General features: G+C 73.4%; 85 protein-coding genes and 2 pseudogenes. 51 read left to right on the plus strand and 36 right to left on the minus strand.

Going from position 1 to position 108,549, the window contains the following annotated elements:
* Nucleotides 1–106 precede the first annotated feature (106 nt).
* From ABZ923_RS12250 to ABZ923_RS12290, 9 genes are all read left to right on the plus strand, one after another.
* Nucleotides 107–532 carry a DUF3592 domain-containing protein gene (locus ABZ923_RS12250; RefSeq protein WP_361470109.1) on the plus strand — a complete coding sequence of 142 codons (426 nt, stop codon included), beginning with the start codon at nt 107–109 and terminating at the stop codon, nt 530–532.
* 123 nt (nt 533–655) lie between these two features.
* Nucleotides 656–1,897, plus strand: coding sequence for an acetylhydrolase (locus ABZ923_RS12255; RefSeq protein ID WP_361470111.1), 1,242 nt, complete (start codon nt 656–658; stop codon nt 1,895–1,897).
* Nucleotides 1,898–2,025: 128 nt separating this feature from the next.
* The gene (locus tag ABZ923_RS12260) at nt 2,026–3,729 is read left to right on the plus strand and encodes a GMC family oxidoreductase (RefSeq protein WP_361470113.1); all 1,704 of its coding nucleotides are present in this window, start codon (nt 2,026–2,028) and stop codon (nt 3,727–3,729) included.
* A 7-nt stretch (nt 3,730–3,736) separates the two neighbouring features.
* On the plus strand, nt 3,737–5,275 hold the full coding sequence (locus ABZ923_RS12265; protein WP_361470115.1) for a patatin-like phospholipase family protein: 1,539 nt from the start codon (nt 3,737–3,739) through the stop codon (nt 5,273–5,275).
* A gap of 176 nt (nt 5,276–5,451) precedes the next feature.
* Nucleotides 5,452–5,874: a peptidase gene (locus ABZ923_RS12270; RefSeq protein WP_361470117.1), complete on the plus strand. Its 423-nt coding sequence runs from the start codon at nt 5,452–5,454 to the stop codon at nt 5,872–5,874.
* A 118-nt stretch (nt 5,875–5,992) separates the two neighbouring features.
* Complete coding sequence (locus ABZ923_RS12275; RefSeq protein ID WP_361470119.1) at nt 5,993–6,718, plus strand: response regulator transcription factor; 726 nt, start codon at nt 5,993–5,995, stop codon at nt 6,716–6,718.
* Nucleotides 6,715–8,118 (plus strand): HAMP domain-containing sensor histidine kinase, encoded by a 1,404-nt coding sequence (locus ABZ923_RS12280; protein WP_361470121.1) that lies wholly within the window; start codon nt 6,715–6,717, stop codon nt 8,116–8,118. The genes ABZ923_RS12275 and ABZ923_RS12280 overlap by 4 nt, the downstream gene beginning before the upstream one ends.
* A 56-nt stretch (nt 8,119–8,174) precedes the next feature.
* On the plus strand, nt 8,175–8,591 hold the full coding sequence (locus ABZ923_RS12285) for a hypothetical protein (protein WP_361470123.1): 417 nt from the start codon (nt 8,175–8,177) through the stop codon (nt 8,589–8,591).
* Between the two features lie 54 nt (nt 8,592–8,645).
* Entirely contained in the window at nt 8,646–10,799 is a 2,154-nt protein-coding gene (locus ABZ923_RS12290) for a SpoIIE family protein phosphatase (RefSeq protein ID WP_361470125.1), read from the plus strand.
* A gap of 25 nt (nt 10,800–10,824) precedes the next feature.
* Here ABZ923_RS12290 and ABZ923_RS12295 read toward each other — a convergent pair whose 3' ends face one another.
* Nucleotides 10,825–12,012 carry a type III polyketide synthase gene (locus ABZ923_RS12295; protein ID WP_361470127.1) on the minus strand — a complete coding sequence of 396 codons (1,188 nt, stop codon included), beginning with the start codon at nt 12,010–12,012 and terminating at the stop codon, nt 10,825–10,827.
* A 334-nt stretch (nt 12,013–12,346) separates the two neighbouring features.
* Here ABZ923_RS12295 and ABZ923_RS12300 point away from each other — a divergent pair, with 334 nt between their 5' ends.
* Nucleotides 12,347–13,357: a hypothetical protein gene (locus tag ABZ923_RS12300; protein ID WP_361470129.1), complete on the plus strand. Its 1,011-nt coding sequence runs from the start codon at nt 12,347–12,349 to the stop codon at nt 13,355–13,357.
* Nucleotides 13,358–13,442: 85 nt separating this feature from the next.
* Here the strand turns inward: ABZ923_RS12300 and ABZ923_RS12305 are convergent, their stop codons facing one another.
* The 3 genes from ABZ923_RS12305 to ABZ923_RS12315 all read right to left on the minus strand — a co-directional run bounded on the left by ABZ923_RS12305 (nt 13,443) and on the right by ABZ923_RS12315 (nt 19,815).
* On the minus strand, nt 13,443–15,908 hold the full coding sequence (locus ABZ923_RS12305; protein ID WP_361470131.1) for a LuxR C-terminal-related transcriptional regulator: 2,466 nt from the start codon (nt 15,906–15,908) through the stop codon (nt 13,443–13,445).
* A gap of 144 nt (nt 15,909–16,052) precedes the next feature.
* Nucleotides 16,053–16,868 (minus strand): intradiol ring-cleavage dioxygenase, encoded by an 816-nt coding sequence (locus ABZ923_RS12310; protein WP_361470133.1) that lies wholly within the window; start codon nt 16,866–16,868, stop codon nt 16,053–16,055.
* A gap of 130 nt (nt 16,869–16,998) precedes the next feature.
* Entirely contained in the window at nt 16,999–19,815 is a 2,817-nt protein-coding gene (locus ABZ923_RS12315) for a SpoIIE family protein phosphatase (protein ID WP_361470135.1), read from the minus strand.
* A 109-nt stretch (nt 19,816–19,924) separates the two neighbouring features.
* Here ABZ923_RS12315 and ABZ923_RS12320 point away from each other — a divergent pair, with 109 nt between their 5' ends.
* Nucleotides 19,925–21,037: a PP2C family protein-serine/threonine phosphatase gene (locus ABZ923_RS12320; protein WP_361470137.1), complete on the plus strand. Its 1,113-nt coding sequence runs from the start codon at nt 19,925–19,927 to the stop codon at nt 21,035–21,037.
* Nucleotide 21,038: 1 nt separating this feature from the next.
* Here ABZ923_RS12320 and ABZ923_RS12325 read toward each other — a convergent pair whose 3' ends face one another.
* Nucleotides 21,039–23,420: a SpoIIE family protein phosphatase gene (locus ABZ923_RS12325; RefSeq protein ID WP_361470139.1), complete on the minus strand. Its 2,382-nt coding sequence runs from the start codon at nt 23,418–23,420 to the stop codon at nt 21,039–21,041.
* Between the two features lie 139 nt (nt 23,421–23,559).
* Between ABZ923_RS12325 and ABZ923_RS12330 the strand changes: the two genes are divergently transcribed.
* Together ABZ923_RS12330 and ABZ923_RS12335 are read left to right on the plus strand one after the other, a co-directional pair.
* Nucleotides 23,560–24,135, plus strand: coding sequence for a PadR family transcriptional regulator (locus ABZ923_RS12330; protein WP_361470141.1), 576 nt, complete (start codon nt 23,560–23,562; stop codon nt 24,133–24,135).
* A gap of 92 nt (nt 24,136–24,227) precedes the next feature.
* Entirely contained in the window at nt 24,228–25,952 is a 1,725-nt protein-coding gene (locus ABZ923_RS12335; RefSeq protein WP_361470143.1) for an acyl-CoA dehydrogenase family protein, read from the plus strand.
* A gap of 89 nt (nt 25,953–26,041) precedes the next feature.
* Here the strand turns inward: ABZ923_RS12335 and ABZ923_RS12340 are convergent, their stop codons facing one another.
* From ABZ923_RS12340 to ABZ923_RS12350, 3 genes are all read right to left on the minus strand, one after another.
* Nucleotides 26,042–26,695, minus strand: coding sequence for a peptidoglycan-binding domain-containing protein (locus ABZ923_RS12340; RefSeq protein WP_361470145.1), 654 nt, complete (start codon nt 26,693–26,695; stop codon nt 26,042–26,044).
* A gap of 1,720 nt (nt 26,696–28,415) precedes the next feature.
* On the minus strand, nt 28,416–29,081 hold the full coding sequence (locus tag ABZ923_RS12345) for a TetR/AcrR family transcriptional regulator (RefSeq protein WP_361470147.1): 666 nt from the start codon (nt 29,079–29,081) through the stop codon (nt 28,416–28,418).
* Entirely contained in the window at nt 29,078–30,337 is a 1,260-nt protein-coding gene (locus ABZ923_RS12350) for a helix-turn-helix domain-containing protein (RefSeq protein ID WP_361470149.1), read from the minus strand. The genes ABZ923_RS12345 and ABZ923_RS12350 overlap by 4 nt, the downstream gene beginning before the upstream one ends.
* Nucleotides 30,338–30,558: 221 nt before the next feature.
* Here ABZ923_RS12350 and ABZ923_RS12355 point away from each other — a divergent pair, with 221 nt between their 5' ends.
* Genes ABZ923_RS12355 through ABZ923_RS12375 form a run of 5 tightly spaced genes read left to right on the plus strand, consistent with a single transcriptional unit; the run spans nt 30,559 to nt 35,447 of the window.
* Nucleotides 30,559–31,317, plus strand: a complete 759-nt coding sequence (locus ABZ923_RS12355; RefSeq protein WP_361470150.1) for an ABC transporter ATP-binding protein — start codon at nt 30,559–30,561, stop codon at nt 31,315–31,317.
* Nucleotides 31,314–32,126, plus strand: coding sequence for an ABC transporter ATP-binding protein (locus tag ABZ923_RS12360; RefSeq protein WP_361470152.1), 813 nt, complete (start codon nt 31,314–31,316; stop codon nt 32,124–32,126). The genes ABZ923_RS12355 and ABZ923_RS12360 overlap by 4 nt, the downstream gene beginning before the upstream one ends.
* A 5-nt stretch (nt 32,127–32,131) precedes the next feature.
* Nucleotides 32,132–33,013, plus strand: coding sequence for a branched-chain amino acid ABC transporter permease (locus ABZ923_RS12365; protein WP_361470154.1), 882 nt, complete (start codon nt 32,132–32,134; stop codon nt 33,011–33,013).
* A complete protein-coding gene (locus tag ABZ923_RS12370; protein WP_361470156.1) occupies nt 33,010–34,164 on the plus strand; it encodes a branched-chain amino acid ABC transporter permease in 1,155 nt (384 codons plus the stop codon). The genes ABZ923_RS12365 and ABZ923_RS12370 overlap by 4 nt, the downstream gene beginning before the upstream one ends.
* A gap of 5 nt (nt 34,165–34,169) precedes the next feature.
* Nucleotides 34,170–35,447, plus strand: a complete 1,278-nt coding sequence (locus ABZ923_RS12375) for an ABC transporter substrate-binding protein (RefSeq protein WP_361470158.1) — start codon at nt 34,170–34,172, stop codon at nt 35,445–35,447.
* 90 nt (nt 35,448–35,537) lie between these two features.
* Here ABZ923_RS12375 and ABZ923_RS12380 read toward each other — a convergent pair whose 3' ends face one another.
* Together ABZ923_RS12380 and ABZ923_RS12385 are read right to left on the minus strand one after the other, a co-directional pair.
* The gene (locus ABZ923_RS12380) at nt 35,538–36,347 is read right to left on the minus strand and encodes an SDR family oxidoreductase (RefSeq protein WP_361470160.1); all 810 of its coding nucleotides are present in this window, start codon (nt 36,345–36,347) and stop codon (nt 35,538–35,540) included.
* Nucleotides 36,340–36,942 carry a carboxymuconolactone decarboxylase family protein gene (locus ABZ923_RS12385; protein WP_361470162.1) on the minus strand — a complete coding sequence of 201 codons (603 nt, stop codon included), beginning with the start codon at nt 36,940–36,942 and terminating at the stop codon, nt 36,340–36,342. Before ABZ923_RS12385 ends, ABZ923_RS12380 begins: the two co-directional genes overlap by 8 nt.
* Before the next feature lie 165 nt (nt 36,943–37,107).
* On the opposite strand from ABZ923_RS12385, the gene ABZ923_RS12390 reads away from it, so the two are divergent.
* On the plus strand, nt 37,108–38,295 hold the full coding sequence (locus ABZ923_RS12390; protein ID WP_361470163.1) for a helix-turn-helix domain-containing protein: 1,188 nt from the start codon (nt 37,108–37,110) through the stop codon (nt 38,293–38,295).
* Nucleotides 38,296–38,342: 47 nt separating this feature from the next.
* The gene (locus tag ABZ923_RS12395) at nt 38,343–40,760 is read left to right on the plus strand and encodes a SpoIIE family protein phosphatase (protein WP_361470244.1); all 2,418 of its coding nucleotides are present in this window, start codon (nt 38,343–38,345) and stop codon (nt 40,758–40,760) included.
* 87 nt (nt 40,761–40,847) lie between these two features.
* On the opposite strand, the gene ABZ923_RS12400 is transcribed toward ABZ923_RS12395, so the two are convergent.
* Together ABZ923_RS12400 and ABZ923_RS12405 are read right to left on the minus strand one after the other, a co-directional pair.
* Nucleotides 40,848–42,464 (minus strand): cation acetate symporter, encoded by a 1,617-nt coding sequence (locus tag ABZ923_RS12400; RefSeq protein WP_361470165.1) that lies wholly within the window; start codon nt 42,462–42,464, stop codon nt 40,848–40,850.
* Nucleotides 42,461–42,925, minus strand: a complete 465-nt coding sequence (locus ABZ923_RS12405; protein WP_361470166.1) for a DUF485 domain-containing protein — start codon at nt 42,923–42,925, stop codon at nt 42,461–42,463. Before ABZ923_RS12405 ends, ABZ923_RS12400 begins: the two co-directional genes overlap by 4 nt.
* A 200-nt stretch (nt 42,926–43,125) precedes the next feature.
* Here ABZ923_RS12405 and ABZ923_RS12410 point away from each other — a divergent pair, with 200 nt between their 5' ends.
* From ABZ923_RS12410 to ABZ923_RS12425, 4 genes are all read left to right on the plus strand, one after another.
* Nucleotides 43,126–44,133: an NADP-dependent oxidoreductase gene (locus ABZ923_RS12410; protein ID WP_361470167.1), complete on the plus strand. Its 1,008-nt coding sequence runs from the start codon at nt 43,126–43,128 to the stop codon at nt 44,131–44,133.
* Entirely contained in the window at nt 44,130–44,957 is an 828-nt protein-coding gene (locus ABZ923_RS12415) for an SDR family NAD(P)-dependent oxidoreductase (protein WP_361470169.1), read from the plus strand. The genes ABZ923_RS12410 and ABZ923_RS12415 overlap by 4 nt, the downstream gene beginning before the upstream one ends.
* Nucleotides 44,958–45,065: 108 nt before the next feature.
* Complete coding sequence (locus ABZ923_RS12420; RefSeq protein WP_361470170.1) at nt 45,066–45,590, plus strand: ATP-binding protein; 525 nt, start codon at nt 45,066–45,068, stop codon at nt 45,588–45,590.
* Nucleotides 45,587–46,030, plus strand: a complete 444-nt coding sequence (locus ABZ923_RS12425) for a Fur family transcriptional regulator (RefSeq protein ID WP_361470172.1) — start codon at nt 45,587–45,589, stop codon at nt 46,028–46,030. Before ABZ923_RS12420 ends, ABZ923_RS12425 begins: the two co-directional genes overlap by 4 nt.
* Before the next feature lie 26 nt (nt 46,031–46,056).
* On the opposite strand, the gene ABZ923_RS12430 is transcribed toward ABZ923_RS12425, so the two are convergent.
* Together ABZ923_RS12430 and ABZ923_RS12435 are read right to left on the minus strand one after the other, a co-directional pair.
* Complete coding sequence (locus tag ABZ923_RS12430; protein WP_361470174.1) at nt 46,057–47,082, minus strand: Clp protease N-terminal domain-containing protein; 1,026 nt, start codon at nt 47,080–47,082, stop codon at nt 46,057–46,059.
* A 125-nt stretch (nt 47,083–47,207) separates the two neighbouring features.
* Nucleotides 47,208–50,213, minus strand: coding sequence for a tetratricopeptide repeat protein (locus ABZ923_RS12435; protein ID WP_361470176.1), 3,006 nt, complete (start codon nt 50,211–50,213; stop codon nt 47,208–47,210).
* 340 nt (nt 50,214–50,553) lie between these two features.
* Here ABZ923_RS12435 and ABZ923_RS12440 point away from each other — a divergent pair, with 340 nt between their 5' ends.
* The 3 genes from ABZ923_RS12440 to ABZ923_RS12450 all read left to right on the plus strand — a co-directional run bounded on the left by ABZ923_RS12440 (nt 50,554) and on the right by ABZ923_RS12450 (nt 53,812).
* Nucleotides 50,554–51,915, plus strand: a complete 1,362-nt coding sequence (locus ABZ923_RS12440; protein WP_361470246.1) for a sugar transferase — start codon at nt 50,554–50,556, stop codon at nt 51,913–51,915.
* A 116-nt stretch (nt 51,916–52,031) separates the two neighbouring features.
* The gene (locus ABZ923_RS12445) at nt 52,032–52,622 is read left to right on the plus strand and encodes a putative colanic acid biosynthesis acetyltransferase (RefSeq protein ID WP_361470177.1); all 591 of its coding nucleotides are present in this window, start codon (nt 52,032–52,034) and stop codon (nt 52,620–52,622) included.
* Nucleotides 52,619–53,812, plus strand: coding sequence for a glycosyltransferase family 4 protein (locus tag ABZ923_RS12450; RefSeq protein ID WP_361470179.1), 1,194 nt, complete (start codon nt 52,619–52,621; stop codon nt 53,810–53,812). The genes ABZ923_RS12445 and ABZ923_RS12450 overlap by 4 nt, the downstream gene beginning before the upstream one ends.
* A 712-nt stretch (nt 53,813–54,524) precedes the next feature.
* Here ABZ923_RS12450 and ABZ923_RS12455 read toward each other — a convergent pair.
* Together ABZ923_RS12455 and ABZ923_RS12460 are read right to left on the minus strand one after the other, a co-directional pair.
* Nucleotides 54,525–55,727 (minus strand): glycosyltransferase family 4 protein, encoded by a 1,203-nt coding sequence (locus ABZ923_RS12455; RefSeq protein ID WP_361470181.1) that lies wholly within the window; start codon nt 55,725–55,727, stop codon nt 54,525–54,527.
* A gap of 31 nt (nt 55,728–55,758) precedes the next feature.
* Nucleotides 55,759–56,739: an NAD-dependent epimerase/dehydratase family protein gene (locus ABZ923_RS12460; RefSeq protein ID WP_361470183.1), complete on the minus strand. Its 981-nt coding sequence runs from the start codon at nt 56,737–56,739 to the stop codon at nt 55,759–55,761.
* 285 nt (nt 56,740–57,024) lie between these two features.
* Between ABZ923_RS12460 and ABZ923_RS12465 the strand changes: the two genes are divergently transcribed.
* The 5 genes and pseudogenes from ABZ923_RS12465 to ABZ923_RS12485 form a co-directional block, all read left to right on the plus strand.
* Nucleotides 57,025–58,470 (plus strand): hypothetical protein, encoded by a 1,446-nt coding sequence (locus ABZ923_RS12465; protein WP_361470184.1) that lies wholly within the window; start codon nt 57,025–57,027, stop codon nt 58,468–58,470.
* Nucleotides 58,467–60,026, plus strand: coding sequence for a hypothetical protein (locus tag ABZ923_RS12470; RefSeq protein ID WP_361470186.1), 1,560 nt, complete (start codon nt 58,467–58,469; stop codon nt 60,024–60,026). The genes ABZ923_RS12465 and ABZ923_RS12470 overlap by 4 nt, the downstream gene beginning before the upstream one ends.
* Nucleotides 60,023–61,561: an oligosaccharide flippase family protein gene (locus ABZ923_RS12475; protein WP_361470188.1), complete on the plus strand. Its 1,539-nt coding sequence runs from the start codon at nt 60,023–60,025 to the stop codon at nt 61,559–61,561. Before ABZ923_RS12470 ends, ABZ923_RS12475 begins: the two co-directional genes overlap by 4 nt.
* A gap of 86 nt (nt 61,562–61,647) precedes the next feature.
* Complete coding sequence (locus ABZ923_RS12480; protein WP_361470190.1) at nt 61,648–63,201, plus strand: fibronectin type III domain-containing protein; 1,554 nt, start codon at nt 61,648–61,650, stop codon at nt 63,199–63,201.
* Nucleotides 63,198–63,608, plus strand: a pseudogene (locus tag ABZ923_RS12485) (adenylyltransferase/cytidyltransferase family protein); the annotation flags it as partial. The gene ABZ923_RS12480 and the pseudogene ABZ923_RS12485, both read left to right, overlap by 4 nt.
* A gap of 30 nt (nt 63,609–63,638) precedes the next feature.
* On the opposite strand, the gene ABZ923_RS12490 reads toward ABZ923_RS12485, so the two are convergent.
* Nucleotides 63,639–64,334 (minus strand): CDP-alcohol phosphatidyltransferase family protein, encoded by a 696-nt coding sequence (locus tag ABZ923_RS12490; RefSeq protein WP_361470192.1) that lies wholly within the window; start codon nt 64,332–64,334, stop codon nt 63,639–63,641.
* Between the two features lie 89 nt (nt 64,335–64,423).
* Here ABZ923_RS12490 and ABZ923_RS12495 point away from each other — a divergent pair, with 89 nt between their 5' ends.
* The 7 genes from ABZ923_RS12495 to pqqE all read left to right on the plus strand — a co-directional run bounded on the left by ABZ923_RS12495 (nt 64,424) and on the right by pqqE (nt 70,716).
* Nucleotides 64,424–65,989, plus strand: coding sequence for a glycosyl hydrolase family 28-related protein (locus ABZ923_RS12495; RefSeq protein WP_361470193.1), 1,566 nt, complete (start codon nt 64,424–64,426; stop codon nt 65,987–65,989).
* Between the two features lie 425 nt (nt 65,990–66,414).
* Complete coding sequence (locus ABZ923_RS12500) at nt 66,415–67,461, plus strand: PQQ-dependent sugar dehydrogenase (RefSeq protein WP_361470248.1); 1,047 nt, start codon at nt 66,415–66,417, stop codon at nt 67,459–67,461.
* A 56-nt stretch (nt 67,462–67,517) separates the two neighbouring features.
* A complete protein-coding gene (gene pqqA, locus ABZ923_RS12505; RefSeq protein WP_361470194.1) occupies nt 67,518–67,658 on the plus strand; it encodes a pyrroloquinoline quinone precursor peptide PqqA in 141 nt (46 codons plus the stop codon).
* A gap of 7 nt (nt 67,659–67,665) precedes the next feature.
* On the plus strand, nt 67,666–68,580 hold the full coding sequence (pqqB, locus tag ABZ923_RS12510) for a pyrroloquinoline quinone biosynthesis protein PqqB (protein WP_361470195.1): 915 nt from the start codon (nt 67,666–67,668) through the stop codon (nt 68,578–68,580).
* Nucleotides 68,577–69,299, plus strand: a complete 723-nt coding sequence (gene pqqC / locus ABZ923_RS12515; protein WP_361470196.1) for a pyrroloquinoline-quinone synthase PqqC — start codon at nt 68,577–68,579, stop codon at nt 69,297–69,299. The genes pqqB and pqqC overlap by 4 nt, the downstream gene beginning before the upstream one ends.
* Nucleotides 69,296–69,568 (plus strand): pyrroloquinoline quinone biosynthesis peptide chaperone PqqD, encoded by a 273-nt coding sequence (gene pqqD, locus ABZ923_RS12520; RefSeq protein ID WP_361470197.1) that lies wholly within the window; start codon nt 69,296–69,298, stop codon nt 69,566–69,568. Before pqqC ends, pqqD begins: the two co-directional genes overlap by 4 nt.
* Nucleotides 69,565–70,716, plus strand: a complete 1,152-nt coding sequence (pqqE, locus tag ABZ923_RS12525) for a pyrroloquinoline quinone biosynthesis protein PqqE (RefSeq protein ID WP_361470199.1) — start codon at nt 69,565–69,567, stop codon at nt 70,714–70,716. Before pqqD ends, pqqE begins: the two co-directional genes overlap by 4 nt.
* A 37-nt stretch (nt 70,717–70,753) precedes the next feature.
* On the opposite strand, the gene ABZ923_RS12530 is transcribed toward pqqE, so the two are convergent.
* From ABZ923_RS12530 to ABZ923_RS12550, 5 genes are read right to left on the minus strand one after another with little or no spacing between them, the layout of a single operon-like run.
* Entirely contained in the window at nt 70,754–71,224 is a 471-nt protein-coding gene (locus ABZ923_RS12530) for a DUF3291 domain-containing protein (protein ID WP_361470201.1), read from the minus strand.
* Between the two features lie 32 nt (nt 71,225–71,256).
* Nucleotides 71,257–71,895 carry a helix-turn-helix domain-containing protein gene (locus tag ABZ923_RS12535; protein WP_361470203.1) on the minus strand — a complete coding sequence of 213 codons (639 nt, stop codon included), beginning with the start codon at nt 71,893–71,895 and terminating at the stop codon, nt 71,257–71,259.
* Between the two features lie 57 nt (nt 71,896–71,952).
* Entirely contained in the window at nt 71,953–73,224 is a 1,272-nt protein-coding gene (locus tag ABZ923_RS12540) for a sugar ABC transporter permease (RefSeq protein WP_361470205.1), read from the minus strand.
* A gap of 5 nt (nt 73,225–73,229) precedes the next feature.
* Nucleotides 73,230–74,012, minus strand: coding sequence for an ATP-binding cassette domain-containing protein (locus tag ABZ923_RS12545; RefSeq protein ID WP_361470207.1), 783 nt, complete (start codon nt 74,010–74,012; stop codon nt 73,230–73,232).
* Nucleotides 74,013–74,050: 38 nt separating this feature from the next.
* Complete coding sequence (locus ABZ923_RS12550; protein WP_361470249.1) at nt 74,051–75,106, minus strand: substrate-binding domain-containing protein; 1,056 nt, start codon at nt 75,104–75,106, stop codon at nt 74,051–74,053.
* Nucleotides 75,107–75,571: 465 nt separating this feature from the next.
* Here ABZ923_RS12550 and ABZ923_RS12555 point away from each other — a divergent pair, with 465 nt between their 5' ends.
* Together ABZ923_RS12555 and ABZ923_RS12560 are read left to right on the plus strand one after the other, a co-directional pair.
* Nucleotides 75,572–78,103, plus strand: a complete 2,532-nt coding sequence (locus tag ABZ923_RS12555) for a SpoIIE family protein phosphatase (protein ID WP_361470251.1) — start codon at nt 75,572–75,574, stop codon at nt 78,101–78,103.
* Nucleotides 78,100–79,191: a substrate-binding domain-containing protein gene (locus tag ABZ923_RS12560; protein WP_361470208.1), complete on the plus strand. Its 1,092-nt coding sequence runs from the start codon at nt 78,100–78,102 to the stop codon at nt 79,189–79,191. The genes ABZ923_RS12555 and ABZ923_RS12560 overlap by 4 nt, the downstream gene beginning before the upstream one ends.
* 32 nt (nt 79,192–79,223) lie before the next feature.
* Here the strand turns inward: ABZ923_RS12560 and ABZ923_RS12565 are convergent, their stop codons facing one another.
* The 6 genes from ABZ923_RS12565 to ABZ923_RS12590 form a co-directional block, all read right to left on the minus strand.
* The gene (locus ABZ923_RS12565; RefSeq protein ID WP_361470209.1) at nt 79,224–80,180 is read right to left on the minus strand and encodes an alpha/beta hydrolase; all 957 of its coding nucleotides are present in this window, start codon (nt 80,178–80,180) and stop codon (nt 79,224–79,226) included.
* A gap of 62 nt (nt 80,181–80,242) precedes the next feature.
* Nucleotides 80,243–84,442, minus strand: coding sequence for a bifunctional nitrate reductase/sulfite reductase flavoprotein subunit alpha (locus ABZ923_RS12570; protein WP_361470210.1), 4,200 nt, complete (start codon nt 84,440–84,442; stop codon nt 80,243–80,245).
* A gap of 251 nt (nt 84,443–84,693) precedes the next feature.
* The gene (locus tag ABZ923_RS12575) at nt 84,694–86,082 is read right to left on the minus strand and encodes a hypothetical protein (RefSeq protein ID WP_361470212.1); all 1,389 of its coding nucleotides are present in this window, start codon (nt 86,080–86,082) and stop codon (nt 84,694–84,696) included.
* A gap of 47 nt (nt 86,083–86,129) precedes the next feature.
* Nucleotides 86,130–87,767 (minus strand): bifunctional 3-(3-hydroxy-phenyl)propionate/3-hydroxycinnamic acid hydroxylase, encoded by a 1,638-nt coding sequence (locus tag ABZ923_RS12580; RefSeq protein ID WP_361470213.1) that lies wholly within the window; start codon nt 87,765–87,767, stop codon nt 86,130–86,132.
* Nucleotides 87,764–88,717 carry a fumarylacetoacetate hydrolase family protein gene (locus ABZ923_RS12585; protein WP_361470215.1) on the minus strand — a complete coding sequence of 318 codons (954 nt, stop codon included), beginning with the start codon at nt 88,715–88,717 and terminating at the stop codon, nt 87,764–87,766. Before ABZ923_RS12585 ends, ABZ923_RS12580 begins: the two co-directional genes overlap by 4 nt.
* 23 nt (nt 88,718–88,740) lie before the next feature.
* Nucleotides 88,741–89,859 carry a VOC family protein gene (locus ABZ923_RS12590; protein ID WP_361470217.1) on the minus strand — a complete coding sequence of 373 codons (1,119 nt, stop codon included), beginning with the start codon at nt 89,857–89,859 and terminating at the stop codon, nt 88,741–88,743.
* A gap of 159 nt (nt 89,860–90,018) precedes the next feature.
* On the opposite strand from ABZ923_RS12590, the gene ABZ923_RS12595 reads away from it, so the two are divergent.
* Together ABZ923_RS12595 and ABZ923_RS12600 are read left to right on the plus strand one after the other, a co-directional pair.
* Complete coding sequence (locus ABZ923_RS12595; protein ID WP_361470219.1) at nt 90,019–90,654, plus strand: TetR family transcriptional regulator; 636 nt, start codon at nt 90,019–90,021, stop codon at nt 90,652–90,654.
* Nucleotides 90,655–90,889: 235 nt separating this feature from the next.
* Nucleotides 90,890–91,633, plus strand: coding sequence for a cobalt-precorrin-6A reductase (locus tag ABZ923_RS12600; RefSeq protein ID WP_361470220.1), 744 nt, complete (start codon nt 90,890–90,892; stop codon nt 91,631–91,633).
* A 21-nt stretch (nt 91,634–91,654) separates the two neighbouring features.
* On the opposite strand, the gene ABZ923_RS12605 is transcribed toward ABZ923_RS12600, so the two are convergent.
* Together ABZ923_RS12605 and ABZ923_RS12610 are read right to left on the minus strand one after the other, a co-directional pair.
* Nucleotides 91,655–92,326: a precorrin-8X methylmutase gene (locus tag ABZ923_RS12605; protein WP_361470221.1), complete on the minus strand. Its 672-nt coding sequence runs from the start codon at nt 92,324–92,326 to the stop codon at nt 91,655–91,657.
* A gap of 91 nt (nt 92,327–92,417) precedes the next feature.
* On the minus strand, nt 92,418–93,785 hold the full coding sequence (locus tag ABZ923_RS12610; protein ID WP_361470223.1) for an alkaline phosphatase PhoX: 1,368 nt from the start codon (nt 93,783–93,785) through the stop codon (nt 92,418–92,420).
* 187 nt (nt 93,786–93,972) lie between these two features.
* Between ABZ923_RS12610 and ABZ923_RS12615 the strand changes: the two genes are divergently transcribed.
* From ABZ923_RS12615 to ABZ923_RS12630, 4 genes are all read left to right on the plus strand, one after another.
* Nucleotides 93,973–94,665: a response regulator transcription factor gene (locus ABZ923_RS12615; protein ID WP_361470225.1), complete on the plus strand. Its 693-nt coding sequence runs from the start codon at nt 93,973–93,975 to the stop codon at nt 94,663–94,665.
* A gap of 574 nt (nt 94,666–95,239) precedes the next feature.
* On the plus strand, nt 95,240–96,982 hold the full coding sequence (locus ABZ923_RS12620; RefSeq protein WP_361470227.1) for a GAF domain-containing protein: 1,743 nt from the start codon (nt 95,240–95,242) through the stop codon (nt 96,980–96,982).
* Nucleotides 96,983–97,217: 235 nt separating this feature from the next.
* On the plus strand, nt 97,218–98,093 hold the full coding sequence (locus ABZ923_RS12625) for a universal stress protein (protein WP_361470229.1): 876 nt from the start codon (nt 97,218–97,220) through the stop codon (nt 98,091–98,093).
* Nucleotides 98,094–98,200: 107 nt separating this feature from the next.
* Entirely contained in the window at nt 98,201–100,474 is a 2,274-nt protein-coding gene (locus ABZ923_RS12630; protein WP_361470231.1) for a tetratricopeptide repeat protein, read from the plus strand.
* Nucleotides 100,475–100,493: 19 nt separating this feature from the next.
* Here the strand turns inward: ABZ923_RS12630 and ABZ923_RS12635 are convergent, their stop codons facing one another.
* Nucleotides 100,494–101,459 (minus strand): helix-turn-helix domain-containing protein, encoded by a 966-nt coding sequence (locus ABZ923_RS12635; protein ID WP_361470253.1) that lies wholly within the window; start codon nt 101,457–101,459, stop codon nt 100,494–100,496.
* A gap of 559 nt (nt 101,460–102,018) precedes the next feature.
* Between ABZ923_RS12635 and ABZ923_RS12640 the strand changes: the two genes are divergently transcribed.
* The 3 genes and pseudogenes from ABZ923_RS12640 to ABZ923_RS12650 form a co-directional block, all read left to right on the plus strand.
* A complete protein-coding gene (locus tag ABZ923_RS12640; protein ID WP_361470232.1) occupies nt 102,019–102,285 on the plus strand; it encodes an alpha/beta hydrolase fold domain-containing protein in 267 nt (88 codons plus the stop codon).
* 265 nt (nt 102,286–102,550) lie between these two features.
* The gene (locus ABZ923_RS12645) at nt 102,551–103,210 is read left to right on the plus strand and encodes a TMEM175 family protein (RefSeq protein ID WP_361470234.1); all 660 of its coding nucleotides are present in this window, start codon (nt 102,551–102,553) and stop codon (nt 103,208–103,210) included.
* A 358-nt stretch (nt 103,211–103,568) separates the two neighbouring features.
* Nucleotides 103,569–103,694 (plus strand): annotated as a pseudogene (locus ABZ923_RS12650) (EamA family transporter); the annotation flags it as partial.
* Between the two features lie 186 nt (nt 103,695–103,880).
* Here the strand turns inward: ABZ923_RS12650 and ABZ923_RS12655 are convergent.
* Genes ABZ923_RS12655 through ABZ923_RS12665 form a run of 3 tightly spaced genes read right to left on the minus strand, consistent with a single transcriptional unit; the run spans nt 103,881 to nt 106,139 of the window.
* Complete coding sequence (locus tag ABZ923_RS12655) at nt 103,881–104,588, minus strand: phenylalanine--tRNA ligase beta subunit-related protein (RefSeq protein WP_361470236.1); 708 nt, start codon at nt 104,586–104,588, stop codon at nt 103,881–103,883.
* Nucleotides 104,589–104,623: 35 nt separating this feature from the next.
* Complete coding sequence (locus tag ABZ923_RS12660; RefSeq protein WP_361470237.1) at nt 104,624–105,271, minus strand: FMN-binding negative transcriptional regulator; 648 nt, start codon at nt 105,269–105,271, stop codon at nt 104,624–104,626.
* A 31-nt stretch (nt 105,272–105,302) separates the two neighbouring features.
* The gene (locus ABZ923_RS12665) at nt 105,303–106,139 is read right to left on the minus strand and encodes an EamA family transporter (protein WP_361470239.1); all 837 of its coding nucleotides are present in this window, start codon (nt 106,137–106,139) and stop codon (nt 105,303–105,305) included.
* Between the two features lie 114 nt (nt 106,140–106,253).
* Between ABZ923_RS12665 and ABZ923_RS12670 the strand changes: the two genes are divergently transcribed.
* A complete protein-coding gene (locus ABZ923_RS12670) occupies nt 106,254–106,832 on the plus strand; it encodes an XRE family transcriptional regulator (protein ID WP_361470240.1) in 579 nt (192 codons plus the stop codon).
* A gap of 145 nt (nt 106,833–106,977) precedes the next feature.
* Here ABZ923_RS12670 and ABZ923_RS12675 read toward each other — a convergent pair whose 3' ends face one another.
* Together ABZ923_RS12675 and ABZ923_RS12680 are read right to left on the minus strand one after the other, a co-directional pair.
* Nucleotides 106,978–108,219, minus strand: a complete 1,242-nt coding sequence (locus ABZ923_RS12675) for a cytochrome P450 (RefSeq protein ID WP_361470241.1) — start codon at nt 108,217–108,219, stop codon at nt 106,978–106,980.
* On the minus strand, nt 108,216–108,549 hold a 334-nt coding region (locus ABZ923_RS12680), incomplete at its 5' end, for an amidohydrolase family protein (protein WP_361470242.1). The genes ABZ923_RS12680 and ABZ923_RS12675, both read right to left, overlap by 4 nt.

The following is a 108,549-nucleotide window of genomic DNA, read 5'->3' on the forward strand; positions in this document are numbered from 1 at the left end:
GCGGCCGGGCCGCCGTCGCCCCGGCCACCCACGTGATCCGCGTCCCGGAGACCACCGCTGTCGCCTGATGCGCAACTGACACGCCGGTCCACGCGTCGCAGGACACATGGAACGTGCATGGCTCTTCTCCCTCATCCCCCTGGCGATCGGCGTGGTCTTCCTCGCCTTCGGCGTGTACGGTCTGCGCCGCGCCGGCGTGCTGCGCCGCACGGGCGTCGACGCGGAGGCGCGCATCGTCCGGTACGAGGTCCGGCGGAACGACGAGGGCGCCACGTTCCACCACCCGGTCGCGGCCTGGACGGCCCAGGACGGAACCGCGTGTGAGTACGCGTCCAGGTACGGCCGCGGAACCCTGCGCGACACCTTCGGAGTCGGGGCGCGCGTCACGGTCCGGTACGACCCACGGGCCCCCCACCGGTTCGCGATCGAGGGCTGGGACATGCAGGGGCTCGACCTGCTGTTCACGGTGCTGGGGTCGGTGCTGACCACCGGCACGCTGACGGTCCTGCTCGTCCGGCTGCTCACCCTCTGACGCGGCACCGCGGTGAGCGGCGTGCCGTCAGCATCCGGATGTAGGCCGCTGGTCCGATGCGACCCTGGAATGCATCCGGTGGATGGATGCGGCCCGGCGGCGGTGAGTGACAGCGTTGCCCGCATGCCTGCCAACTCCACTTCGACACAGCGACGTTCGACGCCCGAGACGACTCCCGGCCGAAAGGCCCTGACACGCCGCCGCCTGCTGGGAGGCGCGCTGGCGGCCGGCGCCGCCGTACCGCTCGGCCTCGCCGGGGCGGCCCGGGCCGCGGCCTCGGCCGCGCCCGCCCCCGCGCGGCTCGTCCTGCCCGCGCCGACCGGGCCGTACCCGGTGGGCACGGTGGCGCTGCACCTTGTCGACACCGCCCGCCCGGACCCCGTCGCCGGTCCCGGGCGCCACCGGGAGCTGATGGCGAGCGTCTGGTACCCCGCCCGGGACGTCCACGGGTATCCGCGCGCGCCATGGATGTCCGCCGGCGCGCTGCGGGAGCTGCTCGCGTCCGCGGGGTTTCCCGTCGACGCCGCACAGGTGCCCCTCGCCTACGGCCACCAGAGCGCCCCGGTGCGACGGGGCGACCGGGACCTGCCCGTCGTCGTCTTCTCGCACGGCGCGCACAGCCACCGGGCCGACCACACCGTCGTGGTGCAGGAACTCGCCGGCCACGGCTACGTGGTGGTGACGGTGGACCACACCCACGACGCCTTCACCGAGTTCCCCGACGGGCGGATCCTCGCCCCGCTCAGGGACCCGCAGCACGCGATGGGTCCGGCGGACTTCGCCGCGGACATCCGGTTCGTCCTCGACCGTGTCGGGGACCTGGCCGCCGGGCGCAGTCCCGACGCCGGCGGCCGGCCCCTGCCGACGGGCCTGGCCGGCCGGATCGATCCGCGGCGCATCGGCATGTTCGGCTGGTCGAAGGGCGGGACGGCGACCGCTCGCCTCATGCTCGACGATCCACGGGTCCGCGCCGGGCTGAGCCTCGACGGACCGATGCTGCCGGCCGTGACCGGCGAGCTGGACCGGCCGTTCATGATGATGACGGCCCAGTTCACGCGGGCCGCGGAGCCCGGTGTCGCCGAGTTCTGGACGCACCTGCGCGGATGGCGGCTCGACATCCGGGCCGAGGGCGCCGTCCACGCGTCCTACGGCGACAACCAGGTGCTGGTCCCGCAACTGGCGGAGGCGGTGGGCATGAGCGACGAGGAACTGCGCGGCTGGATCGGCACCCTCGACCCCGCGCGGGCGGTCCGCATCCAGCAGGCGTACCCGCTCGCGTTCTTCGACCGGCACCTGCGGCACCGGGGCGGGCATCTGCTCGACGGCCCGTCCCGGGCGTTCCCGGAGGTGACGTTCCTGCCCTGAGGCGAGCCCGGGGAGGCTCGGCATGCACCTCGCGACCGGCTGCGCGACAATGGGAGCACACGAACGTTTGCCTGTCCTGCGCAGGGGCTTGACGCTCCTCGGGGCAGCCGGCATGGAAGGCAGCCGGCATGGAAAGCTTCGACGCCGTGGTGATCGGGTCGGGATTCGGCGGCTCGGTCATGACGGCACGGTTGGCGGAAGCACACAAGCGTGTCTGCCTGCTGGAACGTGGCAGGGCGTACGCGCCGGGCACCTTCCCCCGCGGGCCGCACGCGACCGCGTCGAACTTCTGGGCCCCGGACCACGGGCTGTACGGCATGTTCGACGTGTGGAGCTTCTCGGAACTCGACGCCGTCGTCTGCAGCGGACTCGGGGGCGGTTCGCTCATCTACGCCAACGTCCTGCTGCGCAAACCCGAGAACTGGTTCCCCCAGGACGACGCCCTGGCGGGATCCGGTGAGTACTGGCCGATCGGCTACAAGGAGCTGGTCGCGCACTACGAGAGGGTCGAGCAGGCGATGGGGGTGCAACGGTACCCCACCGACCACGAGCCCTACCGGAGCACGCCGAAGACCCTGGCGATGCAGGAGGCGGCGCAGCGCCTCGGCCTGGAATGGGAACTCCCTCACCTGGCCGTGACCTTCGGCAACCCGGGGGAGAAGCCGGTGCCCGGAGTGCCGGTCGCGGGCGGCGCGGAGAACCGGTACGGGGTTCCGCGCTACACCTGCCGGCTCGTCGGCGAGTGCGACATCGGCTGCAACTTCGGCAGCAAGAACACCCTCGACCTCACCTACCTCGGCACCGCCGAGCAGAAGCACGGGGCCGTGCTCCGCACCGGCTGTGAGGTGAAGTCCTTCACGCCCACCTCCGACGGGTTCCTGATCTCGTACCTCGACCGGCGGCTGGACCGGGCGGAGGGGGAACGGGACACGGCCGTACCCCGCGTCGTACGGGCACACCGGCTGATCCTCGCCGCCGGGGCGCTCGGCACGCCCTATCTGCTCCTGCGCAACCGCAGCCGGCTCCCGGACCTCGGCCCCGCCCTCGGCACCCGCTTCTCCGGCAACGGCGACTTCCTGGGATTCGTCCTCAAGTCCCGGCAACGAGACGGTGGCCAGGAGACACCCCGCCTGCTGCACCCCAGTTTCGGCCCGGTCATCACCAGCGCGATGCGCTCGCCGGACCGGCTCGACGGCGGTACCGGACGCGGCTTCTTCATCGAGGACGCGGGATACCCGGACTTCATCAACTGGCTGGTGGAACAGAACGCCCTCACCGCCTCCGGGCACGTGCTGCGCTTCCTGCTGCGCAGGGGCTGGTCCCGGCTGACCCACAGCCCCCGGAGCGAGGTCGGACGCCAGTTGTCCGACGCCCTGAGCAAGGGCCTGTTCACGGCGACCTCGCTCCCGCTGCTCGGCATGGGCCGGGACATGCCGACCGGCCGGATGCGGCTGCGCGACGGACACCTGGACCTGGACTGGGACACCGCCGCCTCGGACGCCTACTTCCACCGGATGAACGGGACCATGCGCGCACTCTCCTCGGCGCTGGGCGGCTGCTACGCCTCGGACCCGCTGTCGTACCTCAACCGGCTCATCACCGTGCACCCGCTCGGCGGGGCTCCGATGGGCCGCAACCGGCAGGAGGGCGTGGTCGACTCCTACGGACGGGTGTACGGATGCCCGGGCCTGTCGATCGTCGACGGGTCGATCATGCCCGGCCCGGTCGGTGCCAATCCCTCGCTCACCATCGCGGCCCTCGCCGACCGTGCGGCCGACGCCGTCATCGACGATCTCGACGCGGAGAAGCGACGATCCCCGGCAAGGCGGTGACGGACGGATGACGGACGACGGCCAGGGCGGCGCTGACACCCGCCGGGCGCTGATCCTCGCCGGTGGCGGGGTCAAGGTGGCCTTCCAGGCAGGCGTGCTCCAGGTGTGGCTCGACGAGGCGGGCCTGCGGTTCGATCACGCGGACGGTGCCAGTGGCGGCACGTTCAACCTGGCCATGTACTGCCAGGGCATGAGCGGGCGTCAGATCGCGGACAACTGGCGGGAGATACGCCCCCTGCAGGGGGTCAGTCCGCACTGGCGGCAGTACCTGAAGGGCCCGTACGGCTCCTCGCTGTTCACCCTCGACGGTTACCGGCGCAACGTCTTCCGCGGCTGGGGGCTCGACTGGGAGAAGATCCGGGCGACCGACCGGCTCGCCACCTTCAACCTCTACGACTTCTCCCGCAACGAGCTGGAGGTGCTGACCGCCGACCGGATGGACGAGGACCGGCTCGCCGCCGCCGTGTCGCTGCCGATGTGGTTCCCGCCGGTCACCCTCGACGGCAGGGTCTACATCGACCCCGTCTACGTCACCGACGCGAACATCGGTGAGGCGATCCGCCGGGGCTGCGACGAGCTGTGGATCATCTGGACGGTCAGCCAACGGCACCGCTGGCACGACGGATTCGTGGCGCACTACTTCCAGATCATCGAGACGGCGGCCAACAGCCGGCTGCAGGAGTGGCAGCGGCGGATCGACGCCAGCAACACCGCCCTCCGCGAAGGCGGCCGGGGCGAGTTCGGCCGCCCGATCACCGTCCGGATGCTCCAGAGCGAGGTCCCGCTCCACTATCTGGTCAACTTCAGCCGGGACCGCTTCCGGCAGGCCGTGGAACTCGGCGTCCACCAGGCCCGGACCTGGTGCGCGGAGCAGGGGATACCGCTGTCCGCCCCGCTGCCCTGCCCGGCCGCCGGCGGCGGCCGTCTGCGGTTCGGTGAACGCATGACCGGAGCGATCGCCTTCGGCTCCGGGGCGCCCGGCACCCGCGCGCCGCACGACGGCGGCCCGGGCCGGGAACGGCTGTCGGTGCACCTGACCGTGCACATCGACGAACTGGACCGCTTCCTCGTCCACCCCGAGCACCCGGCGACCATCACCGGGCAGATCCACTGCGAGGCGCTGGGCGGACGGTGCGAGGTGGAGTCGGGCCTCTTCAACCTCTTCGTGGAGGAGGGCGACCCGGAACACCTGCGCATGCGCTACCGCCTGTTCTTCACCGACAGGGCCGGGAACCCGCTCACCCTGAGCGGCTGCAAGACCGTCGACGAGGACTCCGGCCACGGGCTGTGGGCCGACACCACGACCCTGCACACCCGGATCCTGCGCGGCACGGTACCGCCCGGCGAGGACGCGGACGCCCAGGTGGTGGCCACCGGAGTGGTACGCCTCCGGCTGCCGGACTTCGTCCGCGAGCTGGCGAGCTTCCGGGTACGGGCGGACACGACCCGCGACCGGCTGACCGCACTGGGCAGATTCGGCCGGTTCTTCGCCGGCCACCTCTGGGACGTGTACTTCCAGGGCGCGCTCGCCTGGTCACCGGTGTGACGGAGTACCGCCGTCGCCGCGCGCGGCGACGCACCGGTGGCGAAATCTTGGGGAGTTGCTGGGCTTCTGCTCTCCGTCTGCTGGGCCGGCTCTGGACGGCGTGTTCCTAGGGTCGTTCCCGTCCCCCGGTGGTCCGGCTTCGGAACACCGAACTCCCCACGTCTGGAGACGAGTTCATGCGTGCCCTGCCCCGCCGTGCCCTCCTCGCCGCTCCCACCGCCGCGCTGGTGTTCGCGCTCGCCGCCTGCGGTGGCGGTTCCTCCGACTCCGGCTCCGGCTCCGGCGGTTCCCGGTCGGACACCCAGCAGGCCGCACAGAGCACCGGCGGTGCGGATGCGGCGGGCGAGGCCGCCGGTGACACCGACGACAAGAAGGAACCGCCGCTGACCGGCGAGGTCAAGCAGAAGGCCGAGGCCGCCGCGCTCGCCGCCCATCCGGGCACCGTGGTCAAGTCCGAGGAGGACGTCGAGCGGCCCGGCATGTACGCGGTGGAGGTGAAGAAGGAGGACGGCACGTCGGTCGAGGTGTACCTGGACAAGTCCTTCAAGGTCACCGGCACCAAGCAGGAGGGCACCGAGGAGAAGGAGAACGCCGGTTGACCGCCGCCCGGCCGGGCGGCCGCCTGCGCCCGCGCACCGTCCCGTACGCCTCCCGGGTCCCCGGCGGCTTCCCGTGAACACCCCGACTCTCCTGGCACAGCTGTGCGAGCCTGTCGCCATGCGGCTCCTGCTCATCGAAGACGACGACCGAATCGCCGGCCCGCTCACCGAAGGGCTCGGACGGTACGGCTTCACCGTGGACCACGTCCGCACCGGTGCCGCCGGCCTCGCCCGCACGGACGGGTCCCCGGACCTGGTCCTGCTCGACCTCGGGTTGCCCGACATGGACGGCCTCGACGTCTGCCGGAGCCTGCGCGCCCGTTCCGCCGTGCCGATCATCATGATCACCGCTCGGGGCGAGGAGGCCGACCGCGTCGTCGGCCTGGAACTGGGCGCCGACGACTACCTCGCCAAGCCCTTCGGCGTACGGGAACTGGTGGCCCGCATCCGCGCGGTCACCCGCCGTACCACCGGCGCGCTGCCCTTCCCGCCGCCGGCGCACCCGCGTACGCCCGAGGCGCCCGGACCGCAGACGCTCGGCGCTCTGCGGATCAACCGCCGCACCCGGCAGGTCCACGTCGGCGGCCGTGAAATACCGCTCACCCCCCGGGAGTTCGACCTGCTCGCCCATCTCGCCGAGGACCCCGGCACCGTCTGTTCGCGGCAGCAGATCATGGACACGGTGTGGGACCCGCACTTCTTCGGACCCACCAAGACCCTCGACGCGCACGTCGCCGCCCTGCGCCGCAAGCTGGGCGACCCGGCCTGGATCACCACCGCCCGCGGTGTCGGCTTCCGCCTCACCGTCCCCGGCGACGACGCCTCGCCCGGGGCGGCGGGATGACCCGGCGCCTGCTGCTCAGTTACCTCGGCCTGGCGATCCTCGTGCTCGCCGGGCTGGAGATCCCGCTCGGCTGGATCTACGCCCGCGGAGAGGTCGCCCGCGCCTCCCAGAGCGTCGAACGCGACGCCTCGATGCTGGCCGAGGTCACCGAGGAGAACATCGAGGAGGGCAACCTCGACGCCCTGCCCGAGGTCGCCGGCGACTACGCCGACCGCACCGGCGGCCGCGTCGTCGTCACCGACAGGAAGGGCGTCGTCCTGGCCGACTCCGACCCGTCCGGCCGTAGCGGAGTCAGCATCGCGGCGCAGCCGGACATCGCCCGCGCCCTGCGCAATCAGCCGACCGTGGGCACCCGGGGCGACGCGCTGTCGGCCACCATGCCGGGTTCCTCCGGCACGAAGATCCGGGGCACCCTCCGCCTGACCTACCCCATGGCGCAGGTCAATGCCCGCGTGCACCGCATCTGGGGCGCCCTCGCCCTGGCCGGGGCCTGCGTCCTGGCCGCCGTGGCGCTGGCCGCCTTCACCCTCGCCCGCTGGATCACCCGCCCGCTGCGCACCTTGGAGGCCGCCACGGCCCAGTTGGCGGACGGCCGGCTCACCCATCCGCCGGACGCCACCACCGGCCCTCCCGAACTCCGCAGCCTCGCCGCCTCCTTCACCCGTACGGCGACCCGACTGCAACACCTCCTCCACGCCCAGCAGGCCTTCGCCTCCGAAGCCTCCCACCAGCTGAAGACCCCGCTGACCGCACTGCGTCTGCGCCTGGAGAACTTCGAGCCTTACCTCGACCCGCGCGCCCACGGCAGCCTGGAGGAGGCCGTCGGCGAGGTGGAGCGTCTCGGCCGCATGGTCCAGGGCCTGCTCGCCCTGGCCCGCCTGGAGAGCACCGCCACCACGCCCGAGCCGGTCGACCTGGACGCCGTCATCGCCGACCGCGTGGCGATGTGGGAGCCGCTGGCCGCCGAGCAGCACGTCGCCCTCGCCGTCACCGGTCGGCCGGCCGGCCGGGTGTGGGCGATCCCCGGGGCGTTGGAGCAGGTCGTCGACAACCTGGTCGCCAACGCCCTGCGGGTCTCCGCGCCCGGCACGACCATCGCCGTGCACCGCACACCCGGCGCCGAACTCCACGTCGTCGACCAGGGGCCCGGCATGAGCGACGCCGAGCGCGCCCGCGCCTTCGACCGCTTCTGGCGCGCCTCCGACTCCCACCACGACGGCACCGGACTCGGCCTGCCCATCGTCCGTCACCTCGTGCACGCCTCCGGAGGCGCCATCAGCCTGCACCCGGCTCCGGGCACCGGCCTGGACGCCGCCGTGCGGCTGCGCCCGGTCACCGGCGGCCGGTCCCGCGGCGCCGGCCACCCCCGATCGACACAGGCGACCGCCACGGCGTTCTGACGCAGCCGACGGCTGCGCCCCCGGACGCCGGGTCACCGCACCGGCCTGTGCGGCCCGTGGGGACCGCCAACGCGCTGACACAGCTCCACGCCGACCCGCACCTGCGGGGCCGCGTCATGTCCGTCTACTTCCTGGTCCTGCTCGGCGGCACCCCGGTGGGCGCCCCGCTGGCCGGCCTGGTGTCCGACGCCCTCGGCGCCCGCGCCACCCTGATCCTGGGCGGCGTCGTCTCGGCCTGCGTCGCGCTCGCGCCGGCCGCCTCGTCGCCACCGCGCGGCCGGCTGCCGGGGGTCCGGCCCGTAAGGGCATGGTTCACGTCCCCGACCGGCGGCCGGGCTGAGCCGACGGCCAGGAGTGACCTGCCGGCGCCGGCCGTGGACGCCCTCGACTGCGCTCACGCGACTCCCGTGTACGCCGCGTGTTCGCCGCGACAGCCTGGTGTGGGCGAAGCGACCCCCGCTGTTATTCAATGAGGTGTGGTCCGAGTACGGCCCCGGCGCTGCGCCGGGGATTGCTGAGAGAGCCGCATGGACTCCACCCCCTCCCCCTCGTCCTCGGCGTTCGACCTGGTCAGCAGCGCCCTGGGGCGGTACATCCCGCGCGGCGGGGCGGCCGGGGACGACCGTTCGGCCGACGCCCGGGGCGACCGCGGCACGCGTGCGGCCGGTGATCCGGCGGCCGGCCGGCAGGAGCAGATCCTCGGCGCGGTCAACCTGGACAGGGATCTGATCATCACCCGCTGCAACGTGGACGCCCCCGTGTTCGCGGGTCTGGAGGCCGGGGTCGGGAAGCCGTTCGTCGATCTGCTGCCGCCCGGGGACGTACCGACGGTCACCCGGCGGTTGCGGCAGGTCCTGGAGACCGGTGAGGCGCACGTCGCCCGGATCCAGCGGCTGCGGCGCGGCGACGGGTCGGAGCTGGTGGTCTCGATGAGCATCCTGCCCGCCGCGGGACCCGAGGAGGGCCTGACCGTCTCCGTGATCGCGATGGCCAGGAGGCTGCACCTCTACGCCGCCGAGACCGCGATCGGCACCTCGCTGGACATCGGCGAGACCGCGCAGTCGCTGGCGGAGTCCCTGCTGGCCTGGGGAGACGTGGCCGCCGTCGACCTCGACTTCGCCGTGTGGACGGGCGAGGGGGTCACCGGGCAGGCGAAGGGGCGCATCCGGCTGCGGCGGGCGGCCCTGGTGCCGGACCGGGCCTGGCCCGAGGGCTACGTGACGCCGGGTGACGATCTCCCCGGCGACGCGAGTCGCCTGCTGGCGCAGGCGGTCCTGCGCGACGACGCCCCGCAGACCATCGTCATACCCGACCGGGAGGCGGTCGAGCGGGTACTGGGCAGTCCCCGGGTGGTGCGTGCCCTGGTGCCCGGCGACCGGTCGGCGGGTGTGGCGTGCATCCCGCTGGTCCTGGACGGCACGCCGCCCGTCGTGCTGGGCGTGGCGGAGGTCTGGCGGCGGGCGGACTGCCCCTTCCGCGACAGCGAGCTGTTCGACCTCCAGGAACTGGTGGCGAGGACCGCCCACCACGTCGACCTGGCGCGTCAGCACCAGCGCGAGCACACGCAGGTACTGGCCCTGCAGCGCCGGCTCCTGCCCCGCACCGGCGGCGACACCGTCGAGATCGCCAGCGTGTACCAGCCCGCAACCCCCGACAGCGCGGGCGTCGGCGGCGACTGGGTGAACAGCTTCCCGCTGCCGGACGGCCGTACCGCGCTGGTGGTCGGTGACGTCGTCGGGCACGGCCTGGGAGCCGCGGCGACCATGGGCCAGCTGAGCATGGAGGCCCGCGCGCTGCTGTCCGCGGGGCTCGCGCCCGACGAGGTACTGGAGCACCTGGACGCGACCGTGTCGCTGCTGGACGACGCGGAGTCCGGGCTGACGGCCGGCTACAGCGCGCTCGGGTCGACCTGCTGCATCGCCCTCTACGACCCGGTCGGCCACCACGTCACCCTGTCCAGCGCTGGTCACCTCCCGCCGGTCCTGATCTCCCCGGACGGGCACGCGGGCCCGCTCGCGGTCCGCCCGCACCCCGGGCTGGGCGCCGAGTTCGCGCTGCGGGAACCGTTCGACGTGCACACCTTCGACGCACCCCCGGGCTCCCTGCTCGCCCTCTACACCGACGGCCTGGTGGAGGATCCGGCCGTGTCGATCGACGAGGGCATCGGCAGGCTGGCGGACGCCGTGTCCACGGTGCACCCCTGGGACACCCTGCAGCAGGCCGCACGGCACGTCGTCTCCGCGCTGGCACCCGCGCACCAGCGCGACGACGTGACCCTGCTGCTCGCGCGGATGATCGGCTACCGCGCGGGGGACACCGCGACCTGGCGGCTGCCCGCCCGCTACGACGCCCCCGCCCGTGCCCGCGCGGAGGTCTGCGCGCTGCTGCGGCAGTGGCGCACCAGGGACGACACCCGGGACACCGTGCTGGTGCTGGTCAGCGAGCTGGTCACGAACGCGGTGCGCTTCGCCACCGGCCCCGTCACGGTACGGCTGATCAGGGCCGGCCACGGCCTGCTGTGCGAGGTGGGCGACACCGGCAACGGCAGGCCGCGGCTGCGGCGGGGCGGCCCGTTCGACGACGCCGGTCGCGGCCTGCACGTCGTGCACCGGCTCACCACCCGGTGGGGGGTGCGGTGGACGGACACCGGCAAGGTGGTCTGGGCCGAAGTCGCGAGGTGACCCCGGTCACGCGCCGGGGGCCCGGCTACAGCCACACCCCTTCCAGGGCGGTGGCGGTGAGGCCCGGTGCCGCCGCGTACAGGACGGCGCGGTCGCCCGGCTTCTGCCGGCCGGCGTCGTGCGCCCGCCGCAGGATGTCGAAGACGGCGGCGCCTCCGCGGTTGCCGCTGGTGTAGCTGTCCCGGCTGTGGTCGAGCAGTCCCGACGGCCAGGTGTCGGGCATCGTCTGCTCCATGTACTCCAGCACCCGCGTCCCGCCGGGGTGCGCGAGCAGCACATCGGGGTGCCAGGCGTCGGGGGAGTCCTGGTACCGGGTGCGCAGCCACTCCCACATCGCGGTGACCGTCTGCTGTACGGCGCGCGGCCCGCGCCGGTCCATCACGAAGTGGGTGCCGTCCGCCCGCGTCTCCAGGCGGTGCAGGTCCTGGGTGCCGGGCAGGGTGTGGTGCCAGGCGGCGTCCAGCCGCAGCACCGACTCGCGCCTCGGGCGGCCCGTGACCACCGCGGCGACCGCGGTGTCCGCGAACAGCAACCGGACGATCAGGGACTCCAGGGTGTCGTCCGCGGGCTGGTAGGTGGTGCTGAGCGCCTCCGCGATGACGACCAGGACCACCCGGTCGGGGTCCGCGGCCACGAGGTCCGCCGCCAGTGCCAGGGAGCGGGTCCCCGCGATGCAGGCCCACTGCGTGGCCGGCAGCAGCATCGCGTCGTTGCGGAGCCGCAGCCTGTTGGCCAGGGCTATGTCCAGACCCGGCAGCGCCGGGGTGGTGGAGTTGCTGGTGATCAGGCAGTCGACGTCCGCGACGTCCAGTCCGGCGATCTGCAGGGCCCCGCGGGCCGCGTGCTCCCCGTAGGACTGTACGGCCTCCCAGGCCGGCGCGGTGCGCTCCTGGACGGTCTGCGGCGCGGGTATGGACTCCAGGGCGGCGAGCGCGCGCTCCACGTCCCGCGGGGTGAACCCCTCGCCGGCCAGCGCCTTTTGGGCCGGCTCGACGCCGACGGCGCGCAGCGCGCTGCCGTCTCCGGGCGCGACGGCGCTCTCCAGCGGCAGCATCCACCCGCGGCTCTCGATGCCCGTACTGGCCGCGATGCTGTCGATCCGCGGCGCCCACGCGGCGTGCGGGTGGCGGTCGCGTACCTCCGCCACGATCTGGCTGGTCTTCACGGCGTGCTTGCCGTGTATCACGGCAGGAGGGCACAGGTAAGCGGCCATGATGGGGCACCTTTTCAGGGGGAATGGGGAGAAAATGGCGAAAACAGGGGAGATGTCACGCGCTTCGAGGATGGCCGCTAAATGGACATTTCCGCTGTGATGCAGACAACTTAGGCGCCCTGGGGATGCGTGACACGGCACACACCGCCGCACCGGCTCATGCCTGACACACCGTCAGCCCGGACGGTGCAACCTAGTGGGCCGGTTGTGAGTCTCCTGAGCGATCACATCGTGATCGGATCCACGAGGAGACATCATCAACGCCATACGCAAGACCCTCACCGCCACCGCCGTCGTCGGCGCCGTCCTCGCGGGCTCCGCCGCCTGCGGCACGGTGGAGCAGCTCTCCGCCGGCAAGAAGCTCGACCGGGCCTTCGAGAAGCTGGGGGAGAAGAAGGCGCTCTCCTTCGAGCTCGACCTGGACACCGACGTCGCGTCCCTGAAGGCGCTGGACGCCGAGTCCGACCCCGCGCCCGGCGAGGAGATGCCGGACGAGGCCGCCAAGATGATGAGCGGTGCGACGATCACGTTCACCGTGCAGTCGAAGAAGCCGATCGACGAGTCCGGGCAGAAGGACTTCGTCGGCATGGCCGTGAAGATCAGCAGCCCGGACGGCGACCTCGTCGAGTACCGGGTGATCGGCGACTGGGTCTACATCCGGGTCGACGCCGACACCCTGGGCAAGACGACGGGCACCCCCGTACCGACCGCCGACGACCTGCCCCCCGAGGCCGGAGCGCTCAAGGACGCCCTCAAGGGCAAGTGGGTCAAGTTCTCCGTCAAGGAGATGGAGAAGTCGACCGCCGAAGGCCGGGAGGCCCACGGCGGTTCCGCGCACGACAGGTCCCTCGACGCCAGGACGCAGAAGAAGCTCGTGCAGTCCCTCCGCGAGGTCGTCGCCCGGGAGGTGCGGTTCAAGACGGCCGGCGGCAAGGACGGCACCGAGCACGTCACCGCCACGGCCCCCTTCCGTACGCTGATCACCGGGCTGTTCCGTGAGATCCGTCCGCTGGCGAAGGACCTGCCGCCGGGCATGGAGCTGCCGACGGACAAGGACCTGAAGGACGCTCCCGACACCAAGGTGACGGCGGACTTCACGCTCAGGAACGGTGAGCTGTCCGAGGTGGACGTGGACCTCGCGGCCCTGGCCCGCAACGCCAAGGTCAGGAAGCTGGGCCTGACCGTGCGCATGAGCGAGGGCACCAGGCCCACCGCCCCGGCCGGTGCCACGAAGCTGGACCTGAAGGACCTCATGGGCGGCTTCTTCGGCGGCCCGGCGATGAACGACGCCGAGTTCGGCGACAGCGACCTCGCCGGGCAGGACTTCCCGCAGGACGAGTTCTGAGGCACCCGGTCCGGTACGTGTCGCCTCGGTGCATGTGCGGACGCGCCGAGGCGGCACGGGCGCCGCATCCGGGAGCGGGGACGCGTCACCCGGGCGTGTGCTGCCCGGCCCGGGTGCGTGCGGCCACCCACAGGGCGATCCGCGTGCGTGACCGGATGCCCAGCTTGTCGCGCACCTTGTCCAGGTGCGTGGCGACCGTACGGGCCGAAAGACCCAGCCGTTCCCCGATCTGACGGTTGGTCAGTCCGTCGGCCACGAGCTCGGCCACCATGAACTCCCGTGCGGTGAGCGGGCACCGGTCGCCGACGATCCGCGCATCGTCCGCCGTCCGGTGGTCGCCGCTCCGTGTCCGGAGCGCGTACGCGACGAGCCGGTCCTCGCGCAGCCGGCGACCGCCGCTGACGGCCGCCTCCCGCGCGGCCGCCGGCAGCCCCGTCCCGGCACGCGCCACGGTCCGTTCCAGCCGTAGTCGCCACGGGGTCTCGGACACGGTGTCGAGTCGGCTGCGTGCCTGCGCGCTCGCCTCGTACAGCAGCAGGGCCCGCCGGAGGTCGCCGCTCTCGGCGGCCACGAGGGCCAGGCCCTCCACGGGGTAGAGCGCGTGGAAGCTGCTCGGGGGGACGATCCGCAGCACCTCGGCGAACAGCGCCTCGGCACTGTCCAGTTGCCCCAGCGCCAGCCGCACGGCGCCCGCCGTGTGCAGCGCGGCCGCGACCCGGCTCCAGGGGGCGTGGGCCCGGAGCACGGGCAGGCAGCGGGACATGAGCGTGTCGGCCTCCCGTTCCCCGCCAGCCTGCAGCAGCGCCCAGGCCAGGTGGTGGGTGCACCACGCGGTGTCCCGGGGGTTGTCCAGCGTGGCGAGGACGTCCAGGCACGCGCGCAGATCCGCGACGGCCGCGGCGTACTCCCCGCGGCACAGCCGCGCCGCGGCGCGCGCGTCCAGGGCGTTGGCGAGCCCGGCGGGGTGACGGCGCGTGCGCTCCATGCTCACCGCCTGCTCGCCGAGGCGCAGCGCCCCCGCCAGGTCGGCCTGCTGGCAGGCCACCCGCGCGGCCAGCGCCGGCACCGCCCCGCCGAGTGCCCGGGCGCCGGTCTCCCGCAGCAGACCGGTCAGCAGGGCGCGGGCGGCTGAGGGCTGTTCCCGCTCGTAGTGCACGCGCGCCAGTTCCAGCACCAGCCGCGGCCGGGAGGCGCCGTGGCGGACGGTGGCACAGGCCAACGCGGCCGCGAGGTTGTCCTGTTCCACGGCCAGCGGGCTGCCGGCCTGGTCGGGGAACACCTCGTCGCCGGCCTCGTCCGCCAGGCCGTTCAGCCACTCGACCACCCGGTGCCTGGTGGCGCGCAGCTCGCCGGACGCGCGCAGGCGCTCCAGGGCGTAGGCGCGGATGGTGCTCAGTTGTCTGAACCGTGCCGTCGACGCGTCTCCGGCCGGCCGCACGATCAGGGACTTGGCTTCGAGGGCGCACAGGATGCCGATCACCTGCGCCGGTGCGACGCCGTCGCCGGCGCAGACCGCCCGCGCCGCGGCCGTGTCGAACCCGCCGACGAGGACCCCGAGACGCCGGAAGACCGCCTGTTCGGCCGGATCGAGCAGGCGGTGGCTCCAGTCGACCGCGGCGGCCAGCTCACGGTGGCGCCCGGGTCCGGTCCGGTGCCCGCCTGCCAGGAGGGACAGCTGGGACATCTGGTCGTCCAGTCCTGCCAGGATCTCGCTCGGCGCCAGGGTCCCGGCCCGGCGCGCCGCCAGCTCGACGGCGAGTGTGAGGCCGTCCAGCCGCCGGCAGATCTCGGCCACCGTCCGGCCGTTTCCGCGGTGGAGCGTGAACCCCGGTGAGCAACTGGAGGCACGTTCGACGAACAGCCGTACGGCGTCCGCCCGCAGCAGGACCGCCGGGTCGTCCCCGGCGCCGGCCGGCGGCAGCGACAGCTCACCGACGCGGAGCACGGTCTCGCCGGGCACCCGGAGGGCCTCGCGGCTGGTGGCCAGGATCCGCAGGCGCGGACAGCGGCTCAGCAGGGCCGCGATCAGCCGGGCGCACGGCTCGGCCAGATGCTCGCAGTTGTCCAGGACCAGCAGCCGTCGGGCGTCGCCGAGCGCGTCGACCAGGACGTCGACACCGGATCGCCCTGCCCGTTCTCCCACGGCCAGCGCGGCGGCGACGGACTGGGCGAGCGCGGCGCCGTCCTGCAGCGCGTCGAGTTCGACCAGGTCCACCCGCCCGTGGCGGCCGGCCGGCCCCCTGGCGAACTCCAGCGCCAACCGCGTCTTGCCGACGCCACCGGCACCGGTCAGCGTCACGAGCCGCGACGCCCTGGACAGGGCGCGCAGCCGGGACAGCTCCGCCCGTCGGCCCACGAAGGAGTCGAGGGCCCGCGGCAGGCCGCCGGCCGAGGAGGCGGCGCCCGGAGCGGGCGGTGACGTGACCGTCTGCGCCCGGCGTGCCGAGCGTTGCCGGAACGCCCGTTGCCGGCACGCGCCGGAGCAGTAGCGAGCCGGCCGGCCGCGGCGGGGGCCACCGGGCAGAGGCGCGCCGCACGACTCACATGTCATGCTCCGGTCATCCCCGGTCCGGTGGGCGCCCATTCCGGTTCTCGTTCCGCTTCTCCGGACGACACACTTCTGGCGGCCGGCCGGCCGCGCGGCCGCGGCAGCCGGCCCCGGTGCAGTGGACCGGCTACCGCTCGGACGGGAGCGTCAGGGTACGGCGTCGGGATCGATGCCGAGTACGACGGTGCCGGTCACTCCCTTGCCGAGGTCGCTGCCGGTCTGTGTGACGGTCAGCAGGGTGGAGGATCCGCCGTTGCGGTAGATGCCGTCCCTGGCGTTGAGCGTCCGGGTGGCCGTGTTGCTCCGGTAGGGGGCCAGGGTGGCGATCCTGCTGTTGTACGTCTCCGGGAAGTACAGCTGGCCGGTGTGGGAGACGTGCCCGCCCTGGTACCTGCCGTTCGTGACCGTGCCGCCGACATGCGTCTTGACGTGGATGTGGAGGGCGCGGCCGACGTACCAGCCGGGGTAGACGGTGGTGAACTCCGCGACGCCGGTGGAGTCGGTCAGTTGCACGCCGCGCAGGAAGGTCGTGTCCGGTGTGGAGCCGCCGGCCACGTATCCCGAGTAGACGCCGAGAGCGTCGCAGTGCCAGATGTCGACCGCCGTGCCGGGCAGCGCGGCGCAGGTGGCCGTGTCGATCACCTTGACGCGCAGGGTGAGCGGTACGCCGGCCTTGCCCTCGGTGATGTTCTTGCGGACCGTCTCCAGGTCCAGGTAGTAGGGCCCCTCGGTCTGCTCGGGGGTGAGGACGCAGTCGGCGGCCTCCCGGGCCGGGGCCGGGGCGGCGCCGTTCCGGTCCGCGGCCGCGGTCGCCTGACCGGCCGTGAGCCCCAGAGCGGCCGCTCCGAGGGTCGCACCGCCCAGGGCGGCTATGACGGTCCTGCGGCTCGCGCCGGCCGGGCCGTCGGCCTGTTCGGAGTCGCGCCGGCGTTCCGGGGAATGGGGGTGGGGGGTGTCAGTCATGTGATCAGAATGGCGCGGGTGACGGTCCGTGGCATCGATCGGATGACCGGTGAATCCGGCACGCGTTACGAAACTCCGGGGCCCCGCCGCGGCCACTCCGGGCGGACACGTGGCCGGGGGCCGCTCCGGCTCACAAGGCGGGATCGTCCAACTGGTCGAGGTCGAACTGGTCGAGGAGGAAGTCGACCGGCGCGAGGCGCGAGGTGGCCGACGTGTCGTCGTGAAGATCCAGTTCCGCCCAGATGACCTTGCCGCGGGACGTGTACCGCGTCCCCCACCGCTGGGCGAACTGCGCCACCAGGAACAGCCCCCGCCCGCCTTCGTCCGTGGTCGCCGCCCGCCGCAGGCGCGGCGAGGTGCCGCTGCCGTCCGACACCTCGCAGATCAGACAGCGCCCGCGCAGCAGCCGCACGGCCACCGGCGGCGAGCCGTACCGGATCGCGTTCGTGACCAGTTCGCTGACGATCAGTTCCGTGGCGAATCCGGCCTCCTCCAGCCCCCACTCCCGCAGCGTCTCCCTGCACCGTGCCCGCACCGAGGGAACCAGCGCGGGGTCGGCCGGCACGGACCACTCCGCCACGCACGAGGACGGGACCGTCCGGGTACGTGCCGTCAGCAGCGCGATGTCGTCGGAGGAGTGCGACGGCTTCAGCGCGTCGATCACCGCCTGGCACGTCTCCTCCGGGGTGCGGCTACCCGACCCTTCCAACGCACGGCGCAGCCTCTCCATCCCGACGTCGATGCCGTGGGTGCGGTCCTCCACCAGGCCGTCGGTGTACAGCACCAGTTGCGAACCCTCCGGCAGGGACAGCTCGGTGGTCTCGAACGGGTAGCCGCCCAGGCCGAGCGGCGCCGAGGCCGGCACCCCGGCACAGGCGACCGTCCCGTCCGGGTGCACCACCACCGGTTCCGGATGCCCCGCACGCGCCATGGTGCAGACCCCCGCCACCGGGTCGTAGACCACGTAGAGGCAGGACGCCCCGGTCACGCCCTCGCCTTCGTGGTCCTCCGCGGCAGCACCCGCGTGCTCCTCGTTGTCCATGCGGACGACCAGGTCGTCCAGGTTCCCGAGCACCTCGTCCACGGGCAGGTCCAGGACGGCGAAGTTGTGCACCGCGGTACGCAGCCGGCCCATCGTCGCCGCCGCGTGCAGGCCGCGCCCGACGACATCGCCCATCACCAGGGCCACGCGGGCCCCCGGGAGCGGGATGACGTCGAACCAGTCCCCGCCCACCCCCGCCTCCGCCGGCAGATACCGCCAGGCCACCTCCAGCGCGTCCTGCTCCGGCTGCCCCCGCGGCAGCAGACTGCGCTGCAGCGTCACCGCCATCGCGTGCTCCCGGGTGAACCTCCGGGCGTTGTCGATGGCCACCGCCGCCCGTACGGCCAGTTCCTCGGCGAAGGCGAGATCCTCCGGTTCGAACGCCGGGGAACCCACCGTCCGGTAGAAGTTCACCACGCCCAGCGCCACGTTCCGCGCCCGCAGCGGCACGGTCACCAGCGACCGCAGCCCGCTCTCCAGGGCCTTCCGGGCGCGCTCCGGATCCTGTTCCCGCCAGCCCTGGGCCTGCCGCAGGTCCGGCTCCAGCAGACCCCGCCCCTCCCGCAGCGTCCGCATCTGCGGGCTCCGGGGCGAGAAGGTGATCATTTCGCCCAGCGGGTACACCGGCATCATCCGCTGTGCGCCGCCGATCGCCGCCCGGCGCAGGTGCCGCCAGCCCTCCGCGGTCGGCTCCCACCCCCGCAGCACCGCGTCGAGCAGGTCCACCGTCACGAGGTCGGCGAACTGCGGTGCCGCCACCTCGGCCAGTTCCTGGGCCGTGTGCCCCACGTCCAGCGTCGTGCCGATTCTCACCCCGGCCTCGTACAGCAGCTCCAGCCGCTCCCGTGCGACCTCGGCCCGTCCCGAGACCGCCGCCAGCTCCGTGGTGTCCCGCAGGGTCAGCACGCTGCCTCCCCGGTCGGCCTGCGGGTACGTCGGCCGCTTGTTCACCGCCAGCAACCGGTTCCCCGCGCGGTACACCTCATCGGTGACCGCCTCCGGCCAGGACAGCAGGCGCATGAGCGGCTCCGGCAGTCCCAGCTCCCGCACCGGGCGCCCCTGCGCGTCCTCCGGCAGCCCGAGCAGCCGCTTCGCCTCGTCGTTCGCGAGCAGCAGCCGTCCGTCGGCACCGGTGATCAGCACCCCCTCCCGCACCGCGTGCAGGACCGCGTCGTGGTGCTCGTACAGCTGCGCCAGCTCCACCGGGGACAGGCCGTGCGTGTGCCGCCGCAGCCGCCGGGACACCAGCGTCGTTCCCGCCATGGCCAGCGCCACCGCGACCCCGCCGCTGGCCAGGATGATCGGCAGCTGCGGCAGCCACAGTGCCGCCACGTTCCTGACCGTGAGCCCGGCGGAGACCAGGCCGACCACCTTGCCGCGCGGGTCGGTCACCGGGACCACCGCCTGCACGCCCGTCCCCCTGCCCGCGGGCAGGGGCGGCCCGCCGGCCTGCTCGATGACGGTACGGCCCTTCAGTGCCGGTCCGATGGTGCCGACGAACTTCTTCCCGATCTCCCGCGGATAGGGGTACGTGTAACGAATCCCCGTCGTGCTCATGACGACGATGAAATCCACGCCCGCGCGTTTGCGGGCCGCCTCGGCCCGGGGCTGGAGCACCGCCGACGGGTCCCGGCTCTGCACGGCCGCGGCCGTTCCAGGGGCGTTCGCGAACGACTGGGCCGCGATGACGGACTCCCGCCGGCCCCGCTGCAGTGCGTCGTTCGCCGCCTGGAGCATCATGCCCACGACCGCGGCCACGACCAGCAGGAGCACGATGACGACCTGGAGCAGGAACACCTGACCGGCCGCACTGCGCACGTTCAGCAGAGAAGAGCGACGTTCGCGTGGGCGTCCGACCGGCGGATGACGTTCCGGGCTACGAGGGCGCCCGGAAAATACCTCCATACACCCTTGATAACACCACCGTCACACACCTGATAACAGCACTGCGGGGAAGCCGGCGCGGGGGGCTCGTCCACCAACGAAGACCGTTCTGCCCCGATAAGATACTTTTGTGATCAGTACTGGACGGCCTCGGCGTCACCGCCCGCCCTACGGTGGCCGACGCGAGACCGTGGTGCTGTCCCCCGTGCTCCTCACCGTCCTCATCTCCGGCCTGGCCTTCGCCACCCCCCGGGAGATCGCCTTCAGCCGTCTCCTGCCCGCGGCACCCGCCCTGGCCGCCGCGATGTGGCCCGTGCTCCCGACGCTCCTGCTGGGGGCGTTCTGCCTGCTGGTCATGATCGGGCTCAGCCTCGTCTACACCGATCTGGGAACGCCCTACACCGCGGCTGCGATCGTCGCGGTCACGCTGGCGGCCGCCTACACCAGCCATCTCCGGCTCCAGCGGGAGGAGACCCTCTTCCAGATCCGGCTCGTCGCCGACGCCGCCCAGCAGGTGCTGCTGCGCCCGCTGCCGCGCCGGGTCCAGGACGTCGAGATCGAGTCGCTGTACCTGGCGGCCCAGGAGCAGGCCCGGATCGGAGGCGACTTCTACGAGGTGGCCGACACGCCGTACGGGGTACGGCTGCTCATCGGTGACGTGCGCGGCAAGGGGCTGTCGGCGGTGGGGGCCGCCTCGGCGGTGATCAACTGCTTCAGGGAGAACGCGTACGACCAGCCCGACCTGAGGGGCATCATCCATCGTCTGGAGACCAGCATCGGCCGCTACAGCCTCGCGAGACTCGACCCGGACCAGCCCGAGCACTTCGCCACCGCGCTGATCGCCGAGATCAAGTACGGCGGCGGCCAGGTGAAGATCCTCAACTGCGGACACCCCCCGCCCCTGCTGATGCGCAGCGGAGAGATCAGCGTCCTTGAGCCCACCGTCCCCTCGCCGCCCCTCAACCTCGCCTCGCTCATCGGCGACGAGTACACCATCGACACCCTCGTCTTCACCTCGGGCGACCAGATGCTGCTGTACACCGACGGTGTGACGGAGACCCGGGACCGCTCCGGAGCGTTCTTCCCGCTGCCCGAGTGGGTACGGCGGCTCGGCCCGGCGGCGCCCCGCGAGCTGCTGGACCGGCTGCACCAGGACCTGCTCCACTACAGCGGCGGACGGCTCGACGACGACATCGCGGCCGTCGCCGTACGCTGCGGACGGCCCGAAGCTGCGGAGCGCTGACTCAGGGGATGGCCAGCTCGGCCCAGATGGTCTTCCCGGACGCGGTGTAGCGCGTGCCCCAGCGCTGCGACATCTGGGCGACCAGGAACAGGCCGCGGCCTCCCTCGTCGTCCCGGCGCGCTCGCCGCAGGTGGGGTGCGGTGTGCGCGTTGTCGGAGACCTCGCACAGCAGGCAGCGGTCCCTGATCAGCCTCAGCATGACGGGCCCGGTGGCGTACCGGATGCTGTTGGTGACCAGCTCGCTCACCACGAGTGCGGCCGGGAACGACAGGTCGGACAGGCCCCAGTCCGTCAGCTGGCGCTCGGTGTCCGTGCGGGCGTGCGCCACCATGGCCGGGTCGGGCGGCAGCTCCAGGTCCGCCACGTGGTCGGGGCCGAGCCGCCGGGTGCGGATGAGCAGCAGCGTGGCGTCGTCCGCCTGCGGACCCGGCGGCCGGGCCGACAGCGCGCGGTCGCACAGCTCCTCCAGCGGGCAGCGCTGCCAGGTGAGCACCTGGGACAGGCGGTCGATCCCGCTGTCGATGTCGGTGCTGCGGTCCTCCACGACCCCGTCGGTGAAGAACGCCACCACACTGCCGCCGGACAGGCTCAGTTCGACGTTCTCGTACGGCAGGCCGCCCAGCCCCAGCGGCGGCCCCGGCGCCAGCGCGGACGAGGCCACCGAGCCGCTCGCGTCGGCCACGATCGGCGGCGGATGGCCCGCGCTCGCCCAGACGCACCGGCCGCTGACCGGGTCGTAGATCGCGTACAGACAGGTCACCCCGAGCGTCTCGTCGCCGAGCCCGTCCCCGGCACGGGGTTCGGAGTCCTGCGCGACCAGGCCGTCCAGCCGGGTGAGCAGCTCGGCCGGGTCCAGGTCCAGCAGGGCCAGGGTCCGTACGGTGGCGCGCAGCCGGCCCATGGTCGCGGCCGCGTGCATGCCGTGGCCCACCACGTCGCCGACGGTCAGGCCCACGCGGGCACCGGACAGCGGGATCAGGTCGAACCAGTCGCCGCCCACGCCCACCCGGCTGTCGGCCGGCAGGTAGCGGTAGGCGACGTCGACCGCGCTCTGCTCGGGCAGGTGCTGCGGCAGCAGGCTGCGCTGCAGGACCAGGGCGGCCGCGTGCTGGCTGGTGTAACGGCGGGCGTTGTCGATGCCGACGGCGGCCCGCTCGGCCAGTTCCACGGCGAGCGTCTGCTCCTCGGGTCCGAAGCGGTCGGGGTTGCTGCTGCGCCGGAAGGTGGCGAGGCCCAGCACCGCGTTGCGGGTGAGCAGCGGGACGAACAGACGGGAGTGCGCAGCGTCCGCTCCCGGCCCGTCCGGCGACTCGGGCGGGGAGGCGTCGATGACGGGCCGGCTGGTGGCCAGGCTCTGCGCCTGCGGTGACCAGGGCGGATAGGAGACGGGGCTGGTCCGGAACTCCTCCGGTGTCCGGCCGTGCATCCGCAGCAGACTGTGCCCCGGCGCCGAGCCCGTGGGCGGCTGCCGCCCCTCGATGACCGCCGGCGGCAGGTCTACCAGCACCTCGTCGGCCAGTTGCGGCACCGCCACGTCCGCGAGCTCCGCCGCCGTACGGCGCACGTCCAGCGAGGCGCCGATGCGCTTTCCCGCCCGGACGAGCAGCGACAGCCGTTCCTGGGCGCGGTAGCGCTCGGTGATGTCCAGCGACTCCTCGAAGAGCCCCAGCAGCTCGCCCCGGGCGTCCACCAGCCGGTGGTACGAGCAGGACCAGACGTGCTCGCGCACCGGGTCGGCGGGGGCCCGCCCGCGGTAGTGCATGCCCATGATCGGTTCGCCCGTCGTCAGCACGTGCTCCATGATCTGGTCCTCGTCCGGAGGGTGGTGACGGGAGAGGAACTCGCCCTCGGGAAAGAGGTCCGACGCCGGTCGGCCGATGTACTGGGCGATGCCGTCCAGCTCCAGGTCGGTGGAGACGTTCGCCCAGACCACGCGCATGTCGGTGTCGAAGATCGTCAGGCCCACGTCGGACTCGGTCGCCAGCCCCTGCAGCATGGCCAGCTGCGCCTCCCAGCCGCGCAGCGTCTCCAGGTCGGCGGCGACCACGACGGTCGCGGCGGCGCCCCGGTGCGCGAGCGGGCTGAACGTCACGGCCGCGCGCAGGGTGCGTCCGTCCCGGCAGCAGAGGTCCAGCACCGTGCCGCGGGGCCGGGCCGTCTTGCAGATCTTGCAGAGGGTGGACAGCCGCTGCTCCGGGGCCGCCGCCAGCAGGCGGGCGGCCGGCTGCCCGAGCACATCCTCCGGTGAGTGGCCGAGCAGGCGCTGGGCCGAGGGGCCCCAGCCGGAGATGCGGCCTTCGGCGTCCAGTACCGCGGTGGCGGCCTTGGAGAGGTCCAGCGGACTGTGGAAATCGACGTGGGGGGCATTCGGAAAACGATCCATGGCACCGCTTCCCTTCGTGCCCCCTCAGGATCCCGTGCCGGGTGACGGACGACAACCGCACGCCGTCCGGCGGGGTGAGCCGTGTCGCACCGGGCGGGGCAGTCTTGCTATGCAACGAGTTGCATAGCATGATCGGCGCATGGCGCTCGAACACGCGATCCTGGTGTCGCTCCTGGAGAAGCCGGGCTCCGGCTACGAGCTGGCCCGGCGCTTCGAGCGGTCCATCGGCTACTTCTGGACCGCCACCCACCAGCAGATCTACCGCGTGCTCAAGCGCATGGAGAACGACGGCTGGGTCGACGTCCGGGACGTCCCGCAGCAGGGCCGGCCGGACAAGAAGGAGTACTCCGTCGCCGACCTCGGCCGGGCCGCGCTGACCTCCTGGCTGCACGATCCGATCGAGCCGGAGAGCGTCCGCCACGATCTGGCCGTGAAGATCAGGGGCGCCGCCTTCGACGAGGAGCCGGCCGCCCTGATCCACGAGGTGGAGCGGCACCGGCAGGCGCACCGGGACCGGCTGGCGCACTATCTCGCGGGTCAGGCCCGGGACTTCACGGCGTCCGAGCCGGGCGAGGCCGGTACCCGGACGCCGCTCGACGCGGAGCGCGAGCTCCAGCACGTCGTCCTGCGCGGCGGCATCGCCTACGAGCGGATGATGATCGACTGGCTGGACGACGTGCTGGCCACGCTGGCCCGCTTCGGTCCGGTCCGCTGATCGCCGCCGCACCCGCGCTACCGGTCCTCCCGGCCCGCCCAGCCGCCGGACCTCCCCACCCCCCGTCCACCAGCCGAAAGGCGTCATCTCCCATGGCTGACCAGCTGCTGTTCAACCCGCGCACCTACGACCCCGCGCACTTCGACCCCGAGACGCGCCGCCTGCTGCGTGCCACCGTCGACTGGTTCGAGGAGCGCGGCAAGGGGCAGCTGATCGAGGACTACCGCAACCGCGCGTGGCTCGGCGACTTCCTCGCCTTCGCGGCGAAGGAGAACCTGTTCGCCACCTTCCTGACCCCGGCGTCCGCCGCGGGGGAGGGAGAATCCGACAAGCGCTGGGACACCGCCCGGATAGCCGCGCTCAACGAGATCCTGGGCTTCTACGGCCTCGACTACTGGTACGCCTGGCAGGTCACGATCCTCGGCCTCGGCCCGGTCTGGCAGAGCGACAACGCCGCCGCCCGCGCCCGCGCCGCCGAACTCCTCGCCCAGGGCGAGGTGTTCGCGTTCGGCCTGTCCGAGAAGGCCCACGGCGCCGACATCTACTCCACCGACATGCTGCTCGAGCCCGACGGCGCCGGCGGCTTCCGCGCCACCGGCTCCAAGTACTACATCGGCAACGGCAACGCCGCCGGGCTGGTCTCCGTCTTCGGCCGCCGCACCGACGTCGAGGGCCCCGACGGCTACGTGTTCTTCGCCGCAGACAGCCGTCACCCCGCCTACCACCTGGTCAAGAACGTCGTCGACTCCTCGAAGTTCGTCAGCGAGTTCCGCCTGGAGGACTATCCGGTGGCGGCCGAGGACGTCCTGCACACCGGCCGCGCCGCCTTCGACGCCGCCCTCAACACGGTCAACGTGGGCAAGTTCAACCTGTGCACCGCCTCGATCGGCATCTGCGAGCACGCGATGTACGAGGCCGTCACCCACGCCCACCACCGGATCCTCTACGGCCGCCCCGTCACCGCTTTCCCGCACGTGCGGCGGGAGCTGACCGACGCGTACGTCAGGCTCGTCGGCATGAAGCTGTTCAGCGACCGCGCCGTGGACTACTTCCGCTCCGCGGGCCCCGACGACCGCCGCTACCTGCTCTTCAACCCGATGACGAAGATGAAGGTGACCACGGAGGGCGAGAAGGTCATCGACCTGATGTGGGACGTCATCGCGGCCAAGGGCTTCGAGAAGGACAACTACTTCGGCCAGGCGGCCGTGGAGATCCGCGGCCTGCCGAAGCTGGAGGGCACGGTCCACGTCAACCTGGCGCTGATCCTGAAGTTCATGCGCAGCCACCTCCTCGACCCGGTCGCCTACCCGGACGTGCCGACCCGTCTCGACGCGGCCGACGACGACTTCCTGTTCCGGCAGGGGCCGGCCCGGGGTCTGGGCTCGGTGCGCTTCCACGACTGGCGGCCCGCCTTCGACGCCTACGCGCACCTGCCCAACGTCGGCCGCTTCCGCGAACAGGCCGACGCCCTCTGCGAGTTCGTCGCCACGGCCGCCCCCGACGAGGAGCAGAGCCGCGACCTCGACCTCCTCCTCGCGGTCGGTCAGCTCTTCGCCCTCGTCGTGCACGCGCAGCTCGTCCTGGAGCAGGTCGCCCTGACCGGGGTCGACGAGGACGTGCTCGACGAACTCTTCGCCGTCCTCGTGCGGGACTTCTCCGCGCACGCCGTCGAACTGCACGGCAAGGACTCGGCGACCGCGCAGCAGCAGGAGTGGGCGCTGGGTTCGGTCCGGCGGCCGGTCGTCGACGCGGCCCGCACGGAGCGGGTCTGGCAGCGGGTCGAGGCGCTGTCCGGCGCGTACGAGATGGCGCCGTAACCGCACCGCACACGGGGGCCGGGCCGCACGGGCCCGGCCCCCGGTCGGTCACGGCCCGGCGGACACGGGGGGCAGGCGTCCGCCGGTGGTCACTTGGTCCGCAGCATGAGGGCGAAACGCGTCTGGGCGCCGTAGACCCCGCTCTCGTCGCCGCCGACCCCGTACCGCTGCTGAAAGCGCGTCACGGCGGCTCGGACCTCCGCGTCGTAGCGGCCGTCTATCGCGCCGCCGTCGTAGATGCCCGGCAACTGCTGGAGACGGACCTGCAGCTCGAAGACCCCATGGCCGCTGTCCCCCGGGCGCAGGACGCCCGTGCCCGGGATCTCGGGGAGCGGCGGATCCGACACGCCGGGCCGGGGCCGGTCCGTCTCCCCCGGCGGGTCCTGCGGCGCGCGCCGCGCCGGCGGGGGAGCCGTCCCGTACCCGGACGGCGAGGGGGAGGCCGCCGCTCCGGCGTCGTGGTGGATCAGCAGCCACGTGGCGAGCACCAGTCCGCTCGCCGCGCCCAGCCCGAGGATTCCGGCGACGAGCAGGTCCCGGAGGCTGGTGAACCGCCGCCGTGCGTGCCCCGGCTTCCTCCCGGGCGCGCGGTCCGGGGGCGCCGATCCCCGTGAGGGCGCGGCGGCGAGGGGGTCCGGGGGCGCCGATCCCGGTGAGGGCGCGGCGGCGAGGGGGTCCGGGGGAGCCGCGGCGGGTGCCGGGGTCTTGGGGCTCGGCCCACGGACCTCCGGCGGCTTCCCCATCGGGGGGAGCGGGACGGTCTCCGGCTCTCTGGCCGGCACGGCGGGTGCCGGGGTCTTGGGGTTCGGCCCACGGACCTCCGGCGGCTTCCTCACCGGGGGGAGCGGGACGGTCTCCGGCTCTCTGGCCGGCACGGCGGGTGCCGGGGTCTTGGGGTTCGGCCCACCGACGTCCGGCGGCTTCCTCACCGGGGGGAGCGGGACGGTCTCCGGCTCTCTGGCCGGCACGGCGGGTGCCGGGGTCTTGGGGTTCGGCCCACGGACCTCCGGCGGCTTCCCCATCGGGGGGAGCGGGACGGTCTCCGGCGCTCTGGCCGGCACGGCGGGTGCCGGGGTCTTGGGGCTCGGCCCACGGACCTCCGGCGGCTTCCCCATCGGGGGGAGCGGGACGGTCTCCGGCGCTCCGGCCGGCACAGGTGGCTCCGCCACGACGGGCTTCGGGAGGCCGGCCCGCGGCGGTTCGGCGGCCGGCCGGCGGGGCTGCCCCTCCTCGCGGAGGAGCTCGGCGCGTGCGGCGTCCAACGCGTCCAGGACGGCCTGGAAGCGGTCCCTGGTCTCCCGCACGAGGTCACGGCCCGAGTCCGGAGTCCGTTCCCGGTTGCCGTCGTCGCGACCCACGGTTCCTCCTCGGCTCGCCTTCTTCCTGACACAGGGCTTCGACACCCGCCGCCCCGGCGGCGGGTCACCCCTCTCCTCCGGGAGGCAGTACGCGGGCCGGGCCGCTCCGTCCTCATCCCGCCGCCGGTATGTAACCCACGCCTCATGCCGCGCCCGGTCGTCGGCGACCCCGCCGGCAGGGTTACCTATCCCACATGCCGGCCGACGATTGAGCACTCGCTCGACGCGCCCCGTTGACCCCGGTAGCCGCTGACCGCTGCCCGGCCCGGGCCTTCCCTCCGTCGACTCGAGAACTGAGAACGGTCGCTACATGGACTACTGCATTCCGTGCAACCGCACGCTCAACGGCGCCGTCACCTGCCCCGAGTGCGGGGCGTACGACTCCGGCATGGCACAGCCGAGCGAGCGGAGAGACGGTGCTCCGGCCGTCGAGGCGACGATGCCGGAAGTCCGCTTCGACGGGGGGCCGGACTCCTCCGCGTCCCCCTTCGACGGGAGGCCGGACCCCTCCGAGTCCCCGTTCCCCGGCCCGCCGACCCCCTCGCGGGACCTGCCGGCAGACCGGTACGGCCGTCCGTCGCGGCTGCGGAAGTATGCCGTCCAGTCTCTCGCCGCAGCCGCCTTCACCATCCTCGGAGGCTTGGCCACCGCGTCGGTGCTGCTCCAGTCCACGGCCCCGCGGGCAGCCGCACCCCCGGAGCCGTCCCTCACCGAGCCCGAGGTCAGCGGCACCGACGCACCGGCTTCAGAGGCCTCACCGGAGCGAGAGCCCACGCATCCGGCGCGCAAGGGCGTCCGGGACCGCGACAGCGACGGCACCCGACCTCCCGTGCCGGCGCCACCTCGCCGCACATCACCGGCCCCCCGGCCGTCCACCGCCACCACCAGTGCGCCGCCACCGGTGAAGGAGAGGCCCACCCCGCGGCCCTCCAGCAGTCGCCGGCCCAGCCCGCCCTCGCGCACGGCAACGCCTTCCACCCGGCCCACCGCCAGTCCTTCGGGCAGCGCCAGCGCCTCTCCCACCAGGAGCGGCTCACCGACCGCGTCGAGTTCGCCCGGCCGCTGACCACCGAGCCGCCCCGGGCAGGCCCTGGGCGTCCCGGCTTCAGCCGGGGGGTGTCGACAGGTGGACCAGGATGCCGCAGACCTCGTCCACGATCTCCCGGGCCTCCGTCTCGTCCCCGCAGTCGGCCAGCTCGCGCGCCGCCCCGCCGATGACGGTGGTCAGCACGCTCACCCGGACCCGGCCGGCGCGCCGCCGCTCGTCCACCTGCAGCAGCCGGGCGTTGCGCCGTACCCACGCGCGGTCCCACTGGCGGCGCAGCGCGTCGAAGCCCGAGGGGCCGTCGTCCTCGGCGAGGAGTCTGCCGAGCCGCCGGTTGTCCCAGGCACCCTCCAGATACGCCCTGGCTCCCGCCGCGAAGAGGGCGATGGGGTCGTCCACACCACGGCTGCGCTCGGAGGTCAGCGTGGCCTCGGTCCGGCCCTCCTGCTCCTCCCGGAACTCCTCCCAGAGGGCGAGGTAGAGCCCCCGCTTCCCGCCGTAGTGCTGGAAGAGGGTGCCCACCGCGAGGCCGGAGCGCGTGGCGATCTCGGTGAGGCCGGCGTCGGTGTAACCGCGCTCGGTGAACACCTCCAGCGCGGCGTCCAGCAGCGCACGCCGGACCGTTCGCCGCTGCCCGGGCTCCCCGGCCGGCAGGACCGTGCCCTCCTCTCCGCCCGGCGGCCGGCCTGCCGTCTCGGTCCCGGCGGACTCCACGATGCCGCTCACTGGCAATCCTCACCTTCCGCGCCGTCGCGGATGGCGAGGGCGACCAGTAGTTCCAGGAGGTCGGCGATCCGGCGCGGATTGCGGCCGGTGCGTTCCTCGATCCGGCGCAACCGGTAGTGCGCCGTGTTGTGGTGCACCCGCAGCCGGTCGGCGGCCAGCCGCAGATTGAGGTCGGCCTCCGCGAAGGCCCGTATGGTGGCCGCCAGCGTGTCGCCACGTCTGCGGTCCTCCTCCAGCAGCACCCGTACCCGGGGGTCGACCAGCTGGCGGGCGAGGTCGTCGGCGCGCAGCGCCAGGTAGTCGAACGGGGACAGCCGCGGCAGGGCCGCCACTCCGCCCCCGCTCGGCACCAGGTCCAGGGCGGCCCGCGCCTCCTCGAACGCGCGCGGCAGTTCGGACGCGCCCCGGGCGACCGTGCTGATGCCCATGGAGAGCATGGTCCCCTCCCGGGCGAGCCGCTCCTGCACGGCCTCGAAGTGGGCGCATATGTCCTCCGCGTCCATGCCGGCCCGGACCACGGGCACGGCCACCACCTCGTCGTGGCGCACGACGACCAGGGTCCGGCCGGCCCAGGGCCCTGCGATGCTGATCGACGCGCTGGTGGCGTACCCGTGCTCGGCCGTGGTGAGGTCCCCGGTGCGGGTGTCGCCGACGCACATCGCCACGACCGCCATCATCGGCGAGCGCGGCCCGATGCCGTACGCCTGCGCCGCGGCGAACAGCGGACCGCGCGTCGGGGCCACGCCGGCCAGGAGCTGGTCCAGGAGATCCCGGCGCTCCCGGTCCGCGTCCGCCACCATGTGCTGCTGGAACTCGACGTACGCCTGCGCGGCGTGGGTGCTGGCGTAGTCGACGTACCGCATCAGCGGGGTGACGAGGGACAGCGCGGCCTGCTGGGCCTCGACGGACGTGCCCGCGCAGTCCAGCAGCGCGTCCCACATCACCTGCCGGCCCACCCGGAAGGCGCTGATCCAGTCCTCCAGGGCGAACCCCGCGCGGGCCCGGCGCATGGCCGCCGCCCGGCTGAAGACGAGGTCCTCGGCAGCGATGTCGCGGTCGCCGGCCAGCGCCGCCAGCTGCATCCGGTAGTGCTCCAGCACCTGGTCCCGTACGTCGTCGAAGAACCGGCCGTCCTGCAGCGCGTACGACGGGATCTCCGCACGCATCACCGCGACCGCGGTCTCCGCCACCTCCTCGACCCGGTCGTGGACGGCGTGCAGGATCCGCTGCCGCTCCCGGCGGAGCGGTTCGGGCATCGGGGGAGTGTCCCGGGCAGGTCCGAGAGGCATGACGCCGATCGTCGTCGTCCGGATCGTGCTCCGTCAACAGGCTCGGCGTGAGACACCTCGCGGTACCTGTGCGCGGCGCACAGTCCGGGGACCGGGAAGTTGGGTGCTCACACCCAATGTGCGCCTGGAACGCCCCCACCTACTGTGACGCTCGCCCACCCCCCAGCACGTCGGAAGGGGCGTCACTCATGCTCGCGGTCGACGGTATCACCGTGCGCTTCGGCGGAATCACTGCACTGGACGGTGTCGCTTTCACCGTCGAGCCCGGCACCGCCGTGGGGCTCATAGGTCCGAACGGAGCCGGCAAGACCACCTTGTTCAACTGCCTCACCAGGCGCTGTACCCCCGATGCGGGAGAGGTGCGGTTCGACGACGAGGACCTCCTCGTCCTCCCTCCGCACGCCGTGGCGGGGCGCGGCATCGCCCGCACCTTCCAGAACCTCGGCCTGTTCCCGCAGCTCACGGTTCGGGAGAACGTCATGGTCGGCGCCCACAGCCGGGGGCGTACCGGACACCTCGCCGCGGCGCTCCGGCTGCCCCGCGTCCGGCGGGAGGAGAGGGAACTACGTGACCAGGCCGACGAGCTGCTCGGGCGGCTCGACCTGGCGGACATCGCCGACCACCCCGCCGCCGGACTGCCGTTCGGCACGCTCAAACGCGTCGAACTCGCCCGGGCGCTCGCCGTCCGCCCCCGGCTGCTGCTGCTCGACGAACCCGTCAACGGCCTCAGCCACGGCGAGGTCGGCCAATTCGCGGATCTGGTCCGCTCGGTGCGCCACGACTTCGACCTCACGCTCGTGGTCGTCGAACACCACATGGGGTTCGTGATGGGCCTGTGCGACAAGATCGTGTGCCTCGACTTCGGGCGCAAGATCGCCGAAGGCACGCCGGAGGAGATCCAGCGCGATCCGGCCGTCGTCGAGGCGTACCTGGGGGTGGCGGCGTGAGCGAGCCCACCACCGACCGCACCGAGGCCGAGGCCGAGGCGAGTGCGGAGCCGGACTTCCTGAAGGTGTCCGACCTGCACGCGGGGTACGGCCAGGCCCGTGTGCTGCAGGGCCTCGACTTCTCCGTCGCCCGCGGTGAGGTCTGCGCGGTCCTCGGACCCAACGGGGCCGGCAAGACCACGACGCTGCGGGCGCTGTGCGGCATGGTCCGCGGCCGCGGCTCGGTCACCCTGAACGGCACGGAGCTGCTGGGCCGCCCGCCCGAGCAGGCCGCCCGGGCCGGCGTGGCGCACGTGCCCGAGGGCCGCGGCACCTTCAACGACCTGACCGTCGAGGAGAACCTGCGTGTCGGAGCCCACATACGCACCGGCCGTCCGTGGCGGGGCCGTGCCGGGCGTGCGGCCGTGGCGGCCGACCTGGAACGGATCTACGGCTACTTCCCCAGGCTGCGCCAGCGCTCGCGCCAGGCCGCCGGCAGCCTCAGCGGCGGGGAGCAGCAGATGCTCGCCATCGGGCGGGCGCTGATGCTGCGGCCTTCCCTGCTGCTCCTGGACGAGCCGTCCCTGGGACTCGCCCCGCTGGTCACCCGCGAGCTGTTCGAGATCGTCCGCGCAGTCAACGAGGAGGAACGCACCACCGTGATCGTCGTCGAGCAGAACGCCCAGCTCGCGCTGGACATCGCGCACCGGGCGCACGTACTGGAGGCCGGCCGCCTGGTGCTGTCCGGTCCGGCCCGGCGGATCCGCGAGGACGGGCAGGTCGCCGAGGTGTACCTCGGTGTCTCCGTCGGCTCGCGCAAGGCCGGGTGAGCGCCGTGACCGACCTCCTGCAGCAAGTGGTGGAAGGACTGGGCTCCGGCGCGGTGTACGCGAGCCTGGCGCTGGCCCTGGTGCTGATCCACCGGTTCACCGGGATCGTCAACTTCGCGCAGGGCGAGCTGGCCATGCTCTCCACCTACGTCGCCTGGCAGCTGGTGGCGTCCGGGATGCCGTTCTGGCTGGCGCTGCCGGTCACCCTCGGGGTGTCCTTCGCCGGCGGCATGCTGGTCGAGCGGATCGTCATCCGTCCCGTGCGGGGCGCCCCCGAGCTGACGGTGGTCATCGTCACCGTCGGCCTGTTCATCTTCGTCAACGCGCTGGCCGGCCTGATCTGGTCGTTCACCGTGAAGGACTTCCCGCAGCCGTTCCCCGACGGCGGGCTCGACCTGGCCGGCGTGCGCGTGGACTGGTCGACGCTCGGGATCCTCGGTGTGGTGGCCGTCGTGATGGGCCTGCTGTACCTGCTGTTCCAGCACACCTCCGCCGGCCTGGTGATGCGGGCGGTCGCCTGCAACCCCTCCTCCGCCCGGCTGTCGGGCATCCGGGCGGGCCGGGTGCTGATGCTCGGCTGGGGGCTGGCCGCGACGGTCGGCGCGGTGTCGGGCGTGCTCGTCGCCCCGGTGCTGTTCCTGGAGCCCAACATGATGGGCGGGGTGCTGATCTACGCCTTCGCCGCGGCCACCCTCGGCGGCTTCGACAGCCCGGTGGGTGCGGTCGTCGGCGGCCTGTTCGTGGGCGTCGCCGAGACGCTCACCGGGGCGTACGTGGACGTGGTCGGTGCCGATCTGAAGGTGGGCGTACCCCTGGTGATCATTCTCGCGGTGCTGCTGGTACGGCCCCAGGGCCTGTTCGGACGGGCGGCGGTGGAACGCGCATGAGCACGATCACGACCGTACTCGGCACGGACCGGGCCCGACGCCTGCGGGCCGCGCTCACCGTGCTGCTCGCGGCGGCCGCCGCCGTCGGCGCACCCTTCTACTTCGCCCCCTTCCAGGTCTTCCAGCTGACCATGGTGCTCCTGTACGCGGTGGCGCTGGCCGGGCTGAACCTGCTGGTCGGCTTCGGCGGGCAGATCTCGCTCGGGCACGGCGCGTTCTTCGCGGCGGGGGCGTACACGGCGGCGGTCATGCTCGACCGGTACGACACCGGCCACCTGGCCACGCTGCCGGTCGCGGCCGCCGGGTGCTTCCTGCTGGGCCTCGGCTTCGGGGTGCCCGCCCTGCGGCTGCGCGGGCTGTACCTCGCCCTGGTCACCCTCTCGTTCGCGGTGTTCCTGCCGCCGCTGCTCAAGCGGCTCGAACCGGTGACGGGCGGCTCCATGGGTCTGACCGTGGACAAGCTGCGGCCGCCCGCCTGGAGCGGGCTGGCCGAGGACCAGTGGATGTACTTCGTCGTCCTCGCCGTCGCCGCGGTGGCTCTGCTGCTCGCCCGCAACCTGCTGCGGTCCCGGGTCGGCCGGGCACTGCTCGCCGTGCGGGACAACGAGAGTGCCGCCGAGGTCATGGGCGTGCGGCTGGCGCTGCACAAGACCGTCGCCTTCGCCTGGAGCGCGATGTTCGCGGGTGTCGCCGGGTGCCTGTACACCTGGGTGATCGGCTTCGTCTCGCCCGACTCCTTCGGCTTCGTCCTGTCCATCACCCTGCTGGCCGGCCTGGTCGTCGGCGGGCTCGCCTCGCTGTACGGGCCACTGCTGGGCGCGGCGTTCGTGATGTACGTGCCGAGCGTCTCCCAGGACCTGAGCGAGGCCGCACCGGGAGTGGTGTTCGGCCTGCTGATCATCACGGTGATGTTCGTGGCCCCGACCGGACTGGCCGGTCTGCCGCGCCGTGTCCTGGGCGCGGTCGCCCGTCGTGCGCCCCGCGTCGCCACCGCCACCGCCCCCGACCGGAGGCCGGAGGCCGATTCCACGCCTGATCCGGAGGCGGATCCGCAGGCCGGAACCGAATCCAGCGTGACCCTCACTCCTGCGGCCTCCGCAGTTGCCGACGCCGAACCCGTGGGCGCCCAGCCCCGCACCGAAAAGGAATGATCCACATGCGCAAGACGACCGTTCTGCGGGCCGCCGCGGCCGCCACCGCCGCCCTGCTCACCGCGACCGCCTGCAGCAGTCAGCGAGGTCAGGACGCCCAGAACACCGCCGCCGACGGCGCGTGCAAGGGGCAGCAGACCACGGGCATCACCGACAAGACCATCAAGCTGGGCGGGATCTACCCGCTGTCGGGGCCCGCCTCCGCGTACGGCACGATCAGCAAGGGCGTGGCCGCCTACTTCAAGTACGTCAACGGCAAGGGCGGCATAGACGGCCGCACGGTCGAGTTCACCGTCCGCGACGACGGCTACCAGCCGCCCAAGGCGGTCGAGGAGGCCCGCAGACTCGTCGAGCAGGAGAAGGTCTTCGCGGTGTTCCAGACCCTGGGCACCCCGTCCACGGCGGCCGTGTGGGACTACCTGAACAAGCAGAAGGTGCCGCAGCCCTTCGTCGCCACGGGAGCCTCCGTCTGGGGCAGCGACGACAAGCACCCCTGGACCCTCGGGTGGCAGCCCAACTACGTGGCCGAGGCCCGGGTGTACGCCAAGTACCTCAAGGAGGAGAAGCCGAAGGCCCAGGTGGCGGTCCTCTACCAGAACGACGACTTCGGCAAGGACCTGCTCGGCGGGTTCAAGAAGGCCCTCGCCGGCAGCGGCGTCAAGGTGGTCGCCGCGGAGAGCTACGAGGTGACCGACCCCTCCGTGTCGGCACAGATGGCGAGCCTCGCCCGCTCCAAGGCCGACGTGCTGCTCGACATCACCACGCCCAAGTTCGGCAGCCAGGCCCTCGCCGCCGACGCCAAGGACACCAAGTGGAACCCGCTGCACATCGTGAACAACGTGGCCTCGTCGGCCGCCGTGCTCCGGCCCGTCGGGTTCAAGAACGTCCAGGGTGTGGTCTCGGCGACCTACTTCAAGGACCCCGCCGACCCGCAGTGGGCAAACGACCCTGAGGTGAAGACGTACAAGAAGGCCCTGCACGCCTACGCCCCCGACGCGGACCCGGCCAACCAGTTCAACGCCTACGGCTGGGCCGTCGCCTCCAGCCTGCACCAGGCCCTGGACGCGATGAAGTGCCCGACCAGGGAGGGACTGCGGGATGCGGTGCGCGATCTGAAGGACGTGAAGGTGGGCATGCTGCTGCCCGGTGTCACCCTGTCCACGGGCCCGGGCGACGCCTTCCCGATCGAGACGATGCAGCTGATGCGGTTCAAGGGCGAGCGCTGGCAGCTGTTCGGCAAGCCGGTGGACACCCGCAAGGAGTTCGGCCCGCTGACGAAGTGAGCCGGCGGGGGCGGTCCCGGCCGGTGCCCCGGCCCCTGGACCGCCCCCGCCCGTCGCCGCCCCGTCACCGACGTGAGCGGACCCGCGTGCTCAGACGGCGTTCAACCCTCCGTCCACCACCAGGCTCTGCCCGGTGACGTAGGAGGCGCGGTCGGAGAGCAGGAAGGTGACGGCCTCGGCCACCTCCCAGGCGGTGCCCTGGCGGCCCAGCGGAATGCGGCTGAACGAGGACGTGCGGGACGCCCGCCGGGCCGAGGCCGCACGGCCCATCGGGGTGTCGATCAGGCCCGGGACGACCAGGTTGGCGCGGATCCCGCGCGGCCCGCCCTCCTTGGCGACATGCCGGGTGAGACCGAACAGGCCCGCCTTCGAACTGTCGTACGCGGGCGAATCGGTGGCCGCGCGCAGCCCGGCCACGGAACCGACGAAGACGATCGACCCTCCGTCGGCGATCGCGGGCAGCGCGTACTTGGCGGCGAGGAAGGGGGCGCCCAGGTTGAGCGAGAGCACCTGCTCCCACTGCTGCGGTGAGGTGCCCGCCAGGCCCGTGCCGAGACCGATGCCGACGTTGACCACGAGCGCGTCGAGCGTGCCGAGTTCCCGGAGCGCCTCGGCGACCATGGCCGAGGACCGCTCGGGATCCGTGGCGTCGCCGACCAGGGCGAGGCCACGACCGCCTTCCTCGCCGACGAGGGCGGCGGTGGCCGCCGCCGCGGAGGCGGAGACGTCGGCGCAGGCGACGGAGGCTCCCTCGCGGGCCGCGAGCACGGCCACCGCCCGCCCGTTGCCCACCGGTGCGTCGGGATCGTCGGCGGGACGGGTGCCCGCTCCGATGACCAGTACGTTCCGGCCGGTCAGGAGGCCGGCCGGGTGGTGCGCGGTGTGCTGCGGCTCAGGCATCGTCGTCTGCCGTCCCGGTGGCGGCGGGCAGGGCCTCGGTCGTGAAGCCGGGCTCGAGCGGGGTGCCGGCGGAGTTCAGGAAGAAGGCGACCATGTGGTACTGGCCGACCAGCATGGTGATCTCGATCAGCTGTGCCTCGTCGTGGTCGGCGGCGAGCGCCGACCAGGTGGCCGCGGACAGGCGTGCCTCCCGGTGCAGTTCGTCGGCGGCGCGCAGCAGCAGGGCGTCGGCCGGCGTCCAGCCCGGGGCGTCCGGGCCCGCACCGACCCGCCGGATCTCCTCGTCGGTGACCCCGGCCGCCCTGGCCAGCGGTACGTGCCGTCCCCATTCGTACGCGGCCCGGGTGTTGCGGGCGGTGCGCAGGATCAGCAGTTCCCGGGTCCGGCCCGCGAGCCGGCCGTGGCGCAGCAGATGGGTGCCGAACGGCAGGAAGTGCCGGAAGAGACCGGGGTGCCGCACCAGAGTGGTGAAGACGTGGGGCAGGCGGCCGTCGGCGTCCCGGGGAATCGGGGCCAGCAGCTCCCGGGCGGACGGGTCCCAGCCGTCCTCGGGCAACGGCGCGAGGCGCGGGCGGTGCGGGTGCTCGTCGGTCATGCGGGTCTCCGTACGGGTCGTCAGGAGGGCGTGGCACCAGGGCGGTGCCGCCGTGCCACTGTCCTTTCGGCGGCGGGGGGTTGTCGACGGATCCCTGGCCAAGGCCGCGGGGCGGCATATTGTTCGGATGCACAACGGCCGGTGCGGAGGGCGGAGGTGGGATCGATGTCCGGACAGACGGGTGCGGCGGCGCCCCTGGAACGGGTCATCGCCGCGATGACCGCGCGACAGGGACCCGTGGGCGGGGGGTTGTACGCGGAACTGGTGGGCCACGTCCCGTCCTACCGCGCGGTCCCGCGGGAACTCCTGGACGGGATCTGGCACCGGCACTTCCAGCGGGCTCTCGCGGTGCTGCGGGAGGGGACGGTGCCCGCGCCGGAGGACTTCCGCGAAGCCGACGTGGCCCGGGACCGGGTCGCCCGGGGCGTGCCCCTCGGCGACGGGCTCGGCGCCTTCCGCCGGGCGCTGGGCGCGATACGGGACCTGTTCATCGCCGAGGCGACCGAACGCGGGCTGGACCCGGGCCTCATCGTCGACCGCACCAAGTGCCTGTGGGAGCTGGCGGACGTCGCGAGCCTGCAGATCGCCGCCGTCCACCGGCAGGCGGAGGCCGACTCCGCCCTGTTCGACGCCCGCCGCCGCGCCGAGTTCCTGCGCGGACTGCTGTACGGGACGCTCAGCGCCGCGGAGATCCACAGCGGTGCGGCCGTCTACGGACTGGACGCGTCGCGGCCGTACCGGGCCGTCAGAGCCGTCCCGTACGGCGATGCCGGGCCGGACGCGCTGGACCGTTCCCTGGAGTCCCACGGCCGCAGAAACGGCCGGGGCGCGCTGTTCACCGTGCTGGACGACGCCGTCGCCGGGATCGTCGAGGCCAGGCCGGACACCGGTGGCCCGGAGGTGACGGCCGGGCTGGGCCCGCCGGCGGACCTGGCCGCGGTGCACCGCTCCTTCCGCGCCGCCGGCAGGCTGCTGCAAGCCGCCCGTGCCTACGGTCTGCGCGGTGTGTACGACCTGGGCGACCTGTCCTGGCGGGTGGCGGTCGTCGCCGAACCGGAACTCGCCGAGCTGCTGGTCGACCGCTACCTGCGCCCGCTGGAGGCGGAGGGGGAGTTCGGCGCGCTCGTCGAGGAGTCGGTGCGGGCGTACCTGGAGGGCGGACGGCGCGTCCGCGAGGTCGCCCGCGGCGCACACGTCCATGTCAACACCGTCCGCTACCGGCTGCGCCGCTTCGAGGAGCTCACCGGCGCCGACCTGGACGCTCCGGACACCGCGGTGGAGGTCGGCTGGGCCCTGGCGGCGCGCGAGCTGAGGACACCTCCACGAGGCCGGGCGTCCACCGGGTTTCAATAGGCGGTGGGTGGCCTCGTACAAGGTGGTGTCCAGCGGTGGAGAAGTGGATGACGGTGTTCGGCGAAGGCCACGACGATCCGTTCGCCCCGCACCTCGCCGCCCTGGCGGTGCTCGACGACCGGGGAGTCGTGGTCGGGTGGAACCGGCGGGCGCAGGAACTGCTCGGCCATCCGGACGCCGCCGTGCTCGGCCGGCGGGCGTTCGAGGTGCTCGTCGACCCTCGCGATCTGCCGGCCGCCAGGCAGGCCGTGGCCAAGTGCAGACGAGCCGGCGGCTGGGCGGGCCTGCTCACCCTGCGACACCGCGACGGGCGGCTCGTGGACCTGGGGCTGAGGGCTCATGCCGTCTCACGTGACGACCGGGTCCGTGAGTGGGTCCTCACCGGCGCACCCGCGGTCGACGTCCAGGAATGGCAACGAGACCGCGCGATTCTCGACGGGCTGTACCGCCGGTGCCCGATCGGCCTGGTCGTCCACGGCACCGACCTGACGATCCTCCGGGTCAACCGGGCCATCGAACGCTTCAGCGGCCTCCCTGCGGGGGCCTTCCAGGGGCTGCCCACCGGTCGTTTCCTCGTCCCCGACGACGCGCGCGAGGCCGTGGACCGGGTGCGCCGGGTGATGGAGACCGGACGGCCGACGGTCTACTCCGAGCAATTGGTCCGCATGGAGTGGGATCCGGCACGCGAGCGGGTCGCGATGGTCTCCTCCTTCCCGATGAAGGACCCCTCCGGCCGCATCCTGGGGGTGGCCGAGATGATCGAGGACATCACCGAACGCCATCGGGCCCAGCGTCGGCTCGCGCTCCTGGACCAGGCCGGCAGCCGTATCGGAACCACCCTCGACGTGGCGGAGACCGCCCGGGAACTCGCCGAGGTGATGGTGCACCTCGCCGACCACGTATCGGTGGATCTGCTCCAGCCGGTGACGCGCGGGGAGGAACCGGCGCGCACCCTGGCCGGGCCCGTGGTCCGGCTGGCCGTCTGCAGCCTCGGCGCCCAGCAGACCGGCCCGCCCCACCCCCACGGCGAACCCGTGGAGTTCGCGGCCGACACCCCCCAGGCCAGGTGCCTGGCCGAGGGGCGGCCCGTCCTGGAACCGGTCCTCCCGCCCGACTGGTTCTCGGCGGGCGGCCGTCGGGGGCCCCGCGCCCCCGACCTGGGCGCCCACTCGCTGATCGTGGTGCCTCTCGTCGCACGCGGCCTGGTGCTGGGCGTGATGACCCTGTGGCGTTCGCGCCGCCCCGATCCCTTCGAGGCGGACGATCTCACCCTCGCCCAGGAGCTGGCCTCGCGGGCCGCCGTCGCCATCGACAACGCCCGGCGCTTCACCCAGCAGCAGCAGACCGCGTTCACCCTGCAGAGCAGCCTGCTGCCCCGGGCCGTACCGGACCAGTCGGCCGTCGAGGTGGCCCTGCGGTACCTTCCGGCCAGCGCGGCCCCGGGTCTGGGCGGTGACTGGTTCGACGTCATCCCGCTGTCCGGGGCCCGGATCGCCCTCGTCGTCGGGGACGTGGTGGGACGCGGCATCCACGCTGCCGCCACCATGGGCCGGCTGCGTACCGCCGTCCACACGCTCGCCAGCCTCGACCTGGAACCGGACGAGGTCCTCTCCCGCCTGGACGACCTGGTCAACCTGCTGGCGGCCGAACAGGAAGCAGTCGGCGAACGGCCGGTGGGCGAGCAGGTCGTCGGCGCGACCTGCCTGTACGCCGTGTACGACCCGGTCTCCGGGCGCTGCTCCGTGGCCCGCGCCGGTCACCCGCTGCCGATGGTGACCGCTCCGGACGGACGGGTGGCTCCGCTCGACCTGCCCGCCGGGCCGCCCCTGGGACTGGGCGGCCTGCCGTTCGAGGCCCGGGAGATCGACCTGGCCGAGGGAAGCCTGCTGTGCCTGTACACCAACGGACTCATCGGCGAACGCCACCTCGACGCCGACACCGCCGTGACCAAGCTGTGCGCGGCCCTCACCCGCCCCGCCGACGCACTGGAACGGACATGCCAGGCCGTGGTCGACTCGCTCGTGCCCTCGCTCCCCGGTGACGACGTCGCGCTGCTGGTCGCCCGCACCCGCGTGCTGCCCCCGGACGCCGTCGCTACCTGGCAGCTGCCGCTGGAACCCGCCAGCGCGGCCCGGGCCCGGGCGCTGACCTCGGCCAAGCTGGCCGAATGGGGTCTGGAGCACCTGGCGTTCACGACGGAGCTGATCGTCAGCGAGCTGGTGACCAACGTCTACCGGTACGCCGACGGCCCCGCGACGCTACGGCTGATCCGGGAACGGACCCTGGTGTGCGAGGTCAGCGACACCAGCCACACCTCACCCCACCTGCGCCGCGCCCGCACCACCGACGAGGGCGGCCGCGGCCTGTTCCTGGTGGCCCAGATGACCGAACGCTGGGGCACCCGTTACACCCGCGAGGGCAAGACCGTCTGGACCGAGCAGCCACTGACCGGCACCCTCACCTGACCGTCCGGCCGTGCGCCGGGACGGGGCCCGCGGCGGACCCCAGGGGCGGCGCCATGGCCGCTCCCGTGGCCCGCCGCGCCGTCGTGCTCACTCGGCCGCGGCCAGCATCCGTGCCTCGCTCTCCTCGTACAGCCGCCGGTTCTCGCGGCTCTCGGCGGCGCGGCGACGGTGGTCCAGCCGGCTGCCCAGCCAGCCCGCCAGATAGCCGAACGGGATGGAGACCAGGCCGGTGGACTGCAGCGGGAACCAGCTGAAGTCCGCGTGCGGGAAGACCGCGGACGGCGTGCCCGAAACCGCGCGGGAGAAGACCATCAGCACCAGCGCGCAGGCGGTGCCCCCGTAGAGGCTGGCGAGCAGGCCGGTGCGCGTGAACCCGCGCCAGAACAGGGAGTAGGTCAGCGCGGGGGCGACGGCCGACGCCCCGATGCAGATCGCCAGCGTCGTCAGCACGCCGACGTCCCAGTTCTGGACCAGGACCGAGAGCAGGACGGCGACGCTTCCCACCACCACGCTCGTCCACGCCGCCACCGTCATCTCCGTACGCGGTGCCGCCCGGTCCCGCCGCAGCGCATGGGCGAACAGGTCGTGGGCGAGCGAGGAGGCCGCGGCCAGCGTCATCCCCGCGACCGAGGACAGCAGGGTGATGAACACCGTGCCCGCCACGGCGGCGTAGAGGACGGTCGTGCTCGCGGAGCCGGCGCCGCCGCCGAGCACACGGGACAGCATGAGCACCGACGTCCGGCCGCGCGGATCGGTCGCCGTGATGGACTCCGACCCCACCAGGGCCGCCGCGCCCGTACCCAGGATGATCACGAGCAGGCAGAACGTGGTGACCGTGCCGACCGCCCAGGACATGGAGCGGCGCACGGCGGGCACGTCGCGTGCGGAGTACAGCCGCATCGTGATGTGCGGCAGGCAGGCCGCGCCGAGGATCACGGTGATCTGGAGACTGGCGAAGTCCAGCCGCTGAGTTGCCGAGGTGCCCAGCTGGAGGCCTTGGCGGAGGAATCCCGGGCCCGTGCCACTGCCCTGCTCGGCGGCCCGCAGCACCTCGCCGGGGCTCCAGTCGAAGCGGTGCAGGACCAGAGCGGCGACGGTGAGGCTGGTGCCGATCAGCAGCACGATCTTGATCATCTGGATCAGCGCGGTGCCCCGCATGCCGCCGATCGCCGCATAGATGATCATCAGGGTGCCGACGAGGACGATGCACACCGTCCTGACGCCGTCCTCGTGCGACATGCCCAGGATGAAGGTGAGCAGCGACCCGGCCCCCGAGAGCTGGACGACCAGGAAGGGCAGGGTCGCCGAGAGCGTCACCACGCAGGAGGCGATGCGGACGGCCCGCCCGGGCATGGTGCGGGCCAGGACGTCGCCCATGGTGAAGCTGCCGGCGTTGCGCAGCGGCTCGGCCAGCAGGAACATCAGCAGCACCAGCGACAGGGCGGTGCTGACCGCCAGGACGTAACCGTCGTAGCCGGCGAGCGCGATGATGCCGGTGGTGCTCAGCACCGTGGCCGCGGAGATGTAGTCGCCCGCGATCGCCAGGCCGTTCTTGAGCGGGGTGAGGGAGAGGTAGCCGGTGTAGAAGTTCGTCAGGTCGTCGCGGTCCGGTCCCGCCATCACGCACATCAGCAGCGTGAGGGTCACCAGGGTGCTGAACAGGACCAGGACGAGTGCCTGGGTCCCCGAGCCGTAGTCGTTCATCTCACCGCTCCGGCATCCCGGAGCGGCCGGACCGCGCGCTCCCTGACGGCCCCCGCGAGCGGGTCCACGGAGGCGCGTGCGCTGCGTCCGTACCAGAAGACGGCCGCGAAGGTGACGAGGAGCTGGAGGACCCCCAGGCCCATGCCGAGGCTCAGCTCACCGGCGATCTCCGAACCCATCAGGTCCGGTGCCCAGCAGGACAGCACCACGTACACCACGAACGAGCCGAGCGCGGTGAGCGTCGAGACCCGGCGCAGCTTGCGGTAGGCCGAGCGGAGCTCGGCGAGGTCGGCGCCGGACGGCTGGGGCTGGTGCAGGTGCGGCGGGCGCTGCCCGGCCTGCCCGAACGGGTCGTAGGGAGCGTACGAGGGCGCGTACGAGGCGGTGTCGTACTGCGCCTCGTACTGCCAGGGGTCCCGCTGCGTCCGTCCCGGTGGGTACCGGTCGTCGGGGTGTGTCATCGCAAGGCCTTCCGGATGCGGCTCGGGTCCGTGGGAGGTGGCGGTGAAAGCATCGGCGGCGCACGATACCGACTGGTTGGAATGCGTGATAAGCCTGCTGAGAGGGTCGGATTCGGGAAGGGCCTGTGGGGAATATCACGTGCACCCGCGTACCTACTGGTCGGTATGGTCGCGGGAGGCCGTACCAACCAGGAGGCGTGATGTCCGCGACCAACCGCCAGATCCGTCTGGCAGCCCGCCCCGAGGGCGAAGTGAAGCCCGAGGACTGGGAGCACCACTCCGAACCGATCGCGGAACCCGGCCCGGGCCGGTTCGCGGGCCGTACGCGCGTGATCTCCCTGGACCCGGCCATGCGGGGCTGGCTGGACGACCGTCCCTCCTACCTGCCGCCCGTCGGCATCGGAGAGGTGATGCGGGCCGGATCGGTCATCGAGGTGACCGCGTCGAACCACCCCGACTTCCAGCCCGGCGACCACGTGGTCGGCACGTTCGGCGTCCAGGAGTACGTGGTCTCCGACGGCCGCGGCGCCATGAAGATCGACACCTCCCTCGCCCCGCCCTCCACGTACCTGGGGGCGCTGGGCATGCCCGGCATGACGGCCTACTTCGGCCTGCTGGACGTCGGCGCGCTGCAGGACGGCGAGACCGTCGTGGTCTCCGGAGCGGCCGGCGCGGTCGGCACCATCGCGGGTCAGATCGCGAAGGCCAAGGGCTGTCGTGTCGTGGGCATCGCCGGCGGACCGGAGAAGTGCGCCATGCTCACCGACGAGCTGGGATTCGACGCGGCGATCGACTACCGGGCCGACGACGTCAAGAAGGCGCTGCGCGAGCACGCCCCCGACGGCATCGACGTCTACTTCGACAACGTCGGAGGCGACATCCTCGACACCGCCCTCACCCGGCTGGCGATGCACGCGCGCGTCGTGATCTGCGGCGCGATCAGCCAGTACAACAACGCCACACCGGTCAAGGGCCCCTCCAACTACCTCTCGCTGCTGGTGCGCCGGGCCCGCATGGAGGGCTTCGTCGTCTTCGACTACGCCAAGCAGTACGCCAAGGCCGCCCAGGAGATCTCCGCCTGGATCGGCGACGGCCGCATCAAGGTCAAGGAACACGTGGTGAAGGGCGGCATCGACGACTTCCCCGCGACCTTGCAGATGCTCTTCCGCGGCGAGAACGTCGGCAAGCTCGTGCTGGAGCTGGCGTGACCGCCGCCGAGGTCCTCGCAGGAGGAGGGGCGGAGGGCGCCGCGCTGGCGGGCAAGGTGGCGATCGTGACCGGCGCCGCCAGCGGGCTGGGCCGGGCCTCGGCGCTGGCCCTGGCGAGGGCGGGCGCGCGCGTGGTCGTCGCCGACCTCGACGCGCAGGGCGGGCGGGAGGTGGCCGACATGGTCGAGGGCGACTTCCGCGCCTGCGACGTCTCCGACCTCGACGCCAACCGCGCCCTGGTGCGGTTCACCCAGGAGCGGTACGGCGGTGTCGACATCGCGCTGCTCAACGCGGGGGTGGCGACCGGTTGCGGCGTCGGCGAGGACTTCGATCCCGCACGCTACCGCCGGGCGATGGGCGCCAACCTCGACGGCGTGGTCTTCGGGACCCACGCGGTGCTGCCCGCACTGCGGGCGCGCGGCGGGGGATCCATCGTGGCGACCGCTTCCCTGGCCGGTCTGGCGGCGGTGCCGCTCGATCCGCTGTACGCGGCCAACAAGCACGCGGTCGTGGGACTCGCGCGCTCCCTGGGGCCGGCGCTCGCATCGGAGAACGTGCGCTTCAACGCGGTCTGCCCGGGCTTCGCCGAGTCGCGCATCATCGACCACCTGCGCGACCTGCTCTCCGACCAGGGGCTGCCGGTCATCCCGGCCGAGACCGTCGCGGACGCGGTGCTGCGGATCCTCACCGGCGACGGCACGGGGGAGTGCTGGTTCGTCCAGGCCGGCCGCGAACCGGAGCCGTTCCGCTTCCGCAACGTCCCGGGTCCGGCCCGGCCCGTCGGCGACCCGACCGCCGAAACCCTGATTCCGTCGAAACCGTGATTCCGTCATGAAAGGTGCACTTCTCCACAAACTTGACTGACTCCAGGAAGGGCGTACGGTCGAGAGCGAGAAGGCGAGACGGCAGTCGATCCCCGAAGGGGTGCCCGCATGACCCGTACGATCCCCCGGGAGTCCCTCCCGGGCGGAGTGATCCCCGGCCCGGCCGCCCCCGGGTCGTCCGGAACCGGGTCCTGGTCCCTGCCGTGGTCGCCGACCGCGTGCGGTCTGGCGCGGAACGCCGTGCGCGACGTACTGACCCGATGGGGCCTCGACGAGCTGGTTCCGGTCGCCGAACTGCTGGTGAGCGAGCTGGTGTGCAACGCGCTGCGGCACGGCGCCGGCCCGCTGCGCCTCACCCTGGAGCGGGCCCCTCAGGTGCGCTGTGCGGTCGGCGACGGTTCGTCGCGGCCGCCGCGCCCCACCGAGGCCGGCCCCGATGACGAGGGCGGCCGCGGACTGGCGCTCGTGGACACGCTGGCCGCTCGGTGGGGCCACGAGCGCAGCCTGCCCTCGGGCAAGACCGTGTGGTTCGAACTCACCGCCGGGGCGGAGGAGCCGGACGCCGGCGCCGTGACGTGCCTGGTCACCGGCGAGAGCGCGAGGGAGGCCGAGGGAAGGGGCGAGGCCGCGTGACAGGGCCGGCGACCGGCGAGGAGCCGATGGCGCGGGCCGCGGCCAGGCTGCGCGCGGCAGGCATGCGGGTGACCGTCCAGCGCATGGCCGTGCTGGCGGCGGTCTCCGAGTCGGCGGGCCACCTCGACGCCGACACCCTGCGCGAGCGCGCGCGGCGGATCACGGGCGGCCTGTCCCTGCAGGCCACCTACAACGTACTGCGCGCCCTCACGGAAGCCGGCCTGGTCCGGTGCACCCAGATTCCCGGCCACCCGGCCCGCTACGAGGTCGAACACCGCGACAACCACCACCACTTCGTCTGCCTGCGCTGCGCCGCCATCCGTGACGTCGAGTGCGCGGTGGGTGCGGCCCCCTGCATGGAACCCCGGCTGCCGGCGGAGTACGACGTCCAGGAGGCCGCCGTGACCTTCTGGGGCGTCTGCCCCGACTGCCGCGCCTAGCCGGGAGATCCCGCTGCCCGAATGACTCAGGGCGACTCCGGGCCGCCCGTGCCGAAGACGACCCCCGGCGTACCTGCCGCGAACGGCCGCGCGCTGCGCGCCGCGGCTGTGGCGGCCGCACGGAGCCGCTCGTGATCGGCCCCGAGCCACTCGGCGAGCTGCCGGCTGGTGGCGGAGCCGCCCTCCAGGACGCCCAGCAGCAGATGGGCGTCGTTCACCACCGGCGCCCGATCGCGTGCGGCCAGCCGCCGCGCGTGCTGGACATCGGCGCGCTCGGCCCAGTCGAAGGGGTGGAAGGGGCCGAATTCCGTGGTGGCCAGGTAACGCCGGAGCATCTCCCGGACGGTGGCAGCCAGTGCCGGGCGGACGGAGTCGAAGCAGGCCGCCGCTCTGCCGTGCGGGACGGCGAGCAGGGCGAGCAGCAAGTCGGGGGTGACAAAGGCCCGTTGCGTCGCACGACAGACCTCCCGCGCGGCGTCGAGCGCCTCGTGCAGCGGCTCCGCCAGCGGCGGCAGCGGTGTGGCGGCGGTGTGTACCGCCGTCCCCAGACCCTGCAGGGAGGTGTCGAGCCGTTCCAACCGGGTCAGGACGACCCTGGGGAAGAGTGCGCTGCCGGTGGCGGTGGCTGCTTCCGTGACCTCTTCCGGGATATGGGCGAGGAGACGCTCGACCAGGTGCTCGAACCCGGTCGGGAAGGTGTCCGGGTCCTGCCCGAGCCGTTCGGCGGCCGCACGCCAGCGCGCCACGGCGGCGACCGTTTCCTTGTGTGCGCCGGCGGCCGGGTCCGCAGGGGGCATCGGCGCAAGCAGGGGGAGGTCGTCGAGCTCGACCTCCCCGACGAGATCGCGCAAGAGCCCCAGGAGGTGGTCCGCCTCCTCCGGGCCGGCGCCCTCTTCCCGTACGTCGTCCACCGCCCTCTCCACCGCCGCGAGGCAGGCCTTCTCCACGGCGCGCATCTCGGCGGGGCCGAGGACGGCCGTCCCGATCCGGGCGCCGAGCGGCCCGACGATCATGCGGGCGAGTGCTCCCGCCACGGTCGTGAGCAATTCCAACGCCGTCTCCCCCTGCTCATGGCTCCCGCGCCGCGCACGGGCCCGCGGTGGACTGCTTCATTCTGAGGCACCGGGTGCCCGACGCGCAGGGCGTCGGCCCCGCGCCGACCGCCGCACCACGTCGGTCACAGGCGGCGGCCGAGCGCCGCGGCCCGAGCCGCTGCCACGGCGGCGTCCTGCGGACGGTCCAGTGCGCTGTAGCAGTCCGCGAGCATGAACAGGACCACGGGCTGCACGGGATCCAGGGCCAGGGATCTCTCGAACGCCTCGGCCGCCTCGGCCGCCTCGCCCCTGCGCCGGTGCACCCGTCCGAGCGTCGCCCAGCAGCCGGCGTCGGCGGGCAGCAGCCCTACCGCGCGCCGCGCCGGAGGCAACGCCTCCTCGAGACGTTCCGCGCTGATCAGCGACTCGGCCAGGCCGAGCTGCACCAGCGGGTCCAGCGGCTCCTCCGTGGCCAGCCGCTGCCAGTACCCCACGGCGTCGTCCCTCTCCCCTTGCAGGGCGAGGGTGACGGGATCACCGCCGACGGGATCGTGCACATGGGACAGGGACATGACCGGACCGACCTCAGCGCGCAACGCCACCAGGAGCCGCTCCACGTCCGGTGGTGTGGTGTCCGCGTACGCGTCGCTGTGCGGAGGCGCCGTCCTGCGCAGGACGACGACGGGGCCGCTCCCGACCGCCACCATGCCACGCCGGTCAGCCTCGGCGCGCAGGAACAGCGACAGCACATGATCTTCGGGGAGCGGTTCCCATCCTGCGGTGGTGGCGATCGACAGCACATGCGGCACGCGTTCCCGGCCGTGCGGATCGACGAGGAGCGAGAGGACGAGGCCGCAGAGGTCGACCCGGTTCAGCCCGGCGGCCTCCTCGGCCGCCGACCGAAGCCCGTCCAGCCCTTCCTCCCGGACCTGCCGCGTGGCAGCGGTGGTGCCGCACCACCGGCAGCGCAGTTCCCTGCCGGGGTCGCGGTTCGTGAGCACCGCCCCGCCGCACCCGGGGCAACGGGTGAAGTAGAACGGGGTGGCGCGCAGCTCCAGCTGCGGATTCTCCAGTCGCAGCCGCGTCCTGTCCTGCTCCAGGGCATCGGCAAAGGCCCCCGCGTAGTCGTCGCGTGCGGAGTCGGTGCGGAAATAGAAGTCGACGGTGTAGAGCCTCGTGCGGGCATCGATGCGCAGGTTCAAGAACGGCACGCCCGGCGAGGCGTACTCCGGGCCCCCCGTCAGCACGACAGGAGGGAGGTCACCGGGCCGCTGCGGCGCAGGCGCGGGGTCGGAGCCGCTGCCGGGGGCCTGCTCCGCACCGGCGTCCGAACCCGCGTCCGTACCGGCGTCCGTACCGGCGTCCGGGCCGGTCGGCTCGGCGATGCGGTCGGCCAGGTCGACGGCCCGGTTCCAGAGGGCTTCCGCCGTGGATGCTCCCAGCTGTTCGCGGGCGGCCGCGTCCAGCGCCAGCGGCTCCTCCGTGCGGCCCAGCAGCAGGTGGCAGGCCAGGTAACGGACGTACCACTCCTCACTCGTCAGCCCCTGGCCGTGTGCCATCTCCAGGGCCTGCCAGGCGGTACCGACGTCATGGAGACGATCCATGCAGACGACGGCCAGCCGGAGCAGCAGGAAGGTCTCCTGCGGGGCGATCCCCAGGGCGTGCTGGTAGGCATCCACCGCCTGGGTCCACGCGCCGAGCTGTTCGAAGGCCAGGCCCAGGTTGCCCCAGGCCTGCCATTGATCGGAGTGCTCGGCGGTCACCCGGGTCATCAGCTCCCGCGCCCGCTGCGGCCGGCCGGCCGTCAGGTGGACGGTGGCCAGGTTGATCAGCACGCCCGGCCTCATGTCGGGCGGCGCCTCGACCGCGAGATCCCGCAGCTGCTGTCCCGCCTGTTCCAGGTTGCCGAGCCGTTTCAGGGAGAGGGCCACCTCCGCCCGGCACTGCACCGCGGTCCGCGCCGGCAGTCCGCTGTCGAGGGCCTGCCGGAAGGAGACCAAGGCCTCCTCGTCCCGCCCCAGCAGCGACAGCACGCTCCCGCGGCGGTAGCGCAAGGCCGGCGTGACGGACGCGGGCGGCAAGGAGTCGATCTCCTCCAGGACGAGTCCGTACTCGCCGATGCCGAAGAGACTCTCGATCCGCTGTTCGTCGAACCCGGCCTGTTGCTCGGTCAGTACGGAGCCCAGCGAGGCACTGTCGTGCAGGAGCCCCAGCGAGGACATCGGCTCATGGGCCTCCGCGGCGGTGAGCAGCCTGTGCAGAACCACGCCGAAGTCCTCGGGCCGGTGCTCGGGGCTCGGGGCCAGACAGTCGCGGGCGAGGGCCGACAGGTGGTCGACGAGTACGGCGCTGCCGGAACCGGCCGGAGGCGGCGGCACGCTGCGCGGTGTCCCGGAGCGATGCGCGGCCCGCCACTCCTCGCGACCGGCCGCCGCGTACGGGGTGCCTCCGGCGAGCAGTTCGAACAGCACCGTTCCGAAGGCGTAGACGTCCGCCGCGACGGACGGTTCGGAGCCGGGCTCCCAGCACTCGGGGGCCCGGTAGGCCCAGGTGCTCTCCAGGTCCGAGGGGCCGTCCCGACCGGCGACACGGGACAGTCCGAAGTCGGAGACGAGCAGCCACCGGCCCAGCAGCAGCAGGTTCTCCGGTTTGAGGTCGCCGTGGACGAGACCGGGGATCTTCCGCTGTGCCAGGTTCATCCCGGCCGCCACCTCGAAGGCCAGCCTCAGCACCTCCACGGCGGGCAGGGCGCGGCCGCCGGCGAGGAGATCACGCACGGTGCGTCCGCCGCGCGGCCCTTCTCGGACCAGGGGCATGGCGACGAACGGACGTCCTTCGACGATCCGCAGGAAGAGCGCGGGCATGATGTGGGCCAGCCCGGTCAGCCGCGTCCACAGCACCACTTCGCGTACGAACGCGTCCCGCGGCTCCCGGTCGAAGAAGAAGCGCCGCTGGAACGTCTTCAGCGCCAGTGTGGGCCCGTCGTCGTCCTGCTGCCCGCAGAGGTGGACCTCGCCCATGCCGCCGCGCAGGACCTCGTAGACGAGCAGATGGTCACCGAGGCGGCCCGTCGGCTTGCGCCCCGGCGCCCGGACGTCCTGCGGTGGCAGCAAGCCGGCGAACGGATTGCCCGGAGTTCTCTGTTCCATCCGCCCTCCCCCGTGGGCCGCACCACATCCCATGATGCTTGGCGTCCGGGACCGTGTCGACAGGCCGCGCTCGGGCGGTTCGCGTCCCGTGCGGAGTGGGGGAGGGAGTAAGTAAAACCGACATAACCATCAATCACTTGATATAAAGATCTTGTGAAGGCGTGACCGGCCCTTGAACGGGCGGTGCGGCCGCGCCGGTTGGCTGGGATTGGAGCTTCTAAGGAGAAGCATGCGGCCCTTCAGAACCGCGGCGTCCCGACAGGTGCCGGTTTCCGTGCCGAGTCGGCCGGCCCATCCGGAAGGCACTCAGGCACGCTGGTACGGCCCCCTGTCCGTCGCTGTGGACCTGACCGGCGCGGCACTGCCGGTCGCGGCCGCGATCGTGGAGGTCCACGAACCGCACCCCGTGCGTCTGGCGGTCGTCGCCGCGTTGATGTGGCCGTTGATCAGAGTGGCCGGCAAGCGGTACACGCTCTCCGCCTGGGGCGACGGCGGTGGCCTGGCGGCCGTCCTGCGGGACTGGCTGCTGCTGGTCGGCGCGCTGGCGACCCTGCGTGTGCTGTGCGGACTGCAGAGCGTGCCGGCCGAGGCCTTCACGGCGCTGATCCCCGCGCTCGTCCTCACCGCCGCGTGCCACCAGGTGATTCACCGCCACCTCCGGGCCGCCCGCCGCAACGGCCGCGCGCTGCGCCACGTCCTGGTGGTCGGGGAAGGCCCGACGATCGACGCGGTGGTCGGGCAGCTGGCCCAGCGCACCGACCACGAATACGTGATCGTGGGCTGCTGCCCCGTCGGCGAGGAGGAGGTGCTCTCCGGTGTCCCCGTGTACGTGCGGCTGCCCCGGGCGGAGCCCGAGACCCCCGGGGAGGACGCCGAGACGGTGCTCGGGGCGGCCGACGAACTCTCCGCCGACCTGGTCTTCGTGGTGTCGGGCCCGCACCTGTCCGGCCAGCGGTTGCGCCGGCTGTCCTGGGCGGTGCACGACCGGGGCCGGCCGATCGTCGTGCTGCCCGGCATCGTCGAGGTCGCCCGCCGGCGGGTCCGGCTCACCTCGGCGTCCGGACTCACCCTGCTGCACATCTCGCCGCCGCTGCGCCGCGGCGTGCCGGCCCTGCTGAAGGAGGCCGTGGACCGTGTGGGCGCTCTGCTGCTGATCGTGCTGCTCTCGCCGCTGCTGCTCCTGCTGGCGCTGTCCGTGCGGCTCGGCTCACCCGGTCCCGCGTTCTACCGTCAGATCCGGGTCGGCCAGAACGGCACACCGTTCCCGCTGTGGAAGTACCGCACGATGGTCGTCGGCGCGGACCGCCTCAAGAGCGAGCTGGAGGCGGCGAACGAGAACGACGGCCACATGTTCAAGATGCGCCGTGACCCCCGGATCACGCCCCTGGGCCGCTTCCTGCGCCGCTACTCGCTCGACGAGCTGCCCCAGCTGTTCAACGTCCTCCTCGGCCACATGTCCCTGGTCGGCCCGCGCCCCCCGGTGCCCGAGGAGGTCGTCAAGTACAACCCGGTGGAGATGCGCCGGCTGCACGTCAAACCGGGCCTGACCGGACTGTGGCAGGTCAGTGGCCGCTCGGACCTGTCCTGGCACGAGACGGTCTCGCTCGACCTGCGCTACGTCGACAACTGGTCGCCGTCCATGGACATCAACGTGATGGCCCGTACCGTACGCGCGGTGCTGAACGGCCAAGGTGCCTACTGAGGGTCCTCCATCCGGGCAAGCCTGCCGCCAACACGCCTGGATCGCGGGTGCTTCGCCGCCCGGGGCATGAAGGATCACGCACGTGAACGCCTCGGCTCTCGGGAAGGGACACCGCCATGGCGCAGACCGCGGCCACCCATCAGCCCGGTGACCCCGGGCCGGTCACGACCCACCGGCCCGTCGTGGAGCGCTCCCTGCGCGGCTTCACCGGTGCCGGATACGACAAGGGGCGCCCGGTGCTCGTACAGGCCGCCTGGTTCGCCGTCCTCCACCTGGTCTTCGTCAAGTGGTGGTGCCCGGCCCGCTGGCGACCGGCGCTGCTGCGGGCGTTCGGCGCCCGGGTCGGGCAGCGGGTGCTGATCCGGCACGGGGTGCGGGTGCACTGGCCGTGGAAGCTGGAGATCGGCGACGACGTGTGGATCGGCGAGGGTGCCTGGATCCTCAACCTCGAACCCGTCACGATCGCCCACGACTGCTGTGTCTCGCAGAGCGCGCTGCTGTGCACGGGCAGCCATCGGCCCCGGTCCGCCACCTTCGAGTTCGACAACGGCCCCATCCGGCTGGAGCCGGGCAGCTGGGTGGCGGCCCGTGCCGTCGTCCTGCGCGGGGTCACCGTCGGCCGGGGCGGCGTGGTGGGCGCCGGCGCCGTCGCCCACCGGGACCTGGCGCCCGGCGCGGTCCTGACGACGAAGGGACGTACGGCATGAGACTGCTCCACGTGGTCACACTCGTCAGCGACGACGGAATCTTCGGCGGTCCGCCGAGCGTCGCGGTCGCCCAGTCGGAGGAACTGGCCGCACGCGGTCACGACGTCACCCTGATGTCCCTGTGGCGGGGCAGCGGCCGGGGGCCGGACCGTGTCGGCGCCGTCCGGTTGCGCTCCCGTCCGGCCCGTACGCTGCTGCCGGGACGGGGCTGCATCGGCCTGCTGCACCCGCTCCTCGTCCGCGACCTGTGGCGGGCCGTGCGCGACGTCGATGTCGTGCACGTCCACGCGGGGCGGGACCTGGTCTCCCTCGCCGCCCTCGCCGTTGCCGCCCTTCGCCGAGTGCCGTGCGTGGCCCAGACCCACGGCATGGTCGAGCCGCGCACCGCGCTCCCCGTCCGGCTGTTCGACGTGCTGTACCTGCCGTTGCTGCGCCGGGCGCGCGCCTGCTGTGTCCTGACCGAGCAGGAGGGCCGGCTGGTGGCACGGGTGCTGGGGCCCGACGGTCCGCCGCTGCGGATCCTGCCCAACGGCATCCGGCCGGGTCCGCCCGGATCGGTTCCGCGGCGGCCGCGCGACCCCCATGTGGTGTTCCTGGCCCGGCTGCATCCCCGTAAGCGTCCGGAGGCGTTCGTGGAGATGGCCGCGCTGGTCCACGAGGAGATGCCCGAGGCCCGCTTCACGCTGTACGGCCCCGACGACGGATCGCTGGCCGCCGTCCGCCGGCTCATCGGGGACGGGCTCGCGGACGTGGTCCGCTACGGCGGTGCGCTCGACCCCGCCGAGGCGCACGAGGCGTACCGGACGGCGGCCGTCCATGTACTGCCGAGCGTGAACGAGCCGTTCGGCATGACCCTCATCGAGGCGCTGGCCGCCGGCACGCCCGTGGTCTGCACCGACACCTGCGGCATCGCCGACGAGCTGTCCCGCCGCGGCGCCGCCCTCGTCACCGACGGCAGTCCCGCGGCCATGGCGGCAGCGGTCCTCCGGCTGCTCGGCGACCCCGAACTGCGCGCCCGGATGGCGCAGGCCGGCCGCCGTGTGGTCGAGGACGTCTACTCCATCGGCGCCGTGGCCGACCGGCTGGAGGAGATCTACCGGGGCAGCGGCCGGGACGCCCGACCGGCCACGGCCCACCCGGCCGACGCCCACCCCGACCAGCAGCCGGCCACCCCCAGCCCGACCGGGTGATCCCCCGAGCCCACCGCACAACGACTACGCCCCGGCCCCGGCCTGCAAGCCCGGCGCCGGGGCGCGAGTCGGCGAGGGCACCGGTCCGCGAGTCGGCGAGGGCACTGGTCCGTGAGTGGGCGAGGGCGCCCATCCGTGCGTGGGGTGAGGGCGTCGGTCCTTGGGCGGGGGAGGGTGCCGCTCCCCGAGTGGGGGAGGGTGCCGCTCCCCGAGTGGGGGATGCCTCGATCCGCGAGTGCGTGACGGCGCCGGCCCCCGAGAGCGTGTCGGCGCCGGGTCGGGAGTGCGGGCGGACATCGGTCCCTGAACGGGCGATGGCACCGGTCCCCGAGTCCGTGACGGCGCCGATTCGCGAGCTTGTGAAGGCGCTCCGAGTGGCTGGTGGTGCCGGCCCCGGGTGTGTGCTGGCGTCGGTCTCCGAGTGCCTGGCAACACCGATCCCGGAGTGCGTGACGGCGTCGACTCGGGAGGTTGTGAGGGTGCCGGTCCCCGAGTGCCTGGTGGCTCCGGTCCCGAGTCGGTGCTGGCGTCGGTCTGCGGGGGCCTGATGGTGCCGGCCCCGGGTGCGTGCCTGCGCCGATACCCGAGGGTCTGATGGCGTCGGTCCCGGGTCGGGTGCGGTACGCCGGCAGGGTGAGCGTTCGGCTCGGGGGAGGTCGGTGGGGACGCCGTGTGGCCGGCCGGGTTCGGCGGCCGGCCACGGGGTGGTCGGTCAGGGGCGGTGACGGTGTCCGGCGGCGCTGGTGAGGATGGCCTCGAAGCGGGAGGCGCAGCCCTCCAGGGCGAACTCCCGCTCGGCCAGCGCCCGGCTCTCCTTGCCCAGTTGCTCGGCCCGGGCCGGGTCGGACAGGACCTCCTGGACCCAGGCGGCCGCCCGGTCCAGGGCCGCCTCCTCCGGCGGGAAGACCGCCGAGCCCGCCTGCCGGAGCAGCCGCGCGGCGAGGTTGCCGGCGGGCATCAGGCCGAGCACCGGCCGCCCGGCGCACAGATAGGACAGCGTCTTGGACGGGACCGAGAACTGCCCGGCGTCCGGGTCCAGCAGGACGACGAGGACGTCGCCGCTGCCGAGCACCTCGGGCAGCCGCTCGTAGGGCTGGAAGGGCAGCAGAGTCAGCTCGACGCCCCGCGCCGCGGCGGCGTCCCTGAGGACGGGCACGGCAGGACCGTCGTTGACGACGACGAGCCGTACCGGCCCGCCCCGGTCACGCAGCCGCTCGGCCAGCCGTACCAGCAGCACCGGGTTGTGTTTCAGCCCGAGCGTGCCCGAGTACAGCACGGTCCGCACGCCGTCCAGGCCGTGCTCCGCCGACCAGGCGTTGGCCCGTGCCACCGGGACGATCTCGTCCAGCGGCGCCCAGTTGGGAATGACGGTGACCTTGCCGGCGGTGCCCCACCGCTCGTGGACCCGCACGAACGAGTCGGCGATCACCACGATGGCCGCGGCCTGCCGCGCCGACCACTTCTCGCCCGCCCCGAAGACCTTCGCGGCCAGCCTCATCGACTTGGCGACATCGGCGGCGGCGAAGCTCTCGAGCGCGACCGCGGTCACGTCCTGGTGCCACAGCACCCAGGGGATGCGCAGCCTCCGCAGCACGGCCGCGGTCACGACCAGCACCGGGATCGGCAGGTTGGACAGCAGCGCCACGTCGGGCTTCTCGCGGCGGACCTGCCGGGCGAGTTCGAGACCCAGCCGGGTCTCCTGGCCGAGCCGGCGGAAGTAGGCCTCCTTGCGCAGCCTGACGCCGTCCCCGATGGTGGCGAAGCGAAGGCCGGCGACGTCTCCGGCCAGCCTGCCCTTCCCGGACACGTAGGCCGTGCACGTCGAGTGGACGACCTCATGACCGCGGCGCGCCAGCTCCCGGCTCAGCTGTGCCTGGAACGGGTGGCCGCTGTAGTCGTGGACGAGGATCCTCATCGTCTCCTCCGTCCTCGCAACGGGCCGCGCATCACTGGTGGGTGCGCTTGACCTGGTCGTAGACCCAGGCGTAGGTCTGTTCCAGCCCGTCGGCCAGGGAGACCGACGGCTCCCAGCCGTAGATCTCGCGGATCAGGGTGTTGTCGGAGTTGCGGCCGCGTACGCCCTGGGGGGCGTCCAGCCGGTAGCTGCGCTCGCAGCGGATGCCCGCGATCCGCTCGACGATGTCGACGAGTTGGTTGATGGTCACCAGCTCCGAGGAGCCGAGGTTGACCGGGACGCCGCTGTCGCCCTTCATGATCATCTGGCTGCCGTGCAGGCAGTCGTCGATGTACATGAACGAACGGGTCTGCAGGCCGTCGCCCCAGATCTCGATCCGGTGGTCACCGGAGAGCACCGCCTCGGCCACCTTCCGGCACACCGCGGCGGGGGCCTTCTCCCGGCCGCCCTCCCAGGTGCCGTGCGGGCCGTACACGTTGTGGTAGCGGGCGACGCGGGTGGTGAAACCGTAGTCTTCCGCGTAGTGGCGGCACATGCGCTCGGAGAAGAGCTTCTCCCAGCCGTAGCCGTCCTCTGGCTGCGCCGGGTAGGCGTCCTCCTCGCGCAGCGCGGTGACGTTCGGGTCGGCCTGCTTGCCGGCGGCGTAGACGCAGGCGGAGGAGGAGTAGAAGTAGCGTTCCACGCCCGCCTCGTGCGCGGCCTTCAGCATGTGCGTGCTGGTCAGGACCGACATCATGCAGGCGGCCTTGTTGTTCTCGATGAAGCCCATGCCGCCCATGTCGGCGGCCAGCATGTACACCTGCCGTGCGCCCTGGACGCCCGCGCGCGCGTTCTCCAGCAGGGACAGGTCGGCGATCACGTTCTCCGCGGCGTCGTGGAGCTGGTACCACTCGTGCCGGGGCTTGATGTCGATGCAGCGGACGGTCAGCCCCTGGGCCAGAAGGGTGCCCACGAGATGCCCCCCGATGAAACCCCCGCCACCGGCAACGACGACGTCGACCTGCTCGCCCATGGGCCACCCTTCTGTCCGAAGATGTGATGATCTGGTGCGAATAATCAATGCACATGTGTCCTGATTTTTGACAATTGGCACGCCGCCTGGTCTCCCGGTGTCACCCGAGGGCGACGCGGCGCGGACGGCCGTGCGCACCCCCGGGGCTTCGCGCGCGCCTGTGCGGCTTCATGGGGTGCAGGCGTTATAAACCTTTTGATGAGCTTTCAGGTGAAACACCCGATTGGTGAAGGACTTCCGAGGGAGGCTCGCGTTCGCAGTGCGGCCGCGGTCTCCCTCTGGGCCGTGGCCCTGCTGGCCCTGCTGCCGGGGCTGATCCTCCAGACGGGTGGCCTGCGCCCGTCGCCGGCGCTCGCCCTGCAGGGCGTGGTGGTGGCGCACACCGGCGTGGCCCTCATCCGGGTGCTCACCGCGACGACGGTGCGGCTCGTCGCCCTCGGGTTCTGGGTCTTCGCCTACATCTGGCTCGGCCTCGCCCCCCTGGCCCAGCTCGCCACCGACACCTATCCCTGGGCCTACCGGACCGGCGAGGGGACCGCCCTCATGGCCGTGGCCGTCGTCGAACTCGGACTGCTCGCCCACAGCGCGGGGGCCGCCGTCGCCGCCCGCCGCGAGCGCACCCGCGCGGCCGGTCCAGCCTCCCTCGCGCTGGGACCGGTGGAACGGTTCCTGTCCCGCCGCCTCGCACCCTGGCGCCTGCTGTCACTGTGCGGCCTCGCCCTCGCCCTGGCCGTGCTGCTCATCCCCGGTCAACCCGGCGGTGTCGGGGCCTACTTCACGAGCCGTCAGGCGCTGCGTGAGGCAGGAGCCATGGACAGCTCGGACGGCGCCTTCCTGTCGTCGCTGCGCAACTGGTCCCTGTCCGTACCCGCCTTCTGGGCGCTGCTGGGCCTGCTGTGCGTACCGTGCGCGCCGGCTGGTGACCGTCTGCTGCGCGGCATCCGCCGGCTGCTGCTGCCGCTGCTCCTCGCGCTGAACGTCGTCGTCAACAACCCCGTCAGCAAACCGCGGTTCTGGGTCGGCACGGTCCTGCTGACCCTGCTGTTCAGCGTCCCGCGGCTGAGCCGACCCCGCGCCTTCCGCGTCATCGCGGCCACCCTCATGGCGACCGTGCTGTTGGTCTTCCCGTACAGCGACTACTTCCGCTACAGCGACCGGGAGCAGTTCACCGTCGTCTCCCTCTCCGCACAGTTCACCGCCAATGGCGACTACGACGCCTTCCAGCAGGTCCAGACCGGCGTCGACTACGCGCGGGACAGGGGATTCGCACCGCAGAACGTGCTGGGGCCCGTGCTGTTCCCGGTCCCGCGCTCGGTGTGGCCGGACAAACCGGGGGACACCGGCATCACCCTGGCTCAGTACGCGGGTTACGACTTCCTCAACCTCTCCGCCCCGTTGTGGATCGAGAGTTACCTGTGGGCCGGCCCGCCCGCCGTGGCCGCCGTGTTCTTCCTGCTCGGCGCGGCCGGACGCCGCATGGACGACGTGCGCCACCGGCTCCGCGGCCGGACAGGCACCCTCGCGGCCCTCCTGGTCCCGGCCTTCGCCTTCTACCAGATCGTCTTCCTGCGCGGCAGCCTGCTCGGAATCGTCGGCCCGCTGACCCTGCTGCTGGCCGTTCCGCTGCTCATCACCACCTCCGCCGCCCGCGCACCCCGGATCGTCCCGTCGGCGCTGCCGACCGCACCCACCCGTCCCGCACCGATCCCGACCACAGGAGGGCACCCGTGACCGGCCCCATCGACTTCCCCGACCGGTACGACGAACCGGACCAGCTGCGTGACCAACTACGCCGACTCCTGCGCCATCGGGCCGTCATCGCCCTGGGGATCGTGCTGGGACTGCTGGGCGGGGCCGCCCTGGCGTTCTCCCGCGCCCACACCTACATCTCCACCAGCGAAGTCCTCGTACGCTCCACCGCCGACCCCTTCGGCACGGTCAACGTGGCCGCCGACAACCAGGTCAGCATGGGCACCGAGCAGCAGGTCGCCGCCAGCGCCGCGGTCGCCATCCGTGCGGCCCGCCTGATGGGCCAGGCCGACAGCAGAGCGGCCGCGCTGGAGAGCGACCTGCGGATCACCAACCCGGCCAAGTCCCAGGTGCTGCGCTTCGAGTTCACCGCCCGCACCCCGCGGCGCGCGGCGCGCGGCGCCAACGCCTTCGCCGAGGCCTACCTGGCCGACCGCAAGGCCCGTAACGAAGCCGCCGTGCAGCGGGCCGGCCGCAGCGTGCAGCAGCAGATCACGACGGTGCAGGCCAAGAAGAAGGACGCGGACGAGGCCGACGACAAGGCCGTGCAGAGCGAACTGGACACCCTGCACAAGCGGATCGTCGAGATCAACTCCCGGGACACCGACGGAGGTGACATCGTCCGCCGCGGCGAGGCACCCAGAGGCCCCTCGGGACCCGGCTGGCAGGTCCTGCTCATGCTCGGGCTGGCGGGCGGACTCGGCCTCGGCATCCTGCTGGCCTGGCTGCGCTCCGCCCTCGACACCCGGGTCCGGTCGGCCGGCGAGGCCCGGGCCGCGCTGCGCACCCCGGTGCTGGCCCTGCTGCCCCCCGAGCCCGGTGAGGACACCCTGCTGCGGGTCGGGCACCTGGGCGGCGACCGCGCGGAGACGTACCGCGCCCTGGCCTACCGCCTGCGCACCGGCCTGCCCGCCGGCGCCGGCCGGGTCCTCGTCGTGGCCCCCCGGCGCGGCGCCGCCACCGAGGAGGTCGCCGTGAACCTGGCCGCGGCTCTCACCGAGTGCGGCGACGACGTGCTGCTGGTGGACGCCGACCCCGGCACGCCCGCCCTCACGACCCGGCTGCCCCTGCTGGCGGACGCCTCCCGCACGCCCGGGGACGCCGCTCTGCCCGACGGGAGCCGCCTCGTCGACGCCGGCACCGCCGGGCGCTTCGCGTGCTGCGCCACCGGTTCGCCGGCGGGCGGGTCCGCCGCCGTCCACCGGCTGCCGTCCGGACCCGACTCCCGTACCGCGGTCGTCGTCGCCCGGCCGCTCCTGGAGCACGCCGACGCACTGGCCCTCGCCCAGCGCGTCGACGGCGTCCTGCTCGTCGCCGGCCTCGGCACCACCCGGCGGGACGACCTCGAGCGGGTGCACGAGCTGATCGACTGCTCCGGCGGGACCCTCCTCGGTGCCGTACTCGACCCCGGCCGCCGGCGGGGGCGGCTGCGCGCCGCCCTGCGCCGCCGCTCCGGGCGCCGCCCGGAGGCGGAGGCCGCCACGCCGCTGGTGGAACTCCCCGCCCAGGACGAGACACTCACGGTCTCGCGCGGATGACCGCCCTGGAAGCGGCCGCCCCCGCCCCCGGGGCCGCCGCCCCGAGCAGCGTCGTCGCCGCCGCGCGGGGCGGCTGGTGGGGGGCGGCGGGTTCCGCGGCGAACGCCGTCTTCGCCTTCGTCTTCGTCGGCCTGATCACCCGCGCCCTCGGAGCGCAGGGGGCGGGATCGGTCTTCACGGGTGTGGCCGTGTTCACCATCCTCAGCAACACCTGCAAACTCGGCTCCGACACCGGGCTCGTCCGCTTCGTCGCGCGCGACATCGCCGTGGGCGGGGGCCGGTCGGTCGGCGGTCTGCTGCGCGTGGCCGTCGTACCCGCGGCCGTGGCCAGTACGGTGGCCGCCCTGCCCCTGCTGCTGTGCCCCGCGGTGGCCACCACGCTCCTGCCGCACCTGCGGCCGGCCGACGCCGTCACCCTGGTCCGGCTCTTCGGGCTGTTCCTGCCCGTCGCCACCGTCGGGCTGGTGCTGCTCGGCGCCAGCCAGGGCCACGGCACCGTAGTGGCCTTCGTGGGCGTGGAGCAGATCGGCAAACCCGTGCTGCGCGTGGCCATCGCCGTCCCGGTGGCCTGCTACGCGCCCGGCATGCTCCCCCTGGCGGCGGCCTGGCTGCTGCCCGCACTGGCCGGAACCGTGGCCGCGTGGCTGGCCCTGCGCCGCTGCCGCGCCGCCCGCGGCACCACGCACCCGGCCGCACACGGATCCGCCCCCTGGCGTGACTTCTGGAGCTTCGCGGCACCCCGCGCGATCTCGTCCCTCTTCGACTACAGCGCGGTCTGGGTCGGCGTCATCCTGCTGTCCGCGCTGGCCACCGGCGCCGAGGCGGGCGTCTACACCGCAATCGGCCGCGTCATCACCGCGGGCACCCTGCTGCAACTCGCCATCCGGCTCGCCGTGGCACCCCAGATCAGCCGGCTGCTCGCCGTCGACCAGCTCGCCGAGGCCCGTCACCTGCACCGCGTCTCGACCTGCTGGATCGTGCTCTTCTCCTGGCCGGTGTTCCTCCTCGTCGCCGGATTCCCCCGGACCGTGCTGTCGGTCTTCGGCCCGGAGTTCGTCCACGGGGCGCCCGCCCTGGTCGTGCTGTGCGGGGCGGCGATGGTCAACGTCGCGGTCGGCAACGCCCAGACCGTGCTCCTGATGTCCGGCAAGAGTTCCTGGCATCTCGTCATCACCGCCGTGGCGTTCACCGTGCAACTGACGGTGGGGGTGCTCACGGTGCCCCGGTGGGGTGTTCTCGGTGCCGCCGTGTCCTGGGGCGCGGCCATCGTCGTGGAGAACCTCTCGTCGGCCGTGCTCATCCGGCTGCGCCTCGGCTTCACGACCGTGGACGGGGGCTACCGGACCGCCCTCGGCGCCGGGCTGGCCGTCGCGACGGTGCTGGCCGCCGTCCGCTGGCTGTCAGGTGACACGCTGTCGGGACTCGCCGCCGGGATGACCTTGGGAATGTGTGTATTTGGTACTACTTTGTGGTGGTATCGCAGGCCGCTGGGAGTGAGTGAGCTGTTCGGAGTTCTGCGCCGACGCGCCGCATGAGCCCGGGCAAGGGCGTCGGCCCGAGTCCGGCAGGGCCCGTGTCATTCCCCGCGTGTCGCCCACACCACTGCCAACCGGGGTGTCCATTGCGCCTGAGAAATCTCCCGTCGAGGGCGGCCACCAGGGCTGTCGCCGCCACGCTCCTGTGCTCCGCCGCACTGCTGCGTCCCCTGCCCGCCGCGGCCGCCGGCGAGCCCAGGACGTCGTTCACCGCCGACGAGCTGACCACGTGGCAGACGAACGGCATCGTCTGGTCGCTGGCCTCCGCACACGGTGTCGTCTACGTCGGCGGCACCTTCGACTCGGTACGGCCGGCGGGCGCGAAGCCCGGCCACCGGGAGGTTCCGCGCCACAACTTCGCCGCGTTCGACGCGGTGACCGGCGCCCTGCTGCCGTGTGCGCCGACGTTCACCGGAGGTGAGGGGACCGTCCGTGCGCTCAAGGTGTCGCCCGACGGCCGGGTGCTGTACGTGGGCGGCTCGTTCAGTCATGTCGGGTCCACCGGTGTGGCCAGCGCCGTCGCCCTGAACACGGACCACTGCACCCTGCGCAAGGACTTCCGGCCGGCGGTGTCCGCGACCGTACGGGCGATCGACACCACGGGCCGGAAGGTCTACCTCGGCGGTGACTTCCACCAGGTCGACGGCCACAACAGGACACACGTCGCCGCCTTCACCCCCGAGGGCGAGCTGCTGCCGTTCCGGGCGGACGTCGACGCCCAGGTGCGCGCGCTGTCGGTGGTGCCTTCGCGCGGAAAGGTCTACGTCGGCGGGGACTTCGAGTCGGTCAACGGCCGGCGGGCCCACGCGCTGGTCGCCCTGGACGCAACCAGCGGCGCGACCGTGCGCTCGTACCCGAACTGGCTGCCGCCCCGGTCGGTGGTGAAGTCGATCGCCCACGACGGCACCCGCTTCTACGTGGCCGCCGAAGGCCACGGCGAGGGCATCTTCGACGGCCGTATCGCCGGCCGTCTCGACGACGACCGCATGGTGTGGAAGGACACCTGCTTCGGCGCCACCCAGGCGGTCCTGCCCTACAACGGCGTCCTCTACAGCGCCTCGCACGCACACGACTGCAGTGAGACACCGGGCGGGTTCCCGGAGCGGCACGACCGGCAGCACCTGCTGGCCCAGTCGCCCGGTGACCGCAGGATCCTGCACTGGTTCCCCGACACCGACGAAGGGACGGGGGAGCAGGTCGGGCCCCGGGCGCTGACGGTCGCCCGCGGCATCCTCTGGGTGGGCGGCGAGTTCACCCGGGTCAACGGCACACCCCAGCAGGGCCTCACCCGCTTCGGGGCCGGCCCCGACACCGGGGCGCCGCAGGTTCCCGCCCTCGCGCTGTCCACCGCGACCCCCGGGCACGTCACCCTGCGCTGGCGGGCCTCCTGGGACCGGGACGACGCCTCACTCACCTACCGCCTCTACCGGGACGGCAGACTGGTCTCCCGGCAGCACCAGTCGTCCACCTACTGGGACCGCCCGTGGATGAGCTACACCGACTCCGTCGACGCGGGCACCCGTCACCAGTACCGGCTCACGGTGACGGACGGGGTGAACGCCTCGCCGCCGTCCACGCCGCTGCGGGTGGCCGTGCCCCCGAAGGCCACGGCCGGCACGGCGGGGGGCGGGGCGAAGTGACCCGCATCGGGTTCGCGCCCGGCGTCTACGACCTGTTCCACGTCGGGCACCTCAACATCCTGCGCGAGGCACGCCGGCACTGCGACCACCTCGTCGCGGGAGTCACCACGGACGACCTGGTCGTGCGTCTCAAGGGCAGACGGCCGGTCGTCCCGCTCGCCGAGCGCCTGGAGATCGTCGGCAGCCTGCGCTGCGTGGACGTCGCCGTCGTCGAGTCGGAGGAAGACAAGCTGCGGACGTGGAAGCGGATCGGCTTCCACGTCATCTTCAAGGGCGACGACTGGCAGGGCACGCCCAAGTGGATCGATCTGGAGCGGCGTTTCGCGGAGGTCGGCGTGGACGTCGTCTACTTCCCCTACACCATGCACACCTCCAGCACACTGCTGCGCGGTGCGCTGGAGCTGCTCTCCCGGCGCGAGCAGCCGGCGGGGACGCCCTCAGCGCAGCTCCCTGTACCACTTGACCAGGAAGGCGGCCATGAACAGGAGGTGGGCCAGCAGCAGCGTGCCATAGACGGAAAGGAAGACGTGCTGACTGCCCAGGAATAGGAAGCCGACGCAGGTCACGCCGTAGTCGACGGGCAGCAGCAGCACGGACCGCAGCGCCGACGCCGACCCCGCCGGGACCGCCGTCCGCCGCTTGAGCTGTTCCGTCAGGATGCCGGCGAAGAAGATCACCACGGTGGCCAGTTCGAACAGCAGCGGTGCCAGCAGCCAGGCCGGGCTCGGCAGCGAGAAGAACCGGTAGAACGACACCAGCACGACCAGGTGCACCGTGACGAGCTTGAAGCAGTCCAGCACATGGTCCAGCCACTCGCCGGACGGACTTCCCGAGCGCTGCGCACGCGCGAGCTGACCGTCCGCCGCGTCGAAGGCGAACCCCACGGCCAGGGCCGCACAGACGCACACCGACAGCCCCGGGCCGGGCCGCACCAGGGCGACGGCGGCCAGGGCCGGGAAGGTGAACAGGGCGCCCAGCACGGTCAGCTGATTGGGGGTCGCCCCGAGGCGGTAGGCCAGCGCGGCCAGGACACGGCCGGCCGGGCGGTTGACGAGCAGGGTGTACGCCGGCACCCCGCTCGCGGGCTTCTGTGCCGCCGTCATATGCCTGAGCGTTTCGATGAACCCGCCCATACCCCTCCTTAAAGAGGAAAGTTTCGGAATGCGCTGATAAGAGATAAAAGACCTGGAAGAAGGAGATTATGTCAGAGTGGGGTGGATCGGTGTCCGGTGTCAGCCGTCGGCTTCTTCTGCGTGGCGGCGCCTCGGCGCTGGCCGCGACGGCCCTGTCCACCCGTGGCGCGTCCGCTGTCCCGCGTTCCTCGGACAAGCCGGAGACCGTGGTCAACGTGGCCGACCTGGGAGCGGTGGGCGACGGGCGGACCGACGACAGCGGAGCCTTCGAGATCGCCTACGCGTTCGCCGCCGCCCGCGTCTCCGGCGGGGTCGGCCGCGTGGTGGTCGAGATTCCCGCGGGCGAGTTCCTCATCACCCGTCCGCTCGCGCTGCTGAACGGGGCGGCCCCGCCGCGGCCCGCGAGCGGCCTGCGGTTCTCCGGCGCGGGCAAGCGCATGACCAGCCTCGTCTTCCGTCCCGGCACCGGCCCGGGCTCCTATCTGTGCCGGAACCGGGACGTGTGGTCGAACCTCTCCTTCGAACGCATGCAGTTCCGCTCGTCCACGCCGGGCGCCTCCTTCTTCGACTCGTACTCGACCGGGCAGGCGCAGGACTACCGGTTCTCGGAGTGCGAGTGGACGGGGGAGTGGGAGTACGGGCTCGTCCTGAGCGGCACGGACACCAACTCGGAGATGCGGTGGGAGGCGTGCCGGATCGCCGGCCGGTACCGCAGGGCGTTCCTGTACTCGGGACTGACCCGGGAGGGGCAGCAGGAGCCGAACGACCAGGACCAGTTCCTCAACTACTGGTTCACCGACATGAAGGTCGAATACGAGTGGGGCAACTTCCTGGAGTTCCCCTACGGCGGTTCCATCGCGTGCCGGGGCGGCTCGTACATCATCACGGACAGGCGTCCGCAGAGCACCCCGGAATACGGCACCACCAGCACGTTCTTCCGCTTCCCCGTGAGCCGGCACCACGACTCCGTACAGCGGTTCCACGCCCAGGACATCCGGTTCGAGGTGCGCAACCCCGACGTGGTCGTCATCGACTGCGTGTGGAACAGCGGCACCGTCCACTTCAGCGACTGTGACGACACCGGTCTCGCCTTCAAGGACTTCTCCGCCGAAGTCCGCCCGCACCGCTACACGGTGGGCCCGCGCGGACCGCTGATCCGCTACGACTCCTGCCAGCTGGTGGGCCGCCACCTGTACCGGCCGGCCCCGGCGACCGCCCTCCCGGTCGTCGCCCGCTACGACATGTGCATGCTCCGCAGTCACACGGCACACGACTTCGCGGTCGCCGACGGCACGGGCCCGGTCCCCTTCGTCCAGTTCGTGGACTGCGTCGACGCCGGCGACACGAGCGACGCGCCGGGGCCGGACTCGCCCGCCACCCCGCCCCCGCCCCCGTGCCTCACGCCGAGCCCGGACCCGAGCCGCACCCCGACCACGACCACGACCCCCGAGCCGTCCACCGCGACGACCCCCGAGCCGTCCCCCGCCACGCCCCCCGAGCCGACGCCCGCCACCGCACCCGAGCCGACCCCGGCCACGACACCCGCCACGACGCCCGAACCCGCCCCCGCGACGACGCCCGGGGCCACGGACGCCCCGACGCCCCGTCACGCCGGCCGGGCCGACTGCGCCTCCCCGCTGCAGAAGCCGCCCTGACGCGGCCTGCTCCGCGCGCGTCCTCCCGTACCACGGCCGGGTCACTCGTCGGAGGGACTTCTCCGGGCCGGTGCACCGGAGCCGGGCGGCTTGGCCCGCAATCTCACTGACATACGCCGTCCCGCCGCCGGGAAAACAGTCCGTCAGCAGGATGGACCGATCCCGGTGGCCAATGTTTCAGGGGGCGCCTGATACTCCAGAAAGGAGTCATTGCCACGCTTCGGCCCACGTCCTTTTCCACCGGGCCCACGACGATGCGGCGCAGCAATGAGACCCCCCTCGTACCGCAGTCGGCCGCGTCGTCTCCGTCGGACAACACGCGGCCGCGCCACGACAGGAAAGGCATCAGGATGTCACGCTTGGCGCATGCGGCGCTGCATCGGGTCCGCCCGGGCATGGCCGCCCTCACCGCTGTCGCCGCCGTCATGACCGTCGGCGTGTCGGGTCCGCCCGCGACGGCCGCGGCACCGCCCGTCGTCCCCCGTGCGGGTGGTGCACCGTCAGGGATCAGCACGCTTGCGAACAAGTTGACGACACCCTGGGGGATTTCGTTCCTCCGGGGCCGCAAGGCGGCGCTGGTGACGGAACGCGACACCGGCGAGGTCTGGAAGATCTCCCTGGACGGCAGCAAGAAGAAGGTCGGCTCGGTGCCGAACGCGGTGTGGCACCAGGAGACACAGGACAAGGGCGGCCTGCTGGGTGTCGCCGTGTCACCGACCTGGAACGGGACGACCGACCAGGACGTGTTCTTCATGGAGACCACGACCAAGGACAACCGCGTGGTCAGGATGCGCTTCAACGGCACCGCACTGAGCGGTTACACCCCCATCCTGACCGGAATCGTCCGGGACACCCAGCACAACGGCGGGCAGATCGCCTTCGGGCCCGATGGATATCTGTACGTCACCACAGGAGACGCCCAGAAGAGCAAACTCGCGCAGGACAAGAAGTCCCTCAACGGAAAGATCCTGCGCATCACCAGGTCCGGCGCCGCGGCACCGGGGAACCCGTTCGGAACACGCGTCTACAGCTATGGCCACCGCAATCCGCAAGGACTGGCCTGGGACCGCGCCGGGCGGTTGTGGGAGACCGAGATCGGCGCGGAGGCCTGGGACGAACTCAACCTCGTCAAGCCGGGGCGGAACTACGGCTGGCCGACCTGCGAGGGCTCCTGCTCCGCCTCGGGAATGACGAATCCGAAGATGGTCTGGAAGCCCGACGAGGGAGGCGTGCCCGCCCAGATCGCGATCGTCGACAACGTCGTCTACGCCTCCGCGCTGAGCGGTCGCCGGCTGTGGCGGATTCCGATCGACGCGTCCGGCCAGAGCGTCGGCCGCGCGACGGCCTACTACAACGGCGCCTACGGCCGGCTGCGGGCGCTGGCCAAGGTCCCAGGAGCCGACCAGCTCTGGCTGGGCACGAGCGACCGCGGCGTCGACAAGGACCTCCTCCTCAAAGTGACCATCAAGTAGAAGCCCCCTCCCGCACCGGGAGGTGAACACCCCTTGCCGAAAGGAAGGTACGCACCATGAACGAAGCCGTCGAGCAGGTCGAGCAGACCGCCCGGACCACCGCCGAGGAGACCGCCCCGACCACCTGGCAGACCCCGGGGTACGCGATCGTCGACACCGCGCTCGAGGTCACCGCCTACTCCCTCAGCATCCGCTGACCCCGCCGTGCTGCTGCAGGTGCTAGGCACCGCGGCCGGCGGCGGCGTCCCCCAGTGGAACTGCGCGTGCCCCGGGTGCTCCGGGGCACGCGCCCATCCCGGGCGGCGCCGCATGCACGCCTCGCTGGCCGTCCGTGCCGACGAGGGCCGCTGGTACCTCGTCAACGCCACCCCCGACATCGGCGACCAGATCGAGGCCCACCCGGCCCTCCACCCCGGGCCCGGGCCCCGGCAGACACCGGTCGCCGGAGTCGTCCTCACCGACGCCGAACTCGACCACACCCTGGGCATCTGGCGGCTGCGCGAGGCGGAGGCCCTGGAGATCCTCGCCACCGCCCCGGTCCGCCAAGCCGTCGACGGCCGGCTGGGCCTCGGCGCGGTGCTCGGCCCGTACACCACCCTGACCTGGCGGGAGCTGGAGCGCCGCGGGACGCAGCCGCTCGGCGCGGACGCGGGCGGCCCGGCCGGATCCGGCCTGCGGATCAGCGCGGTGCCCGTCTCCGGCAAGCGGCCACGCTACGCCGCCGACGAACCCGAGGACGACGCGTGGGTCGTCGCGCTGCGCCTGTACGAACCGGCCACCGGCCGGACCGTCCTGTACGCCCCGGCCGTCGCCGCCTGGTCGGACGCGCTCCACCGAGCCGCCGCCGAGGCCGACTGCGTCATCGTCGACGGCACCTTCTGGGACGAGGAGGAGCCCCGCCGCACCGGCATCTCCTCCCGCACCGCCACGGGCATGGGCCATCTGCCCATCGACGGACCGGACGGTACCGCCGGCATCCTCGCCACGCTGTCCGCCCGCTGCCTCTACACCCACCTCAACAACACGAATCCTCTCGTCGACCCCGCCGCGCCGGAGCACAAGCGGCTCGCCCGGCTGGGCGTCGAGGTGGCCGACGACGGAATGGTGATCGAGCTGTGACCACGACACTCGCCCCGCCGGCGAAGCCCTGGAGCCCCGCCGAGTTCGAGGACCGCCTGCGCTCGGTGGGTCAGGACCGGTACCACGACCGCCACCCCTTCAACCTCCGTATGCACCAGGGCGACCTCACCCCGGACGAGGTGCGCTGCTGGATCACCAACCGCTTCCACTACCAGCGCCACATCCCGGTCAAGGACGCGCTGATCATCGCGAAGCTGGACTCCTCGCGGCTGCGCCGCATGTGGCTGCGGCGGATCGAGGACCACGACGGACGCGCCGAGGGCGAGGGCGGCATCGAGCGCTGGCTGCGGCTGGGCGAGGCGGCCGGCCTGGACCGCCGGACCCTGCTGTCGGGCGAGACCGTCCTGCCGGGCGTCCGGCTGGCGGTGGAGGGGTACGTCAACTTCTGCCGCCTGCGCTCGCCCCTGGAGGCCGTCGCCGCCTCGCTCACCGAGCTGACCGCCCCCGAACTGATGCGCCGGCGCATCGAGGCGTTCGAGCGCCACTACGCCTGGATCGCGCCGGACGGACTCGCCTACTTCCGCGCCCGCGTCGACCAGGGCCGGCGCGACAGCGCCGAGGCGCTGGACCTCGTACTGCAGTGGGCCTGCACCCGCGAGGAGCAGGAGAGGGCCGTGGCCGCGCTGTCCTACAAGTGCGACGTGCTGTGGACCCTGCTCGACGCCGTACAGCTGCACGGCGCGCGGGAGCGGGTGTGATCCCGCAGCCGGCGGACCGGTGGTGCCCGGCGCTCGCCCCCGCGCTGATGCTGCGGCACGACCCCGTGCGCGGCACGGACCTGCTGGTCCTGCCGGAACGCGTGGTCGTCCTCAAGGGGCACGGCGGCACGGTGGTCGGGCTGTGCGACGGCACCCGCACCGTGCAGGGCATCGTCGGCGAGCTGGCCGAGCGCTTCCCCGGCGCGCCGGTCGCCACCACCGTCCCCGCCTTCCTCGACAGTCTGCGGCAGGAGGGCTGGCTGAAGTGACCACCCCCGTGAACCCCGGGCCCGCAGGAAGGACCGCGCCTCCGTGGGCCCTGCTCGCCGAACTCACCCACGCCTGCCCGCTGCACTGCCCGTACTGCTCCAACCCGCTGGAACTGGCACGCCGTTCCAGCGAGTTGAGCACCAACGAGTGGGCGGACGTACTGCGTCAGGCCGGTGAGCTGGGCGTCGTACACACCCACCTCTCCGGCGGTGAGCCCCTGCTGCGCCCCGACCTCGAGCAGATCGTCGCCGCCGCCGAGACCGCCGGGATCTACACCCAGCTGGTCACGAGCGGCACCGGCCTGGACGTGGCCCGGCTGGCCGCGCTCACCGAGGCGGGGCTGCGCAGCGTCCAGCTGTCCGTCCAGCACGCCGACCCGCGGGCCAATGACCGGATCGCCGGACGCCCGTCCTCCTTCGCCGCGAAGGAGCGGGCGGCGGCGCTCGTCCGCGGAGCCGGGCTGCCGCTCGGCCTGAACGTCGTGCTGCACCGCGACAACCTCGACGCCGTCGACGCGCTCATCGAGCTGGGCGTGGCGTGGGGTGCGGACCGTGTCGAGCTGGCCAACACGCAGTTCTACGGCTGGGGCCTGCTCAACCGGGCCGCGTTGCTGCCCACCCGGGACCAACTGGCCCGCGCCCGGGAGACGGTGGAGCGCCGGCGGGAGCAACTCGCGGGCCGGATCGACCTGGTGTGGGTCGTCCCCGACTACTTCGACGGCGTGGCCAAGCCCTGTATGGGCGGCTGGGGCGCGGTTTCGCTCACCGTCGCCCCGGACGGAACCGTCCTGCCGTGCCCGGCGGCCGCCTCCCTGCCGGACCTGGACCCGCCCACCGTCCGTGACCGTCCGCTCGCCTGGATCTGGGAGCACTCCGCGGCCTTCAACCGCTTCCGCGGCACCGACTGGATGACGGGGCCGTGCGGCGGCTGCCCCCGCCGGGAGGAGGACTTCGGCGGCTGCCGCTGCCAGGCGTTCGCCCTCACCGGCGACGCCGCCCGCACGGATCCGGCGTGCGCGCTCTCCCCGGACCACCACCTGGTCCGCGAACCGGCCGACGCCGGCCGGCCCGAACCGCCGCCGTACGTCTACCGCCGCCCCGGGGCGGTACCGGCACCGGCCCCCACCGCCCTCACGACGGACGGCTGACCCGGCCCGATCGGGTGCCCGGGCGGGGACACGGGCCCTAGAGCCGTGCCGCCCGGGCCGGTGCCGGGTGTGGGTCGCGGAAGGTGAAGGCCTGCGGTCCCGGGCCGTGTCGGCGGAGCATCGCGACCCGCTCCATCGCCTCGGCGACGGTCGGGCGGTGGCCGGCCGGGATCCACCACATGGCCTGGTGCGCCTCGGCCGAGCGGCGGAACCACTCCCGGCGGCGGCTCAGCACGCGCAGGTGATCGCTGTGGTACGTGAAGTTCCGCAGGGCTTCGACCGATTCCCAGACCGAGCAGTTGATCAGCAGCAGCGCGTCGTCCCCGTCGGGGCGGATGCCGGTCGCGTCCGCGCCGTCGTCGTCGACCAGGCGCCAGACGAATCCGGGGCTGCGGTCGGCCAGTGCGTTGATCTCCGGCTGCAGGGCGACGAAGTCGGCCAACTCGGGGCTGTCCAGCGGGGCGACGATACGGCCGATGTTGACCTGCGCCAAGTGATGCTCAGTCATGGGGCAAGCATGGCCTGCCCCCCCTTCTATAGTCAATCAGTTTTGTTTTTAGAGAGGGAGATGCAACAGCCGCCGGGGCACGGGTCCATGGCCGCAGACCACGGCGCGGGCACCAGGCCCTCGATGAGGGCCAGGTTCATTCCGCAGATCAGGGCGGGGAACTCCGTCGCCAGCGCGTGGAAGGGGCAGTTGCGCAGCCGCAGCGTCTCCCCGTCCCAGAACGGCTCGTAGCCGCGGGCCCGCAGCGCCGCCACCACGTCGTCGGCACGCGCATCCGGCTGTGCCGCGCCCGCCGCCCGCGCCGCGGCCTGCAGTTCCCGGTCCAGCCCGGCGTTCTCCACCACCTCGGCCAGCAGCCGGCCGGCGTCGTCGTACGACCGCGGCGGCACGGAGACGGCATGCTCCCCCTCGGCGCGCCGGTAGACCTTCGCCGGCCGGCCCGCCCCGGGGCCGGTGCGCCCGGACAGCCGCCGGAACGACACGGCCAGCAACCCGGCCTCGACCAGCTTGTCCAGGTGGAAGGCGGCCAGCGACCGGGAGATCCCGGCCGCCTCCGCGGCCGCGTCGCGGCCCACCTCCTCCGGCGCGGCGGCGACATGGCGGTAGAGCCTGCGGCGCACGGGGTCGCTCAGCGTCCCCAGCACATCGAACGTGGAGTCTTCGTCGGTCACGGACCGACTCTATGACCAACGGGAATGCGAGAAACACGACCGAGGGGAGGGGGTGTGTCAGGCGCGGCCGTGGGCCTCCTGCGAGCGGCGTGCCAGGGAGTCGATGACCACCGCGGCGAACAGCACCCCGCCCGTGATCACCAGCTGGACGGCCGTAGGGGTGTCGGTGAGTGCCATGCCCGACGCGATCGACTGGATGACCAGCATGCCGAGCACCGCGGACCAGGTGGTGCCGCGGCCTCCGAACAGACTGGTGCCGCCGATGACGGCCGCCGCGACGGCGTTGAGCAGCAGGACGCCCGAACCCGAGCCCTGGCTCACCGAGGTGATGCGCGAGGCCATGAACAGGCCGCCGACCGCGGCCATGGTGCCGGAGACCGCGAGCACCGCCGTCTGCACCCGGGTCACGCGCAGACTGGCGCGGCGGGCCGCCTCGACGTTACCGCCGAGGGCGTAGACCTGCCGTCCGTAGTGCGTGCGCCGCAGCAGGATGTCCAGGCCGGCCACCACCACGAGGAAGATCAGCAGGGCGAGCGGCAGCCCCTGGAACCGGTTCAGCACGTACGCCGCGGCGAAGGCGATCACCGCGAGTCCCGCCGTACGCGCCGCGATGCCCCGCAGCGAGCGGTGCGGCATGCCGGCGGCCTTGCGGCGCCGCCTGTCCAGGCAGGACGAGAGGAAGACCATGCCCGTGCCGAGGGCCGCCAGGCCGTACGCGGCAGCGGGGTCGGTGAAGTAGGTGCTGGTCAGCTTGGCGACGAGCCCGTTCTCGTCGAGGTTGACGGTGCCGCTCGTGCCGAGGACGGAGAGCATGACGCCGTTCCAGGTGAGCAGCCCGGCGAGGGTGACGACGAACGCCGGCACCCGGGTCCTGGCGAAGGAGAACCCCTGGACGGCTCCCGCCGCGGTGCCCGCGAGGATGCCCGTGACGAGGGCGAGCCACTCCGGAACGCCGTGTTTCACGTTCAGCACGGCGAAGACCGCCGCCGCGAGGCCGCTGATCGAGCCCACCGACAGGTCGAGCTCACCGAGCAGCAGGACGAAGACGATGCCGACCGCGATCAGGCCCGTACCCACGATGTCCACGCTCAGGTTGGACAGGTTGCGGGGGGAGAGGAAGTTCGCGTTGAGGGACTGGAAGACGATCCAGACCACGGCGAGGACGAGGACCACGGGCAGCGAGCCGGGTTCGCCGGCGCGGAGCCTGTCCCGGACGACGGCGGCCGACCGCTCCACGGCACGGGCGACGGCCCGCGTGGCGCGCGGCCGGCGGCTGTCCGCGGTGGGCGCGGCGGGTTCGGCTCGCGTGTTGTCCGCCATGTCGTGCATCCCTCTCACCACCCCGCCTCGCGGTGGGCCGCGCGGCGCGGCGCGTTCTCCGTGGCACCGGTGATGGAGGAGATGATCTGCTCCTGCGACGCGGTGTTCACGTCGAAGAAGCCGTTGTTGCGGCCGAGCCGCAGGACGGCGGCCCGGTCCGCGAGGGCCTTCACGTCCCCCAGGTTGTGGCTGATGAGCAGGACCCCGAGGCCGCGGTCCCGCAACCGGTCGACGAGGTCGAGCACCTCGGTGGTCTGCTCGAACCCCAGGGCGGCGGTCGGTTCGTCCAGGAGCACGACCCTCGGCTCGCCGAGCAGGGAGCGAGCGAGGGCGACGGTCTGCCGCTGGCCGCTGGACAGGGAGACGACCGGGCCGCGCAGATCCGGGACGCGCCGGGTCAGCCGTTCCAGCAGCTGCTGGGTGCGGCGCTCCATCTCCACCTCGTCGAGCAGCCCGAACCTGCGGATCTCGCGGCCGAGGAAGAGATTGCCGACGACGTCGAGGTTCCCGCACAGCGCGAGGTCCTGGTAGACGGTCGCGATGCCGAGGTCGCGGGCGTCGTGGGGGCGTCTGATGTGGACGGGCCGGCCCTCCCACTCGATGGCGCCCCTGTCCGCCGGGGCCACCCCGGAGATCACTTTGACCAGGGTGGACTTGCCGGCCCCGTTGTCGCCCAGCAGGGCGAGGACCTGACCGGCGTGGATCTCCAGCTCGATGTCCGTCAGGACCTCGACGACGCCGAAGCGCTTGCAGACGCCGTGCAGCGCCAGCAGGGGCGGAGCCGGCACGAGAACCATCTCCTTCCCGGAACCCGTCCGGAAGCGGGAACCACCGCTCAGGTCAGCCCGGCCCTGGCGCAGGCGGCCGCGAGCTGGGGGGTGCAGATCTGCCGGACCGTGTACGCACCGTCCTCGACCAGGACGTGCTTGATGTCGGCGACGGTGACGGACATCGGGGTGAGCCGCACGGCCGGAACGGCCGCCCCCTCGCTGGTTCTCACCGTGCCCGTGGCGACCCGGTCGAGCGGGGCCCCGCGGACCGCCGCCACGGCCATGGCGCCGCCCGCGGCCGCCTCGGGGCCGAACGGCTTGTAGACCGTCTCGTACTGATCGCCGGCGACGATGCGCCGTACGGCCGCGAGTTCGGCGTCCTGCCCGGTGACGGGGGGCAGCGGGTGGACCTTGTTCGCCTTCAGGGCGGTGATGCTGCCGGCCGCGAGACCGTCGTTGGCGGCGTACACCCCGTCGATGTTTCCGGCGCCGAGCGCGGAGAGGGCACCGGACATGTTCATGTTCGCGACCTCCGGCCTCCACTGAAGGGTGTCGTACGCTTTGGCGATCTCCACCTTGCCCTTGAGCACGGACAGCGCGCCCCGCTTGAACGCCACCGCGTTGGGATCGGCGGGGTCGCCGTTCATCATGACGATCCGACCGCCGTGCGCCTTGTCGCCCATGGCCTTCAGCAGCGCCCTGCCCTGGAGCCTGCCGACCTCCTCGCCGTCGAAGGAGACGTATCCCGAGATCGGGCCCTCGGCGAGGCGGTCGTAGGAGATCACCGGGACCCCCGCCGCGTGGGCCTTCCTGACCGAGGCGGCGAGTGACCTGGCGTCCACGGGCACGAGCAGGATGGCGTCGACGCCCTCGGTGATCAGCGACTCCATCTGTTCCTGCTGGATCGCCACGTCGCCCCTGGCGTTGGCGTGCTCGACCCGGCAGTCGTCACACAGTTCCCTGATCCTCTTCTCGAGCAGGGGCCGGTCCTGTGCCTCCCACCGGGCGGTGGTGGCGTCCGGCAGCAGCAGGCCGATCCGGGGCGAGTCCTTCGCGTCGGAGGTGTCCCCGGCCCCGGTTCCGCAGGAGGCGACGGCGAGGGTGGTCGAGGCCGCGGCCATGGCCACGGCCGCGTGGCGTACGAAGGCACACCGGTTCGGCAGGGAACGGCGGGGCCGGTGCGCGGCGTCGGGTCCTTCGCGCGGAGGCCGGGCGGGCCGCACAGCGTCGTCCGCCGGGGCGCGGCGCGGCTTCCACCCGACGAGCCCGGTACCGGCGCCTTCCGCGTCGACCATGACGACACCCGGCTTCCGCACCATGCCATGCGCACCACCGGGCGGAGATCCGGGAGCCGATGAACGGACGTGACACCGGCGCCCGACGCCCGCCCGGACCACGTGGAGGTGGCCAGAGGGCCACCTCGTCAGTCTGACACCGGCCGCGACGGTCCGCGAACCCGACGCGAGACGGCAGATCGCCCCGTCTGTCCCGTTACCTCACCTATGCGATTCTGGTGGGGGGTCTTCGCCCTGTCGGCACCTCGGCCTGGACGGGAGGTAGGTGCGGACATGGAGGTAGGTGCGGACATGCCGCACGACGGCGGCGCCCGGACCGGGGTCGCGCAATTGCGGGCATCCGGCGCCCTCGGCACCGGTCCACCGTCCCCTGCCCCGGAAGCCGCCGCGAGCGCGCGTGTCCTGACCTTCGCCGGAGCGGCGCTGGCAGCGGTCTACGTGGCCGGTCCCGCTCCCGGGACGGAGGCGCTGCGGCTGGTGGAGACCGCGGGCTGCGCCACCCCCGAGCACGGGCTGCCGGAGCGCCTGGTCCTGACCGGTGACTCACCCGCGGCCCACGCCTTCCGCACCGGCCGGCCCCTGTGGCTGAACCCCGCGGCGCTCTCCTCCTTCTTCGAGGGCGGCCCCGCGGCCCCGAGCGCGGAGGTGTCGCTCGGTGCACTGCCCCTGACGGCGGCGGGCAGGCGGCTGGGCTGCCTGGTCGTCGCCGGGACCACCGCGGACGGATTCGGCGCCGAGCAGCAGCGCTTCCTGGCGCGGTACGCCGACGCGGTCGCCGGCCTGCTCCAGGCCGGGGACCCGGCACCCGTGCCGCCGCTGCTGGGACCCGCCCTGCGCAGTCTGGGCGTCGGCTCCTTCCTCCTGATGCCGGACACCGGCCTGATCGAGGCCGACGAGACCCTGCTCCAGCTGGTCGGCATCGTGCCGCACACCTTCGACGGGAAGGCGGCCACCCTGCTCGGGCACGCCCTCCCGGAGGACCTGCCCGGCCTGATGGCGGTCCTGGAGCCGTCCGCCGAGGCGCTCGGCGGACGGGAGCTGGAGTTCCGGGTGCGCTGCCCCGGCGGCGAAACGCGCTGGCTGAGCCTGCGGTACCGGGCGCTCGCGAGTACCGGCGGGCGGCCGGACCGGGTCCTGGGCGTGGTGACGGCGACCTCGGTCCTGCCCCGCAGCGGCGACGACGTGTCCCGGATCCAGTGGCTGACCGCCGCACTCGACGACGCCACCACCGTGGAGGACGTCAGCCGCGTGGTGGTCACCGCGCTCCGCGAGCCGCTCGGCGCCGACCGGGTGGCGCTCGCCGAACTGCAGGACGGGCGGCTCACGGTCACCGTGCTCGATCCGCCCGAGCCCGCGGCCTGGCCGGAGGCCTGGCGTACCCGCGGGCGTTCGGAGCGGCCCGACCCGGCGGTCGACGCCCTGCCGACTCTGCGCACGGCACTGCGGGACGGGCACATGGGACTGTGGCCGGCCGGCGCCGCCCTCGAACCCGGTCTCGCGGGCGTCGGCCCCGGAGGTCTGGCCGTCCTGCCGCTGCCAGCCAAGGGCCGGCCCGTCGGCGTGTGTCTGATCGGCTGGGACCAGCCGCACGCCTTCGCGCCCGAGGAACGGTCCCTGCTGACCGCCACCGCGGCGCTGATCGGGCAGGCCGTCAAACGCGCGCAGGCGCACGACGCCGAGCAGGAGCTCGCGACGATGCTCCAGCGCAGCCTGCTGCCCCGGCGCCTGCCCGAACTGTCCGGCGGGACGGCCGTCGCCCGCTACCTGCCCGCCAGGCGCGGGTTGCAGGTGGGCGGCGACTGGTACGACGTCATCGCCCTCTCCGAGGACCGGGTGGCGCTGGTCATCGGTGACGTGCAGGGACACAGCGCCGGCGCAGCGACGATCATGGGGCAGATGCGTACCGCGGTCAGGGCGTACGCGGTGGAGGGCCACCCGCCGGACGTGGTCGTCTCACACGCCAACCGACTCCTCGTCGGCATGGAGACCGACCTGTTCGCCACCTGCTGCTACGCCGAACTGGACATGGAGGAGGGCAACGTCCTGTTCGTCCGGGCCGGACACCTCTCACCGCTGGTGCGCCACCCCGACGGCAGCGCCGAGGAGGTGCGGGTCGAGGGCGCGCTGCCGCTCGGGGTCTCCGCGGACGCGGAGTTCCCCATGACCGCGGTCGCACTGGCCCCCGGCACGCTGCTCGCCCTGGTCACCGACGGCCTGGTCGAGGCCGCCGACCTGCCCCTGGACGACGGCATGCAGCGCACACGCACCGCGCTCGCCGCCGCCGACCCCGCGGATCCGGGGCGGGTGGCCGACGCACTCCTGGGCGACGCCGGCCGCCGCGAGGACGACGTGGCCCTGCTGCTGCTCCGCTACGACGGCATGAAGACCCGGCCCATCCGCGCCGGCTGGGCGGTGTGGCGGCTGCCGGACGCCGTCATGCACGCCCGGCGTTTCACCGCGCGCACGCTGCGCCGGTGGCACGTCGAGGAAGTCGCGGACGCGGTCCTGCTGGTCGTGTCCGAACTGGTCACCAACGCCCTGGTGCACACCCAGGGGACGGTCCACGTCGACCTGGTGCTCCGCGGGGACCGGGTGCGGATCAGCGTGAGCGACTCGTCGCCGCGGGCGCCCGCCAAACCCGTGATCGTGGACTGGGAGTCGACCGGCGGCCGGGGGCTGATGCTGGTCGAAGCGGTGTCCGAGTCGTTCGGCTCGGTGCCGGTCGCCAGCGGCAAGCAGGTGTGGAGCGAGATCGTCGTACCGCACCGAGAGCCGTCCGGCGCGGACCCGGTGCTCCCGGCGGACCGGGGCGAGCTGCCGTGAACACCCGTTCCCGGCACGTGGTCGCCGCGTTCGTGGCGGGACTCATGACCCTGCCCGTGGCCGCCTGCACGGGACGCCAGGAGACGCGCGCGGACGGGTTCACCGTCGGTCTGCTGCTCCCGGGCCGCGTCCTGCCCCGCTGGGAGCAGTTCGACAGACCGCTGATCGAGAAGCGGCTGAAGGAACTGTGCCCCCGCTGCCGCGTGGAGTACGCCAACGCCGACAACGACCCGACGAGACAGCGGCAACAGATGACCTCCATGATCACCAAGGGGGTCGGGGTGCTGATCCTCGACGCCGCCGACACCCGGGCCCTGCGCTCCTCCATCCAGGAGGCGCACCGGGCGGGCGTCCCCGTCGTCGCGTACGACCGGCTCGCCGAGGGCCCCGTCTCGGGCTTCGTCAGCTTCGACGGCGCGCAGGTCGGCCGGCTCCAGGCCGGGACCCTTCTCCAGGCCATGGGCGACAGGGCGCACGGCGGGAACGTGGTCATGATGAACGGCGATCCGGCCGACCCGAACGCGGCCTGGTTCAGGAAGGGCGCACTGTCCGTCCTCACCGGCAGGGTGAGGATCGGCAGGTCCTACGACACCCAGGGCTGGAGCACGGAGAACGCCCACGCCAACATGTCCGCGGCCATCGCGGCCCTGCGCCCGGACCGGATCGACGGCGTCCTCGCGGCCAACGACGGCATAGCCGCGGGAGTCATCTCCGCCTTCAAGGGCGCCCGCGTCCGCGGACTCCCGCCCGTCACCGGCCAGGACGCCGACCTCGACGCCGTACGACGCATCGTCAAGGGCGAGCAGTACATGACCGTCTACAAACCGTTCCGGGCGGAGGCCGACGCGGTCGCCGCGATGGCCGTCAGCCTGGGACGCGGCCGCGATCCGCGCGACCTCGCCACGACGGCGGTCGACAGCCCCACCACGAAACACATCCCGTCCGTGCTGCTCACTCCGCGCGCGGTGACCGTCGGCACCATCGAGCAGACGCTCGTGAAGGACGGGGTGTACACCATCGACCGGATCTGCACCCGGCAACTCCGCCCCGCCTGCACGAGGGCCGGCCTCGGAACGGACGACCGGTAACCACCGGCCCGCCTGCGCCACGGGCCGCGTGGCTAGGCGCGCAGGAAGTCGATGAGTGCCTCGTTGACCTCGCGGGGGCGTTCCTGCTGTGTCCAGTGTCCGCAGCCCGTCAGCTTCAGGGGGGCGCGCCGCAGGTTGGGCATCAGATCGGGGAGTTTCGCGATGCGTTCGGGGGTGCCGGGGAAGGCGGGGACGACGTCGCGGTCGCCGTAGACGTACAGGGCGGGCGGGGTGACGACGGCTCCGTCCCAGGCAGCGGTCAGTTCCCAGTTGCGGTCGAGGTTGCGGTACCAGTTGAGCGCCCCGGTGAAGCCCTCGGAGAAGCTCTCGGTGAGCGTGTCGAGGTCCTCCTCGGTGAACCAGTCCGGCAGCACCTCCGGGTCCGGCATGGTCGCGAGCCAGCCGCGCTCCGGGTCGACCAGCGGCTGCTTGCCCGAGCCGGCGTCGGGTGAGTCTCCGGAACCCCAGTAGAAGATCTTCCGCAGAGTGGTGCGCGGGTCCTCGGCGAACTCGGCGTCGGCGACGCCGGGACGGCTGAAGTGGTTCCAGTAGAAGCGGCCGTCGAACCTCTCGGCCATGGCCGTCAGCGGCGGCTGGGTCCCGCGGAAGGGCGGCGGCACGCTCAGGCCGGCCACCCCGAGCACCACGTCCGGGCGCAGCAGCGCGGTGTGCCAGGCGACCGGCGCGCCCCAGTCGTGCCCGACGACGTACGCCTTCTCCTCGCCGAGGGCGTGGATCAGTCCGACGACGTCGCCGACCAGGTGGAGGATGGTGTACGCGTCGACGTTCGCGGGATGGTCGCTCCGGCCGTAGCCGCGCTGGTCGGGGGCGACCACGCGGAAGCCGGCGTCGGCCAGCGGGCCGAACTGGTGCTGCCAGGAGTGCCAGGACTCGGGGAAGCCGTGCAGCAGCACCACCAGGGGGCCGCTGCCCTGTTCGGCGATGTGCAGCCGGATGCCGTTCACGTCGACCGTGCGGTGTTCCACCATGTGCACGAGCGTACGCGCGGTGATCTTCGGAGGGCGGTACCGTCCCCGGGCCCGTCGCGCCGTCAGTACACGTCCCGGACGTAGCGCTTGTCCGCGGCCAGGCGCCGGACGTACGCGGCGGCCTCGTCGGCGTCCATGCCGCCGTGGTGGACGACGATGTCCCGGAGCGCCCGGTCGACGTCCTTGGCCATGCGCCCCGCGTCGCCGCAGACGTAGAAGTGGGCGCCGTCACGGAGCCACTGCCACAGGCGCGGGCCGTGCTCGCGCATCCGGTCCTGGACGTAGATCTTGTTGCGCTGGTCGCGGGAGAAGGCGAGGTCGAGCCGGTCGAGGTGGCCGGACCCCCGGTACGCCTCCAGCTCCTCGCGGTGGTAGAAGTCGGTGGCCTGGCGCTGTTCGCCGAAGAAGAGCCAGTTCGGGCCGGTGTGGCCGCGGGCCAGGCGGTCTTCGAGGAAGCCGATGAACGGGGCCACGCCGGTTCCGGGGCCGACCATGATCATGGGGGTGGCGGGGTCGGCGGGCAGGCGGAAGTGCGGTGCGCGCTGCACGAAGACCTGGACCGGGCCGTCGTCGGCGCAGTCGGCGAGGTAGGTGGAGCACACGCCCTTGCGGTCCCGGCCTAGGTCGTTGGTGTAGCGGACGACCGAGACGGTGAGGCGGACCTCGCCGGGGTGCGCGAGCGGGCTGGAGGAGATGGAGTACAGCCGGGGCTGGAGGCGCTTGAGCACGCCCGCCCAGTCCGCGGCGGAGGCCCGGACGGGGTACGCGGCGACGACGTCGGCGGCCTGCTTCCCCCAGCTCCACTGCGCGAGCGCGTCCTTGTTGTCCGGGCGCAGCAGCCGCTTGAGGTCGTGGCTGCCGGTGCGCTCGGTCACGAACCTGAGCAGGTCGGTGGTGATGCGGGCGATGTCCAGGCGGGTGCGCAGCGCCTCTCCGAGCGGCAGGGGCGTGCCGTCGCCGAGGTCCACCGGTTCGCCGGGGTCGAGACCGGTGAGCGCGAGCCATTCGGCGACCAGCCCGGCGCCGTTGGCCGGCCACACACCGAGTGCGTCACCGGCGTCGTAGGCGAGTTCGCCGCCGCGGGTGTCGAAGGCGAACTGCCGTACCTCCTTCCCGGAACCGGGCAGGCTCAGCAGTCTGTTGCCGATGAGCAGGGTGGCGAACGGTGACGCCTTGGTGTAGCGGGCCGGCGGCGCGGCGAGCCGTGGCGCGGCGGCCGGGGCGACGGCGGCCTCGGCCGCGGGCGTCCCGCCCGGGCGCGTGGGCACCGGCTGCCGGCCGTCGGCGCCGGCCAGGGCGGTGACCACTTCGCCGAGCCACCGCTCGGCCGTCTCCTCGAAGTCGGGTTCGCAGTCGGTGCGGGGGACGAGACGGGTGGCGCCGAGTGCCGCGAGACGCTCGTCCAGCCGGCGTCCGTGGCCGCAGAAGTCGTCGTAGGCGGAGTCGCCGAAGGCGAGGACCGCGTACCGGATGCCCTCCAGACGAGGTGCGTCCGGCTCGGACAGGGCCTGCCAGAAGCCGGCCCCGTTGTCGGGGGCGTCACCGTCGCCGAAGGTGCTGGTCACGAGGAGGACGTCGGCGTCCGTGGCCAGGTGGGCCGGGGTCGCGTCGGCCATGGGCAGCAGCTCGGGGGCCCGGTCCGACGCGGCGAGGCGGGCGGCGGCCTGCGCGGCGAACTCCTCGGCGGTGCCGGTCTGCGAAGCCCACAGGACCAGCAGACGCCGGGCGGGTACGGCCGTTCCGGCGGCCGGCGCCGCCGTCCGCGCGGGCACCGGGCCGGGCGCCTCCGTGGCGGCGCGGGAGAACATGCCGGCGAGGACGCCGTCGACCCACAGGGCGCGGTCCGGCGCGAACGGAGCGCCGGGCGGCAGCACCGGGACGCGCCCGTCGGACGGAGTCGCGGCGAGGCCGGACAGGAAGCCGGAGAGGTAGCGGCGTTCCGGCTCCGCCAGGGGCGACGGGGCGAGGTCGGTGATGCCGAAGACCGCGGCGAGCGCGTGGACGGGGGAGCCCGGCGCGGTGGCCGCCGCGGGCACGGGCTCCGGCCGGGCGTCGGGGCGGCCCGCCGGGACGGGGGCGGCCGTCCTCGCGAGGGCGACGGCGCAGACCTTCAGCTCGGGCTGGAAGGAGAGCGGGTCGACGGCGTCGCTGGTGACGGCGTTGACGCTCAGGTACTCGCCGAACAGGTCGTTCCAGTGGAACGGCGCGAAGCAGGTGCCCGGCTGGACGCGGTCGGTGACCACGGCGGGCAGTACGGCGCGTCCGCGGCGGGAGGCGACCTCCAGGTGGTCGCCCTCGGCCACGCCCAGCGCCCGGGCGTCCTCGGGGTGGACCTCCACGAACGGGCCGGGAGCGAGCTTGCCGAGCTTGGCGACCTTCCCGGTCTTGGTCAGCGTGTGCCACTGGTGCTGGAGGCGGCCGGTGTTGAGGACGAACGGGTAGTCGTCGTCGGGGAGTTCGGCGGGCGGCAGGTGCGGGCGGGCGAAGAACCGGGCGCGTCCGCTCGCGGTCGGGAAGGCCAGGCGGGGCCGGGTGCCGTCCTCGCGTTCCAGGAGGGTCTGGCTGACGCCGTCGTTGAGGTAGCGGATCGGGTTGCGGTCCGGGCCGTCGGTGTCCGGCGCCGGCCACTGCACGGGGGTGGCGCGCAGCCGGTCGTAGGTGACGCCGCGCAGGTCCCAGCCGGTCGCGGGGTTCCAGGCCCGCTTGAGCTCCTCGAAGACCTCCTCGGCACAGGTGTAGGTGAAGCCGTCGGCGAAGCCCATCGCGCAGGCCACCCGGGCGATCAGCTGCCAGTCGGGCAGCGCCTGACCCGGCGGGTCGAGGACCCCCTGGACGAGGGTGAGGTTCCGCTCGGAGTTGACCATCACGCCGTCGGACTCCGCCCACAGCGTCGCGGGCAGCACGACATCGGCGTACGCGTTGGTCTCGGTCTCGGCGAACACGTCCTGGGTGACGACGAGTTCGGCGGCCTCCAAGCCGGCGATGACGGTCCTGCGGTTGGCGACCGAGGCGACCGGGTTGGTGCAGATGATCCAGCACGCCTTGATGTCGCCGGCGGCCATCCGCTCGAACATCTCGACCGTGCCGCGCCCGACCTCGGTCCGCAGGGTGCCCTCGGGGATGTCCCACAGGTCCTCCACGAAGGCGCGGTCGGCGTCGACCAGGACCGAGCGCTGGCCGGGCAGGCCGGGGCCCATGTAGCCCATCTCCCGGCCGCCCATGGCGTTGGGCTGGCCGGTCAGCGAGAACGGTCCGGAGCCCGGGCGGCAGAGGGCGCCGGTGGCCAGGTGCAGGTCGACCAGGGCGTTGGTGTTCCAGGTGCCGTGCGTGGACTGGTTCAGGCCCATGGTCCAGCAGCTCATCCACTCACCGGCCTCGCCGATCCACCGCGCGGCCTGCCGGATGTCGGCCTCCGGGATGCCGGTGATCTCCGCGACCCTCTCGGGCGGGTAGTCGGCGAGGAAGCCGGGCATCTCCTCCCAGCCCTCGGTGAACTCGGCGATGAACTCCTCGTCGGTGTGGCCGTTGGCGACCAGCAGGTGCAGCAGGCCGTTCAGCAGGGCGAGGTCGGTGCCGGGCCTGATCTGCAGGAAGAGGTCGGCCCGGTCGGCGGTGGCGGTGCGGCGCGGGTCGACGACGATCAGCTTGGCGCCCGCCGACCTCACGCGGTCCATCAGGCGGAGGAAGAGGATCGGGTGGCAGTCGGCCATGTTGGCGCCGATGACGAAGAAGACGTCCGCGTGGTCGAAGTCCTGGTACGAGCCGGGCGGGCCGTCCGCGCCCAGCGACAGCTTGTAGCCGGTACCGGCGCTGGCCATGCACAGCCGGGAGTTCGACTCGATCTGGTTGGTGCGCACGAAGCCCTTGGCCAGCTTGTTCGCCAGGTACTGCGCCTCCAGGGACATCTGCCCGGAGACGTAGAAGGACAGCGCGTCCGGCCCGTGCTCGTCCAGGATGGCCCGCAGCCGCCCGGCGACCGCCGTGACGGCCGCGTCCACGTCCGTCTCGGCCGGCTGGGCCTCGCGCTCGGCACGCACCAGGGCCTTGGCCAGCCGTCCGGGCGCGGCCATCAGGTCCGCGCTCGTGGCGCCCTTGGTGCACAGGCGGCCGGCGTTCGCGGGGTGCGCCTTGTCACCGGAGGCCCTGGCCGCGGTCCGCCTGCCGTCGGCGGGATCCCGGGCGATGTCGAGGACGATCCCGCAGCCGACACCGCAGTACGAGCAGACCGTGCGGACACCGCCGTCCTTCGAACCAGCCGCCACCGAACCCCCACCGCCGTGCGTGTACCGTTCCGGGCCGGCCCGCGGTTGGCGGCGGCCCCCAGGACAAGCACCGTAGGAAGATCGAATTACCGGACCGTCACACCGCGGCGGCGCGCGCGGTTACGCCCCGCGCACATGCCGCGGCGACGCCGTGTGAGACGGGAAGGGCGCCGTCGGTGCCGGTCACCGCGGTCGAGGGGGGAAGGATCCCTCCCCTCGCAGCACGCGTCCGGTCCTCGCCTTCCGAGGCCTCACGGCCCCGTGTCCGGGAGCAGGAGCACGGTGTTGGAGACGCCTTCCGCCGCGGTGTTCACGGGCGCGACGGCGGGGTCCGCCTCGGGGCCGGGGTGGCGGACGTAGGCGCCCGCGATGCGGCCGTTCAGCAGGAACGGGGAGACGACGAACGGCACAGGGGCCACCGTCCGGGCGCCCCAGCGGTTGCGGAAGTGCATCCGGGTGCGGTCGGGCACGAGCCGGCGCTGGAGGACGAGCGTGTGCTCGCGCGACCGCTGCGTCAGCAGGTCGAGCCAGTCCCGGGCCGGGACCCGGTGCCCGGCGACGAAGCCGGCGCCGCCACGGCCGCACGAGGGTTTGACGACGAGGCCGGACCGCTCCCGCACGGCGTACGCCAGGACGCTCCGCCGCAGCTCGGGGCGCTGCTCGGGGCCCAGCCACGCCGTCCACGGCACGTGCGCGAGGATCAGCTCCCGGTCCGCGGGCTCGTACAGGTCGAGGTCCTCGTGCATCCAGGCCAGCACCTGCTTGGCGCTCGGCAGGCACGAGGCCTCCGGGACGAACAGCCGCACGCTGCCGGCCAGGACCGCGGCACGCAGTACGCCGACGGATCCGCCGTCCGCCAGCACCGGACTGACGAACTGGTTGAAGACCACGTCGATGCGGTCGTCGCCGACCCACAGCCCGCCGGCGCCGCCGCGCACCTCGGACAGGTCCGCGACGCACACGTCGAGTCCCGCCGCCCGGGCGGCCGCCGCGGCCGGCCGCAGATAGCGGCGCAGGGCGCGGGTGTCGTCCAGTTTCGCCGCGATGCCCGAGGTCGCCCGCCAGGTGGGGACGAGCGTCCGGTGCCGCCCGCCGCCGCCCGCCGGTACGGCTCCGGCCAGGCAGTCCGCCCGGGCCCGCAGGGTCGAGGGCGGCTCGGCGAGGACGCCGTCCGGCCAGCCGCGGGCGAACGCCGCGCTCCGCTGCTCCAGGCCCGGGACGCCGTAGATGTTGGGGCCGATGTTCAGCTCGACGAACCACGGCGTACCGCCGACCAGCAGCGCGTCGGGACGGGCCATGCGCAGCAGGGCGGCGGCGGTCAGCCGCTGCGACGGGTCGAGGAGCCGCAGGTCGCGGTGGTCGTGCAGGGCCCGGTACAGCTCGCCGGCGGTCCCGGCCCGGCGCCGGCAGGCGAGCAGGGCACACCGCAGCACGCCTGCCGCCAGCGCGCCGAACCGGTGGTAGGCCGCCGCGGAGAACACCAGCGGGCGCAGCGCCTCCCAGTGGCTCGGCAGCGCGTCGGGGATCCACCAGTCGGCCTCGGCGCTCCGGCGCAGCAGCTCCGAGCGGGCCCCGCCCGGCAGCCGGTGCCACAGGTCGTGCAGGGTCGCTCCCGAGCCGCACTGCGCGTGTACCTCCATCGTTTCGACGGTAAGCCGGAGCGGGCCGCCCCTCACCTCGGCCTTCGTCATGCCCCTGGCAGGGGGCGGACGGAAGTGCCAGTAGATCGAGCGCTCCTCGGCAGGCGTTCGTCGGCGGTCCGTCGGCGGGGGAGGGGAGTGGGTGTGGTGTGCAGCAGCGACGCCCAGCCGGCCGTATCCGGGAACGCGCTGCCGCCGCACGGCACCACGTCCAGCACCACGCGGTCCGGCCGCAGCAGCACGGCGTCCGCGCGCCCCTCGCGCAGCCAGGCGGCGAGCCGGCCGTCGTCCCCGAGGCCGGTCACGTGGACGGTCCGGGCGCCGAGGCCGTCGGCGACCGCCCGCACGGAGGGGGCCGGCGGTACGGCCGTGAGCAGGGCGAAGCCGTCGCCGAGCACGTCGTCGAGGCGGTCGCGGCGGCCGTCGGCGGTCACCCACGGCTGCGGGCAGTACCGGCCCGCGAGACCACGGCCGGCCCCGCCGGGGCGCCGGCGCACGAGCGGCCCCGCGGTCAGGGCCGGACTGAGGTCGCGGACGACCGCCGTGTTCAGCCCGGGGATGCGGACCGCCGCGCCCAGCACGCCGCGCCGCAGGGCGGCGGCAGCGTCCTGGCCGCCGGTCATGGCCCGGCCCATGGTGACCGCGAGCCGGATCATGTGCCGGGCGTGCGGCCTGCGCTCGCTCTCGTACGTGTCCAACAGCCCTTCCGGCGCGCCCTGTCCGAGGACACGGGCGAGCTTCCAGGTGAGGTTGTAGGCGTCCCGCAGGCCCGCGCACAGCCCCTGCCCGACGAACGGCGGGGTGAGGTGGGCCGCGTCGCCGAGGAGGAAGACCCGGCCCCGGCGCCAGCGGTCGGCGACACGCGCGCGGAAGGTGTACTGCGCCTGCCGCAGCACCTCGAAGTCGGCGCCGGGCGCGAGGTCCACCCAGGGCGCCACCAGCTCCCGCAGCCGCTCCGGGTCCGGCTCGGCGTCGTCCGGGAGGCGGAACTCCCAGCGGTAGCGGTCCTCGCCGACGCGCATGAACGTCGCCGGCCGGCGCGGATCGCAGATCTGCTCGACGCCCTCCCAGCAGCGCACCGGCAGGCCGGTGCGCACGTCGAGGACCGTCCAGCGCTCCTCGAAGCGCAGGTCCTCCCACCCGGCGCCGACGGCGTCCCGGGTGAGGCTGTTGGCACCGTCGCAGCCGAGGACGGCGTCCGCCCGCAGCAGGTGCTCACCCGTGTCGTCGCGGTAGGCCACGCGGACCGGACCGGTGTCGTCCTGCTCGACACCGACGACCTCCACCCCGCCGCGCAGCTCGCACCCGGGGGCGCCGGACAGCGCGGCGCGCAGCACCCGCTCCAGCCCCGGCTGGTCGAACATGCTGGTCTCCGGGTACCCGTGGGCTCCCTGCGCGGCGCGCGGGAACTCGGCCATCACCCGGTGCCGGGCGTCCAGCAGCCGCAGCCCGCGCGCGGGGCGGGCGATCGCGGCGAACTCCTCCCCGACTCCCGCGGCCTGGAGGATGCGGCGCACCTCGTCGTCGGTGGCGACGGCGCGCGGCAGGGGGTAGACGCCGTGGTGGCGTTCGAGGAGGACGGACCTCACACCGCGCCGGGCGAGGAGGAGGGCGGCGGTCACGCCCACGGGTCCGGCTCCGACGATCACCACGGGTACGTCCGCCGCGTCGTGCTCGGCGGTCATGTGCGGCTCTCCCGGTGTGCGCCGGCCACGGGCGTGCGCTGCTCGCCCAGGTCGATCCGGCCGTCGGGGGTGGCGATGGCCGCGGTCACCACATCGCCCTGGCGCAGGTAGCGCGGATTGCCCGCCTGGCTCCTGAAGAACGCCTTCCACCTGACCGCCGGCGGCAGCAGCGCGCCGATCTTCTCGACGGCCTTCGGCGGGGCCTTGAGGGCGGTGCCGCCCGGGGTGCCGGTGAGCAGCAGGTCGCCGGGGCCGAGGGTCTGGAACCGGGCCAGCAGGGTGAGCGCCTGCGCGGGACGTACGATCATGTCGGCGAGGGTGCGGTCCTGGCGCGGCTCGCCGTTGACCGACAACCTCAGCCGCAGGTCGAGCAGGTGGGCGAAGTCCGCCGGCTCCAGCAGGGACAGGTACGGGCCGGTCGGCGTGAAGGTCGGGTACGACTTGCTCTCGTAGAACTGAGTCTTGGTCAACTGGACGTCCCGCGCGCTCACGTCATTGGTGATCACCAGCCCGGCGACGTACGACGGCAGGTCGCGCTCCTCGACGACGGTGCCGACGGGCAGCGGTGCGCCCACGACCAGGCCGAGTTCGATCTCGTAGTCGAGGAACCTCACGTGCGGCGGCCGGACGATGGTCTCGTGCGGTCCGCTGACCGACCCGGACGCCTTGCGGAAGAAGGCGGGCGGGATGTCGCCGGTGAAGCCCGAATCGCGGGCGTGGCTGCGGTAGTTGACCATCTGGGCGACCACGCGGCAGGGCGTGGTGACCGGGGAGAGGGCCACCAGGCCGGCGACGGGCGTGCCCGGGTCGCCGGAGCGGGCCGCCGCGCGGACGGCGGCACGGTCGGCGATCAGCTCGGCGGTGGTGACGGCCTCGGTGCCGACGGGTACGGCGCGGTCGCCGCGGACGGCCCACCAGCCGTCGGACGTGCGCAGGACGTTGGTGCTCATGGGAGTGCCTTTTTTCGAGGGGGTCAGGAGTTCGCGGCCTTCAGCAGGCCCAGCAGCCGCGCCGGGTCAAGCTCGTTGTCGCCGCGCAGGGCCTGGACGACCTCGCGGACGCGCCGCGGTGAGGGGCTCGCGCCGAGGAAGTCGCGGGTGGCCGGCGGGCCCCACTGGGCCAGGCCGCTGGTCGACATGGGTGCCCAGCCGGGCTCGACGTCCGAGGAGAACAGGTCGCCGTCGGTGAAGTGCTCCAGCATGAAGTGGTCGGGGTCGCGCCAGTAGTCGAAGAGCTGGCTGCCCTGGATGTGCCGGCCGATGCCCCAACTCCGCTTGTAGCCACGTTCCTTGAGGTACTCGCCACCGGCGGCGATCGAGTCCAGGTCGGTGACCTGGTAGGCGGAGTGCACATAGCCGTTGCCCGGGCCCAGGTGCATGGCCAGCGTGTGGTGGTCGGCCGGCACGCTGCCGCGGTCGCAGCGGACGAACGCCATGGTCGGGCCGCGGTCGCGCCGGCCGTCCAGGAACAGGAAGTCGGACACGATCATCCCGAGCGTGTCCAGGTACCAGTCCAGGGCCCGGGCGAACACCCGGGTCTCCAGGACCACATGGCCCAGCCGCTGGATGCGGGACGGTTCCCGCGGCGGCCGCTGCGGGGCGTTCGTACGACGGTGCCGCGTACCGGAGTTGAACGGCAGCGGCTGCTGCTCGGGCAGCGCCGGCAGCTCCTCGCCGCAGTGCACGACCCGCACGGGGAAGCCCGAGGGGTCCAGCAGACCGACCGCCCGGCCGCCGCCCGGCACGTCCGCGTCCCGGACGGCCGTGCCCGTGGCCCGGGCCAGCCGGTCCAGGTCGGCCCGCTCCGCCGCGCGGAACGCCGGGCCGACGAAGCGGGAGGTCCGGCCGCGCCGGATCACCGTGCAGGGGGAGCCCGCGAAGGTGCCGCGCAGCCACAGCTCCTGCTCCGTGCGGGCGGCGACACCGAACCCGAAGTCCCGGGCGAAGATCTCCGCCCGGTCCAGGTCGGGCTTCTCGAACTCCAGCCAGGCCAGGTCCGCCACCTTGATCACGGGGTTGCGGGAGCGGCCGGGGTGCTCGCCGCGCAGGGCGCCCCGCTCACTGTGGAGGCCCTGATGGGCGGTCTGGGACATGACGTCCTCCAAGCGAATTGCCTTGATGAGGAAATCATCAGCTCTGAGTTTATGCTCGTCAATAGCCGCCAGCGAGAAAACTGATGAAATCATCAGAGTGTGTACTGAGCATTTCATCAGAACTGTGGCATCGAGGGTCCCGTTGCTAGACTCGCGCGTATGCCGACGTCAGCCCCGCCCCGCAACCGATTCGAACGGCGCCGCGCCGAGACCCGTCAGGCGCTCGTCCGCGCGGCCCGGCAGATCCTCGCCGAGACCGGGGACACCAGCGCCAGCATCCAGGCCATCGCGGAGCGCGCGGACGTCGGCTTCGGCTCCTTCTACAACCACTTCGAGTCCAAGACGGAGCTGTTCGACGCCGCGGTCCGCGACGCCCTCGAAGAGCTGGGCCGGACCTTCGACGAGCACCTGGACGGCGTCGACGACCCGGCGGAGCTCGTCGCGGCCGGCTTCCGGCTGAGCGCGCGCCTGGCCGAGGCCCGGCCCGAGCTGATGCAGGTCCTGCGCCACCGCGGCCTCGGCCACATCCACTCCGACTCGGGCCTGGGATCACGTGCCCTGCGTGATCTTCAGGCCGGCATCGCCTCCGGCCGCTTCACCGTCACCGATCCGGCCGTCGCGGTGACCGCGCTGGGCGGCTCGCTGCTGGCGCTGGTGGAGCTGCGGTTCGCCGAGCCCGGACGCGACGGCGACGAGGCCGCCTCGAACCTGGCGGAGATGCTGCTGCGCATGCTGGGCGTCCCGCCCGAGGACGCCCGCGACGTCGCCCGGCGCCCCCTGCCCGACCTCGCCTGACAAGGGACCGCACGCCGTGCCGGCGGTCCCGGCCCGCGGTTCCGTCGCCACGGCCTCGACCGCCGACAGGGCCGTCTCGCCCGGACGCCCGCTGAGCCCGCACGGCAGGTGAGCTCGAACGAAGGTGAGCCCGAACGAAGGTGAGCCCGAACGAAGGTGAGCCCGGACGGAAGGTGACCGCCTCGCCTTCCCCCGGCCCGCCCCCGCTGCTCCTCACGAACGGACCCGGACCCCCATGCACGTACTCATCCTCGGCGGCACCACGGAGGCCCGTCGGCTTGCCGAACTGCTCGACGGCACGCCCGGGCTGAGGCTGACCAGTTCGCTGGCCGGACGGGTCGCCGGTCCCCGGGCGCTCCCGGGCGGGACGCGCGTCGGCGGCTTCGGCGGGGCGGAGGGGCTGACGGCGTGGCTGCGCGAGCACACGGTCGACGCGGTCGTCGACGCCACCCACCCCTTCGCCGGGACGATCAGCTTCCACGCGGCACGGGCCGCTGCCGCCGCCCGCGTCCCCCTGCTCGCCCTGCGCCGGCCCGGCTGGGTCCCCGTCCCGGGCGACCGGTGGCACGAGGCGGACTCGCTGGAGGAGGCCGCGCGGATCCTGCCCGCACTCGGCCGGCGCGTGTTCCTCACCACCGGGCGCATGGGCCTGGCGGCCTTCGCGGACCTGGACGCCCTGTGGTTCCTCGTCCGGTCCGTGGACGCCCCCGAGCCGCCGCACCCGGCCCGCATGGAGGTGCTGCTGGACCGCGGCCCCTTCACCCTCGACGGGGAGCGCGAACTGCTGCGGCGCCACCGCATCGACGTCGTCGTCACGAAGGACAGCGGCGGGGCGGCCACCGCGCCGAAGCTGACGGCCGCCCGGGAGGCCGGGCTGCCCGTCGTCGTGGTGCGCAGGCCACCGGTTCCCGGGGGCGTGCCCGTCGTACCCGACCCGGAGAGCGCGGCCCGCTGGGTCGGCGAACGCCTCACACCCTGACCGGTACCGCCGCCCGTGCCGTCACTCCTCCTCGCTCGCGATCGCGTTGACCGCGGCGGCGGCGATGGCGCTGCCGCCGCGACGGCCGCGGACCACCAGGTGCTCCAGCCCGGACGGGTGCGCGGCCAGGGCGTCCTTGGACTCGGCGGCGCCGACGAATCCGACCGGGACACCGATGACGGCGGCGGGCCGGGGCCCGCCCGCCTCGATCATCTCCAGGAGGTGGAACAGCGCGGTGGGCGCGTTGCCGATGGCGACCACCGCGCCCTCCAGCCGGTCCCGCCACAGCTCCACGGCCGCGGCGCTGCGCGTGGTGCCCAGCCGGGCGGCCAGCTCCGCGACGGCCGGGTCGGACAGCGTGCAGAGCACGTCGTTGCCGGCCGGCAGCCGCCTGCGGGTCACACCGCTGGCCACCATCTGGACGTCGCAGAGGACCGGTGCCCCGGCGCGCAGGGCCGCACGGGCGCGGGCCACCACCCCCGGGGTGTAGGCCAGGTCCCGCACGAGGTCGACCATCCCGCAGGCGTGGATCATGCGCACCGCGACCTGGCCGACGTCGGCGGGCAGGCCCGCGAGGTCGGCTTCGGCACGGATGGTGGCGAACGACTGGCGGTAGATGGCCGCGCCGTCCTTCTCGTAGACGTGGGTGGTCACGGTGCTCTTCTCGCTGCTCTCGGTCGTCTTGCGGCGCATGAGGTGATCGCCGGCGGCACGGCGGTGAGCATACCCACCGGCCCGCCGGAGGCAGCGCCGAGGAACCCCGGGGACCGTCGGCGAGCGGTGGTCACCTGCGCCAGGGGCCGGTCACCGCGAACGTCGTGCCGGGCGTGTAGCAGTTGACGAACATCGTCCGGCCGTCGGGGGAGAAGGTGACCCCGGCGAACTCGCCCCACTCGGGCTGCTCCGGCGTCCCGATGTTCTGGCGGCCCCGGGCCATCGCGTACACCTCGCCCGCGCGGGTCACGCCGAACACGTGCTGGGCGCCGTTGCCGTCCTCGCACACCATCAGGCCGCCGCTGGGCGCGAGGCAGATGTTGTCCGGGGACTCGCCGGGCAGCTGGACGTCGGTGTCCGGGCCGAACACGACGACGAGGGTCAGCCGGCGGCGCTTCGGGTCGTAGCGCCAGATCTGGCCGTAGTGGTCGGCCGCGGAGCCGTCCGCGCTGCGGGCGAAGGAGGAGACGAAGTACACACAGCTGCCGCCCCAGTAGCAGCCCTCCAGCTTCTGCGCGTGGGTGATGCCGCCGCGGCCGTAGTCCTGCAACCGGGTCGGGGTGGAGACGGCCAGCGGGTCGGGTACGTCCACCCACTCGATGCCGTCGAAGCGCGCTCCGGTCTCCTGGATGGTGGAGAGGTCCGGTACGCCGGGCACTCGCATCGCCTGGAGCCGGCCGCCCGCGCGGAGCGAACCGACCCCGCCCAGCGGCTTGGCGGGCAGGAAGCGGTAGAAGAGGCCGAACGGCTGCAGGAAGGCGTCCTCCGTCTCGTAGACGGTGCCGTTGCGCGGGTCGACCGCGATCGCCTCGTGCTGGAAGCGGCCCATCGCGGTCAGCGGGACCGCGCCGGTGCGGTGCGGGTCGGTGGGGTGGACCTCGAAGATGAAGCCGTGGTCCTTGGTGTAGCCGTTGGTGCCGGCCCGGTCCTCGGTCTCCTCGCAGGTCAGCCAGGTGCCCCAAGGAGTGCGGCCGCCCGCGCAGTTGACCGCCGTACCGGCGATGGCGACCCGCTCGGACAGCACGCGGTGGTCCGCGTCGAGCGTCAGGGCCGTACAGCCGCCCTTGCCCGCCGGGTCGTAGGTGAGACCGCTCACGGTCGGTACCGGGATCCGCGCGGTGACCCGGTTCTCGTGGTTGCGGACGAGGTGCGTACGGCCCCCTCGGCCGCCGAACGCGGCCATGCCGTCGTGGTTGGAGGGGACGCGGCCCTCGCCCGAACGGAGCTGGTCGCCCTCGCGGGAGAGCACGGTGTAGCGGAAACCTTTCGGCAGATCGAGCAGCCCGTTCGGGTCGGAGGCGAGCGGGCCGTAACCGGTGTGGCCCAGGTTCTGCGCGGCGGCGGTGCCCGCGAAGAGCTCGGACAGGGCCCCGGTGAAGGCGATGCCCGCTCCCAGGGCGCTCGCGTTGGCCAGGACCTGACGGCGTGTTGCAGACATGCGGCAGCAACCTTCCTGCTGGCGGACAGGAACTGTGACCAGCTGTGTCTATCACCTGGTGCGGGCCGCGGGAACCATGCGCGTAACCGTGTCACTTCGCGCGGAGGAGGGCCGATCGGCCCTGGTCCTGGGGCCAGTTGGGGAGCAGGATCGTCGGACGGGACCGAACACGTCACAAGGAGCGGCGATGGTGCAGCACGAGCAGGCCGGACCCGGCCGGCCGGTCCGGGTCTTCCTCCTCGACGACCACGAGGTGGTACGGCGCGGGGTGCGCGACCTGCTGGACGACGAGCCGGACATCACGGTGACCGGCGAGGCGGCCACCGTCGGACAGGCGCTGGTGCGCGTCCCCGCCCTGCGCCCGGACGTCGCGGTGCTGGACGTCCGGCTGCCGGACGGCGACGGCGTGACCGCCTGCCGGGAACTGCGCTCGCACCTGCCCGGGCTGGCCTGCCTCATGCTGACCTCGTTCGACGACGAGGAGGCCCTGCTCGACTCGATCATGGCGGGCGCCTCCGGGTACGTCCTCAAGCAGATCCAGGGCGCGGACCTGGTCTCGGCCGTGCGCACGGTGGCCCGCGGGCAGTCCTTGCTCGATCCGAGCGCCACCGCCCGGCTCATGGCCAGGCTGCGCGCCGGTCGGGAGCCGGAGACCGAGCCGGGCGTCCTGCCCGGCCTGACCGAGCGGGAGCGGGAGATCCTGGCCCTCATCGGCGAGGGTCTGACCAACCGCCAGATCGGCGGGCGGCTGTACCTGGCCGAGAAGACGGTGAAGAACCACATCTCCCGGTTGCTCGCCAAGCTCGGTGTCGAACGCCGCGTCCAGGCCGCCGTCATCGCCACCCGGGCCCGGGACCACCTGCGCGCCGACGGCCACTGAGCGCCCGGCCCCTCCTCTCGGACGCCGGTCGGCCGGCAGCGGTGGCGGGGGTGCCCAGCTCCGGCGCGATGCGAGGGACCCCCCGCCCGCCCCCGGCCGGCCGCCGGGGCCCGGATCCGCACCGCGCGAGGCGTCGCCGCTCGGCGGGATCCGCCAGGAGGGCGGCCCGGCCGGTCCCGGCCACACTCCGGCCCGGGCGGGCCACCGCGTCGTACTCGTCCGCCCCGGAGACGGCCACGGCACCGCCGGCCGCGGGCACCGGCTCCGCGGTCGCCGAGGTCCGCGGCACCACGGAGCGGCCCGCGTCGAGGCGGAAGCCGACCGGGCGCGTGGACCTCGCTGACCCCGGCACCGGGCCCTCGTCCGGGCCGGCACCCCGGCACCGGACCCTCGTCCGTGTCGGCACCCCGGCGGGAGCAGGGCCGGGCGGGAGCAGGGCCGAACGGCCCTGCCCGAGGGGTCCGGTCGGCGTCCGGGTGCGGCGCGATCCCGTGTCGTCCGCCCGCGCCGGGGCCCGATACGGTGAACCCCGGCGGGGACGGCCGTACGCGGGGACGGGGCTGGAGGAACGGCAGTGGGAGGCTCCGAGGACGTGGGCGAGGTGCGGGCCGTGCGGCTGCCGCAGTTCCGGCTCGACGAGCTGCTGGACGAGTTACAGGCCCGCCTGGAGGCGGCCCGCGGCACCCAGAACAGGGTGCACAGCCTGCTGGAGGCGGTGCTCTCCGTCGGCCGCGAACTGGACCTGGAGCAGGTGCTGCGCGGCATCGTGGAGGCCGCGGCGGCCCTGGTCGACGCCGAGTACGCTGCGCTCGGCGTGATCGGCTCGGACGGCGAGCGGCTCTCGGCCTTCGTCACGGCCGGCGTCGACGCGGCGCGGATCGCCCGCATAGGCCGCCACCCGGAGGGACGCGGCATCCTCGGCGAACTCATCCGCCACCCGGCGCCGTTACGGCTGGCCAAGATCTCCGAGCACGCGGCGTCGTACGGCTTCCCGGCCGACCATCCGCCGATGAACAGCTTCCTCGGCGTGCCCATCCGGGTGCGCGACCAGGTCTTCGGCAACCTCTACCTGACCGAGAAGCGGGGCGGGCTGCAGTTCGACGAGGACGACGAGTCGGTGCTGTCCACGCTGGCCGTGGCGGCGGGCGTGGCGATCGACAACGCCCGCCTGTACGAGGAGTCCAGGCTGCGGGGGCGCTGGCTGGAGGCGAGCGCGGAGATCGGCAGGAGCCTGATGTCCGGCACCGGCCAGCACGAGGTGCTGGGGCTGATCGCCGAACGGGCACGGGACATCACCGGCGCGGCCCTCGCCACGGTGGCCACCCCCGTGCAGGACACCGGCACCCTCGCGGTGGAGCTGGCCATCGGCCGGGAGGCGGAGGCGCACCGCGGGCTGGTGCTGCCCGTCGAGGGCAGCCTCACCGGACAGGCCTTCGCCCACGGCGCGCCGGTGAGCAGCCCGGACGTCTCGCGTGACGACCGGGTCACGGCGGGACCGCCGAGGTTCACCGGACTGGGCCCGGCCGTCGCCGTACCGATCGGCCGGCGGGAGCGCGTCCGGGGCGTGGTCCTGCTGGCGCGGGAGACGGGTGCGAGCGACTTCTCCGGGACCGAGACGGAGCTGCTGAAGGGGTTCGCCACGCAGGCCGCCGTCGCCATGGAACTCGCGGAGCGCCGCCGGGACGCCGAGCAGATCGCCCTGCTGGAGGACCGCGACCGCATCGCCCGCGACCTGCACGACCTGGCCATCCAGCGGCTGTTCGCCACCGGCATGACCCTGCAGAGCGCGGGCCGGTTCATCGAGCACCCGCAGGCCGCGGAGCGGGTGCGGCGGGCCGTGGACGACCTCGACGAGACCATCAAGATCATCAGGTCGACGATCTTCGGGCTGCGCGCCCCGGACGGCGACCGGGCGCCCGGGCTGCGGGCCCGCGCGGTGCGGGTGGCCGGCGAGGCCACGCCGGTGCTGGGCTTCGCGCCCAGCCTCCGGATGGAGGGCCTGCTCGACACCCGTGTGCCGCGGGAGACCGCCGACCACGTCGTGGCCGTCCTGTCCGAGTCCCTCACCAACATCGCCCGGCACGCCCGTGCCCGCCGCGCCGCCGTGGTGCTGGAGACCGACGGGACCGAGGTGCGGCTCACCGTCACTGACGACGGCGTCGGCATCCCGCCCGAGGGCCGCCGCAGCGGTCTGCGCAACCTGGCGGAACGGGCGCGCGGTCTCGGCGGCGGCCTGGACCTGGGCCGGCCGGACGACGGGGGCACCCGGCTGGTCTGGCACGCGCCACTGCACGGGACGACGGCGGCCGAGGACTAGGCGCCGTACTGCAGCCGAGGACTGGGCGCCGTACTGCGGCCGAGGACCAGGCGCCGTACGGCAGCCGGGCCGTCGCCCCGGTAAGGCGTCGTGAGCCCGGGCCCGCCCGCCGGTCGCCACCGGTCCCGGCGAGCCGGGCGGAGCGGCCTGTTCGTGCCCGGCGCCGGGGCGTGTCACGGTGGCATCGAGGGCCTGTGCCGCAGGCACGGCGGCCCGGCGAAAGGCGGTGAGCCCGATGACGGAACTGCCCCTGGTCGTGGGAGTGGACGGATCCGAGTCCAGTCTGACGGCGGTCGACTGGGCGGTGGACGAGGCGGCCCGCCGCGGTCTGCCGCTGCGGCTGGTGTACGCCTGTCTCTGGGAGCGCTTCGAGGGCGCCGCGCCGTCGGGCAGCGAGGAACCCCTCTCGGAGCAGGTGCTGGCCGAGCAGGTCGTCGCCTCGGCGGCGGCCCGGGCCCGGCAGCGGTCCCCGAAGGTCAGGACGGCCACCGAGATCGTCCCGCAGGAGGCGGTGGCCGCTCTGCTGAGCGAAGGCGACAATGCCTTCGCCGTGGTGACCGGAGCGCGCGGCCGGGGCGTGGTGAAGGAGCTGCTGCCCGGCTCGGTCGGCCTGGCCGTGGCCGCCCGCGCCCGCTGCCCGGTCGTCGTCGTCCGCGGGGACCGGGCCGGTCTGGCCGGCACCCACCGGCGCGTCCTGCTCGGCGCCGGGGAACCGGACACCGCCGGCGACGCCGTGCGCTTCGCCTTCCAGGAGGCCGAGGCACGCGGCTGCGTCCTCGATGCCGTACGGGCCTGGCACCGCTCCGCCCGCGAGAGCGCCGGTGGTCCGTTGCTCGGCAGGGACTCCGCCCACCGGCACGAGCGGGAGGCGGCCGAGCTGCTGGACACCCTGCTGGAGGAGGCGACCGCGGACCATCCGCGGGTCCGGGTGGACCGCACGACGCTGGAGGGCCACGCCCGGAAGGTGCTCGTGGACCGCTCGGCCGCCGCCGACCTGGTCGTCGTCGGCGCCCGCCCCCGGCACGGCCGTCCCGGGCACCGGCTCGGCCGGGTGGCGCACACTCTGCTGCACCACTCCCTGTGCCCGGTGGCGCTCGTGCCGCAGAGGTGAGCGGGCGACGCGTGACCGGTGCCCCTGGCCGCGGCCCCCGCGGCGGATCGTGATCGCGACCCCATCCCCAGTATTAGAATGTTCAATCACAGGGGGAGGGGATGGGCGTGTCCGCACCAGGGGCGGCGTTCGGGTCGTTGCTACGGGAGATGCGGCTGGCGAAGTCGCTGACCATGGAGGCACTGGCGGAAGCGTCCGGGGTCAGCGTGCGCGGCATCGGCGACCTGGAGCGCGGCCGGCGGGCCGCACCCCAGCGGCGCACGGTGGCCGCGCTCGCGGACGGACTCGGAGTCGCCCACGCCGAACGGGAACGGCTGCTCGCCGCCGCCCGCGCCGGACGCACCCCCGGTTACAGCCCCGTCGGCGTCCGCTCCTTCCCGCGCGGCATCGACGACTTCGTCGGCCGCGCCGACGAGCTGACCCGCCTGGAGGAACTCGCGCGACCGGGGACGGGCGACGGCGCCGCCCCGCAGGCCCAGCCCGTCGTCGTCGCCATCCACGGCGCACCCGGCACCGGCAAGACCACCCTCGCGCTGCGCGCCGCCCGCCGGCTCGCCGACCGCTTCCCGGACGGCCAGCTCCTGCTCGACCTCAGGGGGACCGACGACAGCCCGCCCGCACCGCACGAGCTGATGGTCCGCGTGCTCAAGGCCGCCGGTGTGCCCGACCGGGACCTGGCACAGGCGGGATCACAGGCCCACCCCGCCCTCTACCGGCAGGTCCTGGCCGACCGCCGCTGCCTGCTGGTGCTGGACGACGCCCGCGACGAGACGCAGGTCCGTCCGCTGCTGCCGGGCGCTGGCGGGACGCTGGTCCTGGTCACCAGCCGCCGTATGCTCACCGGACTGGACGCCGTGCACCGGCTGCCGCTCGGCCGGCTCGACCCCGCCGAGTCGGCCGCCTTCCTGGCCTCACTCGTCGGCACCGACCGGGCCGCCGCCGAACCGGAGGCCCTGGAGGAGGTCGCCCGGCTCTGCGCCCACCTGCCGCTGGCCCTCAGGATCGCGGGCAACTGGCTGGCCACCCGCACCGGTTGGAGTGTGCGCCGGCTCGCGGACCGGCTGGCGCACGAGGAACGGCGGCTGGAGACGCTGTCCGCCGGCGACGTCCGGGTGGCGAGCGCCTTCGACCTCTCCTACCGGCAGCTGACGCCCCCCGCCGCCCGCATGTTCCGCCGCCTGTCCCTGGTCCCCGGGCCGGACGTGGGCGCCGCCTGCGCCGCCCGGCTCACCGGCCAGGACCTCTACGACACCGAGGACACCCTGGAGGAACTGGTCGAGGCCGGCCTGCTCGACACCGCCGACGACCGCTACCGGCTGCACGACCTGCTGTGCCTGTACGGCCGCGACCGCCTCACCGCCGAGGAGGAGGCGGCGGACATCGAACGGGCCCGCCGGTCGGTGTTCCGCTGGCTGCTGGAGACGGCCGTCGTGGCCGGCCGGTGGTACGAACCCGACCACGGCGCCCCGCCCCCGTCCTGGCGGGGCACGGTCGACCTCTCCAGCGCGGACAAGGCCCGCGACTGGCTCCAGGCCGAGTCCGCCAACTGGCTGGCGGCCCTGCACGCCGCCGCGGCGGACGGCGACCACGCCACCGTCGTCGAGGTGGCCGAGGCCCTGCACTGGTTCTCCGACCAGTGGATCTTCTGGGGGCACTGGCCCGAGGTCTTCGGCACCGCCGCCCGGTCCGCCGAGGCCCTCGGCGACCCGCTGCTCGAAGCGACCCAGCTCAACTACTACGCCTGGGCCCTCATCCTGTGCGAGGGCAGGCCACAGGACAGCTTCCGGTACTCCGCCCGTGCGCTCGCCGCGGCCCGGCGGGCCGGTGACACCGCGCAGCAGGCGTGGGCGCACCAGTACGCCTCCTGGGCCCACCGCCTGCTCGGGGAGCACGGCCGGGCCGCCGAGCACACCGCCGAAGCCGTCACGCTGTTCCAGGCCGCCGGAGACCTGCACGGCATGCTCCAGGCCCTGATGTCACGCGCCATGGAGCTGCGCAGAACCGGGCACCACGAGGAGTCGATCGAGGTCTACCGGCAGATCCTGGCCCGGCTGGACGAGGCCGGCGACCGCGTCGAACCGCACATCGCCGCCTTCACCCGGGCCAACGCGCTGGCGGGCCTGGGCGCCGGTTACGGCGGCATGGGCCGCTGGGACGAAGCGGTGGAACACCTGCGCACCTCGGTCGAGCTGTCCCGGACGGACGGCAACGTCGCCCTGGAGAGCCGCTATCTGCTCTCGCTCGGCGACGTCCTCCTGCGCGCCGGCCGTACCGCCGAGGCCCGCGAGGTGTTCGCGCGGTGCGTCGCGCTCGGCCCCGACGCGGACGCGGAACGGGTCGCCGGGGCCCGTGCCCGGCTCGCCCGCCTGGACACCGGCTGACCCGCGCGCCGCCTCGGCGTCAGCCGTGCGCCCGCCCGCCCGTGCCCTGCTCCAGGTGCCGGGTGCGCCACTCCCGCGGGGAGACCCCGTAGGCGGCGCGGAACGCCCGGCTGAAGTGGGCCGGATTGACGAACCCCCAGCGCCGGGCCACCGCCGAGACGGTCGGGGTCACGCGCCCGCGCCGGGCCAGTTCACGGCCGCACGCCTCCAGCCGCCGCTGCTGGATGAGACGGCTGACGGTGAGGTCCTCGCCCTCGAAGAGCCGGTGCAGGTAGCGGACGGACATGTGGTGCGCCCGGGCGATGGACTCCGGTGACAGGGACGCCTCGCCGAGGTGCCGGTCGATGTGGGCGCGCACGCTCCGGACCAGGTGGTCGCGGCTGCCGTCCGGCTCCCGGTGGGCCTGGTCGGCGATCAGCGTGGCGAACAGGTCCACGACGTGGCCCGCGAGCCGCTGCCCGACCTCCGGCGCGTAGGAGGGGGCCGAGGCGGCCAGCGTCGCGAGGAACGGCCGCAGCACCGCGCCGAAGCCGCGGCCCGTACCGATGGCGGTACCGGTGACCAGCCTGATGTCGCTGTCGGAGACGCCCAGCACGGGGCGCGGCACCTGGAAGACGTGGGTGGCGAACCGCTCCGGATAGCTGACGGAGAAGGGCCGGGCCGTGTCGTAGAGCACCAGGTCGCCCCTGCCCAGTTCGGCGCGCCGGCCGTCCTGCACGAAGGTGGCCGTGCCCGCCAGCTGGAGCCCGACCGCCACGAGGTCCTCGGGCGACCGCCCGATCAGGGCCGGGGTGCGGGTGACCCGCTTGGCGTCGGCCTCCACGCGGGCGATCCGGAGGTAGCCGAGACGGTCGGTGACGATCCTGCCGTCGAACGGCCTGCCGGCCCGCGGGGTGACGGCGACCGGCACCAGCGCCCGGCCCAGCGCGTCGCTCCAGTAGGCGGCCTTGTCCTGGTCCGGCACCGCGTCGGTCGACAGCACCACGCTCAACTTGCTCTCCCTCGGCATGCGGTCGGCGGGGCCCTGCTCGCGGCCCCGCCCGCACCAGCCAAGCAGCGGGCCCCTGCGGACGACCAGGAAGAAGACAGGCAGAAACAGCCGGGAGAGGTGCCGCCGCGGCGCGGCGGACGCGCGCTTCCACCCGCGGAACGCACGGCGCGGTGCCTCACCCTGCACGGCTCGTGCCCCCGTCCGCACGGAACGCCGGACACTCTCCCCACCGCTCCCCGAGCGGCCCACGCCGACGTCGTGGGCTCCCTCGGCGGACGTCCACCGCCGGACCGTCCCGGCGCCCGCACCACCGCTTCGACCAGGGGGACCCGTGAACCTGATGCGCCCGCCCACCGCGACCGGCAGCGACGCCGGCCGATCCCCGTACCCCATGCGGGCGGGCGCACCCTCGGCTCCTGCGGATGCGCACCTACCGGGGAGCGGGGCGGTCCCTGGTCCGCTCCGCCGACGACACCACCGAACCGCACCTGCTGCTGGGCGTGCCCTCCCCGAGTGGCTGGCGCTGCCGGGGCACGACGGCGGCCGGATCCGGGTGCGCGTCCTGCGCCCCGCCGGCAGCGACGAAGCCCTGCCGGTCGTGCTGTACCTGCACGGGCTGGGCTGGATGCTGACCGACGCGTACGCGCACCGCCACCTGGTGACGGACCTCGTCCTCGGAGCGGACGCCGCCGTGGTCGTCCCGGAGTACGACGTCCCGGACGACGTCCGCTACCCGGCGGCCGTCGAGCGGGCGCAAGTCAGGTACCCGGCCGTCGCGGTCCGACGATACGGCGCACGGGGACGGGCCTGCGGCCGGTGAGCGCGGACAGGCCACAGCCGGTGCACACACAGTCAAGCCACACCTGACCGCCCGCCGTAGGGTCTCGTGCATGCCGGTGGTTCCCCCCTCGGCACGGCGCCCCGGACCGGACGCCCTCAGGCCCCCGGCACCCGCCCGCGCGCCACCGGGCGGCGGCCGACCCGACCCCACCGACGAGGGAGATCCCCCATGCCCCGCTCCGACCGCCCGGCCGTCGCCGCGGTCCCCGGCGCCTGACGAACCGACGAGCACCTCAGGAGCCAGCGTGTCCCGTACCCGCCTGCGCGGTTTCTCCCGCTCCGACACCGGCCGCGCGGAAGCCTTCAGCGACGGCGTGCTGGCCATCGCCGTCACGCTGCTGGCCCTCGGGCTCGCCGACCCGCCGCACCGGCCGGGCGGCCTCGGCCGCGCCCTGCTGGCCCAGTGGCCCTCCTACCTCGGCTACCTGGCCTCCTTCGGCTATGTGTCGGTGATCTGGCTCAACCACCACCAGGCCTTCGTACGGGTCCGCGTCATGGACCGCGGGCTGCACGCCGCCAATCTGCTGCTGCTGTTCACCACGGCGGCGCTCTCGTTCCCCACCGCGGTGGTCGCCGACGCCCTCCAGGCGGACCCCGCGGGCTCCGACGCACGGGTCGCCGTCGCGCTCTACGCCGGGCTGGCCGCCGCGATGTGCCTGAGCTGGGTGGCCTTCTACCACCAGTTGGCCCGCCGGCCCGAGCTGCTGAAACCGGACGTGGAGCCCGCCTACGTCCGGCACGGGCGGCTGCGCTCCTGGGCCGGTGCCCTCGCGTACGGCGCGGCCGGGCTGCTGGGCGTGCTCGCCGCGCCCCTGTGGGCGGTCGCCGTCTTCGTCGCCCTTCCGGTCTTCTACTTCCTCACCAGCGAGGGCCTCCCCGGAGGAGGGGACACCGGAACCGGCTGAGACCGCGACCGCCGCCGGCTCACCCGTCGCTGGACGAGCGCGGCCGCCCTCGGCCTGCTGGGCACCGTCCTGCTGTGCGTCGCCGAAGCCGGCCAGGCCGCCCGCGGCGCGGGACCGGCGTCCGTGGCCGGCACGCTGCTCGGCGTGGGTCTCGGCCTGGTCGCCGCCGCGACCTACGCCCTGTACTCCTGGGCCGCGCACCGGCTCATCAGCGGCGGGCTCCCCTCGCGTGCGGCGATGGGCGCCGTCTTCGGGCTCGGCGGACTGCTCCTGCTGCCCGTCCTGTCGGCCACCGGCGCCCCGCTCCGTCGGCTCCTGGTCCAACGCGGCCGTTGGCGCCTACATGGCGGTGGTCCCCATGTTCGCCGGGTACGTCCTGTTCGGCTGGGGTCTGGCGCGCGTGCCCGCCAGAACGGCCACCACCCTGTCCCTGCTCGAACCGGCCGTCGCGGCCGTGCTCGCGGTCCTCGTCGTCGGCGGACGCCTGCCGGCCGCCGGCTGGGCGGGCATCGCCCTCGTCATCGCCTGCCTCGCCGTCCTCACCACCCCGTCACCGGCCGCCCGCCGCCGCCGGCGGCGGCGGTCCGGTCCCGGGCGGCCAGGCGCGTGCTACGGCGCATCCGGCCGGGGTGCCGGTGCCGGGCGCGGACGGCGGCTGACGACGTCCGCCTCAGACGGATGCCCGGGGCTGCGCCGGGCCGAGGAGGTGGACGGCGGTCTGTCCGGCGTGCGGGGCGAGCAGGCCCTGCAGTTCTTCCGCGGCGGTCTTCAGCAGCCCGGCGTCGCGGTCGGCGTGCAGGGTCTCCAGGAGGAAGGCGACCCGGGCGGAGTCCGCGGTGACCCGGGTGCGGTGGGCGTCGCGGTGGTTCCAGTGCCGGGTCAGGACGCCGGCGGCGTCCGCGTAGACGATCTCGCCGGGCCTGGGGTGCTCGACGGTCCCGGGCTCGCCGAGCGGGGTGAAGGACTCGGTGCCGTCCGCGTACCGGATGTCGACGTCACCGGTGACCCGGTCGAGGTCGAAGGCGCCGGCGGGCAGGCCGTGCCGTACGGAGACGGCGTTGTAGGAGTCGACGGCCGGGTTGATGCGGGGCAGCGAGCCCTGCTTGGCGAGGCGGCGGCCGAGGGCGTCGACGCTGGGGCGGACGCGGCGCGGGTTGGTGCCGAAGGCGCGGTAGGCGGTGTGCCAGGCCTCGATACGGGGGTCGGTCTCGTCGGCGGGCCGCCAGGTGCCGTCGGCGAGCCGCTGTTCCAGTTCCGCCAGCGCGGCGGCGGTGTGCGGCCAGGGCTCGTGGCCGCGCAGTCCGGTGGCGGTGACCAGGGCGACGAGGGTGCCGGGGAAGGCGTCGGCGACGGCGGGGGCGATGCGGAAGGCGGGCATGTGCGGTGTTTTCCGTTTCCTGCGGGCGGGGCGGGTCAGGGCTTCCAGGGGCCGATGCGGCCCAGGCGGCGGCGCTGCTCGCGGGCCGCGGACGGGTCGAGGCCCTGGGCGCGCGCGGTGAGGTGCTCGGCGACGGCGGTGCGGTGCTCGACGGGTTTGTGGTCGTCGTACTTGAACTTGGCGCGTACGTCCGTGACGTCGAGGCGCAGGCCACGGATGCCGGGCAGCATCCGGCCGTACGGCGGCCGGTCGACGGCGACGGGCGCGTGGTCGCCGTCCGGCTGGAAGTGGGCGAGCTGGCGGCGCAGCAGCGCGGCCTTGGCCTCGGGCTCGTCGACGATGTGGGCCAGGCAGGTGAACTGCACGGCGGTGTAGTAGCTGGTGGGGACGCCGTCGGTGGGCGGAGTGCCGGGCTGGGCGCGCCAGGGGCCGGGGACGAAGGCGTAGTCGCCGAAGACGGTGAAGGTGACGTTCGGGTCCTGCTCGATCGCCGTCCAGGCCGGGTTGGGCCGGGCGAGGTGGATCAGGAGGTGGCCGTCGCCGCCGGTGAAGTGGGTGGGGACGGCGACGGGTGGCCGGCCGGGCGGGCCGTTGACGCTCAGGATGCCGAAGTCGTGGCCCTCGGCGATCCAGGACTGCCATTCGGCCTCGTCCAGTCCGGCGTCCCAGGGGTGGATGAACATGCGGTTTCTCCTTGCGGGTGGGCCCCTGCGCTCAGGTCAGGGCGAGGAGGCCGACGGCGACGGCGGCCGCGCCCAGGCCGACGAGCTGACCGCGGTGGATGCGTTCGGCGAGCACCCCGCGGGCGAGCAGGACCGTGCCGGCCGGATAGAGGGCGGTGACCACGGCGACGACCGTGAGGTCCCCGCTGCGGGCGGCGAGCAGGAACAGCAGGTTCGCCACGGAGTCCAGCACGCCCGCGGCGGCGGACAGCGCGTAGGCGGGCCGCTCGGTGCCCAGCCTGCGGTGCAGCAGTCCCGCCGCGGTCAGGGTGACGGCCGAGGAGACCGCCCGGCCGGTGATCAGCGGGGCCACCCCGCTGCCGGACGGCGCCTGGTGCAGGAAGACCAGCTGGAGGGCGATCGCGGCACCCGCGCCGAACGCCAGCAGCAGCGCCGTGCTCGAAGGGCGCGCCGCGCCCGCGCCGTGGCCGGCGCTGACCAGCACCACCGCCACCAGCGCGAGCAGCAGACCGACCAGCCCGGCGGCGGTCAGATGCTCGCCCTGCAGCAGCCCCACCCCGACGGGCAGCGCCGCGGACACCAGGGCGGTCACGGGGGACAGCACGTCCATCGGCCCGATCGCCAGGGTGCGGTAGAGCAGGGCGAACGCGGCGGCCGAGGCGACCCCGGACGCCGCGCCCCAGCCGAGGGCGCCGGTGTCGAACGAGGCGCCGAGGAACGGCCACAGCAGCAGCTCGACCGCGAGCGAGGCCGGGGCCGCGACCATCACGGTCCGCAGCACATGGGCCTTGCGGGCGCCGAGGCCGCCGAGGAAGTCGGCGCATCCGTAGGCGAGGGAGCTGCCCAGAGCCAGCAGCAGAGCGATCACGGTTCTTCCCCTACAATCATTGGAACGACCAAACCGTACAACGAAACGACCACCCGGTGTCAACCGAACGACCGCGCGGTACATTGCGGTGGTCCCTCGCGAGGATGTGATCGGATGGCCGAGACGGCCGCAGCCCTGCAGGCGCTCGCGCGCAACGTCCGGGCGGCCCGCACCCGCGCCGGACTCTCCCTGGACGAACTCGGCCGGCGCGCCCAGGTCAGCAAGGGCGCCCTGGTCGGACTGGAGAAGGCCCAGGGCAATCCCAACTTCGCGACCCTGGTCCGGTTGGCCGACACTCTCGGTGTCTCGGTGTCCGCGCTGCTGGAGGGGCCGGCCGAGGGCCGCGTCCGCGTGGTCTCCGCCGACGCCGTGGCGCCCCTGTGGACCGGCGCGCGGGGCAGCGAGGCCCGGCTCATGCTGACCACGTCGGGACCGGCCCCCGTCGAGGTCTGGCGCTGGCGGCTGGAGCCGGGGGAGGAGTACCCCAGCCACCCCCACCAGTCCGGGGTCGTGGAGACCGTCAGTGTCACCGCGGGACGGATGACCCTGGTCGTCGACGGCACCGAGCACACCGTCGAGGCCGGCCAGACCGCCACCTTCGACGCCGACGCCCCGCACACCTACCGCGGCTCGGGCACCGGGACCTGCCACCTGATCATGACGGTCCAGCTGCCGCCCGGCCCGGCAGCGTGACGACGGCAAGCGTCCCCCGGCCCCTGCTCGCCACCCGCTTCTCGATGCTGTCCTACCTGCTGGAGGGGACCGGCCCGGTCGCACGCGGCCGCGCCGCCCGGCCGGTCACGGTGGCGGGGCGGCGCGGTCGGGTGGGCGTGGTCGCTCAGTCGGCCGGGTCGAGGACGACCGGCAGTTCGGCGAGGCCGCGGAAGGCCGGGAAGGGCACCTCCAGCCACCGCGGCCCGGCGGCGGGGTCGGCCAAGGCCATCCCGGGGAACCGGTCGAACAGTCGGGTGAGCGCCAGCTGCGTCTCCATCCGGGCCAGCGGGGCACCCAGGCAGTAGTGGCCGCCGTGCCCGAACCCGAGGTGGGCGTCCTGCGCGTTGCCCGGCCGCATCACGTCCAGCTCGTCGGGGCGGTCGAACTTCTGCGGATCGCGGTTGGCCGAGCTGATGGCGATCTGGACCAGGGCGCCCTTGGGGATCAGGGTCCCGCTGTACTCCACGTCCTCGGTGGCGTAGCGGAACGTCGCGCTCTCCACCGAGCCGTCGTAGCGCACCAGTTCCTCCACCGCCGCGCGGATCAGCTCCGGGTTCTCCCGCACGGCACGCAGCTGCGCGGGGTGCGAGAGCAGGTGGTGGACGGCGTTGCCGATGAGGTACGCGGTCGTCTTGTGACCGGCGAACATCAGCAGGAACGCCGTGGAGACCAGCTCGCTCTCGGTGAGCCCGTCGTCGTTGTCCCGGACCGCGATGAGCGCGCTCAGCAGATCGTCGCCCGGACGCTTTCGCTTGGCGGTGATGAGCTGCGTGAAGTACGCGTGCAGACCCTCCTCGGCCTCCTGCTGGGCCCTTTTGGCCTCCTCACCGAAACCGGTCTGCGCCACCGTGGTGGACAGGTGCTGCATCCGCGACCGGTCCTCGGGCGGCACGCCGAGCAGGTCGCAGATCACGATGATGGGCAGCGGGAAGGCGAACGCGGGGAGCAGGTCGAAGCGTTCCCGGGTCGGGCACGCGTCGAGCAGGCCCTGCACGATCTCCTCGATCCGCGGCCGCAGCGCCTCCACACGCCGGGGTGTGAACGCGGAGTTGGCCAGCCGGCGCAGCCGGGTGTGCTTCGGCGCGTCGGAGTTGAGCATGTTGTCGTCCAGCGCGACGGACGAGTCGCCGAAGATCCTCCGGTAGGCGTCCATCGCCCCGTACATGTCCTTGCTCAGCCGCGGATCCGACAGGGCGGCCCGCGCGTCGTCGTACCGGGTGATCAGGTACGTGTCGTTGCCGTGCGGCGGTCTCATGGGGCAGACGGGTGCCGCGCTGCGGAGCTGGGCGTAGACCGCGTGCGGATCGCGCCGGAACTCCGGGGTGCACCGCTCGGCTGCGGTGACGGCCTCTTGCGTGGTGGTCACGGACGACTCCTGAGGTCGAAGAGGGCTTGGGCGTTGCCGCCGAGGATGCGCTGCTGGGCGGCCGCGTCGACCGGCAGCTTCTCGATCAGGTGGATGGAGTCCTCCAGCGGCGCGGCCATCGGCGGTGAGTCGGTGCCGAACAGCATGCGTTCGGGGCCCAGCACTTCGGCGTTCAGGCTCAGGTGCGCCGCGCTGAACGGGCTGGTGTCGACGTACATGCGCCGCAGCGCTGCGGCCGGGTCGGCGGAGGGCGGCGGGGCCGCGGGGCCCTGCCGGGGTGCGGGCCGCTCCGCCGGGGGAGCGGCGGCCGCCCCCGGCGGGCCGGAGGGC

This window comes from Streptomyces sp. NPDC046881 (genome assembly GCF_040645015.1).
Lineage (GTDB): Bacteria > Actinomycetota > Actinomycetes > Streptomycetales > Streptomycetaceae > Streptomyces.

Bases quoted from the DNA above. Each gene is read 5' to 3' on its own strand.
- ABZ923_RS12250 (WP_361470109.1), top strand. From the start codon at position 107: ATGGAACGTGCATGGCTCTTCTCCCTCATCCCCCTGGCGATCGGCGTG.
- ABZ923_RS12255 (WP_361470111.1), top strand. From the start codon at position 656: ATGCCTGCCAACTCCACTTCGACACAGCGACGTTCGACGCCCGAGACG.
- ABZ923_RS12260 (WP_361470113.1), top strand. From the start codon at position 2,026: ATGGAAAGCTTCGACGCCGTGGTGATCGGGTCGGGATTCGGCGGCTCG.
- ABZ923_RS12265 (WP_361470115.1), top strand. From the start codon at position 3,737: ATGACGGACGACGGCCAGGGCGGCGCTGACACCCGCCGGGCGCTGATC.
- ABZ923_RS12270 (WP_361470117.1), top strand. From the start codon at position 5,452: ATGCGTGCCCTGCCCCGCCGTGCCCTCCTCGCCGCTCCCACCGCCGCG.
- ABZ923_RS12275 (WP_361470119.1), top strand. From the start codon at position 5,993: ATGCGGCTCCTGCTCATCGAAGACGACGACCGAATCGCCGGCCCGCTC.
- ABZ923_RS12280 (WP_361470121.1), top strand. From the start codon at position 6,715: ATGACCCGGCGCCTGCTGCTCAGTTACCTCGGCCTGGCGATCCTCGTG.
- ABZ923_RS12290 (WP_361470125.1), top strand. From the start codon at position 8,646: ATGGACTCCACCCCCTCCCCCTCGTCCTCGGCGTTCGACCTGGTCAGC.
- ABZ923_RS12295 (WP_361470127.1), bottom strand. From the start codon at position 12,012: ATGGCCGCTTACCTGTGCCCTCCTGCCGTGATACACGGCAAGCACGCC.
- ABZ923_RS12305 (WP_361470131.1), bottom strand. From the start codon at position 15,908: ATGACATGTGAGTCGTGCGGCGCGCCTCTGCCCGGTGGCCCCCGCCGC.
- ABZ923_RS12310 (WP_361470133.1), bottom strand. From the start codon at position 16,868: ATGACTGACACCCCCCACCCCCATTCCCCGGAACGCCGGCGCGACTCC.
- ABZ923_RS12315 (WP_361470135.1), bottom strand. From the start codon at position 19,815: ATGGAGGTATTTTCCGGGCGCCCTCGTAGCCCGGAACGTCATCCGCCG.
- ABZ923_RS12325 (WP_361470139.1), bottom strand. From the start codon at position 23,420: ATGGATCGTTTTCCGAATGCCCCCCACGTCGATTTCCACAGTCCGCTG.
- ABZ923_RS12330 (WP_361470141.1), top strand. From the start codon at position 23,560: ATGGCGCTCGAACACGCGATCCTGGTGTCGCTCCTGGAGAAGCCGGGC.
- ABZ923_RS12335 (WP_361470143.1), top strand. From the start codon at position 24,228: ATGGCTGACCAGCTGCTGTTCAACCCGCGCACCTACGACCCCGCGCAC.
- ABZ923_RS12340 (WP_361470145.1), bottom strand. From the start codon at position 26,695: ATGGGGAAGCCGCCGGAGGTCCGTGGGCCGAGCCCCAAGACCCCGGCA.
- ABZ923_RS12350 (WP_361470149.1), bottom strand. From the start codon at position 30,337: ATGCCCGAACCGCTCCGCCGGGAGCGGCAGCGGATCCTGCACGCCGTC.
- ABZ923_RS12355 (WP_361470150.1), top strand. From the start codon at position 30,559: ATGCTCGCGGTCGACGGTATCACCGTGCGCTTCGGCGGAATCACTGCA.
- ABZ923_RS12370 (WP_361470156.1), top strand. From the start codon at position 33,010: ATGAGCACGATCACGACCGTACTCGGCACGGACCGGGCCCGACGCCTG.
- ABZ923_RS12375 (WP_361470158.1), top strand. From the start codon at position 34,170: ATGCGCAAGACGACCGTTCTGCGGGCCGCCGCGGCCGCCACCGCCGCC.
- ABZ923_RS12380 (WP_361470160.1), bottom strand. From the start codon at position 36,347: ATGCCTGAGCCGCAGCACACCGCGCACCACCCGGCCGGCCTCCTGACC.
- ABZ923_RS12385 (WP_361470162.1), bottom strand. From the start codon at position 36,942: ATGACCGACGAGCACCCGCACCGCCCGCGCCTCGCGCCGTTGCCCGAG.
- ABZ923_RS12390 (WP_361470163.1), top strand. From the start codon at position 37,108: ATGTCCGGACAGACGGGTGCGGCGGCGCCCCTGGAACGGGTCATCGCC.
- ABZ923_RS12395 (WP_361470244.1), top strand. From the start codon at position 38,343: ATGACGGTGTTCGGCGAAGGCCACGACGATCCGTTCGCCCCGCACCTC.
- ABZ923_RS12400 (WP_361470165.1), bottom strand. From the start codon at position 42,464: ATGAACGACTACGGCTCGGGGACCCAGGCACTCGTCCTGGTCCTGTTC.
- ABZ923_RS12405 (WP_361470166.1), bottom strand. From the start codon at position 42,925: ATGACACACCCCGACGACCGGTACCCACCGGGACGGACGCAGCGGGAC.
- ABZ923_RS12410 (WP_361470167.1), top strand. From the start codon at position 43,126: ATGTCCGCGACCAACCGCCAGATCCGTCTGGCAGCCCGCCCCGAGGGC.
- ABZ923_RS12420 (WP_361470170.1), top strand. From the start codon at position 45,066: ATGACCCGTACGATCCCCCGGGAGTCCCTCCCGGGCGGAGTGATCCCC.
- ABZ923_RS12435 (WP_361470176.1), bottom strand. From the start codon at position 50,213: ATGGAACAGAGAACTCCGGGCAATCCGTTCGCCGGCTTGCTGCCACCG.
- ABZ923_RS12445 (WP_361470177.1), top strand. From the start codon at position 52,032: ATGGCGCAGACCGCGGCCACCCATCAGCCCGGTGACCCCGGGCCGGTC.
- ABZ923_RS12450 (WP_361470179.1), top strand. From the start codon at position 52,619: ATGAGACTGCTCCACGTGGTCACACTCGTCAGCGACGACGGAATCTTC.
- ABZ923_RS12455 (WP_361470181.1), bottom strand. From the start codon at position 55,727: ATGAGGATCCTCGTCCACGACTACAGCGGCCACCCGTTCCAGGCACAG.
- ABZ923_RS12460 (WP_361470183.1), bottom strand. From the start codon at position 56,739: ATGGGCGAGCAGGTCGACGTCGTCGTTGCCGGTGGCGGGGGTTTCATC.
- ABZ923_RS12475 (WP_361470188.1), top strand. From the start codon at position 60,023: ATGACCGCCCTGGAAGCGGCCGCCCCCGCCCCCGGGGCCGCCGCCCCG.
- ABZ923_RS12490 (WP_361470192.1), bottom strand. From the start codon at position 64,334: ATGGGCGGGTTCATCGAAACGCTCAGGCATATGACGGCGGCACAGAAG.
- ABZ923_RS12500 (WP_361470248.1), top strand. From the start codon at position 66,415: ATGACCGTCGGCGTGTCGGGTCCGCCCGCGACGGCCGCGGCACCGCCC.
- pqqA (WP_361470194.1), top strand. From the start codon at position 67,518: ATGAACGAAGCCGTCGAGCAGGTCGAGCAGACCGCCCGGACCACCGCC.
- ABZ923_RS12530 (WP_361470201.1), bottom strand. From the start codon at position 71,224: ATGACTGAGCATCACTTGGCGCAGGTCAACATCGGCCGTATCGTCGCC.
- ABZ923_RS12540 (WP_361470205.1), bottom strand. From the start codon at position 73,224: ATGCACGACATGGCGGACAACACGCGAGCCGAACCCGCCGCGCCCACC.
- ABZ923_RS12545 (WP_361470207.1), bottom strand. From the start codon at position 74,012: ATGGTTCTCGTGCCGGCTCCGCCCCTGCTGGCGCTGCACGGCGTCTGC.
- ABZ923_RS12550 (WP_361470249.1), bottom strand. From the start codon at position 75,106: ATGGCCGCGGCCTCGACCACCCTCGCCGTCGCCTCCTGCGGAACCGGG.
- ABZ923_RS12555 (WP_361470251.1), top strand. From the start codon at position 75,572: ATGCCGCACGACGGCGGCGCCCGGACCGGGGTCGCGCAATTGCGGGCA.
- ABZ923_RS12565 (WP_361470209.1), bottom strand. From the start codon at position 80,180: ATGGTGGAACACCGCACGGTCGACGTGAACGGCATCCGGCTGCACATC.
- ABZ923_RS12575 (WP_361470212.1), bottom strand. From the start codon at position 86,082: ATGGAGGTACACGCGCAGTGCGGCTCGGGAGCGACCCTGCACGACCTG.
- ABZ923_RS12580 (WP_361470213.1), bottom strand. From the start codon at position 87,767: ATGACCGCCGAGCACGACGCGGCGGACGTACCCGTGGTGATCGTCGGA.
- ABZ923_RS12585 (WP_361470215.1), bottom strand. From the start codon at position 88,717: ATGAGCACCAACGTCCTGCGCACGTCCGACGGCTGGTGGGCCGTCCGC.
- ABZ923_RS12590 (WP_361470217.1), bottom strand. From the start codon at position 89,859: ATGTCCCAGACCGCCCATCAGGGCCTCCACAGTGAGCGGGGCGCCCTG.
- ABZ923_RS12595 (WP_361470219.1), top strand. From the start codon at position 90,019: ATGCCGACGTCAGCCCCGCCCCGCAACCGATTCGAACGGCGCCGCGCC.
- ABZ923_RS12600 (WP_361470220.1), top strand. From the start codon at position 90,890: ATGCACGTACTCATCCTCGGCGGCACCACGGAGGCCCGTCGGCTTGCC.
- ABZ923_RS12605 (WP_361470221.1), bottom strand. From the start codon at position 92,326: ATGCGCCGCAAGACGACCGAGAGCAGCGAGAAGAGCACCGTGACCACC.
- ABZ923_RS12610 (WP_361470223.1), bottom strand. From the start codon at position 93,785: ATGTCTGCAACACGCCGTCAGGTCCTGGCCAACGCGAGCGCCCTGGGA.
- ABZ923_RS12615 (WP_361470225.1), top strand. From the start codon at position 93,973: ATGGTGCAGCACGAGCAGGCCGGACCCGGCCGGCCGGTCCGGGTCTTC.
- ABZ923_RS12625 (WP_361470229.1), top strand. From the start codon at position 97,218: ATGACGGAACTGCCCCTGGTCGTGGGAGTGGACGGATCCGAGTCCAGT.
- ABZ923_RS12655 (WP_361470236.1), bottom strand. From the start codon at position 104,588: ATGCCCGCCTTCCGCATCGCCCCCGCCGTCGCCGACGCCTTCCCCGGC.
- ABZ923_RS12660 (WP_361470237.1), bottom strand. From the start codon at position 105,271: ATGTTCATCCACCCCTGGGACGCCGGACTGGACGAGGCCGAATGGCAG.
- ABZ923_RS12670 (WP_361470240.1), top strand. From the start codon at position 106,254: ATGGCCGAGACGGCCGCAGCCCTGCAGGCGCTCGCGCGCAACGTCCGG.